Below are 114,196 nucleotides of genomic sequence, written 5' to 3'. Positions count from 1 at the left end.
CGGCCAGCGTGATGCCCAGCAGCAGCGCGGCGCTCAGCCATCCTACGGACCGGGGCAGCCAGCGCGGGGCCGGGGCAGACAAGAGGCGGGCAGGCATGGGGCAAGGCTCCTGAATGGGAGGGGGCTGGAGGGGCTGGAAAGAAGGCCGAACCGCCCCAGTATGCGGCCTGGGCCGGGCGGCGTCTGCACCCGCCGGGCAGGACCCGCCGGGGAGGCCCCCCGGCTGCGCCCCACCGCTGGCTCCCGGATGCGCTATGTAAGGAGGCGTGACCCCAGCCCATCCCCAGGACCGACCGGACCAAGACGCGACGGCCCCTGCCCCCCGTCCCCCCCGCCCGCGCTGGCCCGCCGCGGTGGCCGCCGGAGTCGCCGGGGCCGTCACCGTGACGCTGCTCAACGAGGGCGTGCGGCGCGTCCTGCCCCACGCGCCGCGCATGGACGTGATCGGGGAGCGTGCCCTGAGCGGCACCCTGCGGGCGGCGGGCGCCGAGCCGCCACGCGGCCGTGACCTCTACCGGGCGACCCTGGCCGCCGACCTGCTTTCCAACGCCCTGTACTACAGCCTGGTTGCTGTGGGCCAGACCGGCGGGCACTGGGCGCGGGGCGCGGCGCTGGGGCTGGCGGCCGGAGTGGGCGCCGTGGCGCTCCCGGAGCCGCTGGGGCTGGGGCGGCAGCCTGGCGCCCGGTCGCCCCGCACGCCCGCGCTGACCGCCACCTGGTACCTCGCGGGGGGCCTCGCGGCGGCGGCGGCGGCCGGGGCGCTGGCGCGGAAATCCTGAAGGCGCCGGGCCACCTCCGGGGGGTCCCCCAGTTTCCTGGCGAGAACCTTACGGCCGCTAAAGGCAGGCTCAAGTTCCGGCGCCGGGGCATCAGAAAGCCGTTAAGCGGACGCGGCATGATGGCCCGCATGAAGAAAGTCCTGACCACCAGCCTGGCCCTCGGGGCCGCCCTGACGACCTCCGCCTTCGCGCAGCCGCGCCTCAGCGCCCAGAGCATCATCGTCAACCCCGTGCAGCCGGACCTCTCGGTGAGCGTGCGGGTCGACAGGGACGCCAGCGGCACCGGCACCCCCAGCTACCGCGTGGGCGAGAACATCCGCATCTCGACGACCGTCAACCGCGACGCCTACGTCTACCTCTTCAACGTGGACGCGACGGGCGAGGTCACCCAGATTCTCCCCAACCGCTTCGAGAGCGGCGCGAATTTCATCAAGGCGAACACCACCAAGGTCTTCCCGGCGGCGGGCGACACCTTCACCTTCACGGTCGACGGCCCGGTCGGCCTGAACAAGGTGCTCGCGCTCGCCAGCCTGACGCCGCTGAACCTCGATCAGGTCAGCTCCTTCAAGACCCAGCAGGACCAGTTCGCCACCGTGACCGCCCGTGGGCAGGACCAGCTCGCGCAGGCGCTGAGCATCGTGGTGACGCCGCTGCCCCAGACCAACTGGGTGACCGACACCGCCTTTTTCAACGTCGCCGCGCAGACCCCGGTGCAGACCGGCGGGCTGTTCGTGGGCACCAACGTGGCGGGCGCGACCGTGACCCTCAACGGCCAGCGGCTGGGCGGCGCCAACGTCACCTACAGCAACATCCGCCCCGGCACCTACCCGGTGCGCGTGCAGGCCCCCGGCTTCCAGGACTTCTCGACCACCATCACCGTCCGCGCGGGCGTGACCACCAACCTGAACGTGGACTTCGCCGCGCCCGTCGCCGTGACCCCGGTGCAGCCGGTCCAGCCCGCGCAGCCCGGCAACATCGTGCTGGACCTGTTCCGGGGCCTGCTCGGCGCCATCGCGGGCACCCAGCTTCAGGACCCCGCCCGCAGCGCCTACGACCAGAAGGTCGCCGACCTCCAGCGCCAGGGCTACGTTCTCCAGAGCACCCGGCAGACCGCCAGCGGCTACGTGGGCACCCTCCAGGGCCGCACCGGCACCGTCACCCTGACCGTCGACCGGGGGGCCAACCGCACCATCGTCGTCGAGGTCAGCGAGACCACCGTCTACCGCTACTGAGCTTGAAAGCAAGGGTCCCCCAGGCGTTCGCCTGGGGGCTTCTTCATGGCCCAGCGCTGGAGGCAGCAGGCCCGCCGTGTGCCGTGGCGGCCAAGTTAAGGCAGCGGCTCGATCTCCGAGAGGGACGTGGAGGTGGATTCGATGCGCTGCTGGCGCAGGGCGCCGAGTTCCTGGGCATCCACGGCGTGGTCGGCCATCACGATGGTCTGGCACAGCAGCAGCATGGACGCGCTGACGCTGCCCCCCAGCACGCGGGTGCCCTCTGGCGTCAGCACCACCCCCCGGCGCCCGTCGGTCAGGATCAGGACGTGCGGCCCCACCAGCAGCCCCGCGCTCGCCGGGTGCGCCCACGCCTTGGCCCGCGAGGCGAGCAACTCGGCCCGCCACCCGTCGGTGTCGGCGGCGCCCGCGACCTCGTGCCCCGGCGCCTCCCCGATCAGGTCCCCGATCAGGGCGTGAATCGCCTCGCCCCCGCCCACGGCCGTGAGCTGCCCGACGAGTGCGTCCCGGCCGAGGTCGCCGGATTGCCACAGCGCCACCGCCCCGGCCAGGGTGGGCGCTCCTGGGCCGCCAGACTCTGGTCGCTGCGTCATGCGGTTTCCCTCCGGCGGGCCGGAACAGGAAGGGGAATCAGGGCACAGCCGCTCATGTCCGACAGTCTACGGGACGCGCCAGCGGGCCGGGCCGTCCCTCAGGGGGGCCTCAAGAAGCGGCCGTGCCGGAACGCGGAACCGCGCCGCCCCCCAGGGTCCTGCCGAGCGTGTTCCGCGTCGCGGCGGCCCTTCGTGTGCCCGGTGTGGCCCGTGCCCGGCAAGAAGGCCACGTCGTGCAGGTCCTCGGGCGTGCTGCAGTGCCGCCGCGCCTCGGGAAGGGGGAGAGAGTGCCCCCCGGTGTGCGAGAACTCCGCGCTCCCCCAACGCCGACGAGTGCAGGACAGCCGGACGGGCACAGGACGGAAAAACAGGCCGCCCCGGCCGCTGCCCACCTACGCCGTCGTCCCGAAGCTCAGGCGGTTGCCCGCCGGGTCGCGCACGGTGACTTCGCTTCCGTTCCGCGTGAAGGGGACTCCGGCGGCCTCCAGGTGCGCGGCCAGCCGCTCGACCTCGGCGGCTCCGGGCAGCGTCAGCTCCACGCCCAGCAGCCGGGCTGTCGTCTCGGGCGCGGGACGGCCTCCCTCGCTTTGCCAAGCGTTCAGGCCGAGGTGGTGGTGGTAGCCGCCCACCGACACGAACAGCGCTCCCGGCCAGCGGGCCACCACGTCAAAACCCAGCACGCCCCGGTAAAAGGCCTCGGTGGCGGCGAGGTCCGTCACCCGCAGGTGGAAGTGGCCCATCACGGTGCCCTCCGGCAGCCCGGCAAAGGGTGTGTCCGCGCCGGGTTCCGCCAGCAGCCCCGCGATGTCGATGGGGTCGGAGGCCATCTCGACCTGATCGAGGTTCCAGCGCCACTCCTGCCGGGGCCGGTCGCGGTAGACCTCGATGCCGTGCCCGTCGGGGTCGTTCAGGTAAAAGGCCTCGCTGACGAGGTGGTCGCCCTGCCCGAGGCGCAGCCCCAGCCCCGCCGCGTGCCACACCCAGCGGGCGAGGTCCACGCGGGTGGGCAGCAGCACCGCGAAGTGGTACAGGCCCGGCGAGGAGCGGGGCGCGGGCGCGGCGCCGGGCACCTCCGTCAGCTTCAGCAGCGGGCGCGTGGGCGTGCCCAGGCGGGCGGTCCCATCCTCCCGCTCCAGCACCGTCATGCCCAGCACCTGCTCGTAAAAGGCGAGGCTGCGGCCCAGGTCAGAGACAGTCAGTTCAGCGGCGCCGAGGGAAAGCTCGGGATGCAGGCGGGAGGTGGGGGTGGTCATGGGGGGCCTCCGGGGAGATGAAGGGCGTGTGGGAAGGGCGTCAGGTCCGGCGGGCCAGCAGGGCGTCGAGGGAGTAGCGGCCCGCTCCCGTGAGCGCGAGGGCCACGCTGGCGGCAAAGAGGGCCAGCACGAACTCGATCCCACTCGGGGCGAAGAACCCGCCACCCAGATGCACCAGCAGCAGGGCACCCAGCATATTGAGGGCCAGCAGCGCCGCCGCAGCGCGGGTCAGCAGCCCCAGGATCAGCGCGGCGCCGCCCAGCAGCTCGACCCCAGCGACCAGGGGAGCACTCAGCGCGGGTAGCGGAGCCCCCATCTGCGTGAAGGCGCCGACCGTGCCTGGCAGGCCGAACTCAAAAAACTTCTGCAGGCCGTGCGCTACGAAAATCACGCCGATCAGCACGCGCAAGACGGTCAGGCCGAGGTCGGGGGCGATGGAGCGGGCCGGGGCAGCGGGAAGGGTGGTCATGGGCGTCTCCTTGTTGAGCAGAAAGTTGTTGAAACGAGTATCGGGTGCGAAACGTCGGGCAAAGGGCAGTGACCGCAGGACCGTGAGCACGGAGAGGGGGCGAGTCGCTCAGCCGACCTCCTGGCTCGCGGCGGCGGCTTCTCCCAGCAGGGTCAGCCAGTGCCGGAGCTTGTGCGGTCCCAGGGACCCGAGCTGTGCCCGGTGCAGGGCCGCGAGGGGCGCGTCGAGGTCGGCGAGCAGGGCGCGGCCCTGGTCCGTGAGGGTGCTCAGCACCACCCGGCGGTCCTGGGTGCTGCGCGTGCGGGTGACCAGCGCCTGCTTTTCCAGCCGGTCGAGCAGCCGGGTCACGTCCGAGTCGCGGGTGATCAGCCGCTCGCCGATCTCGCCGCAGGTCAGCCCACCCTCGCCCGCACCCCGCAGAATCCGCAGCACGTTGAACTGCGCCAGGCTCAGGCCCGAGCCCTTGAGCAGCTCGGCCGTCTGGTGCCCCAGATCGGCGGCCAGACGCTGAAGCCCCAGGTACACCTGATGTTCCAGGCTGCTGGCAGGTTCGGGGTGCGGGAGTGTGGGAAGGGACATGGGAAGACTCCTGGGCGCCACAGGGCGACGCTCGGAATATAGTCGTTGCAACAACTATTGTCAAGCGGAAGAGGGAGGCGAGCCTTACCGCTCGGTCGTCTTGGCACACCCTCGCGACTCCCAAGCCGCGTTTTGAAGGGGAGTCAGGTCGCCCCCACTTCCCGACATACCCCAGTGGCAGAGCGCCAAGAACGACCCGTGTTCGGAGTTTCAAAACTATGCAGGTTTATGAATATTTCTATGGACCGGCACCGGGGGCTCGCCGCCCCTGCCGATCACCGCTCGAACTTGTCTAGCGCGGGTTTGGCGGACGAGGCACACATGGACAACTGAGCGGCGTGTGTATACATGTTGTGTATGCTCTAACTCCGCAGCGCCTGGCGCCGACCGGAGAGGAGTGCCTGATGGACCACGACACGATGCGTCACCCCACGCCTCAGGAAAGAGCAGCGCTCAGCGAGCAGGGCCTGTACCGGCAAGACCAGGAGCACGACGCCTGTGGGGTCGGCTTCATCGCCCACCTGAAGGGGCACAAGAGCCACGGCATCGTCACGCAGGGCCTCAGGATTCTGGAAAACCTCGACCACCGGGGGGCTGTCGGTGCCGACGAACTCATGGGCGACGGCGCGGGCCTCCTGATCCAGATTCCCGACGAGTTCTACCGGGCCGAGATGGCGAAGCAGGGCGTCACGTTGCCCCGTCCCGGCGACTACGGCGTGGGCATGATTTTCCTGCCCAAGGAGCATGCCTCCCGCCTGGCGTGCGAGCAGGAACTGGAACGCGCGATCCGGGCCGAGGGGCAGGTTTTACTCGGCTGGCGCGACGTGCCCGTCAACCGCGAGATGCCCATGTCCCCGACGGTGCGGGCCAAAGAGCCCATCATCCGGCAGGTCTTCATCGGCCACGGGCCGGACATCCTGGTGCCCGACGCGCTGGAGCGCAAGCTGTACGTGATCCGCAAGCGGGCGTCGCTGGCGATCCTGCGCCTCAAGCTGACCCATGGACGCGAATACTACGTGCCTTCCATGTCGTGCCGCACGGTGATCTACAAGGGGCTGCTGCTCGCGGGGCAGGTCGGCGAGTATTACCTCGACCTTCAGGACGAGCGGGTGGTGTCGGCCCTGGCCCTCGTCCACCAGCGGTTCTCCACCAACACCTTCCCCGAGTGGTATCTGGCGCATCCGTACCGCATGGTCGCGCACAACGGCGAGATCAACACCGTCAAAGGGAATTTCAACTGGATGCGGGCGCGCGAGGGCGTGATGAAATCGCCCGTCCTCGGCGACGACCTTCAGAAGCTCTACCCCATCAGCCTGCGCGGGCAGTCGGACACCGCGACCTTCGACAACGCGCTGGAACTGTTGACGATGGCGGGCTACCCCCTCGCCCACGCCGCGATGATGCTGATTCCCGAGGCGTGGGAGGGGCACACCGGCATGGACGAGCGCCGCCGCGCCTTTTACGAGTACCACGCGGCGATGATGGAGCCTTGGGACGGCCCCGCCGCGATGGTCTTCACTGACGGACGGCAGATCGGCGCGACGCTGGACCGCAACGGCCTGCGCCCGGCGCGGTACATCGTGACGCGCGACGATCTCGTGATCCTCGCCTCAGAGTCGGGCGTGCTGCCCATTCCCGAGCACAAGATTCTGAAGAAGTGGCGCCTCCAGCCGGGGCGGATGTTCCTCCTCGACCTCGACGAGGGGCGCATTCTGGAGGACGAGGAGCTGAAGTCGCGGTACGCCTCAGCCAAGCCGTACCGGCAGTGGATTCAGAATGTGCGCGTTGAACTGGGGAACCTCGCTGCCGCCGCGCCGCCGTTCGCCTTCCGGGAGTCGCTGCTCGACCGTCAGCAGGCGTTCGGGTACACGCAGGAGGACCTGAAGTTCCTGCTCGACCCGCTGGCCGCCGCGGGCGAGGAGGGCATCGGCTCGATGGGCAACGACTCGCCGCTGGCCGTGCTGTCCAGCCGTAACAAGCCGCTGTACAACTACTTCCGGCAACTGTTCGCGCAGGTCACCAACCCGCCCATCGACCCCATCCGCGAGCAGGTCGTGATGTCGCTGGTGTCCTTTATCGGCCCCAAACCGAACCTGCTCGACATCAACGCGGTGAACCCGCCGATGCGGTTGGAGGTGACCCAACCTGTCCTCGACTTCGCCGACATGGCGCGGCTGCGCTCCATCGAGGCGCAGACGGGCGGCAAGTTCCGGCCCTACGAGCTGAATATCTGCTACCCCGCCGCTTGGGGCCGCGAGGGCATCGAGGCCACGCTCGCCTCACTGCGGGCGCACGCCGTGGATGCCATCCGGGAAGGGCACAACATCCTGATCCTGACTGACCGGGCGATGGACCGCGAGCACGTCGCCATCCCCGCGCCGCTCGCGCTGTCGGCGGTCCACCAGCACCTCGTCCACCAGGGGTTGCGGACGACGGCAGGATTGGTCGTCGAGACGGGCTCGGCGCGGGAGGTCCACCACTTCGCGGTCCTGGCCGGATACGGGGCGGAAGCGATTCATCCGTACCTCGCCCTGGAGACGCTGGCGGACCTGTACCGGGACGCGCCGGGTGGCGTGACGCCGGAGAAGGCGGTCGCCAACTACGTCAAGGGCGTCGGCAAGGGCCTGTCCAAGGTCATGTCGAAGATGGGCATCAGCACGTACATGTCGTACTGCGGGGCCCAGATTTTCGAGGCCATCGGCCTGGGCGAGGAGCTGGTCGAGAAGTACTTCCGCGGCACCTCCACCCAGGTCGGCGGCATCGGCGTGTTCGAGGTCGCGGAGGAGGCGCTGCGGCTGCACCGGGCGGCCTTCAGCGAGGACCCGCTGCTCGCCTCCATGCTCGATCTGGGCGGTGAGTACGCCTGGCGGGCACGCGGCGAGGAGCACATGTGGACGCCGGACGCCATCGCCAAGCTCCAGCACGCGACCCGCTCGGGCCGGGTGGAGACGTACCGCGAGTACGCGCGGATCATCAACGACCAGTCGCGGCGGTATATGACCCTGCGCGGGTTGTTCGAGCTGAAGGCGGACCCGGAGAAGGCGATTCCGCTGGAGGAAGTCGAACCCGCCTCTGAGATCGTTAAGCGGTTCGCCACGGGCGCGATGAGCTTGGGCTCCATCTCGACGGAAGCCCACACCACCCTCGCCGTCGCCATGAACCGCATCGGCGGCAAGTCGAACACGGGTGAGGGCGGGGAGGACCCGGCCCGCTACCGGGAGGAGATGCAGGGCGGGACGATCACGGCGGGCATGACCCTGAGAGAAATTCTCGGCGAGGGCCGCATCGAGGCTCCGGCAAATTACGCGCTTCAAGACGGCGATTCCCTGCGCTCCAAGATCAAACAGGTCGCCTCGGGCCGCTTCGGCGTCACCACCGAATACCTCGTCTCCGCCGATCAAATCCAGATCAAGATGGCGCAGGGGGCCAAGCCGGGCGAGGGCGGACAATTGCCGGGCGGCAAGGTCAGCGAGTACATCGGGATGCTGCGGCATTCAGTCCCTGGCGTGGGCCTGATCTCCCCTCCCCCGCACCACGACATCTACTCCATCGAGGACCTCGCCCAGCTTATCCACGACCTCAAGAACGTGAATCCGCAGGCCGACATTTCGGTGAAGCTGGTGTCGGAAGTCGGCGTGGGGACGATTGCGGCCGGTGTGGCGAAGGCGAAGGCCGACCATGTGGTCATCGCGGGCCACGACGGCGGCACGGGCGCCTCCCCCTGGTCCTCCATCAAGCACGCGGGCTCGCCGTGGGAGCTGGGGCTGGCCGAGACGCAGCAGACGCTGGTGCTCAACCGCCTGCGGGGCCGCATCCGTGTGCAGGCCGACGGCCAGATGAAGACCGGGCGCGACGTGGTGATCGGCGCCCTGCTGGGCGCGGACGAGTTCGGCTTCGCCACCGCGCCGCTCGTGGCCGAGGGCTGCATCATGATGCGGAAATGCCACCTGAACACCTGCCCGGTGGGCGTGGCGACCCAGGACCCGGTGCTGCGGCAGAAGTTCGCGGGCAAACCCGAGCACGTCATCAACTACTTCTTCTTCGTGGCGGAGGAGGTGCGCGAGATCATGGCCTTGCTCGGCATCCGCCGTTTCGACGACCTGATCGGACGCGCGGACCTGCTCGACACGCGCAGGGGGGTGGAGCACTGGAAGGCGCGCGGCCTGGATTTCAGCCGCGTCTTCCACCAGCCCGCCGTCCCCTTGGATGTCGCCCGCCGCCATGTGGAGACGCAGGACCACGGCCTGGAACGCGCCCTCGACGTGACCCTGATCGAGAAGTGTCGCCCCGCCATTGAGCGCGGCGAGAAGGTCAAGGTGCTGGAGGCCGCCCGCAACGTCAACCGCACGGTGGGCGCGATGCTCTCCGGCGAGCTGGTCCGCCGCCGCCCGGATGGGTTGCCCGACGACACCGTCTTCATCCAGATGGAGGGCAACGGGGGCCAGAGCTTCGGCGCGTTCCTGGCGAGCGGGATCACCCTCTACCTGATCGGGGATGCGAACGACTACACCGGCAAGGGCCTCTCGGGCGGGCGGGTCGTGGTGCGGCCCTCCATCGACTTCCGGGGGGACGCCACGAAGAACATCATCGTGGGAAACACGGTGCTGTATGGCGCGACCTCGGGCGAGGCATTCTTCCGGGGGGTGGCGGGCGAGCGGTTCGCGGTCCGGCTCTCGGGGGCGACGGCAGTCGTCGAGGGCACGGGTGACCACGGCTGCGAGTACATGACGGGCGGCACGGTGGTCGTGCTGGGCCGCACCGGGCGCAACTTCGCGGCGGGCATGTCGGGCGGCATCGCCTACGTGTACGACGAGGACGGCACCTTCGCCAGCCGCTGCAACGCGGCGATGGTGTCGCTGGACCGGGTGGTCTCCACCGCCGAGCAGGAGGCGACCATCGAGCGCCGCTTCTGGCACCGGGGGCAGACGGACGAGACGCAACTCCGGGGGCTGATCGAGGAGCACCATCGCTGGACCGGCTCGCTGCGCGCCCGCGAACTCCTCGACGGCTGGGAGGAGGCGTTGCCGCGGTTCGTCAAGGTCTTCCCGCGCGAATACGAGCGGGCGCTGGGCGACCTGGGCAAGGAGACGGGGCGCGGCCCGGCCGAGGTGGGCCAGCCGACCGGCCAGGGCGTCCTGACGAAGTGAGCTGAGGAGCGAGCATGGGAAAAGTCACCGGCTTTCTGGAATACCGGCGCGTCAAAGAGGCCTACGAGCCCATCGACGAGCGCCTGCGGAACTACAACGAATTCGTCCACGAACTCACCGTCGAGCAGTCGCGGGTGCAGGCCGCCCGCTGTATGGATTGCGGCATTCCGTTTTGCAACAATGGGTGCCCAGTCAACAACCTCATTCCCGACTGGAACGACCTCGTTTATCAGAACGACTGGCGCACGGCCATCGACGCGCTGCACGCCACCAACAACTTCCCCGAGTTCACCGGGCGCATCTGCCCCGCCCCGTGTGAGGCGGCCTGCACGCTGAACCTCACGACCGACGAGCCGGTGGGCATCAAGTCCATCGAGCGCGCGATCATCGACCACGCCTGGCAGGAAGGGTGGGTGGCGCCCCAGCCGCCGCCCTTCAAGACCGGAAAGCGGGTCGCAGTGATCGGCTCGGGTCCGGCAGGGCTGGCCGCCGCTCAGCAACTCGCCCGCGCCGGGCATGACGTGACCGTCTTCGAGAAGAACGACCGCCCCGGCGGCCTGCTGCGCTACGGCATCCCCGACTTCAAGCTCGACAAGGAACTGATCGACCGCCGCGTCCGTCAGATGGAGGCTGAGGGCGTGACCTTCCGCACCGGCGTGCTGGTGGGCGAACTGCCGGAGGGGTCGAAGGTCACCAACCTGGCGCGCGAGACGGTGACGCCGGAGCAACTCCGCGCCGAGTTCGACGCCGTGCTCCTCGCGGGTGGGGCCGAACAGCCGCGCGACCTGCCCGTGCCGGGACGGGAGCTGAAGGGCGTCCACTTCGCCATGGAGTTTCTGCCTCAGCAGAACCGGGTGAACGCGGGCGACCGGGTGGCAGGACAGATTCACGCCGGGGGCCAGCATGTCGTCGTGATCGGCGGCGGTGACACGGGCTCCGACTGCATGGGGACCTCGCATCGCCACGGTGCCGCCAGCGTCACCCAGTTCGAGCTGCTCCCCATGCCCCCCGAGCACGAGAACAAGCCGCTGACCTGGCCGTACTGGCCCCACAAGCTCCGCACGTCCTCCAGCCACGAGGAGGGCGGCGAGCGCGAGTTCGCCATCGCCACGAAGGAATTTATCGGTGAGAACGGGCAAGTGACGGCCCTCAAGACCGTGCGCCTGGAGTGGCAGGGCGGCAAAATGACCGAGATTCCCGGCAGCGAGGAGCTTCTGAGGGCCGACCTCGTGCTGCTGGCGATGGGCTTTGTCAGCCCGGTGGGCAGCATCCTCGACGTGTTCGGGGTTGAACGGGACCAGCGGGGCAACGCGAAGGCCGGGACGGACGAGGTGGGCGGCTACGTCACCAACGTCCCCGGCGTCTTCGCGGCGGGCGACATGCGCCGGGGCCAGTCCCTCGTCGTGTGGGCCATCCGCGAGGGACGGCAGGCCGCGCGGGCCGTGGACGAGTTCCTGATGGGGGCGAGCGAGCTGCCGCGCTGAGCTCTCCAGGGGCAACAGAACTGCGCCGTGACGAGCAGTTCTGTTGCCCTGTTCCTCTCTGCTTGATTCGTCCATGGGGGAGGGGGCGACGGCTTGTAGGCCGTCCCCCAGTCGGCGCGGTTGTTGACGGTGACCCACAGATCATGGGTGCCGGAAGCCGTCGCCAGCCCCTCCGCGTTCCGGATGCCTTGGCCGTAGAGTGTACCGACGGTGCCCTTCTGGTTCGGCCTGTCGGCGTCGTGGGGAGAGCTGGCTCCGCGCGTCGGCTCTGCGGCGAGGTCGCAGGGTTCGGCATCGGTCGCGGAGGCGCTGACGACGTGGCGTGTGCTGCCGTCCATGACGACGTTGGGTGGCCGTCCTGCACCTGAAGATGTTCACGGCGCTCAGAGCGGTGGGCTTGCCGATCAACACCACCCTGCGACTGAACGAGGCCGGGCAGCGCCGCCAGGCCGTCCGCTCTCCCGCCGACAGGGCCACCGGGATCGGCTAAAGGCCAGGCCTGTCCGCCCGGGTTTCCGCCCTACGCCCCGCTCACGACCTGCACGTTTTCCAGCACGGCGTCCGTGAAGGCACCCGTGCTCGCGCGGCCCCCCAGGTCGGCGGTGGGCCCAGACCGCAAGGCCCGCGCCACCGCGCCCTCGACGTGGTTGGCGACCGCCGGGCGGTTCAGCCCGTGGCGCAGCAGCATGGCCGCGCTCAGGATTGCGGCGGCCGGGTTCGCCACCCCCTGCCCGGCGATGTCGGGGGCCGAGCCGTGGATCGGCTCGAACAGCCCCGCCCCGTCCCCCAGGCTGGCCGAGGGCATCAGGCCCAAGCTGCCGGGAATCACCGCCGCGAGGTCCGAGAGGATGTCGCCGAACAGGTTCTCTGTCAGGACCACGTCGTAGCGGCCGGGGTTGGACACCAGCAGCATCGCCACGCTGTCCACGTACTCGTGGTTCAGGTGCAGGTCGCGGTACTTGCGGTCGTGGACGTCCTGCACGGCGCTGCGCCACAGCTCGGAGACCTCCAGCACGTTGGCCTTGTCCACCGAGGTCACGCGGCCCCGCCGCTGCGCCGCCGCCCAGAAGGCCACCCGCGCCACCCGCTCGACCTCGGCCCGCGTGTAGCGCATGGTGTTGTGGGCCGCGTCGCCGTCCAGCCGCCGGTCCCCGTCGAAGTAGAGGCCCCCCAGCAGCTCGCGCACGATCAGGATGTCCACCCCGCGTGCCAGCTCGGGCCTCAGCGGCGAGAGGTGCTCCAGCCCAGGCAGCACCCGCACCGGGCGCAGGTTGGCGTAGCAGCCCATCGCCCGGCGCAGCGCGAGCAGGCCGGACTCGGGCCGCTGCGGGCGCGGCAGGCGGTTCCAGGGCGAGTCCTGCGGGCCGCCCACCGTGCCCAGCAGCACGGCGTCGGCCCCGCGCACGGCCTCGCGGGTGGCGGCGGGGAAGGGTTCGCCCGTCGCCTCGATGGCCGCCCCGCCGATGAGCTGCTCCTCGATGGTCAGGTCCGGCGCGACCTCGCGCAGCACCTGCACGGCGGCGGCGGTGACCTCGGGGCCGATCCCGTCTCCGGGCAGCGTGACGATCTTAGGCATGGGATTCCTCCTGTATGGTTCCGGGGTGGCCGTGTCCGGCCTCGGTGCTAGGGGTGGTCAAGGTTCCGGCGGCCACTGCGTCCTGCTCGCGCATGTATTCCAGCCAGCCGCCCGCCCGCTGCACGTCCAGCGCGAACTGGGGCACAGGCACGAAGCTGAGCCGCTGCCCACTGCGGGCATTGGTGATCGTGCCGCCCACGAGGTCGAGGTCGGCCTCGTCGCCGTCCTGAAAGGCGTCCACGATGCCCGCGCACTCCAGCGCCAGAAAGCCGTTGTTGATCGCATTGCGGTAGAAGATGCGGGCGAAGTTGGGCGCGATCACGGCCCCCACCCCGGCTCCACGCAGCGCCCAGACGGCGTGCTCGCGGCTGGAACCGCACCCGAAATCGGCCCCGGCCACGACGATGTCGCCGGGCTGCACCCGCCGCACGAAGCTGGGGTCGTAGTCCTCCATCGCGTAGCGGGCCAGTTCACTCTCCACGTCGCTGGTGAGGTGCCGCGCGGGGATGATCTCGTCGGTGTTGATGTGGTCGCGGGCGAAGACATGGACTCTGGGCATCACGCCACCTCCACGCGGGGCAGCTCCGCATACTCGCGCGGGTCCGAGATCACACCTGCCACCGCGCTTGCCGCCACCGTCGCGGGCGAGGCGAGGTAGATCTGCGCCGAGGGGTCGCCCATCCGGCCCACGAAGTTGCGGTTGGAGCTGGAGATGCAAACGTCGTCCGGTCCCAGCACGCCCGAGTGCATCCCCAGGCAGGCGCCGCAGCTCGGATAGCTCACGCTGGCGCCCGCCTCCACGAAGACCTCCAGCAGCCCCTCCTGCGCGGCCTGCTTCCAGATCGCCTGGGTGGCGGGGACCACGATCATCTGCACACCGTCCGCGACCCGCCGCCCCCGCAGGATGTGGGCCACCTCGCGCAGGTCGCTGATGCGCCCGTTCGTGCAGCTCCCCACGTAGGCGTGCGTGACCGGGATGCGGTCGCTGCCCGCCACGCGGCCGTTGCTGGGGATGTGCGGGTAGGCGACCGTCGGCTCGACCTGCGAGGCGTCGAGCTCGATCACGACCTTGTACGGCGCGTCCGGGTCGGAGGCGTACTCGGTGTACCCGTCGGGCGTGACGCCCCGCGCGGCGAGGTATGCCCGCGTCGTGTCGTCCACCGCGATGATCCCGGTCTTGCCGCCCGCCTCGATCGCCATGTTCGTCAGGGTGAAGCGGCCCTCCATGTCCATGCGGTCGATGGTGTCCCCGGCCCACTCCATCACGAGGTAGTTCGCGCCATCCGCGCCGATGCGCCGGATGACCTCCAGCACGAGGTCCTTGGGCGTCACGCCCGGCTGCATCTCTCCCGTCACCCGGATCAGCATCGTTTCCGGCACCTTGAACCACACCCGGCCCGCGTAGATCGCGCCGGCGAGGTCGGTGCTGCCGACCCCGGTGGCAAAGGCCCCCAGCGCCCCGCCGTTGCAGGTGTGCGAGTCGCCGCTCACCAGCGTCTGCCCAGGCCGCAGCAGGCCGCTCCCCTCCAGCACCACGTGCGCGATGCCGCCGCGCCCCACGTCGTAGAAGTGGCGGATGCCCTGTTCCTGCACCCAGGACTTGAGCTTCTGGTACATCTTCGCGGCCTTGATGTTCATGGCGGGCACCGAGTGGTCGGGAATCGCCACGATCTTTTCGGGGTCGAACACCCGGTTCATGCCGCGTTCCTCCAGCATCCGCAGGGCCGCCGGGGTGGTGATCTCGTGGCACAGCACGAGGTCAGTCGCGCACTCGATCAGTTGCCCGGGTACCACGGCCGCGTGGCCGCTGTGCGCCGCCAGAATCTTCTGTGCCATCGTCATGCCCATCTGGAAAGACCTCCTGCGGGAGAAAAGAGAAAGGCCCCCGGAGCCGTGTGGACTCCGGGGGCCGGTGGTGAACGCGGGTGCTCGCGCTCAGCGCCCCCACCGAAGAAGAAGCTGCCCGCGCAGGGCGCTTCCACTCCGGCCGGAAACGGTGAACATGGGGGCAGCCTACCTGGGCGCGGGCGGGGGAGAGGAGAGCCTGTCTGCTCAAGCCGGGGGCCAGGCGGGCAGGGAACTACCGCCCGGGCACGGCCTCCTGCCGGGGCTGCGGCGCGGGGGCTTCCGGTCCCATGCCGTCGTCCAGCACCGCCCCCCGGCTCCCGCTGGTGACCAGCCGGGCATAGCGCTTCAGCCAGCGGCCCGGAGTGGGTTTGACGACGGGCTGCCACTCGGCGCGGCGCCGCGCCAGTTCCTCGTCGGGGACGAGCAGGTCGAGCGTTCCGGCGTCCATATCCACCCGGATGCGGTCGCCGCTCACGACCAGGGCGATGGGACCGCCCGCGCTCGCTTCCGGCGAGACGTGGCCGATGGACCCCCCGCGCGTGGCCCCGCTGAAGCGGCCGTCGGTGAGCAGCAGGACGCTCTCGCCCAGGCCCATCCCGGCGAGGTTGGCCGTCGGAGAGAGCATCTCCTGCATTCCCGGCCCGCCCTGCGGCCCCTCGTAGCGGATCACGACGACGTGCCCGGCCCGCACCTCGCCCCCCAGGATGCCCGCGTTGGCGGCCTCCATGGAGTCGTAGACGAGGGCTGGTCCCTCGAAGCGGCGCATGGCGGGCACCACGCCCGCGTACTTCACCACGCCCCCCTCCGGCGCGAGGTTGCCGAACAGCAGCCGCAGTCCCCCGGTGGCCGAGTAGGCCCGCTCCCAGGGCCGCACCACGTCGCCGTCGGGAGCGGGCGCCCCTTCCACGTTGGCCTCCAGCGGCTGCCCGGTCGCCGTCATGCAGCCCCGGTGCAAGATGCCCTCCCGCTGAAACAGCTCGCGCAGGATCACGCTGACGCCGCCCACCTCGTCGAGGTCCTGAATGTGAAAGTCACTGCTGGGCGCGATCTTGCACAGGTTCGCCACCCGGTCGGACACCTCATTGAGCCGGGAAAGGGGGTACTCCACCCCCACCTCGTGCGCGATGGCGAGGGTGTGCAGCACCGTGTTCGTCGAGCCGCCCATCGCCATGTCGAGGGCAAAGGCGTTGTCGATGGCCTCGGCGGTCACGATCTGGCGGGGGGTGATGCCGCGTTCCAGCAGCACCAGCAGTTGCCGCGCCGCCGCCCGCGCCAGCTCATGCCGCCGGGGGTCGGTCGCCGGAATGGTCCCGTTCCCCGGCAGGCTCATTCCCAGCGCCTCGCACAGGCAGTTCATCGAGTTGGCGGTGAACATCCCCGAGCAGCTCCCGCAGGTGGGGCAGGCCTGTTCTTCGAGCTCGCGCAACTCGTCGGCACCCATCCGGCCCGCCTGAAAGGCCCCCACCCCCTCAAAGACCGAGGCGAGGTCCACCCGCCGCCCCGCCTTCGTGAGGCCGCGCAGCATCGGCCCGCCGCTGACGAAGATGGTGGGGATGTCGCAGCGCATCGCGCCCATCAGCATCCCCGGCACGATCTTGTCGCAGTTGGGAATGCAGATCATCGCGTCGAACTGGTGGGCCTGCACGACCGTCTCCACCGAGTCCGCGATCAGTTCGCGGCTGGGCAGGCTGTACTTCATCCCCGCGTGGCCCATCGCGATGCCGTCGTCCACGCCGATGGTGTTGAACTCGAAGGGAATGCCGCCCGCCTCCCGGACCGCCGCCTTGACCACCCGCCCGAACTCCTGGAGATGCACGTGCCCCGGAATGATGTCGATGTAGCTGTTGCACACGGCGATAAAGGGCTTGCCGAAATCGCTCTCGCGCTCGATCACCCCAGTCGCCCGCAGCAGGCTGCGGTGCGGGGCGCGTTCGAAGCCCGACTTGATGGTGTCGCTGCGGCGTGCTGGCGCGGAGTCTCCCATAGACCACCCTAACGTGCTGGGCAGGGTGGGGACAGGCAGTTGCTCAGACGGGTGGGGGCAGGTCCGCCTCAGCCCCGCCCCAGCAGCCTCAGCCGGAACTCGGGAGGCTCGCCGCCCAGCCTCCCGGTCACGCTGACCCGGAAGCGGGCGCCGTCGTGCATCTCCAGCACCCACTCGTCACCCTCGCCCGGCTTCTGGTGCCCCGGCGGCAGGTCCAGCGCCACCCGCATCAGGCCCCGCCCGCCCTCCAGCGCCGCGATCCGTCCGTGAATCACCGCGCCCCCGAAATGGGCCACCACGCGGCCAAACTCTCTCGTCACGTCAGGCGTCGCCCATCATCAGGCCCTCGATGGTGTGGCCCTGCACGATGGGTTCAAGGCTCTCCACCACCCGGCAGATCAGGTGGTCCCGGACCTCCTGCGGCAGCCGTTCGTAGTACCCGCGCGTGAATTGCAGGTCGTGGAACTCGTCGTGCCCGGCACCCGGCGCGTCCACGCCGAGGACCAGCACCGGGCGGGGCTTGTCGCTGGTGTTGGCGGTGCCGCGGTGAATCGTGAGCGCACTTCTCGCCGAGATGTCCCCCATCCGGGGCAGCTTGCGCTGGGCCAGGGCCTGATACCTCGGAAAGAACGAGACCGGCGGGAACATGCCGTGGTCGTACTCGCTGGGGTCGTCCCACTGAGTGCCGGGCGCGATCTCGAAGGGCCCCATGTCCTCCTCCACGTCCACGGTGGTGAGGTTGAAGGCCAGCGAGTTGAGGCGGCGGTCCACGAGCGTCTCGGGTCCGGCCCGGAAGTCGCGGTGCCAGGGCTGATCCTTCGCGCCGGGGTTGGGCACGTCGAAGCCGATCTCGACGATCTGGTAGTTCGGCCCCAGCACGCTCTCACACACGGTGCGGACCCAGGGGTGGGTTACCAGGTCCAGAAAGCCGCTGATGTCCTCGGGGTGAATCTCGACGTAGTGGCGGTTGGTGCCGCGCCCGACGGCGCCGCCGGGCCGGGCGAGGGCCTCGCGGTAGAGGACCGGCAGTTCTTCCCCGAGCCGGGCGACCCACTCGCGGGAAAAAGCGCCCTTCAGGCCGATGATGCCGTCGCCGTACAGCCCGGCCATGATGGCGGGCACGTCGTAGGGGGTCACGGTAGGCCGGGGTTCAGGGGTCGTGGTCATGGTCTCTCCTCCCGGGGGAATGCTGACGGGCTGACAAAGGGGTGGGGTCATGGTGCGCCTTCCGGGCGGGCGGCGGGTGAGCGCCCACCCTGGGGGCTCACTCCTCGTCGGTGGCTTCCGTCCCGGACGCCCCGCGCATCTGCTCCAGGCGGCGTTCGTCGGCCAGGGCATGGATTTCCTGAAGCACGTCGTGCTGCACGGCGCGGGACACGCGGGTGGTGATCGCCCGCACCCGCTCCGGGTCGAGCTTGGGCGTGCGGTCCTCGCGCAGCAGGCCGTTCGTCTCCTGCTCGGTGTCGGTGAGCTGGGTGTAGCAAAACCCCGCGATCACAGGACTATCGAGCACGGCCGTGAGCAGTTCCTCGTAGCGCGAGAGCAGCGCGTCCGTGTCGGGCAGGGTGCCGTAGCCCCACCAGCGCTCGGCGTCGCCCGGCGCGTGGCTGAGGCCGCCGAACTCGGTCAGCATCACGGGCTCGCCCTGGCGGTGGTGCCCGGCGAGGTAGAAGTTGCGCCGGGCAGGCTGCACCGCCTTCAGGGTGTGCTCCAGCGCCCCCTCGGAGCCGTAGCGCTCGCGCAGGGTCGCGCCGTCGAGTGCGTAGTCGTGGACTCCCAGGATGTCGCCCTCCACGATCTCCCAGCCGTCGTTGCCGATCACCGGGCGGGTCGGGTCCAGCGACCGCGTCAGGTGGTACAGGCCGCGCACAAAGGCCCGCTGCGCCGGGTCCCCCTCCAGGTTGGGCACGCCCCAGCTCTCGTTGACCGGCACCCAGGTCACCACGCAGGGATGGTTGTGGTCGCGCTCCAGCACGTCCAGCCACTCGCGCGTCAGGCGGCGCTGCGCTTCCGGCGTAAAGACGTAGGCGTTCGCCATCTCGCCCCACACCAGCAGGCCGAGTTTGTCGCACCAGTACAGGAAGCGCGGGTCTTCCACCTTCTGGTGGATGCGGATGCCGTTGAAGCCCAGCTCCTTGACAAGTTCGACCTCGCGCCGCAGGGCCTCTGCCGAGGGCGCGGCGAGGTGCGACTCGGGCCAGTAGTTCTGCGCCAGCACCATCCGCAGGTAGTAGGGCGAGCCGTTGAGCTGGAATCGCCCGTCGCGCACCCCGGCGCTGCGCAGCCCCACGTAGCTGCCGACCTCGTCCACCACGTTGTCGTCGTCGAGCAGGGTGATGCGGGCGTCAATCAGGTTGGGCCGCCGGGGGGACCACAGCAGCTCTTTGCGCCTGGCCTGAACGCGCTGCGCCCCCAGGTTGATCTCGCGCCCGACCTCCTGGCCGTCCAGGGCGTAGGTGTCGTCGGCCAGCCGCTCGCCGCGCAGGCTCAGGCGCACCCGCACCCGCAGGGCCTGCCGGGGCCGCTCGTTCAGGCGGACGTGCAGGCCCAGCCGCCCGCGCTCCACGTCGGGCGTCCAGCGCAGCCCCGAGACGAAGGTGCGCGGCACGACCTCCAGCCACACCGGTTGCCAGATGCCGGTCGTGCGGTGGTACCAGATCGCGTGCGGTCCCGGTTCCCAGTCCTGCTTGCCGCGCGGCTGCGCGAGGTCATGGGGATCGTCCTCGGCGCGGACCACGACGGTCTGCGTGTCCCCCGGCTCCAGCGTGGGCGTGATCTCGGCGGTAAAGGGCGTGTGGCCGCCCTCGTGCTCGGCCACCAGGCGCCCGTTCACCCACACCTGCGCCCGGTAGTCCACTGCCCCGAAATGCAGCAGCACGCGGCCCGCGCGGTCTTCCGGGGCCACCCGCACCTCGCGCGAGTACCACACGACCGGGTGGTAGCCCGTCGCCCGCAGCCCGCTGGCCCGGCTCTCGGGCGGAAACGGCACCACGATCTGCTCCCCGAACGCCGCCGCTGCTGCGCCCCCCTCGAACCAGCGTTCCTCCAAGCCCCGGTTCTCGTCGTCGTGGGCAAAGCGCCACGGGCCTCCCAGGTCCTCCCAGCGCCCGCGCGTGAGCTGGGGCCGGGGGTGGAGGGCCGTGGCGGTGGGGGCAGCCTGCCTGCGGGGGAAAGGGTCGTTCATGCACTCTCCTGGGGGGACCGGGGGGCGGCAGGCCGGTGGCGGACCAGAGGGATGGGGCTCAGTGTGGGGCCTGCGGGGCGGCGCGTTCAAGCGGGGGGAAGGTGGAGTCCCGGAGGCCCACTCCCCCCATTCGTCTAGGTCGCCGCCCCGCCCGGCCCCCGCCCACGCCGTACGGTGCTGCTATGCCGCCGCGCACCACGCTCGCGCTTCTTCTTGGCCCCGGGGTTTCTGGAGGCTGAGCGCCCGCGCGTTGCTCCCGTAAACCCCGCCCCCAACCAGAGGGCGGGATTTCTCGTTTTCAGCGCACAACAGGTCACAGGAGGTCAAGAGATGAGCATTCGTCCCCAGCCCCACCCGCAGCCCCGGACCCACTCTGCCCGGAACCACTGTGCGCGGAGCCTGCCATGACCCCTCCCAACGGCGCCCAGGCCCTCTGGCACACACTCGCCGCGCACGGCGTCGGGACCGTCTTCGGCTATCCCGGCGGCGCGATCATGCCGGTGTACGACGCGCTGACCCTCTTTCCGGACATCCGCCACATTCTCGCGCGGCATGAGCAGGGCGCGATCCACGCGGCCGAAGGCTGGGCCAAGGCGACCGGCGACCTTGGCGTGTGCCTGGCGACCAGCGGGCCGGGCGCCACCAACCTGGTCACCGGCCTGGCCGACGCGATGATGGACTCGGTGCCGCTGCTGGCGATCACCGGCAACGTGGCCCGGCACCTGATGGGCACCGACGCCTTTCAGGAGGCCGACATCACCGGAATCACCCTCCCCATTACCAAGCACAACTACGTGGTGCAGGAGGCGGACGACCTGCCGCGCGTCGTGGCCGAGGCCATCCGCATCGCCCGCTCGGGGCGTCCCGGCCCGGTGCTGGTGGACATTCCCAAGGACGTGCAGCTCGCGGCCTTCTCGGGCGAGGTCCACGGCCCACAGGCCTCGCCCGAGGCCCCGGCTCCAGACCCGGGGGCGTTGGAAGCTGCCGCCGCACTGCTGCGGGGCGCGCGCAAGCCCGTCCTGATGGTCGGCGGAGGCGCTCAGGGAGCTGCCGCCGAGGTCACCGCCTTCGCACGGGCGTGGCGCCTCCCGACCATCACCACCCTGATGGGTCTGGGGGCCTTCCCCGCCTCCGATCCCCTCTGGCTGGGGATGCCGGGGATGCACGGCTCGGTCGCCGCCAACCGCGCGATCTCCGAAGCCGACGTGCTGGTCGGCATCGGCCTGCGCTTCGACGACCGGGTGACGGGGCGGGTCAAGGACTTCGCCCCTCAGGCCAGCATCATCCACATCGACCTCGACGCCGCCGAGATCAGCAAGATCGTGCGGGCGCACGTGCCGGTGCGTGCCGACGCTGCCCAGGCGGCCCGGCGGCTCACCGAGCAGGCCGAGCCCCTGAGTCACCCCGACTGGACCGCCGCGCTGGCCGAGTGGCGCACGCGCGGCGAGCACCCCAGCCACTGGGGCGCGGCGCAGGCGGTGCGGCAGGTCGTCTCGCGCCTGAAACCGGACGACCTCCTCAGCACCGACGTGGGCCAGCACCAGATGCTCGCCGCGCAGCTCGCCCGCTTCGAAAAGCCCCGGCGCTGGCTGACCTCGGGTGGGCTGGGCACGATGGGCTTCGGCTTCCCGGCGGCCATCGGTGCGGCGCTGGCCGAACCCGGCGTGACCAGCATGGTGATCGCCGGGGACGGCGGCTTTCAGATGACCGCCCAGGAACTCGCCACCCTGACCAAGTACGGCATCCGCAACGTCAAGATCTGCGTCGTGAACAACTCCTACCTGGGGATGGTCCGCCAGTGGCAGGAACTCTTCCACGAGCGCCGCTACTCGGAGGTCTACCTGGGCGATTCCAACCCCGACTTCCTGAAGCTGGCCGACGCCTATGGGATTTCCGGCTGGCGGGCCGACAACCCGGCCGACCTGGAAAGTGCCATCGACGCCTGGCTCGCGCACGACGGCAGCGCCCTGCTGGAGGTCGTGGTGCCGAACGAGCACGGCGTCTTCCCGATGGTGCCCGCCGGAGCGGCGCTGAGCGAGATGATCGAGACCGAACCCGTGCCCGTTCCGGGAGGCCCCGCATGACCGCCGATCACCTGGTCAGTGCCCTGGTGCGTGACGAGCCGCGCGTGCTGACCCGCATCACGTCCCTCTTCGGTCGCCGCGCCTACAACATCCGCAGCCTGTCGGTGGGGAGCACCGAGCAGCCGGGAGTCAGCCGTATGACCTTCGTCGTGACCGGCGACCGCGCCATCGTCGAGCAGGCGATGAAACAGCTCGGAAAGCTGCATGACGTGCTGCACGTCGTCGATCACAGCCTGGAGAAGTTCGTGGACCGCGAACTCGTCCTCGTGAAAGTCGCCATCACCCCCGAAAGCCGCGTCGAGGTGCGCCAGATCGCCGAGGACTTCCGCGCCCGCATCGTGGACGTGGGCCGCCGCGCCCTGACCTTCGAGGTGACGGGCGACGAGGGCAAGGTCACCGCCTTCATCGAGCAGATGCGGCCCTTCGGCATTCTGGAGACCATGCGGACCGGGCGGGTGGCCCTCACGCGAGGGTCCAACGCCGACATTCCGGGGCACGTCTACCACGGCGGCGAGAGCCGGGCGCTCACCCCCGCGCTGGCGGAGGAGTCGGGCTCGCCTGGTCCCTTGTCCCCGGCCTCCTCTAGTCCGCCATCCAACCCCGCTCACACTGTGTAGGAGAATCCCTCATGGCAGCGACCCTGTACTACGACCGCGACGTGGACCTCTCGCCCATTGAGGAGAAGTTGATCGCGATCATCGGCTACGGCTCGCAGGCCCATGCCCACGCCCAGAACCTGCGCGACAGCGGCCTCAACGTGGTCGTCGGCCTGCGTGAGGGGTCCGCCAGCCGCGCCAAGGCCGAGCAGGCGGGCCTGCGCGTGACCACCGTCGAGGACGCCACCCGCGAGGCCGATGTGATCATGCTGCTGATTCCCGACGAGGCGCAGCCGGGGGTGTACGAGCAGAGCATCGCCCCCCACCTCACGCCGGGCAAGGCGCTCGCCTTCGGCCACGGGTTCAACGTCCATTTCGGGCGCATCACGCCGCCCACGGGCGTGGACGTGTTTCTGGTTGCCCCCAAGGGACCGGGGCACATGCTGCGGCGCATCTATGCCGACGGCGGCGGCATGCCCGGCATCTTCGCGGTCGCGCAGGACGCCTCGGGCGGCGCCCGTGCTCTGGCCCTGGCCTACGCTCGCGGCATCGGCTGCACCCGCGCGGGCGTGCTCGAAACCACCTTCAAGGAGGAAACGGAAACCGACCTCTTCGGGGAGCAGTCGGTCTTGTGCGGCGGCGTGACCCACTTGATCCAGGCGGGCTTCGAGACGCTGGTGGAGGCCGGATACCAGCCCGAAATCGCCTATTTCGAAACGCTGCACGAGGTCAAGCTGATCGTGGACCTGATCTACGAAAAGGGCTTCGAGGGGATGCGCCACTCCATCTCCAACACCGCCGAGTTCGGCGACTACGTGACCGGGCCGCGCATCATCACCGACGAGACGAAGGCGACGATGAAGGACGTGCTGGGCGACATCCAGTCCGGCAAGTTTGCCCAGAGCTTCATTCAGGACGCCGAGAGCGGTTTCCCGTACATGAATGAACAGCGCGGGAAGATGCGCGGCCACCTGCTGGAGACGGTGGGCAAGGACCTGCGGGACAAGATGCCCTTTATCGAGAAGAAGGAACTGGAGGTCTAGGTCCCTCCCTTCCAGGCCGCCCTCCCGGTGGATGGGCGGCCCTTGTCAGGCCACACTGTCCCATTCACGTTCGCGGAGCGCTCGCCCGCGCCTGTTCTGGAAAAACTCCGTCCAGAACGTCCGTTTTGCTGCTCCTCCACCCGCGTCCGAGGAGGAGGTCCGGCGGCACCACCGGCTGGAGGCGCAGGCCGGGCCGGAACGCTCCGCGAGCTGACCTCCACTGACCCGCCGCGTGACCCCGTGCAGACAACTGGTCCTCCGTTGGCGGCCCGGCCTGTACAGTGACCTATGCCCATGTTCAGCGGCCTGCTTCTTCTTCGCGTTCCTCCGGTGGAGTGAGCGGCGAAAGGCAGTGCCCGCCCGGCCCCCGGAGGAAAGCCTCTCCGGGGGCTCTTCTTTTGTCCCTCGCGCTTCAGGAGACCCCATGACCCAGCAGCCCCAGCCCGACCGCATCCGCATCTTCGACACGACCCTGCGCGACGGCGAGCAGTCGCCCGGCGTGGCCTTGAACCACGGCCAGAAGCTGGAGATCGCCCACCAGCTCGCCCGGCTGGGCGTGGACGTGATCGAGGCGGGGTTTCCCATCGCCAGCCCCGGCGACCTTGAGGGCGTGTCGCGCATCGCCCGCGAGGTGCGCGGGCCGGTGATCGCCGGGCTGGCCCGCGCGGGCCGCGCCGACATCGAGGCGGCGGCGAGGGCGGTCGAGGCCGCCGACAGGCCCCGCATCCACACCTTCATCGCCACCAGCCCCATTCACATGGCCCGCAAGCTGAACCTGGAGCCGGACGCGGTGGTCGAGCGGGCGGTGGAGGCGGTGCGGCTGGCCCGGTCCTTCGTGGACGACGTGGAATTCAGCGCCGAGGACGCCACCCGCTCGGAGCGCGACTTTCTGGTCCGCATCTTCCGCGCGGTGGTGGAGGCCGGGGCGAGCACCATCAACGTGCCCGACACGGTGGGCTACACGACGCCCGCCGAGATGCGCGAACTGTTCGCCTTTCTGAAGGCCGAATTGCCGGGGCACGTCATCCTCTCCGCCCACTGCCACGACGACCTGGGAATGGCGGTCGCCAACTCCATCGCCGCCGCCGAGGGGGGGGCGCGGCAGATCGAATGCACGGTGAACGGCATCGGCGAGCGGGCCGGAAACGCCAGCCTGGAGGAGATCGTGATGGCGTTTCACACCCGTGGGGACGTGTACGGCTTCCAGACCGGCATCCGCACCCGCGAACTGTACCGCGCCTCGCGGCTGGTGAGCCGCCTGAGCGGGATGCCGGTGCAGCCCAACAAGGCCATCGTGGGCGACAACGCCTTCGCCCACGAGTCGGGTATCCACCAGGACGGGGTCCTCAAGGCCCGTGAGACCTACGAGATCATGCAGGCCGAGCAGGTGGGCCGCGAGGCCGCCGTACTGGTGATGGGCAAGCATTCGGGCCGCGCCGCTTTCCGCAAGGCGCTGGCCGACCTGGGCTACGCGCTGGAAGAAGACCGGGTGGGGCCGCTGTTCGCCCGCTTCAAGGACCTCGCCGACCGCAAGGGGCAGGTCTCCGCCGACGACCTGCGGGCGCTGGTGGACAGCCGCAGCGACGTGCCGCAGACCTTCGCACTGGAGGGCTTCCAGATCACCTCCGGCATGAACATGACCCCGGTGGCCTTTGTACGCCTGAAGACCCCGGACGGCTCCGCCGAGGCCACCGCGCACGGCGACGGCCCGGTCGAGGCGGCGTTTCAGGCCATCGGGCGCCTCACCGGCATCAGCCCGGTGCTGGAGAGCTACCGCATCCAGGCCGTGACCGGCGGCGGCGACGCGGTGGGCGAGGTCAGCATCGGCGCCCGCTACGGCGAGATCAGCCTGCACGGCACCGGCGTCGCCACCGACGTGGTCGAGGCCAGCGCCCGCGCCTGGCTGCGGATCGTGAATCAGGTCGTCGCCGGAATGGGCAAGAGCCGCCAGGTGACGCAGGCGTCGGTGTAGCGGCTGTGGCCTCCGCCCCACTGGGCCGGGTGAGGCCTAGGCCCAGCCGCTTGGAGGTGCGGCGGGGCGGAGCCCTGCATCGGGAGAAGAGTGGAGACGCGGTGAGATCACCTGTCGCCGCCTGCTGGACGGAAACCGTTGCGTTCCTGCTCACTCTGCTTCGCAGCTTCGCCCGGCCGCTCGGGTTGAAGAGTTCCCAAACCGCTCAACCGGAATCCATAGCAGAAGATGCTGGTGGATCGCTTCTGAGCGCGACCGGCAGGCGCCAACTGCGCCGGATCGCCAGCATCCGCAGGACGAGGCAGATCAGGCCGCCTCCCACGGCGGTGACGATGATCGGCATATCGAGCAGACGGCCGCCCACCACGACCGCCGCGCCAGGCCCCGTGGTTGCGGGAGAACAGGGCCGTCGCTCAGCTCAGCCAGGCCACGTGCAGGTCATGGCCGCAGGCATGGGAGACCGGCACGACCGGCACCGTGTTCCCTGCCGCGTCTGTGGCCGTCGCCGTTGCGCAGCAGGCCGACGACGCCCGTCTTTCCGACGCCGGTCGTCACCTCGTAGCCGTGGTCCGCCAGATGCCTCGCGGCCATCTCGGCGGTGCGGTGTTCCTGCATCGACAGTTGGGACGGCTGTGAATGTCCTTGTAGGTCGCCTCCAGTGTGGGCAGCAGATCGGAGAGACCCGAGAGAAGCTGCGTCAGGGCATCCGGTTGCGCGTCAGTCATGAAGGGTCCTCCCACAGGTCAGGCGCCGTTCGGCAGCGCCGACCGCAGCCAGTCCGCGGTGCTCACGGCCTCGGTCGTGGCCTCGTCGGAACCGTACGTGTAAACCCGATCCCTCGCCAGCACAACCGCGCGGGCGATCCCTTCACCGATGCCTGATCCGGTGGCCGTCCCATCCGTTCCCGGCCACCGTTGTGGTCCTGCTCGCGTCGCTCGGGTGGACCAGGTTTTGTCACTGCTGGGCCGGAATCCGTATGATGCGCCGCCCCCTTCTTCTCGCCGTTCTCTCACCCCCCCACCCTCTCCGGCGCCGTCTCCCCGCCGCCTACCCGCATGAACACCTCGTACAGCGCCAGCAGCAGCGCGGCGAGCACGGTGACCGACGCCCCGATCAGCTCCAGCCCGCCCCAGCGCGAGAGCACGCCCACCAGCGCCGTGAGGGCGGCCCCGCCCAGCCCGGCGGCGGCGACCTGAAAACCGATGGCGCTGTCGGCGTGCGCCTGCCCGACGCGCCCCGGCGTCAGGCTGATCAGCGAGGCGAAGATGGGCGCGAGGAAAAAGCCGATCATCATCAGTCCGGCGACCGAGAGGGCGCGGGTCGGCTCCAGCCAGAACAGCAGCGCCCCGGCGACGCTGGCGATCAGGCACAGCCGCAGCGTGCCCACCAGCGGCACCCGGTTGGCGACCGCCCCGAAGAGAATCCGTCCCACCATCAGGCTGCCCCAGTACAGGCTGACGAACAGCCCCGCCGCCGTCTCCGGCACCCCACGGCCCAGGGTCAGCAGCGAGTAGCTCCACTGGGCAGTGACGGCCTCGACCCCGGTGTACAGGAAAAAGGTCAGCATGCCCAGCCACACGACGGGGCGGCGCAGGGTCTCGCGCGTGCGGGCCGCCGGGACGGGCGCGGCGCTCTCGCCATCCGGTGCCGTTGCCGTCACCCAGCGCCGCCGGGTCAGGAAAAAGGTCAGCGCCAGGGCGAGCTGGGCGCCTCCCACGATCACGTAGCTCCAGCGCCAGACATTCCCCGACCCCAGCACCGCGGTCACGATCAGCGGCCCCAGGGTGGTCCCCAACCCGAAAAAGGCGTGCAGCCAGTTGAGCGTGCGGGCGCTGAAGTGTCTCGCCCCGTAGGCATTCAGCCCGGCGTCCACCGCCCCCCCGCCCAGCCCCGCCAGGAAGCCGAACGCCAGCAGCAGCGGCCACGCGGGCGTCAGGGCAAAGCCCAGCAGGGCCACGGCGGCGGCCAGAGTGGAGAGCGCGAGCACCGTTCCGATGGGCTGCACCCGCAGCACCCGCCCGCTCAAGAAGCTGGAGGTGAGGTACCCCGCCGTCTGCACCGCCGCGAGCAGCCCCAGCGCGTCGAGCGGCACGCCGAGGTCCCCCCGCATGGAGGGCCACGACACCCCCAGCAATCCGTCCGGAAGGCCCAGGCTGACAAAGGCGAGAAAGGCGAGCGAGGCGAGCAGCGGGCGCCGGGAGGCGGCGGGAGAGGGGGGGGTCATCGGCCCGCATTACAGCAGAGGCCGGGTGCAGGCCCCTCCAATGCCATCGGGACCGGTCCGGCTTCCGTTCGGTCCGTTCTCCCCGTAGCCGTCAGGTCCCTTTCCGCTCTCCTGCGAGCTGTGCCGGTCTGGCCGGGTGGAACCGGCCCGGCAAGTTCCAGAGCGAGGCGCGGGGGGCAGCGTACAAGGCGCCCTGCGCGGGGTCGCGCTTGCCGGTCATGCGCCGCAACAACAGCGGCCGCAGGAAGATGACGCCCGTCCGGGCGGCGAGTTCCAGCAGCACGCTGGAGTCCGCCCCGAACAGCAGCCGGGGCCAGTCGAAGGCGGAAAAGCCCGGATCGCCGGGGCACTCATGCGGGGCGCCGTTCGGGCGGGCAGGGAAGAGGAGCCTGGGTCGTCCCCGCAGGAGAGCGAACTGTTGCGGTCGGCCCGCCTGTGTTCCGGGAGCTTCATGGGGGCGCTTCCCTCCCTCCCAGGCGCCGACCGGGCGCGGCGCGGTAGCCTGGGGCACCGACACCGGGGAAGCACGGGAGGCGACATGACCAAGGCCGACGAACTGTACCGGACGCTGATTCTCGACCATTCGCGCCGCCCACGGCACCACGGCACGCTGGCGGCCCCGACCGTCACCCGGCAGGGCCTGAACCCCTCGTGCGGGGACCGCGTGTGCCTGCACCTGGGTGTGGAGGGCGGCGTCATCACGGGCGTCGCCTTTACCGGCTCGGGCTGCGCGGTGTCGCAGGGCACTGCCTCGCTGATGGCGGTGGCCCTGAGGGGGCGCTCGGTGGAAGGGGGCCTCGCCCTGGCCGGGGCCTTTGAGCGGATGCTGCGCGGCGAGGCGCCCGACCCGGCCCTGGGGGACCTCGTGGCCCTGCGGGGCGTGGCGCGGCTGCACGCGCGGACCCGGTGTGCCCTGCTGCCCTGGGAGACCTTCCGGGCGGCGGTGGGGGAACTCGGGGACGGCCACCGGTAGAGCGGAGCGCCCCCGCACACCCGCGAAAGGGGCGACCGTGCCGTGGCCGCCCCGCCCCGTGCGGGCAGCGGGAATCGAACCCGCCGGGGGACCGGCCTCCGGCCCGCTCGCACGTCCGTTGTTGAGAAGGTGGACGCCTCCCTTCGCCCTGCCCCCGGAAGATGCCCCAGCGGGCCAGGCAGGCGCGTTTGGCCGGGGCCAAGGCGCCTTGACCGGAAGCGGTGCCCGTGATGAGAGCGCGGCCAAGCGCTCCCACACGCGGCTCATGCGGTTCGTGTCCAAGCCGTCGCCCCGTCTGGGGCTTGGCTGAGAGCGGTTGAAAAGTGTCTGGGAGCGGGTGATGCCTCCTGGCCGTGACCGAATCGGTGCCCTCCTGGCAACCGTCACGTTCCTGCTCGCTCTGCCCCGCAGCTTTGCAGGTCCGCCCGGATTGAACAGTCTTGGTTCCTGCTGGGCCGGACTCCGTCTCACCCCGCCGCAGGTTCCTCAGGCCCCTGTCAGCTTCGTGGCTTACAACAGGAGCATGCGCAGCCTCACTGCCTTGATTTCCCTCACGGCCCTCGCCCTCGCGGGGGCGGTCGGTGCCCAGTCGGTTCCGTCTCCGGTGCCGACGGGCGTCACGTGGATATTGGCGTCGCTTCAGGAAGGCGGGCGGACCTTCACGCCCACGGGACCGGAGCGGCCCACCCTGCGGCTCGACGGCCGCACGGCCTCCGGCTCCACCGGCTGCAACACCTACCGGGGGGGGTACGCGAGCCGCGCCGACGTGCTGCGCTTCGGCCCGCTGGCGACGACCCGCCGGGCCTGTCCGGGGGCGGTGGGGGAGGGCGAGACCCGTTTCCTGAACCTGCTGCGGCAGGTGACGGGCTATGAGCTCAGCGGCCAGACCCTGACCCTCTTCGCGGGAGCCCGCGACCGCCTGCTGTTCCGGGCGGGAACACCGGCCCCGGCCGCAGGAGGCAGCGTGACCGAACACCGCCTGACCCTGGACGGAACGTGGCAGCTCGCGGGCGGCACGGCCCTGCGGCCGCTGGCCGGGAACGCGCCCAGCCTGACCTTTGCGGGGACCCGCGTGACGGGCTCGGGCGGGTGCAACCGCCTGACCGGAAGCGTGCAGGCGGGGGCGGGCCGGGTGACCTTCGGCCCCCTGGCGACCACCCGGATGGCGTGCGCCCCCGCCGTGAATGCCCAGGAGGCGGTCTTCCTGCGCTTCCTGACCGGGCCGTCCCTGCGGGCCAGCGTGGACGGCCAGACCCTCACCCTGACGGCGGCGAATGGCCGCACGCTGGTCTTCCGCCGCGTGGGCACCGCCCAGGAGAGTGGCCAGCCGACGTCCGCCGCCTTGCGCGGCCAGACCTACACCCTCACGGCCGTGGGAGGCCGGGCGGTGGCTCCGGCCGTCCCGCCCGTCACGCTGACCTTCGAGGCCACGCGCCTGAGCGGCAGCGACGGCTGCAACGGGTACGCCGCTCCCTACCGCCTCGACGCCGCCACCCTGGTCCTGACGGGAGAGCCGATCCGCACCCTGCGGGCCTGCTCCGAGCCGCCCGCACCCGTGGACCTGCCTGCCCTGCTGGCCGCGCGGCCCACCCTGACCGTCACGGCGGCGGGCCTGACCCTGCGGGCACAGGGCGTCACCCTCACCTTCACGCGCAACTAAAGGGGCCTCCTCTCCTGGCCGCGTCCCCCCGGCGCCTCCGAAAAGTTCATCCGCACCCACGTCACGGCTGTCCTCCAGGCGCCCCCTGTGGGACGGAGGGGGCAGCCGCGGCGATCTGCACGCCGCCGCCCCCGGTAGGCGCGTAGGTCTCACGGAACGTTTTGTGGCCTATGGGCTCCTCCTGTTGGGGAGCCGAGGTCTGCCCCTGCCGGATCGCCTCCCGGCCCCGGGGCCTGGGCCTCCGGCCGCCCGTGTCGTGGCGGGCGGGGGTGAGCAGGATTGCCGTCCACGGGGCGGCCCCGGGGTATCGTCCGGGGCGGCGCCTCGCCGCGCCCCCGACGTCCCCAGAAGGAGCCCCCATGACCCCCCCTGACCCCCTCCCCGCCCGGTTGGAACGGTTGCCCGCGCTGCTGGCACAGAGCGCCGCCCTGCACCGGCACCTCTGCCCCCGGCAGGTGCTGGGCGCCCGTGCGGGGCTGCTGGCCGGGGCGTGGCTGGAGCTGGAGTTTCCGCGCACCGACAAGCGGGTGCTGGTGTTCGTGGAGACGGACGGCTGCTTCGCGGACGGCGTGTCGGTGGCGAGCGGCTGCTGGTTGGGGCGCCGCACGATGCGGCTCGTCGACCACGGCAAGGTCGCGGCGACGTTCGTGGACACGCGGACGGGCCGCGCCGTGAGGATCGCACCCCGCCCCGACCTGCGTGCCCGGGTGCGGGAGGGCCGCCCGGAGGGGCAAAAGCGCTGGGACGCCTATATGGCCGCCTACCGGACCTGGCCCGACGAGGAGGTGTTCACCGTGCAGCCTGTGCGGCTGACCCTCGACCTCGCGGCGCTGGTCAGCGTGCCGGGCGTGCGGGCCGTCTGCGGCGCCTGCGGCGAGGAGATCATCAACGGGCGCGAGGTGACCGGACCCGGCGGGCCGCTGTGCCGGGACTGCGCGGGCGAGCGGTACTGGGAAGCGGGCTGAGCCCCGCCGGGTGGGGTCCGGCACGCGGGGCAGATTCGGTGAATTCTTGCCGTCCGGTCGAGTCCGCTTGGGCTAGCCTGCACCCCAGTCATGCCGGTGCCCCTTTCCCACACCGCCCTGCCTCACACCGTCGTCGCCGTCCCGGCCCGCAACGAGGCCGGGCGAATCGGCGGCGCGGTCCGTGCCCTCGCCGCGCAGGTGGGGGCAGGCGGAGCGCCGCTGGAGGGGTACGAGGTCTGGATCCTGGTGAACAACTCCACCGACGACACGGCCCGGCGGGCGGTGCAGGCTCTTCCCGCGGGTCGCCCGGTGCGGGTGCTGAGCTGCACCCTGCCTCCCGGCCGCGCCAACGTGGTGGGCGCCCGGCGGGCCGCGCTGGAGCTGGCCGCCGCCCGGCTGGGGGATGACCCGCAGGGCCTGATCGTGACCACCGACGCCGACAGCGTGCCCGCGCCGGACTGGCTGTGGCAGTTGCGCCGGGCCGCGGAGTCGGGGGCCGACGCGGTGTGCGGGCGCATCCTGCTGCGGCCCGAGGAACGGGCGCGGCTGCCCGGCCCGGTGCGGCGGGTGTACCTGCAAGACGCGGCCTACCGGCTGGCCGCCGAGCGCCTCACCGCGCAGCTCAACCCTGACCCCTTCGACCCCTGGCCCCGGCACCACCAGCACTTTGGGGCGAATCTGGCCCTGACCCTGCGGGCGTACCGCGAGGTGGGCGGCGTGCCCGACGTGCCGCATCTGGAGGACGTGGCCCTGATTCAGGGCCTGCGCCGCCACGACCTGCGGGTGCGGCGTACCCCGCACGCCCGCGTGCACACCAGCGCCCGCCTGGGTGGCCGCGTGCCGGTGGGCCTGAGCACCCAGCTGGCCGAGTGGCACGCGGCCCCGGCAGCGTGGCGGGTGCCCGGAGCCGCCGAGGTGGCGGCACTCGCCCAGGCCGAAGCGGCGCTCAAAGAAGCCCGGCGGCGGGGCTGGCACGCCGGGTTGCCGGGGCGCTGGCTGGCGCCGGCCGCCCAGCTCCGGGAAGCGCTGCGGGCACCCACCCTCGGCCTGGGGCTGGAAGCCGCCCACGCCGCCCGCCTCGGGGCCGGGCTGTGGCAGGAGCGCTACGCCCCGGTCCCCGTCGCGCGGGCGCTGGCCGAGGTGCGCGGGCAGCTTCAGGCATTCGCCCCCGGGCGGGTGCCCGCCGCCCATCCCCATTCCGGTTAAGCGGTGGGGCCACCGCTGAGGCTCCGGGGCGGGTGGGCGGCGGGCTCTGTTCAGGTTCCGGGCTTGCTCAGCACGTCCAGCCGGTAGTGCTCGTGGCGCTCGCCGCAGCGGTGGGTCAGGGAAGCGGGCGTGCGGCGCAGGGCGGCCCCGTGCACCGCGTCGCCCGTCTGCGGGTAGTCGGGCACGAAGGGCGTCCAGTGGACCAGGATCAGGTCGCCGCCGGGAGCGAGGCGCCCCGTCAGCACGTCCAGCACCTCTTCCAGGTCCCGCGTGCTGAAGTAGTACCCCACCTCGGAGAGCACGATCAGGTCAAAGGGGCCGGGAGGCGCCTCGGCGGGGAGGCGGCGGCGCTCGAAGGTCACGTTCCGGCGGTCCCGGTTGCGCTCGCGGGCGCGGGCGAGGGCCTGCTCATTCACGTCCACGCTCAGCAAAGTGTCTGCCCGCTCCGCCAGCAGGCCCGTCAGGACCCCGATGGAGCAGCCCACCTCCAGGGCGCGGGCGTAGCGTTCGCGCGGCAGGGCGGCCAGGGTGCGGGCGTACTTGGCGTGCTCGTACGCGCTGGTCTCGAAGTTCCAGGGGTCGGCGCTCGCGCGGTACACGTCCTCGAAGTAGGCGTCGGGCAGGGTCTCGTCGGGGGGTGTCATGCGGGGACCTCCTGGGGAGCGACCTCATGGTAGGTCTCGGTGCCGTTCAGCGCCCGCCCCACCAGGCTCGTGGGCAGGGAGAAGCCGCGCGGGTCGTCGGCGATCAGGCCGAGTTGGGTCCGGTGCGCCCGGATCGCCCGCCGCTTGGGGGCCAGCCAGGGGCGCACGTCCAGCGTGAGGGGCCGGGTCTCGCCGGGGCGGGGATGGTCGGCGGGGTCGCCGCGTTCCTCCAGCCAGACCGTATAGGCCAGCAGCCGGACACCGGGAAAGGCGCGGGCCGCCCGCAGCAGCGGTGCCCAGGCCGCCCGGTGGTCCGGGTGGGGGTCGCGTGCCCAGGGGAGGAGCAGCGTGCCCGGCGGGGCCTCGCGAAAAGCGGCCAGGGCGCCCCGGGTGATCGCCTCAGCGCAGGCGTGCAGCTCCCCGTCCGGCAGCCCCAGCGTCCGGGTCCGTGCGGCGGGCACGCCCAGCTCGGCCAGCCCCGCTTGCCACTCCGCGAGCCGCGCCCCGGCCAGCCGCTCGCGGGGATGGCTCGGGGAACTGGGGTGCGAGAGGCCCCCGTCGCTGAGCAGCAAGGCCCGGACCTCCCGCCCGGCGGCGCCCAGCGCGGCGATCAACCCGCCGCAGCCCAGCGCCTCGTCGTCCGGGTGCGGGGCGACGACCCAGACCGGAGCGGGGAGGCTGGCTGGGGTCAGCGTCTGGGCGCCCCTCACGCCTCCTCCCAGGGGTCCACGGTGCCCTCGGGGGCATCCAGCAGCCAGGCACCTGCCGCCAGCCGCGCCGCGTCGGGGGCGGGCTGGCGCAGGTACATCCGCAGGTCGCGCAGCAGCCGCTCGGTGGGCCAGGGCGCGAGCAGGCCCCGGGCACCGACCGCCCGCTCGGCGGCCTCACACGCGAGCAGGCAGGCGTCCTCGGCCGCGGTGCGGGCCAGGGCCACGTAGGCCAGCAGGGGTGCGGGGTCGCGGTCTTCCGGCCACGCCGCCAGCCGCCGCCCAGCCTCGCGGGTGAGGTGCCAGGCCGCCTCCAGCCGCACCGCCACCTCCGCGAAGCGCAGCCGCTGCACGTCGTCGCCCGCGCGGCCCAGCCGCCGCAGCACGGTCCGCGCCGAGGCGACCACGGCGTCGGCTCCGCCGAGTTGCACGGCCAGGAAGCGCACGGCGCCCCCACCGAACTCGGGCTGGCGGTAGTAGTCGCCGGGCTGCCCGATCAGGTCTTCTTCCCGCACCCGCGCCCCGGTGTACTCCACCCGGCCCGAGACGGTTGCCCGCATACCCAGCGGGTGCCAGAAGCGGAGGTCCGGCACCCCCGGCTCGCGCCCGGCGGGCAGCAGCACCATCACGCGGCCTTCCTCGGCCTCGGCGGGCAGCAGGGGCCGGGTGACGTGGCCCAGGCCGGAGGCGAAGGTCTTGCCGCCCGCGAGGATCAGGCCGCCCGGCCCCCGCACCAGCCGCAGCCCCGGCCCGTCCTCGGTGTTCCACACGCCGAACAGTTCCCCGGCGTGGGCGTCCCGCGCGGCGCGGGCGAGCTGAGCGGGCGTTCCGTATCGCCGGATCAGCTCCAGCGCGTTGACGTGGCCCTCGTACACCCGGCCCACCGGCAGGCCCGCGCGGCCGATCTCGCGCAGCAGCGGCAGCAGGGCCGCCCCCTCCACCCCCTGTCCCCCCAGCGGGGTGGGCAGGGTGGCCGTCAGCAGCCCCGCCTCCCGCAGGGCCTGAAAGGAGGCGGCGGGAAAGGCCCCGTCGGCGTCCCGCGCCGCCGCCTCCTGCGCGATGACGGCGGCCACCGGGGCAGGCAGGCTGGGGGGGGCAGAGGCTGACGGGCGCGGCGGCCCCGAAATCCGGTCACTCACCGGGGCACGATATGCCGGAGGAGGCCCCGGCGACGGTAGGGAATGCGCCAGCGCCGGGGACGGGGGAAGGCGCCCCTCCGCTCCCCGCCCCCGGCTTTCAGCCTGTGCCCTGGAGGACTGAAAGCCGGGCCGCGCATGATGGCGGCATGCCCCTCCAGGTGCCCGAGCTGGTGCTCACCGATCCCGAAGCCGCCAACGCCCTGGGCCAGACGGCCTTTCTGGGGCACTTCCGGGACCCCGCTTCCCCCAGCGAGGTCGCCCGCCTGCTGGGCATGCCCGCCAACCTCGCCCATCACCATGTCCAGAAGCAGGCTGCGGACCAGGGGTGAGGGGTGAGCCGGGAACGCGCGGTCTAGAAGGGGGGCAGCCCCGCCGCCGCTCGCTGCGGAGCCAGGATCAGGACCGCCAGCAGGGCGGCCACGGGCAGGCCCAGCAGCGGCCACCCCCGCGCCCAGCGGCCGCGCAGGAGCAGCACGAGGCCCGCGACGAGGCAGACGCTCAGGGCGGCGGGCCACAGCACGAGGCTGACCGGAAGGGTGAGCTGCGCGGCGACGGGCGCTTCGCGGAGGGTGAAGAGGGTCAGCAGGGCGGCCAGCACGAGCGTTCCCGCCGCGGCCCGCCCCAACGCGGGGCGTTCGGCCGACGTCATCCACCGCGAGCCCAGCGCCAGCCAGCCCAGGTAGACGAGCAGGCCCACTGCGAGGTAGGCGGTCACGCTGCTGCCGTGGGGTTGCCCCCGAGTGCGCCGAGCGGGAGGACGCCTGGGCCTGGAAAAACCGTCATGGTCTGGCCGCGAGACTACCGCACGCCTGCCCCCCGCCGCGGCGGGGTCGAGTCGGGCTCCCGTCTTGGGTGGACCTTCATGACCTTTTCCTGTTTTTCGGCGCTGGCGCGGGGCCGGAATACTGGAAGGCACCATGAGTGACACCACTGCCCAGAAGGTCGATTCCCGCCACTCGCCCAAAGGTCCCGACGGTCAGAAGTACCTCGTGAGCGGCAAGTCCCTCTCCATGCGGCTGTGGGAAGACCAGCAGCCCGGCGGGGGCGACGAGTTTCACACCCGGCCCTACGAGACGGTGGGCTTCGTGATCTCGGGCCGCGCCGAGCTGCACCTGGAGGGCTCCATGCTGCTGCTCGAGCCCGGCAACTCCTGGGTGGTGCCCGAGGGAGCGCGGCACCGCTACCAGATTCTCGAAGCCTTCACGGCGGTGGAGGCCACCCATCCCCCCGCCCAGGTCCACGGGCGCGACGGGTAGCGCGGGCGGAGGTGCCCCCCGGTTCCGGTTGTAGGACAATCCCCCTGTGACCGCGACCCTGTACACCGACCGCAGCGTGGACCTCTCGCCCATCGAGGAGAAGCTGGTGGCCGTTATCGGCTACGGCAACCAGGCGCACGCCCACGCCCAGAACCTGCGCGACAGCGGGCTGAACGTGGTCGTGGGCTTGCGTGAGGGGTCCGCCAGCCGCGCCAAGGCCGAACAGGCAGGCTTGCGCGTGCTGAGCGTCGAGGACGCCACCCGCGAGGCCGACGTGATCATGCTGCTGATTCCTGACGAGGCGCAGCCGGGGGTCTACGAGCAGAGCATCGCCCCCCATCTGGCACCCGGCAAGGCGCTCGCGTTTGGGCACGGCTTCAACATTCACTTCGGGCGCATCACGACACCGGAGGACGTGGACGTGTTTCTGGTCGCGCCCAAGGGGCCGGGACGGATGCTGCGGCGCCTATACGTGGACGGGAGCGGTCTGGCAGGGCTCTTCGCGGTGGCCCAGGACGCGACCGGGAACGCCAGGGCTCTGGCCCTCGCCTACGCCCGCGGGGTGGGCTGCACGCGGGTGGGCGTGCTGGAAACCACTTTCAAGGAGGAGACGGAGACCGACCTCTTCGGCGAGCAGGCCGTGCTGTGCGGTGGTGTGCCTAGCCTGATTCAGGCGGGCTTCGAGACGCTGGTGGAGGCCGGATACCAGCCCGAGGTCGCCTATTTCGAGACGGTGCACGAGGTCAAGCTGATCGTGGACCTGATCTACGAAAAGGGCCTGGCGGGGATGCGCCACTCCATCTCCAACACCGCCGAGTTCGGCGGCTACGTGACGGGAGCGCGGGTGGTGACCCCGGAAACCAAGGCCACCATGCGGGACGTGCTGGCCGACATCCAGGGGGGCCGCTTCGCCGAGCAGTTTGTCGCAGACGCGGACGCGGGCTTTCCCTCCATGGAGGAGCGGCGCCACGAGCTGCGCGAGCACCCCGTGGAGGGGGTGGGCGCCGACCTGCGAACGAAGCTGCCGCTCCTCCAGACCAGGGAGACCGAGGTCTGAGCCAGAGGTCGGCCGCCCGTCCTGGCCGGTGGGACAGCCTGGCCGACGGGGGTGGCGGGTCCTTTGGTGTCCGGCGCACACTCCGGGCATGAAGACGCCTATCCTCCCCGAAAAACTTCGTCTCCAGCGCCTTCTGTCCAGCCTGACCGCCCGTCCGCTGGTGTGGCAGCGGGGCGGTGAGGAGATCACGAGCCGCGCCCTCGTCGTGACCGAAGAGGAGGTCCGGCTGCACCACCGCCTTGAGGCGCAGAGCCGCGCCGAGCGCTACGCGAACTGACGCGGATCCCGGTTGAACAGTCTGTGTACCTGTTTACCCCGAGCGGACTGGCAAAGCGGCGAAGCAGAGAGAGTGGGAACACAACGGTGGCCGGGACCCGATTGGACGGAAACCGTATGACACGTGGAGCGGCGGCCCCCTGCCCCAGTCCGGCAGCGGCCGCCGCTTCATGTGTCCGGAGGGCCTAGTACCGGGCGAGTCCGGCCAGCCCGCCGTATTCCCTCACCAGCTTCTCGGCGTGGTCGCCGTGCACGCGCCGCACCTCCAGCCCGTAGAGTTCCTGCAACTGCGGCAGCACCTCCTCCAGCGTCACCCGCGTCATCAGGGCACCGTCGAGGGGGCTCTCCTGCACGTCCTTACGGGCGGTGAAGTACGGCACTTCCGGGTTGTGGCTGCGGTAAATGTGCAGGTGCGAGCCGTCCTCCGGGATGACGAGCTGGTACACGCGGCCCTGCTGCACCATCTCCAGCACGCGCTCCATTTCCATGACGCCCTGTTCCTGAAGCTGCTCCATCAACCGGGCCTCGTCCTGCCGGGCGAAGTCCTCCAGCAGGGGAAGCAGGCGCTCGGTAATTGTTTGTTCGGGGGCGCTGCCGGTGCCGACCTCCACGTTCGTCTCGCCGATCACCTCGAAGGGGGCGGTGGCGGGAATCTCGGCGCGGAACTCGGCGAGGCGGGCCACCGGCCCGACGAGGACCAGATGCTTCAGGCCACGGGCCTTCAGCTCCCCGGACAGGTTCCCCGCCGTCTCGTTGTAGAAGCGCTGCTGCAGGGCGTCGACGTGCCGCTGGTACAGCTCGGCGCCGCTGTCGCTGCGCGGCCCGCTGCCCTGGGCGCTGAAGCCGCTGCCGTCCTGAGCGCGGGCGGCGCCCGGAGCGCCGGGCACGGCAGTGGTCGACTCGGTGTAGTTGTCGCGCTCAAGGTCTTCGAGTTCGGTGTTGCGCCCCCGGCGCACCTCGCTCAGCTCGCCCTGGTCGAACACGAAGAGCCGCGCCCAGTCGCGGTCGACCGCCAGGACCCCGACGCGGGGCAGGGCGTGGGCCGCGTTCTCGACCAACGTCGGCAGGGGCCGCCCGAAATGAAAGCGCTCGGGCAAGTCGACCTGCACGTCGAAGCGTTCGTCCACCCCCTCGCCCAGCACATACACGGCGCTCTTGCCACGGGCCTCGCGGGCGCGGGCCACGTCGTCGAGCAGGCGCCCGGCGAGGGTGGGCGGCACCCCGAGGTCGCTGAGGGCGCTCTTGACGCGGGTGGAGAGGGCGTCGCCGTGGTTGTCCTGATCGGCGGGGTTGACGTGGACCACCGCCATCAGGACCGAGCCGTTCTCGGGCAGGCTGCGGATACGCTTGAGGTCGTCGGGCGTGATCATGGGGCCTCCTTGTCCGGTGAGGCGGGGTCGGGAAGAGGGAGTCACTGGAAATCCGCCCCGTCTGCTCCGACCCTAACGCGGCCCCCGGCCAGGAACCTGAGTCCCGCCTAAAGGGGCGTCGGCGGGGCCAGCCCCAGCGCCCGCGCCAGGTAGGGGGCGGTCCGGCTGCCGGGCGCCCGCGCCACCTCCCCCGGCGGACCCTCGGCCACGACCCGCCCCCCCGCCTCGCCCGCGCCGGGGCCGATGTCGATCACCCAGTCGCTGACCGTGACTACACCCAGGTCGTGCTCGACGGCGATCACGGTATGTCCCGCGTCCACCAGCCGCCCGAGCTGCCGGGTCAGCCGCTCCACGTCGGCGGGATGCAGGCCGGTGGTGGGCTCATCGAGCACGTAGACCGCGTGTCCGCGCCCGGCCCGCTGCAACTCGGTCGCCAGCTTGATGCGCTGCGCCTCGCCCCCCGAGAGTTCGGTCGCGGGCTGCCCCAGCCGCAGGTAGCCCAGCCCCACCTCGCGCAAGGTGTCCAGCGCCCGGAAGACCGCCGCGTCGTCCCGGAAAAACGCCCAGGCCGCGTCCACCGTCATGCCCAGCACGTCCGCGATGCTTTGGCCCCGCTCCTCGACCTCCAGCGTTTCCGCGTTGTACCGCGTGCCGTGGCACACCGGGCAGGGCGCGTACACGCTGGGCAGGAACAGCAGCTCGACCATCACCCAGCCCTCGCCCTGGCAGTGCTCGCAGCGCCCGCCCTTCACGTTGAAGGAAAAGCGGCCCGCGCTGTAGCCGCGTTCGCGGGCGAGTGGGGTCGCGGCGAACAGCTTCCGGACCTGATCGAACAGCCCGGTGTACGTCGCCAGGTTGCTGCGCGGCGTGCGGCCGATGGGCTTCTGGTCCACCCGGACGAGGCGCGTGAGGGCGTCCATGTCGCCCCCGAGGTGCGCGGTGGTCGGGGCGGGGGCGTCTTCGGTGTCCTCCTCCTCGGCCCCCTCGGTCAGGGTCTGCCCCAGCCGGGCGGCCAGTGTTTCGACGAGCACCTGGCTCACCAGCGTCGACTTGCCTGACCCCGACACCCCGGTCACGCTCGTCAGCACGCCCAGCGGAAAGCGCACGGACAGGCCCCGCAGGTTGTGGCGGGTCACGCCCGTCAGCTCCAGCCAGCCCGAGGGGGAGCGCGGCTCGTGCAGCTCGGCGGCCCCCTCCCGGAAGAGGTAACGGGCGGTCTGGGACGCCTCCACCGCCCGCAGGCCCTCCGGCGGCCCGCTGTAGAGAATCTCGCCGCCCCCCTCGCCCGCGCCCGGCCCCACGTCGACCAGCCAGTCGGCCCGGCGGACTACGTCGAGGTCGTGCTCGACCACAAAGAGCGAGTTTCCAGCGGTCTTCAGCCCCGCCAGCGCCGCGAGCAGCGCCTCGGTGTCGGCGGGATGCAGCCCGGCGGACGGCTCGTCGAGGACATACACCACGCCGAAGAGGTGCGAATAGAGCTGCGTGGCGAGGCGCAGCCGCTGAAGTTCCCCCGGCGACAGGGTGGGCGTCGAGCGTTCGAGGTGCAGGTACCCCAGTCCCAGGTTCAGCAGCACCTCCAGCCGCGCGACGAGGTCCCCGGCAAGCCGCTGCCGGGCGAGGGCCTGCTCGGGGTGGGCCTCGGCGTTGCCGCCGTGGTCCTGTTTCTCCGTGGAGGGCCGCAGCAGTTCGGCCACCTGCGCCAGCGGCAGGCGCGAGAACTCGGTGATGTCAAGGCCCGCGAACTGCACCGCCAGCGCTTCCGGCCGCAGCCGCTTGCCGTGACACACCGGGCACTCGGCGGCGATCATGTACTCCTGCACCCGCCGCCGCATGGCCGCGCTCTCGGTGTGGGCGAAGGTGTGCAGGACGTGCCGCCGGGCGCTGGAAAAGGTGCCCATGTAGTCGGGGGAGCGCTTCTGCTTCACGGCCCGCCGCGTCTCCTCGGGGCTCAGACCGGGGTAGACGGGCACGACGGGCTGCTCGTCGGTGAACAGAATCCAGTCGCGCGTCTCCGGCGGCAGCTCGCGCCAGGGCACGTCCACGTCGATGCCCAGCGTGACGAGGATGTCGCGTTGGTTCTGCCCGCCCCACGCCTGCGGCCACGCGGCGACCGCCCGCTCGCGGATGGTGAGGGACGGATCGGGCACCATCGAGGCCTCGGTCACCTCGTAGACCCGCCCCAGTCCGTGGCAGTGGGGGCAGGCTCCCTCCGGCGTGTTGGGGGAAAAGCCCTCGGCGTAGACGATGCCCTGCCCCTCGGGGTACTCCCCGGCCCGCGAGTAGAGCATCCGCACCAGATTCGACAGCGTGGTCACGCTCCCCACCGAGGAGCGGGTGCTCGGCGCTCCGCGCTGCTGCTGGAGGGCGACCGCCGGGGGCAGGCCCTCGATGGCGTCCACGTCCGGAGCGCCCACCTGATGAAAGAGGCGCCGGGCATAGGGCGACACCGATTCGAGATACCGCCGCTGCGCCTCGGCATACAGCGTCCCGAAGGCCAGCGAGGATTTGCCGGAGCCGGAGACCCCGGTAAAGACCACCAGCGCGTCGCGGGGAAGCCGCACCGACACGTCCCTCAGGTTGTGTTGCCGCGCCCCACGTACCTGCACGAACCCGGAATCCTCGCGCGAGAAGGTCATCGCCCCGCAGTATGGAGAGCCCCCCGCGCGGGGTGAGAGAGTCCCAAGGTTGGCTGAATTCAGTCTCGTGCCCGCGCCTCTCTTCTCAGGAAAATCCCCAGGAGAGCCGGACCCACGTCGCCTGCCTATCCCTTCCCTCGGATGTCGTCTCCAACGTGGTGACGCAGTTCCGGCAGGACTGCCCCCTATCCTCCCCGTGTGACGCCCCTTCCCGCTTCCCTGCACCGCGTCTACAGCGCCTACCCACCGGGGTTCTGGGTGCTGTGGTTCGGCACCATTCTCAACCGGGTGGGGGAGTTCGTGGTGCCGCTGCTGGGGTTCTACCTCATGGCCCAGCAGGGGCTGCCGGTCGCGCAGGTCAGCGTGATTCTGGCGATGCTGGGCGCCGGGCGCTTTCTGGCCGAGGGCTTCAGCGGGCAGCTCAGCGACCGGCGCGGCCCGGCCTTCACGATGAAGCTGGCGCTGGGGGGCGGGGCCATCATGCTGCTCGCCCTGTCCACGGCCGACGGCTTTCCCGCGCTGGTGCTGGGGGTGCTGGGGTTCTCGCTCTTCTCGGCGATGTACAAACCGGCCTCCAGCGCGGCGGTCGCGGACCTCACGAGCGGGGCGCAGCGCACCCAGGCCTACACGCTGTTGTACTGGGCCATCAATGTGGGGGCCTCGGTCGCGCCCGTGCTGGGCGGCTGGCTGGCCGGGCGCTCGTACCGGCTGCTGTTCTACCTCGACGCCGCGACGATGGCGGCCTATGCCCTGCTGATCGCCCTGTTCTTTCCCCGGCGGCCCCGCCCGACCCCCGCACCGGGCACGCGGCGACGGCTGCTGCCGCGCGACCGGCTGCTGGGGTTCTTTTGCCTGGCGACCCTGCTCTACAGCCTGACCTACCAGAGCTACAAGGTGCTCGCGCTGGTCTTCGCGCAGCAGGGCTATGCGCCCGTGCAGTACGGTCAACTGCTGGCGGTCAACGGGGCGCTGGTGATCCTGCTGGGGCTGCCCGTCGGCGGGTGGATCTCGCGCCGCAACCATCCCCGCTGGCAGGCGGCGGGAGCGGCGCTGCTGGGGCTGGGGTTTCTGGGACACGCCTTTGCCACGGCGCTGTGGCAGCACCTGCTGGCGGTGGCCGTCTGGTCTGTCGGCGAGATCGTCGCCTACAGCATCAGCAAGACCGTGATCAGCGAGCTGGGGCGGCCGGGGGAGCGCGGCACCTATATCGGGTTGGTCGGCAGCATGAGCGGCCTCGCCACCCTGCTCGCACCCCTGCTGGGGGGCCTGCTGCTCACGCGCCTGGGTCCGCAGACCATGTGGCTGGTGATCGCGGGGCTGGCCTTTGCCGGGGCCGCCCTGTACCTGTGGCTGGAAAGCGCGGTGCAGGAGCGCCGGGCCGAGACGGCGGCCCTGGAGCAGGCCCCTCTGGGCGGGTGACGGGACGGGACCTCTGCGGGGGCGCAGGGGAAAGCGGCTCCGCCGGAGGTGACCTGCACACCACCTCGACCTGAGCCCTCCAGCGCCTTGTGCCCTCAGGGTCCGCCCGTCACCGTGGGGACACCAACCTCCCCCGGCTGCGGGACGTGCGTGGAGAGGCGCAACCTCGACCGGACGACGTGCCCGCCCGCGTGGCCGGTGCCGGTGCCCGCAGCGGTCCAGCCGGGGGTGCGCCGACGTTGCCCCGGTGGGTTTGGGGTCGGGGGCAGTCCGCAATGTCATGGGCTTCGGCTCTTTTCTCCCGGGGCAGGGGAGGGCACCGGGCGCCTCTAAGAGAAAGCCTCCGGGCGGCCCCACCGCTGCCCCCTGGGGTAAACTGCATGACACGCTTCTGAACCCGCATGTTCGTCTGGGACTGGGAGGGGAGACGGCCCTTTCCCATGCCCGCAGGACGGGGCTGCCCTCCTCCGTCAGCCGCCCCGCGCCGCTTCCCTCCCGCCTTCTCCCGTTGACCGCGAGGACCGACTGAGATGAACCTCCGCAAGACCCTCCTGCCCCTCGGTGCCCTGGCCCTGGCGGGCCTCGCCCTCCAGTCCCGACGCGCCCGAACGGCCCCCAGGGTGCAGCCCTCGCCGCGCCTCCAAGACGGCCCGGACGCGGCCGAGCCCCTCGACGTGCTGATTGTCGGCGCCGGGCTGTCGGGAATCGGGGCGGCGCGGCACCTGCTGGACAAGTGCCCCGGCAAGCGGTTCGCGCTGCTCGAAGCCCGGCAGGCCGTTGGGGGCACCTGGGACCTCTTCCGCTATCCGGGCGTGCGCTCGGACTCCGACGTGTACACGCTGGGCTACAGCTTCAAGCCCTGGACCGGCCACAAATCGATCGCGGACGGCCCGGACATTCGCCAGTACATTCAGGAGGCCGCCGACGAGGCCGGAATCACGCCGCACATCCGCTTCGGGCACCGGGTCCGGGCGGCCGAGTGGTCCTCCGCCGAGCAGGGCTGGACCGTGACTGCCGAGCGCGGCGCGGAGGGAAGTCCCCCCGAGACCGTGACCCTCAGGACCAAGTTCCTGTTCCTGTGCAGCGGCTACTACAGCTACGAGGAAGGGTACCGGCCCGAGTTTCCGAACGAGGCGGTCTTCCAGGGCCGGATCGTTCACCCGCAATTCTGGCCCGAGGACCTCGACTATGCGGGCCAGCGGGTCGTGGTGATCGGCAGCGGCGCCACCGCCGTGACCCTGGTGCCCGCGCTGGCGGACGGGGGGGCACACGTCACCATGCTTCAGCGCTCGCCCTCCTACATCGCGGTGCAGCCGCTCGTGGACCAGACGGCGCTGCGGCTGCGGCGCCTGCTCCCCGCGCAGGCCGCGCACGGGGTGGTCCGCTGGCGAAACATCCTCACCAGCATGCTGCACTACGGCGTCGCGCGGCAGGCCCCGCAGGTGTTCCGCGACCAGCTCCTCAAGGACGCGGCGCAGCATGTCGGGGACACCTTCGACGCGCGGCACTTCACGCCCGCCTACCAGCCCTGGGACCAGCGCGTGTGCGCGGTGCCGGACGGCGACCTTTTCCGGGCGGTGCGGGAAGGCCGGGCGGAGGTGGTCACGGACACCATCGAGACCTTCACGCCGACCGGCCTTCGCCTGAACAGCGGGCGCGAGTTGCCCGCCGACCTGATCGTGACGGCCACCGGGCTGAAGATGAACGTGCTGGGGGACATCCGGTTCACGGTGGACGGCCAGCCGGTCGACGCCGCCCGGATGCTGGTCTACAAGGGCATGATGCTCAGCGGCCTGCCCAACTGCGCCTACGCCTTCGGGTACGTGAACGCCGCCTGGACGCTGAAGGCCGAACTCACCCAGGACTACGTCTGCCGCCTGCTGAGGTACATGGACCGGCACGGCTACGGCATGGTCGTGCCCCAGGCCGACCCGTCCGTCGTGGAGCGGCCGCTGCTGGGCTTCACTTCCGGCTACGTCACGCGCAGCGCCGCGCTGCTTCCCAAGCAGGGGTCGCGCAGGCCCTGGCAGGTCCACCAGAACTACCTGCGGGACAAGGCCACCATCCAGCTTTCGCCCCTTGAAGACGGCGTGCTGAGCTTTGCCCCGGCCCGCGTGCCCGCCCCCAGCTCGCGGCCGGGCGGAGCCTAGCCCGGTCGGCCCTCCCCGCCCCGGAGGGCCACCGGGCCGGAGGGCAAGGCCTCCGGTTCGGGCAGGCTGAAGTGGAAGGTGGCGCCCTCGCCGGGCTGACCCTCGGCCCACACCCGGCCGCCGTGCCGCTGCACGATGCGCCGCACGGTCGCCAGCCCGATGCCCGTGCCCCCGAACTCCTCCTGGCGGTGCAGGCGCTGAAACACCCCGAACAGCCGGTCGGCGTAGCGGGGATCGAAGCCCGCGCCCGAGTCGCGCACCGAGATCACGGTCTCGCCGGGGCGCCGCTCGCCCCAGACCTCCACCCGCAGCCGCTCCGAGCGGGCGCTGTACTTCACGGCGTTGGACAGCAGGTTGGCCAGCACCTGCCGCAGCAGGTCCGGGTCGCCCCGCACCTCCGGCAGCTCGCCGACCACCCATTCCACCTCGCGGCCCGCCACCTCGGCCTCGGCCTCGGCCCGCACGCTCCCGAGAAGGCGGCGCAGGTCCACCCGCGCCGTGGCAGGCTCCTGGCGCGACAGGTGAGAGAACCCCAGCAGCGCGTCGATCAGGCGCCCGGCCTGCGCGACCGCCTCGTCGATCACGTCCAGGGAACGGGCCGCGCGGGCGGCGTCGCCCGTCTCCACCGCCCGGCGCAGCATTCCGGCGAACCCCGCGATGTGCCGCAGCGGTGCCCGCAGGTCGTGCGACACCGTGTAGGAAAAGGCCCCCAGTTCCTGGTTGGTGGCCTCCAGGGCCTGCCGCTGGCGGCCGAGTTCGGCGGCCACCGCCGAGCGCTCCAGCGCCAGCGAGAGGTGCCGCGCCGCCGTGCTCAGTACCGCCCGGTCGGTCGCGTCCCAGGAGCGGGCGCCGAACAGCGCCACCGAGAACACGCCCTGGGGTTGCCCGCCCACCAGAATCGGCACGGTGGCGGTCGCGCCGATATGCCCGGTCTGCCCGGCCAGCCCGTCGGTGTCGGGGGCATAGGCGTCCTGGTAGTAGGCCTGCCCGGTGCGCCACGGCTGCGTCAGGTTGCCCGCCTCCCCCAGGGGCAGTCCGGCGTCGAGGGCCGCTTGCAGCGCCGGGTTCCCCACGTCGCCCGTCTGTGCCCGCACCCACCAGCGGCCCCCGCGCGGCTCGTAGTAGACGGCGACCCCCGGCGGCAGCAGCGTCAGCACGATCTGCTGGGCGCGGCGCACCAGCGCCAGCGTGTCGGTCTCAAAGGCGAGGTCGCGGGCGAGTTCGGCGAACCCCTCGAGCGCCCGGGTCCGCGCGTGCAGCTCGGCGTTGCGCTCCTGCAAGACCCGCGCCGTGCCCGAGCGCTCGAAGGCCAGCCCCAGCCCCCGCGCCACGCCCGCGAAGACCGCCCGTGCCCGCGCCGTCCAGGTTGGGTGCGTCACCGACGCCATCGCCAGCAGGCCGCGCGGCTCGCCCCGGACCAGGTAGGGGCACAGGGCCACCGCCAGCGGCCCGTCCGGTCCCCCGCGCCCGCCCTCCACGAACTGCACCCCCCCGGCGGGCCACTCGGGCCGCTCGGCCGCCGCGCCCTCCAGCGCCGAGTGCATGACCTGCGGGCACAGCTCCCCCGCCAGGGTGCGGGCCTGCCAGTGCCCGCCTTCGAGCTCGTAGTACCCCACCCCCACGCCCCCCTCGACCGCCCCGTGCAGCACCCGCACCGCCTGCCGGGCCAGCGCGGGCAGGTCCGTCTCGGTGCCGACCCGCTCGGTAAAGGCGGCGAAGGCGGCGGTCGCGGCCCGCTCTTCCTCCAGCCGTCCCAGCGAGGCGGTGCGCTCGGCGGCCAGCGTGAGGCCGTGCGCGACCGCCTCGAACACCGCCCGGTCACGCGGCGTCCAGTGCCGCGCGGCCCTCAGCCCCGCTGTGAGCAGACCGCGCCAGGTGCCGTCCTGCGCGACGGGGAAAAAAGCGGCGGCGCCGTACTCCGGAGTGCGGGCACCGACCTCGCCGCCCCGCTGCGCCCAGGCCTCGACATACTGCGGGTCCGGGCTCGCCGGGTCGGGCAGCAGGTCACGCAGGGCAAAGCCCCGGCGGGCGAGGTCGAGCGTCTCGCCGCGCAGCTCCCCCGCCCAGGCCCGGGCCTGCCACCGCTCGCCGCCAGGCTCGTAGTACACCGCGCTGCCGTCGCCCAGTGCCTGCACCAGGGTGTCGACCGCCCGCTGCGCGAGCCGGGTGAGGTCCGTCTCGGCGCCCGCCGCCCCGGTAAAGGCGGCAAAGGCCGAGAGCGCGTCCGATTCCGCCTGCAACTCGGCCGTCCGCTCGCGCTCGCTGAGGTCGGTCATCCCCCCGATCATGCGCGTCGCCCGCCCCCCCGCGTCCCGGATCACCTGTCCCCGGTCGAGCACCGTGGCGTAGGACCCGTCCCGGCGCCGAAAGCGGTACTCGTCGCGCCACTCCCGCGCCGTGCCCGCGATCACCGCGTGAATCCCGGAGACGACGCGCCCGCGGTCGTCGGGGTGCAGGTGCTCTTTCCACCAGCGGTCGGTGGGCTCGACCTCCTCCGGGGCGTAGCCGAACAGGGCAAAGGCCCCCTCGTTCCAGACCACGCTGTTGCCCGCGAACTCCCAGTCCCAGATCGCGTCGTTGGTGACGTTGGACAGCACCCGGTAACGCTCCTCGCGGTCGCGGGCGGCCCCGGCCTGCCGGGCACGCTCCAGCGCCAGGGCGCCCTGCCCGCTGAGGGTCAGCAGTGCGGAGCGCTCCGCCTCGTCGAACTCGGGCGCGTGGTCGTAGCTGTAGGCCAGCACCCCCAGCAGCTCCCCCCGCGCCCGGAGGGGGAGCACGGCCGCCGCGCGGGTGCGCTCGGCCCGCAGCGCACCGGGATAGTGGCGCCGGAAGTCCTCCTCGCGCAGGAACCGCGCCTCCCCGTCGCGGGCCACCACTGCGGGCAGGTGCGGCCCGTGCAGGGCGACGTTGCGCCAGGCGCCAGGCACCGTCAGCCCGGTCCGCGCTGTCTCGCGCAGTTCCTCGCCTTCCAGCCGGTACAGCACCGCGCTGTAGGCCCCCAGGGCCTCCCGTACCCTGCCGGTCAGGACCCCCGCCACCTCCTGCGCCGTGACCGCCGCGACGAGGTCCTGCGCGACCCCGGCAAGAGCCTCGGCCCGCGCCGCCGCCAGCCGCCGTCCGGTCACGTCCCGGTAGTGCACCCCCAGGCCGTCCCCGTCGGGAAACACTCGCACCTCCAGCCAGCGCCCCAGCGGCGCGAACAACTCCTCGTACTCGGTGAGCGTCGCCTCGTCGCGGGCACGCCGCAGCTCGGTCTCGAAGCGGGTGCCCCGCGTCTCGGGAAAGACCTCCCAAAAGACCCGCCCCAGCAGCTCGGCGGCCCCGCGCCCCAACAAGCGCAGCCCATGCGCGTTGATCAAGGTCAGGCGCCAGTGTTCGTCGAGGGTGAAGAAGGGGTCCGGCAGCGACTCCAGCACGCGGCGCAGGTCGGCTTGGCTAGGGGAGGAGGGCGTGGTCATAGGGCGGGCGGCCGGGCCGTGGCCCGCACTGTAGATGAGTCCGTTCGCCCGCGCAAAGTCGGCCTCAGGATTTTCTCAAGAACCCATGAAGGCGGGGAGCGCCCCCGCGCCGGGCGCCCAGGGTCCCTCGCGCAGGCCAGTGCCGCCCGCGACTGACGGGCGGTGCCCACGCCCCTCCCCGGCCGCGGCGCCGCGTACTCTGGGAGGCGATGACTGCCGACGCCCGAACCGACCGCATGACCGCTTTCGCGCAGGCTGTGATGGCCCTGATGGTGGCGCACGGGGTGGCGTTCCTGCGGCCCCAGGGCGGGGGCGGGGCGCTCGGCCTGACCGAGAGCGGCGAATTTGTCACCCGCGACCTCGCGTTCGAGTTCCTGGCCCCCGGCGACCACCGGGCCGCCGCCGCCGCGCTGGGCGTTGCCCCCGTGCCGGGGAGCGGCCCGCGCGGGATGGCCGACATGCAGGCCTTTGTCCGGGCGGTGGGCCGGGTTTACGACGAGTACGGGGTCCAGAGCCTCGACTTCGGCCCCGGCGCCCGGCTGGGATTCCGGCCGGGTCCCTCGGGCATGACCTTCGTCACCGAGGGGGTCGCCCTGACCCTGCGGCGGGAGGCGTGAGCGCCCGGGAATCCCTGCGAGCAGGGGGGGCGGCTTCCTCCCGCGTCGGCCCATCTCCGGCCGTCGACGGGCGTGGCCCCAGCGCGGCGAAACGCCCGCAACGCCCCCCCGCGCGGGGCCTCGGCGGCGGTGGGGAGGCGCCCGCTATCCTGGGGCGCGGCCCCCATGTGGGCGCCCGCACGGCCCGCCGACCTGCTGCCCTTCCCCGCAGGCGTTCGCCCCAGAACCCTAAGGAGCCCCCATGTCCAGACTGTTCGCCCTGCTCAGCCTCTCCCTGCTCGGCAGCGCCCTCGCGCGGCCCATCGTGGTCGGCTCCAAGCTCGACCCCGAGGCGCAACTGCTCGGGCAGATGATCCTCCTGACCCTCCAGAACGCCGGGCTGGAGGTCGTCGACAAGACCACCCTGGGCGACACCAGCGTTAACCGCAAGGCCCTCCTGGCGGGCGAGATCGACATCTACCCCGAGTACACCGGGAACGCCGTGTACCTCTTCCCGAAGGCGAAGATCAGCCCGGCCGTCAGCAAGAATGCCGCGCAGATCTATGCCCAGGCGAGGCGGCTCGACGCGGCCAACGGCATCACCTGGCTGAAACCCGCCAACGCCAACAACACCTGGGCGCTCGCGGTGCCGCAGACCCTGGCCCGGCAGCAGAAGCTGTCGTCGCTGGCCGACCTCGCCGCGTACCTGAAACGCGGCGGGACCCTCAAGGTCGCCGGGTCTCCGGAGTTCTTCGGCAGGCCCGACACCATGCCCGCCTTCGAGCAGGCTTACGGCTTCAAGTTGAAGGCGAATCAGAAACTCGTGCTGGCCGGGGCGACCCCGGTGCAGACCCAATCGGCCGCCGCACGGGGCACCAACGGGGTGAACGCGGCGATGGCCTACGGGACCGACGGCACGCTGGGCGCCCTGGGACTGGTCGTGCTGAAAGATCCCAAGGGGGCGCAGCCCGTCTACCAGCCCGCGCCCATCATCCGCACCGCGACCTTGAAGGCGTACCCGCAGATCGAGGGGCTGCTGAACCGCGTCTTCGCCACCCTGGACGGCAAGACCCTGCAGATCCTGAACGGCCGCATCGCGGTCGAGGGCCGCAGCGCCCGTGACGTGGCCGAGGGGTACCTGAAAAGCCGGAAGCTGCTGAAGTGACGCCCCCCGCCCGTCTTCCCGGCGGGGCCGAGGGCCTGATCCGGCTGGGGGCCGCGCTGCTTCTGATCAGTCTGCTGCTCCCCTGGCTGGAGCTGCGCCCCAACCGGATCGCGGCCGGGGTGCCGCTGCCTCCGGGCGCCTGGGCCTGGGCAGGAGCGGCCCTCGCAGCGGCGCTGCTGCTCGCGGCCCGCCGTCCCGGTCTGGCGGTGGGGCTGGGCAACCTCGCGGTGCTGGCGGGCGTGGCCGCATTGGGGCAGGGGTCGGCCGCCGCGCTCGCCGGGCAGCTCCCGGTCGCCCGCGTCGCCGCCGGGGGCGGCTGGTGGCTGTGGCTGCTGGGGAGCGCGGTGGCCCTGTGGGGCGCGGCCTCCGCGAGGCGGTTCCGCGGGTGGGCCTGGGCGTGGCTGCCCGTCACGCTGGTGTATGTGTCCCTGGGCGGCCTGGCCTCCTGGTCGGTGTGGCAAGAAGGGCAGGTCGAGGCCGCCCGGCTGGGGCAGGAACTCGCCCAGCATGTGCGCCTGACGGCTGCGGCGCTGGGACTCTCCGCCTTGATCGGTGGCCCCTTGGCAGTGTGGTCGGCCCGGCGGCCGGGAGCGGGGCAGATCGTCCTGGCGGTGACGGGCGGCATCCAGACCCTCCCCAGCCTCGCGCTGCTGGGGCTGCTGATCGCGCCGCTGGGGGCCTTGAGTCAGGCGGTCCCGGCCCTGCGTTCGCTGGGCGTGAGCGGCATCGGGACCGCGCCCGCGCTGGTGGCCCTGACCCTCTACGCGCTGCTGCCCGTGGTGCGCAACGGGGTGGCCGCGCTGCGCGGGGTGGATGCCGGAACGCTCGACGCGGGGCGCGGCATGGGCATGACGCCGGGCCAGCTCTTCTGGCGGGTGCAGCTTCCGCTGGCGCTCCCGGTCTGGCTGGCGGGGCTGCGGCAGGCCACCGTCCTGCTGATCGGCGTCACGGCGGTGGCCGCCCTGATCGGGGCGGGCGGGTTGGGGGTCTACATCTTCCGGGGGCTGAACGCCTCGGCCCCCGACCTGATTCTGCTGGGGGCGCTGCCCGCCTGCCTGCTGGCGATCCTGGCAGACGCCGCGTGGCGGGGCCTGGAGGGGGAGCTGGCCCGGCGCCTGGGGCTGCCGCGCGGGGCGGGGACGGTGGCCCCATGATCGAACTGCACGGCCTGACCAAGCGCTACGGCGACACGTTCGCGGTGCGGGACCTCACCCTGACCTTTCCGGCGGGTACCGTGACTGCGCTGCTGGGGCCGTCGGGCTGCGGCAAGACGACCACCCTGCGGATGATCAACCGCCTGATCCTGCCCACCTCCGGCCACGTGCGGCTGGCCGGGCGCGACACCCGCGAGCTGAGCCCCGAGGCGCTGCGGCGCGGCATGGGCTACGTGATTCAGCGGGTGGGCCTCTTTCCGCACCTGTCGGTCGGGCGCAACGTCGCCGCCGTGCCCGAGCTGCTGGGCTGGCCCGCCGCGCGGGTGCGGGCGCGGGTGGACGAACTGCTGGCCCTCGTGGGGCTGGAGCCGGGCACCTTCCGGCACAAGCGCCCCGCCGAGCTGTCGGGCGGGCAGGCGCAGCGGGTGGGCGTGGCGCGGGCGCTCGCCGCCGACCCGCCCGTCCTCCTGATGGACGAACCCTTCGGGGCGCTCGACCCCATCGCGCGGGAGGCCCTGCAGGGCGAGGTGCTGGAGATCCAGCGCCGCCTCGCCAAGACGGTCGTGCTGGTCACCCACGACATCCCGGAGGCGCTGCGGATGGCCGATTTCGTCGCGCTGATGCACGCGGGCGAACTCGCGCAGCTCGGGACCCCGGACGACCTCGTGCGCCGCCCGGCCCGCCCCTTCGTGGCGCAGTTCATGGGGATGGACGCCGCCCTGGAGCAGCTCGGCGGGGTGCGGGCCTCGGCCCTGGCCCGGCCTGGCGACGCCGACGGCCTGCCGCGCCTGCCCGCCGGGGCGGACGCCCGCACCGCGCTCGCGCTGATGCTGCGTCAGGGCACCGACGGGGTGGCGGTCGTGGGGGAGGGGGGGGCGGTGATCGGCGTCATCGGGTTCCGCGACCTGGGCCACGACCCCCGCTCCGGGGGAGCGTGAGGCGCCGTCCCTGGGCCGCGCTCGTCTGGGGCCTGCTGCTGGGGCTGTGCCTGTGGCCCGGCATGCTGCCGCCCCTGCTGGCCCCGCTCGCCGGGAGCGAGGCCCCGGCCCTGGAGGTGCCGCTGTGGCGCCTGACCGCCGAGCACCTCGGGCTGGTGCTGCTCGCCGAGGCGCTCGTGCTGCTCGTCGCGGTCCCCCTGGTCCTGTACGCCACGCGCCCCGGCCGCGGGGCCGTGCTGGGGCTGGTCGAGGCCCTGGCCGGACTGGGGCAGACGGTGCCCACCCTGGCGATTCTCGCGCTGGCGGTGCCGCTGCTGGGCTTCGGGGTGGCCCCCACCCTGCTGGGGATGGTGGTGTACGGACTCGTCCCGGTCGTTTCCAACGGCGTGGCGGGCTTGCGCGGGGTGGACCCGGACGTGCTGGACGCCGCGCGGGGCCTGGGCATGACCGCCGGGCAGCGCCTGTGGCGGGCAGAGGTGCCGCTGGCCCTCCCGGTGTGGTGGGCGGGGGTGCGGACCTCGCTGGTGTTCGGGGTCGCCACGGCCACGGTGGGCGCGGCGCTGGGGGCCGGGGGGCTGGGCCGCCCGATCATCGACGGGCTGTCGCAGCAGAGCACGGCGCTCGTGCTGCTGGGCGCCCTGCCCGCCGCGCTGCTGGCCCTCACGCTGGACGCCCTGCTGGGGTGGGTGGCCCCGGAGGAGGGGTGACAGGCTGGAGGCCGCCTCTTGCTGAGGCCCGCCACCGCCTGTTCCGGGATGGCCGGGCGCTGTCCCCCCCCGCCCGCCCCCAATTGACCCGGAGCGCAGGAGACAGGTTCTCAGGAGGACCGACCATGACCCTCTGGACCGCCACAGGGCGGAGGACAATGTGAGCGGCGAGCGGGTCCTGCGCGGCCACCTCGTGCTGCCGGGGGGCGTGGTGCCCGGCGAGGTGTGCTTCGGCCCCCGGCTGGAAGCCGTCACCCGGCTGCCGGACGCCCCAGACGATCTCCTGATTCTCCCCGGCTTTATCGACACCCATGTCCACGGCGGGGGCGGCGGCGACACGATGGACGGCCCCGGCGGGATCGCGGTCCTCGCGCGGTTCCACGCCCGCTGCGGCACCACGACCCTGCTGCCCACCACGGTCACGAATCCCTGGGAGGCCGTGCGGGCGGCGCTGCGCGGGGTGCGCGAGGTGATGGACGCCGGGGGCGTGCCCGGCGGGGCCGACGTGGTGGGCGCCCACCTCGAAGGCCCCTTTATCAGTCCCGGGCGGCTGGGAGCGCAGCCGCCGCACCCCCTGCTCCCGGCCCCGGAGCGGGTGGCCGAGGTGCTGGCGCTCGGCGTGGTGCGGGCCGTCACCCTGGCTCCTGAACTGACGGGCGCGGCCGGGGCGGCCCTCGCCTTCGCCCGCGCCGGGGTCCGGGTCGGGATCGGGCACACGCGGGCCGACGCCGAGACGGTCACGGCCTGCCTGAACGCCGTCCACGCCGCCGGGGGCCGCACCTGCGCGACCCACCTCTACAACGCGATGGGCGGCGTCGAGGGGCGGGCGCCCGGCCCGGCGGGGGCGCTCTTGGCCGACCCCCACGCCTTCGTGGAAGTCATCCTCGACGGCCACCACGTCCACCCCACCAGCTTCCAGCTCGCCCGCCGCGCGGCGCCCGGTCGGGTCCTGCTGGTCAGCGACGCGGTGCGGGCGGCGGGGCAGGGGGAAGGAGAGAGCGACCTCGGCGGTCAGCGGGTGACGGTGCGGGTGGGCCGCGCGACCCTGCCGGACGGCACCCTGGCGGGCAGCGTGCTCACGCTGGACCGGGCGCTGCGCCACGCGCTGGGGCTGGGGGTCTCCCTGCCCGAGGCCAGCGCCATGCTCAGCGCGGTCCCGGCGGCCTCCCTGGGCCTGACCGACCGGGGACGGCTCGCGCCGGGCCTGCGCTCGGACCTCGTGGTGCTTAGCCGGGCGCTGGAGGTCCGGCAGGTCTACGTCGCCGGACAGCCTGTGCTGGGGGAATGAGGCGGGGACGGGCGGCCCCCGGCTCAGAAGTGCTCGACCTCCGCCGCCACGTCGTCGTCCTCGACCGCCACGTAGCGCCGCGTGGTGTCCACGCTGCTGTGCCCCAGAAAGAGGCCCACCCGCGTGAAGTCCCGGGTGGCCCGGTACAGCCGCGTGCCCGAGTGCTTGCGGGCGGCGTGAAAGCCGCGCCAGGCGTGCCCGTGCCCCGCTTCGCGGAACGCCCGGCGCAGCCGGTAGGCGGCCTGCGCGTAGGTCCAGTCGAACAGCGCCCCACCGGCCGACACGGGCGGGAGCCCGTCCAGTGCCGCCCGCGTTCGGCGGCCCAGCGGCACCCGCCGGACCTTGCCCCCCTTGCCGCGCACCGTCACGCTGCTGGCCCCCACGTCGCCCGCCCGGAGCCCCAACGCCTCCCCGACGCGCAGGCCCCCGTGGGCACACAGCAGCAGCAGGGCCGCCAGCCGGGGCTCGCAGTGGCCCAGCACGGCGTCGATCTCCCGCTGGTAGGGCGGGTTTTTCACGATGCCCGGCGTGGGGTCGGGCGGCACGTGGGCGTCCTCGAACGGTTGCGCCTCCGTCGCGCCCGCCCAGCGCAAGGCGCGGTAGAGCGCCCGCGCCCCGGCGACGTACTGCGCGACCGTCGCCGGGGCCAGCCCCCCCGTGCGCCCCCGCCCCCGCGAGGGCCGCAGTTGCAGGTGCGCCACGTACCGCCCGCCGTCTCGCCGTCCGGGCCGCAGGAGCATCACCCCGCTGTCCTGCGCCCAGCGCACGAATTCCCGCACCGCCAGCGCGTAGGCCTCCAGCGTCTTGGGGCTGCTCCGCGCCCCCTTGCGGCTGGCCGCCGTCATGTATGCCAGCGTGACCTGCACCAGCGTCTCGGCGTCGTAGGTGCTCGCCGCCTCGACCGCCCGCACCCGCAGCGCCTGATCGCTGAGGCCCGCCAGGGCCAGGGGCGTCTCCGAACGGACGAGGGTCACCGGCGCTCCGCCGCCGCCGGGGAGTCAGCGCGTGACATGGCTTCAGTGTAAAGCGGGGACGGCGGCGGTCGCCGGGGGTCCGCCGCCGTCCCCGCACGGGCGAGCAGCGCGGAAGGAGGCGGTGGGCTTTGCGCTGGCCGCAACCTCGGGAGCTCCTGTGCCCGGCAACCGTGTTCGTCGCGGCTGCGCCGGACGCCGTGCGAGGCCCGCGAGGCTCCTGGGCACGGACCCCCAGCCACGGCCCCCAGGTCGGGGCAGGGGAGAGGGGCACGTGGACCTGACAATGCTTCAGCGGGCGCACAGGCCGCTGCGGTAGAATGGGGTCTCCCACCGCCACCGCCGCCCCCCAGGTAATCCATGACCCATGACTCCTCCCCAACGACTGAACTTCACCTGGCCTCCCCCGCGACTCTCGGAGCCCGCCTCCAGGCCCTCGAAGCCCAGGTGCTGGAGCTTCAGTCGGCCCTGAGCCAGGCCCAGGCGCTGTTTCAGCACAGTCCGGGAGCGGCGCTGCTGCTCACCGAGCAGGGCCAGATTCTGGACGTCAACGCGCGGGGGGCCGCCCTGCTGGGGACTTCCCCCTCGGTCCTCCAGGGCCGGAGCCTGAACCGGTTCCTGGAGTCCTCTTCCCGGACCTCGTTCGCTGTGGTGCTGGCACAGGTGTTTGCGGGGCGGGGGCGGCAGACCAGCGAATGCCAGCTGCTCCGGCCCGACGGCGAACTGCTGGACGTGGCCCTGGAAGCCGTGCTCCACGTCCGTGAAGGCCAGGCGCCCCAGTGCCACCTCACGCTGACCGACGTGACGGCCTTCAAGCTGGCCCACCGTGCGCTGTGGGCCACCCAGCAGGCCCAGGCCACGCAACTGCAAGACCAGGGCCTCAAGCTCCGGGCCTTGCAAGAAGAGTTCGAGCAGGTCGTGCTGAAGTCGGGGCAGGAACTGGACCACACCCTCACCCGGGCGCAGAGCTTCCTCACGCTCGCCCAGCAGCAGCCGGACCAGCCGGGGCACCTGCTGCATGTCCGGGAGGCGGTGGAGCAGACCCGGGGCCTGGTGTCCTCCATGAAGCAGTACATGCAGGTGCGTTTCTTGCGTGCCCGGATGCGCCCGGTGGACCTGGGGCGGGTCCTGCGCGAGGTGCTCAAGGATGTGGGAGACCAGCTCACCGAGCGCGGGGTCCAGGTCACGGCCATGCCGTTGCCGACCCTGTACGGCGACAGCCAGGCGTTCCAGATCATCCTGCACGAGTACGTGCACAACGCCCTGAAGTTTACCCGGACCTGCGAGCACGCCCGGGTGCGGGTGCGGGTGCAGGAGGACAGCGCCGAGTACCGCATCGGGGTCGAGGACAACGGGGTGGGCTTCAACATGCGCCAGAAGGACCGGGCCTTCGAGCTCTTCGGGCGCTTGCACGCCTCGGGCCTGTACGAGGGAACGGGCCTCGGGCTCGCCCTGGTGCGGCGGCTGTGCGAGCGCTTCGGGGGCCGCGCCTGGGGCGAGGGCAAAGTGGACCAGGGGGCGACGTTCTGGTTCGCCTGGCCCAAGCTTCCCGCCGAGAAGTGACGTCGGCGGCCCGTGCTGGCCGACACGTTCGGCCTTACGGCCCAGGGTTGTCCTGCCGGAAAAGAGCTTCGAGTTTGTTCACCAGTTCGTCCCTGGGGAACGCCAGGACGACTTTGCCGCGGGTCCGCAGCGCTTCGGCCCACGCCCAGCCGCCATGCCGGGCCAGGATGCGCCTCACCTGCGAGAGGCCGCTGCCCTCCAGCAGGGGGACACTCTGATCCGTCCGCACCGCGAGGTCAAAGAGCGTCGCGGCCTCCTCGCCGGTGAGGCCGAGGCCGTCGTCTTCCACCATGATCTGCACTTCTCCCTCCACCTCCTGGCTGCCCACGGTCACGTACCGCGCCCCGCGCGTCTCACTCAGGGTGAAGGTCGTCAGCACCTCCAGCGCTTGGCGCAGCAAGGCCCGGTCTGCCCGCACGATGGGGAGGGGGTCAATCAACCACTGCACCTGGGCGCCCCTCGGCGTGGTGGAGGCCTCGGCCCGCACCTCCTCGAACAGCTCTCCCAGCGGCAGAAGTTCTTTGGTCACGCCCCGCTGCTCGAGCTGGGCGAGTTGCCGCAGGTCCTGGGCGATCCCCCGGAGCCGCGTCACCTCGTCGCGGAGGGCCGACGGATCATAGGAGGACAGGGTGTCCAGGGCCTCCGGACCGAAGGGGCGTCCGGGGTCCAGCGCCTGGCCCAGCCGCCGGGCCGGGGCTTCCAGGTTGTGGGCGGTACGGGTGATCACGTTGCCCAGTTCGGCGTTCAGGTCCGCCAGACGGCGGGTGCGCTCGGCCACCCGCGCTTCGAGGTCCGTGTTCAGCGCCCGCAGATCGTGAATGTCGGTGGCCGCGCCGTATATCCGGACCACCTGCCCGCGTTCGTCCCGGACCGGGAAGATGTTGACCACGAACCAGCAGTACTCGCCGTCGTGGCGGCGGATGCGGTGTTCCTGACGCAGCGCTTGGCCTGCCTGGGTGGCCTGCCGGTAGCGCTGCGCCGACAGCTCACGGTCCTCGGGGTGGATGGCGTCGGCCCAGCCCCAGCCGGACGCCTGCTCGGAGGTCTGCCCGGTGTACTCCAGCCAGCGCTGGTTGTACCAGGACGTGAAGCCGTCCGGCTGGCTTTCCCACAGCAAGTCAGGCACCAGGTTGGCGACGGCGCGAAACCGCGCTTCCGAGGCGCGGCGGGCTTCCTCGGTGCGGGTGCGCTCGACGGCAGCCCAGGTGCGCTCGGCGACCTCCTCGACGAGCGCGACCTCGGCCGCCGTCCAGCGCCGAGGCTTCTCGGTGGCCACCAGCAGCGCCCAGACCGGATTGCGCGTGCCCTTGCGCGCTGAAGCGACCATCAGCGCACCCATCCGCAGCGCGGCGAAGCCCCGTCGGTCCAGCTCGGAGAGCGCCGGGTCGGTGGCCGTGTCCCCCAGCACCAGCGTCGCCCTCTCGACCTGCGCAAACGCTTCGGGGAAATCGGACAGGGTGAGCACGCCCTCGACCGGAGCCAGGTCCGGGCGCCGATACTCCGGCCCGATTTCGGCCAGGTCACGGTCCTTATTGACCTGCGCGACATAGGCGCGGTCGAGGTGCAGATGGTCGGCGAGCAGGCTGACCGAGGTCAGGGCGATGGCGCGAGCGTCCACCTCCGTGCGCAGCCTGTCACTCAGCGCCAGCAAGAAGGCCTGGCGCTCCTCGCTCGCCCGCAGAATCTCCTCGGCCCGTTTGCGCCCGGTGACGTCGTGGTAGAAGATGCTCAGCTCATCCCCCGCACGCGGGTACACGCTCACGGCGAACCACCGGCCCAGCAACTCCGTGTATTCCTCGAAGGTGACCGGCTCGCCGCTGTCGATCACCCCGGTGTAGATGGAAAGCCACCGCTCCAGGTCGGTCTTCGGGAGCACCTCGGACAGCCGCCGCCCCAACACCGCCCGGCGGTCCAGGCCCGTCTGCTGTTCCAGCGCCCGGTTCAGCTCCAGACACCGGAGGTCCACGACGTGCCCGGCCGCGTCACGCATGACACCGCAGACGGCAAACCCCTCCGCCATCGCATCGAACAGCGTCCGGTATTTCTCTTCCGACGAGCGCCGCGCCTCCTCGGCGCGGGCACGCTCGATGCGCGGGAACAGCCTGCTGGCGACCTCCTGGACGAGTCTGGTCTCGGGCTCCGTCCACGGCCGCGCCCGGCTGTCCGCGACCGCAAGGTAGGCTCTCCATCTTCCGTCCTGGCTGTACGGAACGGCGACATAGGCGCCGATCTTCTGGGCGGCCGCCCCCGCCCTCAGCTCCGCCGTCGCCGCCGTGTCACCGGACAGGTCGTTCTGGGCGTCGTTGATGACCGACGTTTTCCCGGCGCGGAGGTTACTTAGCCCGCCTTGCGACATGAAGCCGTCGATGGGATAGGTCCCCAGAACGGTCGGCACATCCAGCGCATGCCAGAAGTGGCGAACGGTGACCTCGGCGCGGTCCTCGTCCACGTCCACGTAGTGGTAACAGGTCAACCCCAGGTGGGCCGCGAGTTTGGCACCGACGGTGTGGACGAGTTCTTCCTCACTGGAGGGCTGGCTGAGGTCCCTGGAAATCTCCATCAACAGTTCCTGGTTCGCTTCGCGGCGCTTCCGCTCCGTGATGTCGGTGAACAGCACCGCGACCCGGCGGCTCCCCTCGCCCCCCAGTCGGAAGATGTTCAGGTCGAAGACGCGCCCGAGCGTAAGTTCATGCTCCTCCACCCGGATCGCCTCGCCCGTCTCCACCGCCCGTCCGTAGAGTTCGGCCCATCGTGGGTTTGGTCTGCCCAGCAGCTCGGTGGCGGTGCGCCCGACGGGGTACGGCATCCCGGTGTGCCGCAGAAACGCGGGGTTGACGTCGAGGAACAGGAAGTCCGCCCAGCGCCCGGCCGCGTCCGCCATGACCTCGACGACCGCATACGCCTCGTCCATCTCGGTGAACAGCGCACGGTACTTTTCCTCGTTCGTCCTCAGGGCGGCCTCGGCCTGCTTGTGGGCGGTGATGTCGCGCACCGTGCCCTTCATGCGCCCAGGGCCACCGGCCTCACCAGGATCCACCCGGCCCTGCGCCATGATCCAGCGCACCTCACCGTCCGCGCGGTGAATACGGCACTCGAAGTCCCAGCGTCCGGCGCGGGCGATGGCCTCCTGGAAGCGGGCATCCACCCAGTCCCGGTCCTCGGGAAAGACATGGTCCAGGAACATCTCGTAGGTCCACTCGGGCAGGAGCGTCGCGTACCCGAAGATGCGGTCGTGCTGCGGCGAACGCCAAGCGTCCAGCGTGAGCAGGTCCAGTTCCCACGCGCCGATCTCGCCCGCGTCCAAGGCCCGGGCCAGCCGGTCCTCGCTCTCGCGCAGCGCCGCCTCGGCCTGCTTGCGCCCGGTGACGTCCCGCATGACCGCGAGCAGCCGGGGGCCGGGGCCGCCCTCCACCCGCGTCACGAACATGTCGAGCACCTTTCCCTGCGGCGCCGACTCGCGCTCGACGCGCAGAGGCGCTCCCGTCTCCAGCACCCGGTCGTAATCGTCGTACCAGGCCTCGGCCTCGTCGGGGAAGGTGTCCCGGATGGATTGGCCGCTCAGGTCCGGGACACCGAACATCGCCTGCATCGCCGGGTTCATGGCAAGGTAGCGGTAGTCGCGTCGTCCGTCCGGCCGGGGGGGCAGGCGCTCGAACAGGCAGACCCCCTCGTCGAGCGAGGTGAACAGCGGGCCGCAGAGCTCCTCCAGCCCCGTGCCCCGGCCCTGCGGCTGGAAGCGGGAAAGGGGGCGGCCCGCCAGCAACCCGGCGACCGCGTGGCCCAGGTCCCCCGGTGCCAGGGCGTGGCCCGCCCCCCCGACCCGCCCCCCCGCGTTCGGCCTTTCGGCCGGGTCCAGTTCCAGCACCGTGCCGCCCACACCGCGCAGGGCGCGTGCCCCCGCGGCGCCGCCCCGGTCCGTCGGGAGGACCGCCAGCGTGCGCTCGCCGAAGCTGACGGCCAGCGAGGCCAGCAGCCGGTCGAGTGGGCGCTCCGCAGCCAGGTCGCCCTGCGGCGGCGTGACGGCGCAGCGCCCCCCCGGCCGCACCTCCAGCACCGCGTGCGGGGGAGCCAGGTAGACGCCGCCCGGTTGGAGCAGGGTGCCCTGGTCGGCGCGGCGCACGGGCAGAGGGAGGTGGCGGCTCCATTCGTCCAGCCGCAGGACTGCTCCTCCCGGAGGCGGCACGAGCAGCACGGCGGGCCGGTGGGCAGGCAAGGCCGCAAAGACCGCCGACAGCGCCCCCACCCCTTCGGCAGGACAGAGCAGGACCAGCACGTCGAAGGGGGCCGCGCTTGAATCGGGACGCACAGGCATAGCTGCACCGCAGTGTAGGGACGTGCGGGCCACGGCAATGTAGGGCCGCGTTCAGGAGCACTTACGAACATCGGGGAAAGGTCCCCATGCGCGTGATGGTCAGATGTACCACCCGAAGGCCGGGTGTGCCCGGGCTGAGAGCTGACCCTTTCACTCGAGACTTTGCCGCCCCGCTCGCACGGCGCTCACCCACACCCAGACCACCACTCGCGTTCACACTAATCTGTCTTAGTGTGAATTCTTGACTGCTCCCCTTGGACTCTTTCATGCTCAGGCGCCAGGGCGGCAGCCACCCCCTGGGCGAGCCGGGTGGAGCGTTCCAGGTTGGCCTGGCCGGTCTGGGCGCTGAATCCGGCGCTGTGGGTGGAGTGCACGTGGTCGCGCAGCGAGGCGCGGCGCAGGTCGCCGGGAGGCGCGTAGGGCACCCCGGCCCGGCGGCAGGCGGCGTGCAGGGCCGCCCGCAGGTCGCGCTCGATCTTGTAGGGAAACACCTTGCCGCGGGCGAACAGCCCCCCGGCCTGCTGGTGGAGTGCTTGCAAGGCCCGGAGTGCGGCGTCACTCAGGCGCGTGACGGTGTGGGGCCGCAGCGCCGCGCCGGTGCCCAGGTCAAACTCCTCCCACTGCAAGAGCAGCAGCTCACGCACCCGGTAGGCGTGCTCGTCGATCAGGACCAGGGCGGCGTGCAGCGCGGGATCGCCGCGCGTGGCCGCGTGTAGGGCCACGACCTGCTCCCGGCCCAGCAGCGGCACCCCGGCCCGCTCCCCGGGGGGGCGCCGCAAACCCTCCAGGGGGCTGCGCTCGAGAATCCCGGCCTGAATGGCCTGCTGGTAGATGGTGCTGAGCAGGGACAGCCGCAGCCGGACCGTGTTGGCCTTGGCCTCCGGCCCCCGGTGGTTGAGCCGGGCCGCCCGCAGCAGCCAGCCGTGGAACCCCTCCGGCGGGGCAAGCAGGTTGATGCCCTCAGCCGCCGCCTCCCTGAAAATCAGGCTCAGCAGGGTAAACGCGGTGCTGGGCGGCACAGGAAGCTGCTCGCGCACCTGGGGCAACAGCTCGTCCAGCCGCGCCTCCTCAAGCGCGGCCCGCATTTTCGTCGCGCGGTGATCCAAAAGGTCCATGAGGCAGCATACCAGATAACCGACGTTAATAGACAATCCCCTGTCGAATGCCTTTCTCTCTACTTGCTTCATTGCTTTTCTTCCCCTCCCCTACTCGAGCCAACTCCCTCCGCCCCAGCAAGTGCCAAGGCAAAAACTCCAGCACCCTTCATTCAGCTCCGGCCACCGGGTCAGCGACTGCTCTCGCTGATCAGGCAATGGCCTTGACACCACTGGATCATCATGTAACAGTTCATGTGTCATGAGCTTGGACAGCCGACTCTCCAGCGTGCTCCATCTGCTGCTGCACCTGATGGAATCCCAGGAGGCCATTCCATCCGGACGGCTCGCCACGGCGCTCAACAGCAACCCGGTCGTTGTGCGCCGCACGATGGCCGGTTTGCGGGACGCCGGGCTGGTCAGCTCCGAGAAGGGGCATGGGGGCGGCTGGCGCCTCGCCTGTGACCCGGCCCGGACCACCCTGCTCGACGTGTACCGGGCGCTGGGGTCGCCCACGCTCTTTGCCATCGGCCACCGCTCCCAGAACCCGACGTGCCTGATCGAACAGGCGGTCAACGTGGCCCTGGACGGCACGTTGCGGGAGGCCGAGGCCCGGATCACCGCGCGGCTCCAGACCCTGACGTTAGCCGCCCTGGCCAGCGACTTTCACTCGCGCCGTCAACTCTCCCTCTGCGCCCCCCAGGAGAACCCCCATGCGCTATGACGCTCTCATCGTCGGCGGCAGCTATGCCGGACTGTCCGGCGCGGTGCAGATTGCCCGCAGTGGTCGCCCCGTCTGTGTCCTCGACAGCGGAAGGCCCCGCAACCGCTTTGCCTCCCACTCGCACGGCTTTTTTGGTCAGGATAGGCAGTCTCCCCGTCAGATGATCGCCCAAGCCCGGGCCGACCTCGCTCAGTATCCCAACGTGACGATGCTGGACACCCTGGCGGCCCAGGCCCGGCGTGACGGGGACGCGTTCGCCGTCACCCTGGCCTCTGGCGAGACCCTGCACGCCCGGAAGCTGCTGCTGGCCTACGGCGTGGTGGACCTGTTACCGGACCTGCCGGGTGTGGCCGAGCGTTGGGGACAGACGGTGCTGCACTGCCCGTATTGCCACGGCACGGACGGTCGCCTGATCCGCGTGGGTGCCCTGTTCCTGGCCTCCCGCATCCGCCCGGCGAGTGATCTGGCCGAGCAACTGGGGTGCACCTTCGTGGACGGCCCCCAGGGACCGCTGATCCAGACGGACGCGGGCAAACAGACCAGCGTGCCGGGCGTGTACGCAGCGGGCGACCTCACGCCAGGTATCGGCAACGCCTCGATGGCGGCTGCCGATGGGGTCCTCGCTGGGGCTTCCCTGCACCAGTCTCTGATCTTCGGGCCGCTTTCGGCGCTGGAGCGGGTCGCCTCAGCCTGAGCGCAGCCCACACCACCCTGTTGTCTCTCGGGACGTGCTGCGGGCCGCGTTTGGCGGTTCGCTGTGGCGTGCTTCTTCGACCACTCGACCCTCCGGAGGACCCAAAATGAATGAGCGAACCGAAGCCCCTTCTCTTTCATCCACCGCCCAGGCCTACTGGGAGCAGCGCTACCGCGACCACCCCCGGCCCTGGACCGGGCGGCCCAACGCCATTCTGGCGCGGTGGGTGCGTTCCTTGACGCCGGGCACGACCCTGGACCTGGGATGCAGCGAGGGCAACAGCGCCGTGTGGCTGGCCAGGCAGGGCTGGCGGGTCACTGGCGTGGTCATCTCGGCCACAGCCCTGGAACGCGCCGCCCGGCACGCCGCCGACACGGGCGTGAGCGCCTGCACCTCCTTTGAACAGCACGACTTGGAGCGGAGCTTTCCAGCAGGGCAATTCGATCTGGTCTACGCGCTCTACCTGCAATCCCCGGTGGCCTTTCCCCGAGACGCAGTGCTGCGGAGGGCGGCCGGGGCGGTCCGGCCCGGCGGGCTGCTGCTGGTGATCGAGCACGCCTCGGCGCCCTCCTGGGTGAGGGAGTCCAAGGTCGAGTATCCCAGCGCACAGGAAGCCCTCGGCGCCATCGGCCTCGATCTCGGCGGGTGGGACCTCGTCTTCCTGGGAACTCCGGAACGCCCGGTGACCGAAGCGGCCAGTCCGGACGGGCAGGGAGGCACCATCAAAGACAACATCATCGTGCTCCGGCGGCGGGGACGCTGAGCGGGTTTCCTGCCAGGCATACAGATTTGCTTCCATCGCTGAAACCGCCAGGACAGCCAGGCGCGTGCTCACGCTTGATCAGGGGGAGCAGGTCTACACAGCATCAGGGACAGGGAACCGGCCCACGCCGGTGTAGGCAGAGGAGACTCGGTGAGGCCCAGTCCACGCAGTCGGGACGCTGCTGGTCACGCGGGCGGAGGCAAGAGCCTCTGCACAGAGACGGGGGATGATTTGCGCGGGGCGGGGGTCAAGCTGGTTTGTCTATTAACGCTGATTAACTGTCTGGGGCGTGGCGGGGACAGGACCTTTGGGGACTTCCTCTTTCCGCAGCAGGGCACGCCACACCCCCACCCCGCGCCGCCGTACCCCGCTGCTAGCCGGAGCGGTCTTCGTCGCCGCGCTCGTGGCCTAGATCCATCTCCCCCGGCGGGGCAGCTTTCCCGCGCGGAGCAGGCGCGGGTCGCGGCCCCGCCGCCCGCACCCCCCTTCCGGCCCGGCGAGCAGGTGCTGGTGCTCTCGCCGTACCCCGACGACGAGACGCTGTGCTGCGCGGGAACGATTCAGCGGGCGCGGGCGGCGGCGTGGCTGGGGGTGCCCCCGGAGCGCACCTGGATGCTGGGCTACCCCGACGGCGGCCTGCTGCGGCTGCTCACCACCCTACACCGGGCAGGCGCTGGAGGCTGACCAGACACGGGTGCTGGACCAAGTGCGGCCCGACCTCGTGCTCGCGCCCCAGGACTTCCACCCTGACCGCCGCACCCGGGCGGCTCGGCCACCGCTGTCAGCAGTGGCCGGACCAGTTGAAGGGACGCTGTTTCTCCCTTCAACCCAACGGGGCACCGCAGTCAGACTGGCGCCCACTTCGGCGGGGACGGGGCCAGTTCCCCCGCTCTTCGCCTCCCGGCAGCAGGTGCGCGAGCGCAAGCGGAATCGCGGCGTCCCAGCCCTGGGGGTGGCAGGCGGCCGGGTAGGGCACGGGGGGGCCGTCGTCGCGCCCGAAGCCCGCGAGCAACTCACTGAGCCGGGCGTCCGGCGCCCAGCGGGCCGCGTCGAACAGGGCGCGGGCGACCTGCGCCGCTTCCCGGTGCAGGCCGTAGCGCCCGAAGCCCAGGGCAGCGGCGGCGGTGTCGTGCGGCCACACGCTGCCGTTGTGGTACGAGACCGGGTTGTAGCGCGGCTCATTCACCCCCAGCGTGCGGATGCCCCAGCCGCTCCACAGCTCGTCGCCCAGGGCGGTGCGGGCGACCATCGGGGCGAACTCGGGCGGGATGATGCCGGTCCAGAGGGTGTGCGCCGGATTGGACACGAGCACCCGCAGGGGCCGCTTGTCGCCGTTCAGGCCGTGGACGTAATAGCCGCGCTCCGGCCACCAGAAGGCCCGCTGGAAGGTGGCCTGCAGGCAATCGGCGCGGCCCTCCCACTCCCCGGCCCGCTCCGGCTCGCCCAACAGGCGGTACATCCGGGCGGCGGCGAGGTAGGCGGCGTAGGCGTAGCCCTGCACCTCGATCACCGCGACGTGGCCGCTGGCGTCCTTCCCGTCTTCCGTGAAGGTGGAGTCGCCGCTGTCTTTCCACACCGCGTTGGTGATGCCGCCGGGGTCGGGCGTGTACTCGATCAACCCGTCGCCGTCGGGGTCCCCGAAGGTGGTCAGCCAGGCCAGGGCCGCCTCCCAGTGAGGGCGCAACTCGCCCGCAAGGTCGGGCCGCTCGCGGCTGAGTTCGCCCACCAACCATACGAACAGCGGTGTGGCGTCGGCGGTCGCGTAGTAGGGGCGGTGGGGCGTGCGGCCCAGGCGGGTGAGTTCGCCGACCCGTTCCTCGTGCAGAATCTTGCCGGGCTGTTCCAGGGTGACGGGATCAAGTTTGGTGCCCTGCCTCGCCGCCAGGTACCGGGCGACCGTCACGGCGAGGTCCGGCAGATACCGGTGGGTCAGCAGGGCGATGATCAGGCTGTCGCGCCCGAAGGGGGCCACGAACCACGGCAGGCCCGCCGCCGGAAAGGGACCAGCCCCCGTCTGAAAGCTCAGGCTGCGCAGGTCCTGCACGCTGCGCTCCAGCACCCGCTGGTCCCGGGGGTCGGGCAGGGTCAGCGGCACGCTCAGGGCGGCGTACTCGCGGGCCAGCGCCCCGGGGTCCCCCGGCGTGGGGTCCTCGTCTCCCTGAAGGGGAAAAACACTGACCTGCACGTCGGTGGTCTCCGTGATCTCCCAGGTCAGGGCCTCGCCGTCCCAGGTGGGTTCGGGGGTCGCCTGCACGAGCGTGCGGCAGCGCAGGCCGTCCCCGGCGGTATAGGCGAACTCCACCCCTCCCGGCACCGGGCAGGTCCGCACGTCGCGGGGGCCGATTCCTCCCGGCCAGCCGCGCACCTCGAACATGTCGGCGAAGTCGGCGCCGAGGTGCAGGCTCAGGCGGCGGGCTCCCGGCTGATAGAGGGTGACCCGCAGCCGGTCGCGCAGTTCGGTGCCGGTCACCGTGAGGTCGCGGGTAAGCCCAGCGTGCATGGTGTAGCCCACGTCCGCGTTGGCCGACTGCCCACGCAGCCAGAAGGGCCAGCGCTCATGCAGCACCAGCGGGTGGGGACGCTCGCCGCCCAAGCGCCACTCGTAGCGCGAGAGAAAGCGGGTGTCCCGGCGGTAGAGGCCGCTCTCGCCGTGGGCCACCTGATAGTGGTGGTCGCCCACGAGGTACAGGTCGTTGTCTTTCAGGACGGTGCGGGTGCTCAGCATGGGCCTCTTTCGGGGGTGGGAGCGGAAACTGGGAAGGAGGAAGCCTCAGCCCTTGACGGCGCTGTCGGCCCCGGTGTCCACGAAGTACCGCTGGAAGATCACGAACACGATGATGACCGGAATCGCGCTGAGCACGGCGCCCGCCAGGATCAGGCCGTAGTCGCCCTGCCCGCCGTACAGCTCGCGGAAGTTCGACAGGCCGACCGTCAGCGTGAAATCGGTGTTCTCGCGCAGAATCACCAGCGGCCAGAAGAAGTCGTTCCAGGCCCCCTGAAACTGGGTGATCGCCAGCGCGACCAGGGCCGGACCCGCCTGCGGCAGCATCACCCGCCAGAAGGTCGTGAAGGGTCCCGCCCCATCGATGGCCGCCGATTCCTCCAGCTCGCGCGGCATCCCCTCGAAAAACTGCTTCATCAGGAAGACGCCCGCCGCCGCGACCAGCCCGTTCAGCCACAGGCCCCAGAGGTTCAGCAGCCCCAGGTCGTTGAGCAGCACGTAGTTGCTCACCAGATTGACCTGACTGGGCACCATCTGCGCGAACAGCACAAAGGCCAGGAAGATCAGCGTCTTGCCGGGAAAGTGCAGCCGCGCCAGGGCGTACCCCGCCAGCGAGCAGAACACGATCGCCGCCGCGACGCGCAAGAAGGCGTAGAAGAAGGTGTTCAGCATCCAGGTGAAAAAGAGGCTGCGCCCGGTCGCGGGGTTGGCGGTCTCGTTGAAGGCGCGGCGGTAGTTGTTGAAGGTGTAGCCCAGGATGCCCGGCGTGACATTGCGGTAGGCCAGCGAGCGCCCGAAGTTCTGCTCGTCGGAGGGCGGCAGGGTTCCCCCCACCACCGCCTGCCCGCGCTGCACGTCGATCTGGAGGGGCGTGCGCTCGAAGAGGGGGCCGCGCAGGAAGTACGCCCCGCCCCGCTCGACCAGTTCGACGGGCTGGTACTGCGACAGGGTGTACTGCACGGCCTGGGCCTCGGGGGTGTCCAGCGTGAGGGGCACTGTCCGGCCATCCTCCAGGGTCGCGGTCAGGCGGTCGCTGGGGGCACCGAGCTGCGCGGTCACCACCTGCCCGGTCTGCCGGGTCAGGGCCGGATATTCCACCGTGACCCGGTACGAGCGCACGTCACCGCTCGTGCCGGTGGGCGTCAGCGAAAGCCGGGCGAAGTCGCGGGCCTGCGCGAAGCGGGTGATGCTCACCAGGCTGACGGGCTGGTAGGGAAACAGCGCGGCGGCGGGCGGTGTCGGCGGCGTGCCGCGCGGGGAGCGCACCTGCACGTCAAACTCCACGGTGCGGCCGGGATACAGCCCGCCCTGCCAGCCCCCGCCGCCCCCCTGCACGCCGAGGTCGTAGGCCGCGCCGATGAAGCGGGCGCTGAGCTGCGGAATGATCAGCCGGGGCGGGTACTCGTTGGGATCGTCCTTGAAGCTGCTCAGCACGCCCATCAGAAAAGGCCCCAGAAAAAAGAAGCTCATCACCAGCATGAAGGCGTAGAGCCACCCGGCCCGTGCCCAGCGGCGGCGGGCCAGCCAGCGCTCGCCGGTGTCGGTCACGCGGGCGCGGCGCGGTGCGGGAAGGACGGTCATGGTCGCCTCCGAATGGGCGCGGAGTCCATCAGCGCACCTCCGAGGGGAAGAAGCGCCGCTGCACGAAGACCATCGCCAGGATGATCAGCGCGAGGATGATCGCCGCCGCCGCCGCCATGTTCACCGGGGCCGCGCCCGCCTGGAAGGTGTTGGTGTACACGTAGTAGGCCAGCGTGATCAGCGTGTCGCGCGGCGCGGCGGCCCCGATCACCGCCACCTGGTCGAACATCTGCATGGTGCCGATGAGGCCCACCGTCACCACGTAAAAGGTCACCGGCCGCAGGTTGGGCACCGTCACGTTGACCAGCTTCTGCCAGGGCGTGGCCCCGTCGATGTCGGCGGCCTCGTACAGCGCCCCGGGAATGTTCTGGAGTCCCGCCAGGAAAAACAGCATCAGCGTGGGCACCGTGGTGAAGGTGTTCTGGATGACCACCACCAGCAAGGGGATGCTCAGGACCCGCACGCCGCCCAGCGTGACCCACTTGTCCGCGAAGTACTGGTAGTCGAAGGGCGGCACCTCCCGCCCCCAGACCACCCCCAGGAACACCAGCGCCGCCGTGACCACCCCGGCCCCCAGCGCACTCACGGCGGCCAGCGCGGGGTCGAACCACCCGGCGGGGTGACCGGCGCGGCGTTCCAGCCACACCTGCACCACCTGCGCGACCACCAGCCCGATCAGGAAGGTCACGATCAGCGGGGCGTAGGCCTGCGCCTGCGTGATCAGGTAGTTGGCGACCCCCCGGCGCTGAAAGAGCCACAGGAAGATCAGGGTGATCACCACGCTGCTGGTGATGGACGGCATATACCACGCCGCGCGGAAAAAGGCCATGCCGCGCAGCCGGTTGTTCAGCGCGACCGACATCAAGAGGGCGAAGACCGTCTGGAGCGTTGTGGTGACCAGCGCGAAGATCAGGCTGTTGGCGAGCGCCCGCCGGAAAGACGGGTCGGCCAGCACCTGCGCGTAGGGCTGCGGCCCGATCACTTGCGGCGTGTTGAACAGGTTGAAGTCGGTAAAGGAGTAGTAGATCGCCCGCCCGAAGGCGTAGAAGAAAAAGACCGCGCTCGTGATCAGGAAGGGCGCGAGAAAGAGGTAGGCGGTCGCCGTGACTTGGCCTCGTCGAAACATGGGCACGCCTCCTTCCGGGGCATTCGGGGGAAGCCGGGCGCCCCTGTACGGAGTTCCCCGGCCCCCCCGGGAGCCTCTAGCGGCGCTGGAAGGTGGTCATGTCCGCCTGCGCCTTTTTCAGCGCGTCGGCGGCGCTGCGCTGGCCGCTCAGGACGGCGGCGAGGGCCTCGTTGATGGGCTTGGCCCAGTCGGGTCCCTGCGGCCCGAAGGTAAAGGCGCGGACGTTGCCGTCGTCGGCCCCGGCGAAGACGAGGCGGGCGTTCTGGGCACCGGGGTCGGTCTTCTTGAAGTAGGCGTTGTTCGTCAGCGAGGAGCGGCTGGGAATCGCCAGGCCCTGCTCCAGCACGTACTGCTGGGCCTGGGCGCTCGTCAGTAGGTTGAGAACCTTGACGGCGGCGGCGCGGTTCTTGGTCCCGGCGTTGATCGCCCAGCCCACGGTGTACAGGAAGTTGCCACGCTGGCCGGTCTTGTTGTTCTTGGGCATCAGCGCGGTGCCGTAGCGCAGGTTGGGGGCGTTGTCGCGCAGGAAGTTCACGATCCACCCGCCCTCGAAGACGACCGCGACCTTGCCGGACTTCAGGCAGTCGCCGCCCCAGCCCGCCGAGAGTTCGCTGGGGGTCACGCCCACCTTGTCCCGCGCCAGCCCGGTGTACCAGGTAAAGGCTTCCGCGAAGCGCGGGTCGGCCAGGTTGGTGCGGCCGTTGCTCCCGAACTGTTGCCAGCCGGTCGCGTAGGCAAAGGCCCCGAAGCGGTCAAAGTTGGGCTGCAGGCAGGTCCCGTAGTAGTCGCCTCCCAGCCGCTGCTTGACCTGCCGTAGCTTGGTCGCCAGGCTGGTCCAGGTCTCGTTGTTGGTGGGGTAGGCGACCTTCGCCTCGTCGAACAGGTCGCGGTTGTACACCATCGTGAGGGTGTTGAAGTCCTTGGCGATGGCGTAGAGCCGCCCCCCACGGGTAAAGGCCGTGTTGAGGCTGCGGATAAAGGGGCTGGTGGTCACGACCCCGTTCAGCGGCAGGATCTTGCGCGTCGCCACGAAGCCGTCGAGCGTCTCGGCGGGGAGGTACATCACGTCCCCAGCGGTCCCGGCGGCGAGCAGGGTGCTGAGCTGCTGGTTGTAGTCGCCCTGAAGCGGCTGGTAGGTGACTGTGACCCCCTCGCGGGCCATCACGGGCCGCACGAAGCGGTTGATCAGGTCGTTGACGAGCGCCTGATCGGTGCCGCCATAGCCGTTGATCTTGATCGTGCGGGTCGCGTCCTGCGCGGCGGCGGACGGGGCGAGGAGGGCGAGGCCGAGGGTCAGGCAGAGGGCTCGGTTCATGGGGTTCCTCCGGGGGGGGGCGCGACCGTCGCGCCGGGGACGAGGTGAACGGGAACGACTTCGCCACGGGGGGGGCGCCCCGAGGTGGCCTCCTGCATCAGCGAGAGCGCGGTGCGGGCGATGCGGCTGATGTCCTGCGCGACGGTCGTGAGGCGCACGGGCAGGGGCAACTCGGGCAGGCCGTCGAACCCCACGACCGACACGTCCCCCGGCACCCGCACTCCCAGGTCGTCCAGCGCGGCGATGGCCCCGGCCGCGCTCTCGTCACTCTGGGCAAACAGGCCGGTCCAGCGCAGGCCCCCTTCCCAGGCGCGGCGGGTCGCCCGGTAGCCGCCCAGCACGGTGAAGTCCGCCCCGATCACCTGGGTGCGGGCGCCCGCCGCCCCCGCCGCCCGAAGGAAGCCGCGCTCGCGGTCCTGGGCGACCTGGCTGCCTCCCGCGCCGAGGTACACGAGGTCGCGGTGCCCCGCCCGCACCAGTTGCTCGGTCGCCAGCGCCGCCCCGCCCTCGTCGTCGGGCGCGACCCAGAAGAAGCCGGGCTGGTGCCCGATCAGCACCGCCGGGACCCCACGCTCCCGCAGCAGCTTCAGGCGGGGATCGCCCTCCGCCGCGTGCATCACGAGCACCGCGCCCGGCAGCCGCGCCAGGCGGGTCAGGTCCGCCCGCAGGTTCACGAGCTGCACGCCGTGCGAGGCGGTGTGCTCCTCCAGGGCCTGGCGGAACAGCACGTGGTAGGGACTGAGCAGCGGGTCGTCCGGGGCAAAGGAGAGGCCCAGCGTGCGCCCCGTGCGCCAGCTCAGGTGCCGGGCGGCCGGGTCGGGCACGTAGCCCATGTTCGCCATGACCTCCTGCACCCGCTGCCGGGTCGGGGCGGCCACCGTGGCGTGCCCGTTGATCACGCGGCTCACCGTGCCCTTGCTGACGCCAGCAGCCCGGGCGATGTCGTCGATGGTGGGTCGGGTCATGGGCACAGGATTCATGGTCGGCAGCGCTCCTGGGGGCTGTAACCGGTTACAAGCCGGGCGACGCGGGGCAGGCCGTCCGGGTGGGGCAGATTGTAAGCGGTTACAAGGCCATTGTCCCTTTTCCGGGAGCGGTGTCAAGGGGCGGGCTCAGCCGTGCCCGTCCAGACAACTGGCCCCCCGGAGTCTGGGCCGTGCGCTAGCCTCCTGAACGGCCCGCAGAGGGCCACTCTTATCCAGAGCGGCGCGAGGGATCTGGCCCCAAGACCGCCGCAGCAACCGGCCCTCATCACGGCATCGGTGCTGACCAGCCCGCACGCGCCAACGATGGTTCATCCGCGTCGGGACCGATAAGGGAAGGGTCAAGCTCGACACCGTCGCGTCCCCTTCTCCGTTCTCAGCCTCGGGAGGGGACGTGCGCTTGTTGTTCCCCTCCGGCCTTTCCAGACGGAGGATTGTTCGTTTGTCCGTTTCATCTCCCCTGCCCGCCCTGCTGTTTGAGGGCGTGGGCAAAACCTATCCGGGCCAGAGCAGCCCGGCCCTTCAGGACCTCACGCTGGCGGTGCCGCGCGGCCGCCGGGTCGGCATCATCGGCCGCAGCGGCGCGGGCAAGAGCACGCTGGTCCGCCTGATAGGCGGGCTGGAGACGCCCGACGCGGGCCGCCTGCTGGTGCAGGGGCAGGACCTCTCGCAGCTCGCACCCGCGCAGCGGCGCTCACAGCAGGCCCGCATCGGGGTCGTCTTTCAGCACTTCAACCTGCTCGCGCAGCGCACGGCCCTGGGGAACGTGACCCTGCCGCTCGAACTCGCGGGGGTGCCGCGCGGGGTCCGGGAGGCGCGGGCGCGGGACCTGCTGGCGCAGGTGGGGCTGGCGGACCTCGCGGGCCGCTATCCCGCGCAGCTCTCCGGCGGGCAAAAGCAGCGGGTCGGGATCGCCCGGGCGCTCGTGCTGGACCCCGACCTCCTGCTGGCCGACGAGGCCACGAGTGCGCTCGACCCGGAGACGAGCGCGGGCATCCTCGCCCTGCTCACCGAGGTGCAGCGCCACCGCGACCTCACGCTGGTCGTGGTGACCCACCAACTGGAGGTCGTGCGGGCCGCCTGCACGCACGTCGCCGTGCTGGACGCGGGGCGGCTGGTGGAGAGCGGCGAGACGCGGGAGGTGCTGGCCCGGCCCGCCCACCCGGTCACCCGCGCCCTGCTGGACGCGCACCGCCCGCAGGTGCCGCTCTCGCCGGGCGAAACGCTGCGCCGGGTCACCCTCCCCGACCTGGGCGCGGACACGCTGGAGCGGCTGGCCGCCCTGGGGGCGCGGCTGGTGCAGGCCGAGCCGCACCCGCAGGGGGTGGACGCCTGGCTGGCCCTGCCGGAGACGGCGCCCGACCCGGCACTCTGGCCCCGTGAGGTCTCCTTCCCGCTGGGGGCGAGGGCGTGATGGACAGCCTCGCGCCCCTGCTGTGGCAGGCCACCTTGGAAACGCTGTGGATGGTGCTGCCGAGTGCGCTGATCGCGCAACTGCTCGGCACAGCGCTGGGGGTGGCCCTGACCCTCACCCGGCCCGGCGGCCTGCGCCCGCATCCTGCCCTGTTCCGGGTGCTGGACGCCGCCATCAACGTGGGCCGCAGCCTGCCCTTCATCATCCTGCTGGTGCTGCTGATTCCCCTCACCCGGCTGGTCACGGGCACCAGCATCGGCAGCACGGCGGCGATCGTGCCGCTGACGGTGGCCGCGATTCCCTTCGTGGCCCGGCTGGTCGAGGGAGCGCTGCGCGACGTGCCCCCCGGCGTCCTCGAGGCCGCCCGCGTGGTGGGCGCCACGACCGGACAGATCGTCGGCAAGGTGCTGCTCCCAGAAGCCCGGCCCGCCCTGATTCACGGCTTCACGGTGACCCTGGTCAGCCTGATCGGCTACAGCGCGATGGCCGGGGCGATCGGCGGGGGCGGCCTGGGGGACCTCGCCATCCGTTACGGGTACCAGCGCTTCGAGACGGACGTGATGGTCGCCACCGTGCTGCTGCTGCTCGTGCTGGTGCAGGGCGTGCAGTGGCTGGGCGACCGCGCCACACGCCGCGCCGATCACCGCTAATTTTTCTCCCACTTCCTGGAGTTTCCCATGAACAAAATCCTGATCCTGTCCGCCCTGGCCCTGACCCCCCTCGCCTCTGCCGGGACCCTGCGCGTCGGCGCCACGCCCGTCCCGCACGCCGAACTGCTGGAGTTCGTCAAGCCGACCCTCGCCAAGCAGGGCGTGAACCTGGTGATCCGTGAGTTCACCGACTACGTGCAGCCCAACCTCGCGCTGGCGGACGGCAGCATCGACGTGAACTTCTTCCAGCACCTCCCCTACCTGCAGGAGTTCCAGAAAAACCGCCCGCTGGGGCTGGTCGCGGGGGCGAAGGTGCACGTGGAGCCCATCGGCCTGTACAGCCGCCGGGTGCGGTCGCTGCGCGAGGTGCGCTCGGGGGCGACCATCGCCCTGCCCAACGACCCCAGCAACAGCGGGCGGGCCTTGAAGCTGCTGGAGCGGGCGGGGCTGATTCGCCTCAAGCCCGGCGTGGGCGTGCAGGCCACCGTGCGCGACATCACGGCCAACGTTGGGCGCCTGCGCTTCCGCGAACTGGAAGCCGCGCAGCTTCCCCGCGCCCTGGCGGACGTGGACGCGGCCATCATCAACACGAACTACGCGCTGGAAGCGGGCCTCAACCCCCTGAAAGACGCGCTGATCCTCGAAGACCGCCGCAGCCCCTACGCGAACCTGCTCGTCGCCAAGCCCGCGACCCTGAAAAACCCCGACTACCTCAAGCTGGCGCGGGCGCTCCAGAGCCCCGAGGTCAAGGCCTTCATTCTGAAGAAGTACGGCGGGGCGGTCGTTCCGGCGTTCTGAGGACGGGCCTCCGCGCCACTCACCCCACCAGACCCGAGGGCAATTCCTTCGGGTCTCGTACTTGCTGCTTCGCGGGAGTTCTGGCCGGACACCCCACCCAGCCGGTGAGGGGCGGGGACCGGGCTGGCGGGCGGCAGCCTCGGACAGGGAGGCCAGGACACAACGGCCTTTCCTGGCCCCAGCGGCTTCACCGCACGTCCCACCACTCCACCGTGTCCGCCCCGACGACCGCCAGCCGGTCGCCCACGAAGGCCACGTCCTTCGCCCCGGTCAGCGCGGGGGCGCTGCGGACCCGGCCCGTCCCCGCGTCGCCCAGCCGCCACCCATTCCAACTCTGGACGCCGACCCAGCGTCCCGCCGCATCCACCCGCAGGGCGGAGGGAAAAAAGCCCCCCTGTGTGGGTTTGGGGAAGGTGAGGGTGCCCGCCGCCTGCCCGGTTGCGGCCCGGTACAGGCGCACCTCTCCACCTTCGGTCGCCAGGGCGAACCACTCCCCGTCGGGGGTCAGGGTCACGCTGCGGCCCGCCGGAAGGTCCAGTGTCCAGAGCCGCCGCTCGCCCTGCCAGCCGGACAGCTTACCTTCGCCCTGACACAGCCGCACCCGCGTCAGCACGGGCGTGAGCCACTGTCCCCCCTCGCAACCGGGCCGGGGGTCGGTGGCCACCAGCCTCAGCGGGACGGTCTGCCCCGCCGTCAGGCCGCCCAGCCGGGCCTGCCACACGCTCGGCGTGAGCTCCGGCTCGGTGCCGGGGGTCCAGCTCAGGTCGCGTCCAGAGACGGTCAGCGTGTCTCCCGCCAGCGTGAGCCGCTCGCCCTCGGCAAAGTCGGGGAGGCGCAGGGCCAGCGGGTCGGCGTTGTCCGGGCCATAGACCCACAGGGTCGTGCCCGAGAGCGCCAGCGTCACGTCCCCGTTCTCGCTGAAAAAGACCCGTTGCGGCACGGGGCCGACCGTCTGCGGCATGCTCTCGCCGGGGCGGCTGAGGAGCAGCGCGTTCGCCACGCCGCTCGCTATCGCCCCCCGCGCCGACACCACCCGGATCAGGGCGTCCCTGGGGGCGGGGGTGGTGTCTTGGAGGGTGAAGGCCGTCTCTGCCCCCTTTGGAACGCGGTAGCGCCACAGCGTCCGGTCGGAGTTGAGCAGCACCTCGCCGCCGCCCGGTGCCCAGGTCACTTGCAGGTTGTTCAGGGTCTCGGTGTAGGGGTCAGGCCGGAGCACCACCCGCTTTTCGCCGCCCGGCAGTGCCCAGAGGGTGACCCGCCGCGCCGCGCTCCAGGCCAGCCAGCGCCCGTCGGGGCTGAACGAGAGCATCTCGCCCTGCCGGGGAGTCGTCTCGAAGCCCAGCGCCGGGTATACGGTTCCCAGGTTGAGCGCCTTGCCGTCCAGACGCACGTTCACCGGCCCGAACCCCTGCGGCTTCGTCGCCAGCCAGTCGCCGCGCCGGGCGTAGAAGCCCACGAGGTCCCCCCCGCCAACCTCGAAGGGGATGTTCGCAGTGCTCTTCTTCCAGAGGCCCTGCGGGGTGAAGACCAGCCCCGGCGCGTCCCCGACCCGCAGCGCCGAGCGCACCGCCGCGTCCAGGGGCTCCGTCCCTTCTCCCAGGGGTTTTCCGGTGTCGGCCGCCAGCCGCAACGCCTGCCCGTTCATTCCCAGCAGGGTGAGGCGGTGGCCCTCCCAGCGAACGTCGAGGGGCCACCACCTCGGGGCGACCTTCTGCCGCCACACGGGGCGCAGCGGCGAAACCTGCCAGAGGGTCAGGCCCGCCTCGTCGCGGGTCAGCAGTCGGTCCCCGTCCTCGCTGAACGCTACGGGCTGCACGTCGCGCCCGGCCGGAAAGCTCAGCGCGCGCGAGGGCTGGGGCGCGAGGGTCTGGGCGCCCGCGAAACTCAGCAGGGCGGCGGCCAGCAGGCCGAGGCGCCTCATTTCTCGCTCCCTTCGGCGCGGTAAAAGCGCACCGCGTTGTCCCGCTCGCTGCTCAGCAGCTCAGCCCGCGCCGCGTTCCAGCTCAGCGACTGCACCAGCCCGCCCGCCCTGGCGAGGGGTTGCGGCGGCTGCCCTGGTTCGAGTGCCAGGAGGTCGCCTCCGGCCGTCCCCGCGACCAGTGTCCCACCGGAGGAAAAGGCCAGCGCTGTGACGCCGCTCGCCAACTTCTGGCCCAGCATCTCCGCTCCTCCCCTTCCCGCGTCCCAGCGCCGCACCTCCCCGGTCAGGCTGCCCGCCGCGAGGGAGCCGTCCGGCCCGAAGGCCAGCGCCCGCACTGCGCCGGGGAGGGTATAGGTCGCGGCCACCTGGGTGTCCGGCAGCGAAAAGATATGCACCGCGCCGCCCCCCGTCCCGAGCGCCACGCGCTTCCCCTCCGGGCTGAAAGCCGCGCTCAGCACCCAGCCCTTGCCCGAGGGCACGGCCCGCGCCGACCACTCTGGCTCGCCCGTCGCCACGTTCCACACGGCGGCCCCGCCCGCCTCATAGCCGACCAGCAGCCGCCTGCCCTCCGGGCTGAAGGCCAGGGCACGGTTCAGTCCGCGTGCGCCCACCTTCCACGTCTCGGAAGAGGTCTTGAAGGTGGCCCGGACCGCTCCCGTCGCCACGTCCAGCAGCCGGGTCTGTCCGCCCTCGCCCAGCGCGAGGAGGCGGCCGTCCGGCGAAAAAGCCAGCGCGTGGGCGTCTCGCGCGGCGACCTGCCACAGCAGGCGGCGTGAGGCGCGGTCCAGCATCTGCACGTTGGCGCTGCCGACGCTGGCGACGCGCCCACCGTCGGGCGATGAGGCCGCGGCCCGCGTGAAATGGTCGCTCAGCGGCGTCACCGTCTCCTGCCCAGCCGCCCAGTGCCGCACCGCCAGCCCTGGCCCGGCCTTGACGAGCGCGGCGACCGGGGCGCCCGTTTCGTCCACGGCCAGCGGCGCGTTCCACGCGGGGGCCTCGGACACCACGCCGTCGTCCAGCCCGGTCACCCGGTCGAACTCGGCCACCCGGTCGAAATGCGCCGTCCACAGCCTCTGCGGCGTCTGGGCCAGCAGGCGCCGACCGTCCACAATGCCCAGCGTGCGGCCCGTCGCGGTGTCGATCTCGTGCAGGTAACCCGCCGCGCCGAGAAAGGCCCGGTCACCGTCCCGGCTCCAGGCGACGGTCAGGATGCCCGGCACCTCCCCAAAGCGGGGGTCCAGCCACAGCGGCGCGGGATCCCCCTGCGTGTTCAGCAGCATCAGCCCCTGCGCCGAGGAGAGCAGCACTTGGGGACGGGCCGGGTTGTGGCTCAGGACGGGCGAGGCGAAGGGCGCCACCCACCCGGACAGCGACTCCCCGTCGCGGCCCGCCACCTCCGGCCCGGTCAACGACCAGAGCGGGCGTGGGGGGTCGGCGGTCATGTCATACGCGGTGAGCTGCTGACCCAGCACGTACAGGGTCCGGGTGTCCGGCGCGAAGGTGGCTTGCAGGTCGCCCCCGTGCCGGGCAGTCTCGCCACTGAGGGTCAGCGCGTGGGCCTGCCCCTCCTGCCAGAAATAGACGTAGGGTGCCTGGTGGCTGACAAAGGCCACTGCCCGCTGCCCCGGCGTCCACTGCTCGCGGAAGACGACCGGCAGCGGACCGAAATCGCCACTGAAGGTGCCGCTCGCCAGTTCCAGCACCTTCAGCCGCGCCTTGTCGCCCTCGCCGACCTGCACCAGCGTCCGCAGGCTTTCGGGAGCAGCGACACTTGGCCAGTCGCCCGCCGGAACGCTCAGGCGCTCGCCGGGGGCAGGTTCACGGCTACTGAGCAGCCGCCCGCTCGCCGCGTCCCAGGTGAGGAGTTGCGGCCCGCTCTGGGTGTAGACCTGCTTGCCGTCCGGCGTCAGCGTGCCCCAGGTCACCTCGCCCACGTGGCCGCCGAAGGTCCAGGTGTCGACCAACTTGAGGGAAACCACCTGCGCGGCCGCCAGGGGGGTCGCCGTGAGCAGCAGCGCCCACAGCCACCGGGAAGTTCGGTGCATGGCCCAGGCTAAGGCACAGGGCTGACGGGTGGGTGATGGGGAGCAGCTCCCCTGGCTCAGGAACTGGGTAGGAACCACACTGGGCGAAGTGAGCACGAAGCTCTGTCCAGGGCGCCACGTTGCACGGCCTATAGGCACTATCAGCCTGGAGACGCGGGTGATCCTCTGGGTTCCGAAGCAAAAGGATTGCCGTCCAACTCCTGGGTGACCCGATGTGGCGCTGGCCAGGCTATCCAATCTTCGGGGGGCGCTCCGTCGCACGTCACCCATAAGTTCCTCCCCTCGACTCTGCCTCCCCTATAGTCTCTGCGTGTCCGTGCCCACCCAGGCGAACCCGCCGCCGCCCCGCTGGATTCCGCCCTGGCTCGCGGTTCTCCCCGCTGCCTATGTGCTCTCGCCCCTGGCGCTGCTGGCCCTGCCGCAGCTTCGGCGCCTGCCCCGGCCGGTGTGGTGGCTGCTGGGCTTCTACGCCCTGAGCCAGCAACTTCCGGCCCTGTTCGCTCCGGAACCGGTGCTGGCCAGCCTCCTCGCCCTGGCCCGCACCCTGCTCATGCTGGGGCTGATCGGCGTCGGCGTCGCCCTGGGGGACAGTGGGCGGCTGCGGATGATGGGCTGGGGGCTGGCCCTCGTCTTCCTCACCGCCCTGATCTTCACGGGATTGGGGGGGGCCGACCTGATCATTCAGCGGCTCAGCCACCCCTACATGACACCGATCACGCTGGGGGTGGCGGGGGCGTTCGGGGTCTGGATTGCCCTCTTTTGCACGGGCAAGCTGCTCTGGCGCGTCCCGCTGGGCCTGCTGGCGACGGCCGTCCTGCTGCTCTCCGGCAGTCGCGGGGCGCTGGCGGCCATGCTGGTGGGTGTGGGGGCCGGTTTCATCGTGCGCCGGGGCTCGCGGGTGCTGGCGGGGGTACTGGCCGGGGCAGCCCTCCTCGCCGGGGGCATCTTCCTGGGGCGGCAACTGGACCTCTCGGCGGTGATAAGGCTGAGCAGCGCCGACACGACGGGGCGAGACGTGCTCTGGTACGACGTGCTCAGTGTCATTCAGAGTGAACCGTGGAGCGGCGTCGGTAGCTACCGGCTGGGCGCCCGACTCACGCCCCCCGGCGGAAGCTGCGAACTGTTCGTCTCCCCGGCCGGATCAGCGCCGGAGTGCCCGGCCTGGGTGGAGAGTCTGGGCAATCCCTGGCTGATCGCGCACAACGTGACCATGCAGCAGCTTGCCGAGACGGGGCCGCTCGGGCTGCTGGGGTTGTTCGTGCTGCTGGGCGCCGTGGTGTTGGCCGCCATCCAGGCGAGGTCTGCTCTGGGGCTGGCCGTCCTCTCGGGGCTGCTGATCGCCACGCTCAACGACAATACGCTGCTGGTTCCCAGTCCTTTTTTCGCGGAGGTGTTCTGGATCACGGCGGGAGCGCTGCTGATGCACCTCCAGTTCACGGGCGCCGGGATTGGCCTGACCGCGACCGGCCTGCTGACCGTCCTCTCCTTGCCTATGCTCTCGTTTCTCCGCTCCCCGGCGTCCCCGCAGGAGCTTGAGCTGACTTTCCTCAACGCCCCCCCGACTGCCCAAGCCGCCCAGCCCTACCGGGCACTCGCGCAACTTGAAGGTGCTCCTGGGCGCTACCGGGCCGTATGGCGCGGGTGTCTGGACTCCTGCCTCTCGCTTCAGACTCAGCCTTTCGAAATCCGTGAGGGGACCTCGCCGGTGCTGATCTTTGAGAAGACCTTATTTCCAGCGGACCGCCAGCAAGTCGAATTGCTTATTTATCCAGAACGTTCGAGCGAAAGCTCGCTGCCCCTGGGTCGGCGCCGATGGGAAGTGTCCCAATGACTTGCTGCTTTCCCGGCCGTCACACGTTTTCAGGCCCCTGCACGTTTTCAGGCCCCCGCGGTGAGGCCCACCGTCAGGCTACAGTGGCCCCATGAATCACTGGGCACGTGGTTTCCTCTGGACCCTGGTGCCAGCGGCGACGGCAGTGGCCACCCTGATGAGCGCGACGGTGACTGAACCCGTGGTTCCCCGCCTGGGGCTTAAGTCCAGACCCTGCCAGCCATCGCCGCAGTTCAGGCCCAGCGGCCAGCAGGACTCCGGGGGACTGGTGCGTGAGGGCGAAGGCTACCGCATGACGGGGCTGTCCTGGCTCCAGGCGGACTTATGTGGACCGGGTACACTGGTCATCACGGCAGACGGCGAAGCAGGAGCAGGGGAGCAGCCGCGGCTCGACATCGCCCTGAATGGAAAGGTCATCGCGTCCGAGTCCTTCGGCAAACGCCGCACCGCCGAGGTTTCGGTGCCTGACGCGGGAGTTTTGACACTGACTTTCGTCAACGACCTCTTCTTGGCTGATGTTCGGCTCGCTACCTTCGCGCAACCCTATCTGCTGGGGAGCAAGTGTAACCAGATCACGGACGTGGTGGTTCCTCCGGAAAGTGCTGCGGGCTGGGACAAATTCAGTCGTTCGGGTACGGTTCTACGTCGCTCTCCACCCGTGACCCTAGTCCCATGTGGTGCTGGTCAACTCAGCATTGCCCTCAAGGGGCAAGCTGCGGGAGGTGAGTATCCCCTTGTTGTCTTCCGGCAAAATGGTGAAGTAATCCAGAATGCGCGTACAGGGGAAGGATTTGAGCGAATTAAGTTCGCTGTTACAGCACACCCTATTGAGATTGCCGTTGGTAATCCATATGCAGTACTAAGATTTGATCGCAATCTAAATATACGACAATTGAAACTCAGACCTATACCGATAGAGGACTAAACTTACGACCTCTTCAATCGTTAATACCTTCTTTGAAAATGGGTTGTGTCTTGATAGATCTGAACTGGTGGACAAGTCGGTAGCCTGGACGAACAAGCACAATGCACGCGAATGCTGCAGCCACCCACCAATATAGGGAGCTGTATCGATTGGTCATGATCGAGAGCACTGTACCGGCAAACACGCCACCATACAGATATACCCAGACTGGTAAGCGCGTACTGCGAGCTGCCCGGTAGAATGCACCACAAATCAGCCCTACGATCAACACATAGATTTGCGAACCCAATAGACCAAAATCTTTCAGGGGAGCACTGAGCCATGTAAACGTGTTGAAGTAGAAAGGGATGAACGCAGGTTCTTCCGCCTCGCTGAGTCGGCTTCCGTCAACAGGAGCAGCTACAATCTGGGCTATACGTATGGCGGGATAGACCGTGCGCTGGGGAAGCACCTCCACTATTGGTAAGCTGGAATCGGCAACCAGTGTAGAGAGTGCTGGTATGCTCCCTGTAAGATAAACGTACGGGTCCACCCACATGTCTGATATATCCGCCCTAATAGCATAGCGAAAACTACTAATACTATCTACCTTGCCCGTACGCTCACTGACCAAAACGAAAAATGCTATCAGTACTGCTATAAGTGCGCTCCCCGCCACAAGATAACGTCGACTACGAAATTGAAACTTCATATCTTGGATCAGCCACATTCCTGCAATCCAGAGCGCCGTGGCAATGATCGTGCTACGTTCTGGCAGGATGGAAAAATAAGCGAAAGCAGTTAGCAACACGATAGCCGTCACCCATGTCCGCTCCCGCGTCAACATCCAGCGCAGTGCCAGAGCGATCGTTCCCAGGGAAGGCAACAACAATAATATACCGTACAATCCTGTGCCGCCTCGGTCACTAAAACGCACATAGGATGGATTGGAAAGGAGAACAGACAGACCAAAGCGGGACTCGTAGTAATACAGACTGGAAGCCACTCCAGCAAGTGTGACTGAGCTCAAAAGAAGGATGGAGGGAATGTGGCGTGCAGCCGCCTCGCGCGTTGTGCGCTGGGAGGGTGGATAAAAATGGAGGAGGCCACCAACCACACTCGCAACCGTAAATACACCCGCGCTCAACAAAACACATACCAGGGTAAGCACAGAGACCCTGGGGTAATCCATGATCGGGAGGGCCAGAAGCCCCAACATTGCCGTCCAAACAAGCCCATACAACACGGCTGGATGCCGCAGGTCACGGACGATAAACCAAGCTCCCAGGGACCAGACCCCCAGAGCAAGGAAGGTGGCGAGGTACATAGAGGACAGTCTAGGCCCTCGAAGGCGGGCTTGGCCGCTCCCAACTCGCCCTGAGCGCCTGCCACCGTTCGGTATTCAGCGACACGTCCGCCGGGAGGACCACGCTCGCCTCGGCGCGTCGTCCAGGCCGAACATCCGGCTTGCGGCGGCGGGCGAGGTCATAGACGCTCTTGCGCTCGGTGACGACGTGCAGCACTTCGTCGGGAATCTGGTCGGCGTGCCCGATCACCTCGGCGATCATCGGGGCGATGATGTCCACGTAGTCCTGGCTGGTGTAGACGTCTTCGAAGGCCACCGGGTACTGGAATTCGCGTGGGCGGAAACTCGTCCGGACGATCAGGAATCGCTCGGCCAGCCGGGCCGACTCCTCGGCTACCAGCTTGGTCAGGGCGTAGTAGTTCACGAGGGGGCCGGGCACATCCGTCTCGCGGTAGTCACCCGTGTCGCCACTAAAGACGTAATCCGTCGAGATGTGCATGAGACGTGCGCCGGTCGCCGTGGCCGCCGCCGCGATCTGCCGCGTGCCCTCGACGTTGACCCGCCAGCAGGCTTCACGCTGTCGCTCGGCCCCCGCCACGTCCGTATAGGCGGCGGCATGCACGATCAATGCGGGACGGGTCCGCTCGACGTACGCCTGCACGCTCCCGGGACTCGTGATGTCGAGGGCCTGCCGTGACGGAGCGTCCAGAGAGGGGATCAGCGCCCGCAGTTCACTCCCCAGGCGCCCTCCCCCACCCGTGAGCAGGATGCGCGGGGGCATCAGCGCACGCTCCCGAACTTGTTCTCGGGAATCAGCCTCGCCAACAGAGTGCGGATGCCTGCCTCGTCGTTGCGCTGGGCGGATTGCCGAAGGTCCCGCAGAGGTCCGGCCAGTTCCCCGTCGTCCACACGGGCCAGCCGGGCGCTGAAGATTTCGCGGTGGGTGGTGGCGTCCGCCCCTTCGCTGGGGGTCAGCAGTTCCTCATAGAGTTTCTCGCCCGGCCGGATGCCACTGTAGACCACGTCCACGTCGCGGGCACCACTGAGGCGAATCACGTCGCGGGCGAGGTCGGCGATCTTGACGGGATCTCCCATATTCAGCACGTACACCTTGCCATTCTCGGCCAGTCCGCCCGCCTGGAGCACCAGCCGCGCCGCCTCGGGAATGGTCATGAAGTAGCGCACCATCTCCGGGTGGGTCACGGTGATGGGACCGCCCGCGCGGATCTGCGCCATGAAGGTCGGCACCACGCTGCCCCGGCTGCCCAGCACGTTGCCGAAGCGCACCGAGACGAAGGCCTGCGACGGCCGCGCCCGCGCCGCCCCGGCCGAGACCACCATCTCCGCCACGCGCTTGGACGCCCCCATCACGCTGGTCGGGTTGACGGCCTTGTCGGTGGAGATGTTCACCAGCCGCTCCACACCGTACTCCAGGCTGAGTTCCACGACATTTTGCGTCCCGATGACGTTGTTCAGGATGGCCTCGGAGGGGGCCTCCTCCATCAGCGGGACATGCTTGTGGGCGGCGGCGTGGAAGACGACCTCCGGGCGGTAGCGCTCAAAGACCGCTCGCAGCCGCGCCGCGTCCCGTACGTCCCCGATCAGGCCCACTTGCTTGATCTCCGGCCAGTGGCGCATCAGGTCCTGCTGGATGGAGAAGATGCTGTTCTCCCCGCGCCCGAACAGCAGCACGGTGGACGGCCCGAAAGGCGCGATCTGCCGCACGATCTCCGAGCCGATGCTGCCGCCCGCCCCCGTTACCAGCACGACGCGGCCCCGCAGGTACCCGGCGATCTCGGCGGTGTTGAGCTCGACGGGGGGCCGCCGCAGTAGGTCTTCGAGGTTCACGTCGCGGATCTGGCTGATGCCGACGTTCCCGCTGAGAATCTCGAAGACGCCGGGAATGATCCGGTAGCGGACTCCCGCATCACGGGCGAGATCCACGACACGGCGCACGAACTGCCCGTCGGCGGACGGAACCGCGATCAGGATCTCCTGTGCACCCTCGCGGGCTGCCACGGCAGGCAACTCGGCCACCGGGCCGAAGACTGGGAGGCCCACCACCCGCGTCCGCACCTTGCCCGGCTCGTCGTCCAGAAAGCCGATGGGTTCAAGCCCGGCTTCGGGGTGCCGCTGCATCTCGCGGGCGATCAATGTTCCAGCCTCCCCGGCCCCTACAATCAGTACCCGCTGCCGCTGCGGCGCGGCCTGGAGCCGAACCCGCTCGTCGGCGATCCGGGCGAGCACCCGCACGCCGCCCAGCAGCAGGAGGCCCAGTACCCCCGCCAGGACCGGCACGCTGCGGGGCAACTGGAGCCACCCCTGCAGGATGAACCCCAGCGCGAACATCACCAGGGTCGCCAGCGCGACGGCCCGGCCCAGCCGTTGCAGGTCCAGCACCCCCACCCGCCGCCAGGCCTGCCGGTGCAGGCTGTAATAGACCTCCAGCCCCCCCATCACCAGCACGCTGAGCAGCAGATACCCCCAGACATTCAGGGGAATTCCGAAGTCCAAGAGGTCCGGCTTGCGAAAGGCGTAGGCGAGGAGCCCCGCCACACCCCACAGGGCGAGGTCGATCAGGAACTTGCTGGTTGCGGGAGACATGGCCACTTAGCCGCGTGTGGCCTGGGCCAGCACGTCATCGACCACGTCCGCCATCCGACTCATATCATCCGGCGAGAGGGTCGGGTGCACTAGGAACATCAGCGAGGTCTCCCCGAGTTCGCGGGCAACCGGGAGGCGCTCCTCCGGGCCGTACCCAGCGTCCTGAAAGGCCTTTTCCAGATAGATTTCCGAGCACGACCCGCTGAAGCAGGGCACCCCACGGGCGACGATCTCGGTCATCAGCCGGTCACGGTCCCAGCCGCCCCGCAGTTCCTCCGGGCGGACGTAGACGTAGTACTTGTAGTAGGCGTGGAAGATGTCCTCTTCCGGCAGGGTCAGCCGCAGCGCCCGGTGGTGGGCGAAGCGCTCGTTCAACACAGCGGCGTTGGTCCGGCGCCGCTCGATCCAGTCCGGCAACTTGCGAAGCTGCAAGCGTCCGATGGCGGCTTGAACTTCTAACATCCGCCAGTTGGTGCCGAAGGACTCGTGCAGCCAGCGGAAGCCGGGCGGATGCTCACGCTCGTAGACGGCCTCGTAGCTCTTGCCGTGGTCCTTGAAGGCCCAGGCCCGGCGCCAGACCTCGGTGTCGTTCAGCGCCAGGAGGCCGCCCTCGCCTCCCGTCGTCATGATCTTGTCCTGGCAGAAGGAAAAGGCCCCGGCGTGCCCGATGCTGCCCACCGGGCGCCCCTTGTAAAACGCACCGTGCGCCTGGGCGCAGTCCTCGATCACCACGAGGTCGTGCTCGCGGGCCAGCTCCATGATGGGGTCCATGTCGCAGGGCCACCCGGCGAGGTGCACGGCGATGATGGCGCGGGTCCTCGGGGTGATCAGTGGGCGGATGGTCTCGGCAGTCATGTTGCCGGACTCGGGGTCCACCTCCGCGACCACGGGCACGCACCCGCGCATCACGGCTGCGCTCGCTGAGGCGATGAAGGTGCGACTGGTCGTGATCACCTCGGCGCCGTCCCCGATCCCGAACGCGTAGAGGGCCAACTCCAGCGCCAGCGTGCCGTTGTGCAGGGCGATGGCATGCTTCACGCCCAAGTACTCGGCGTACTCGCGCTCGAACTCGCGGGCCACCATGCCCGTCCAGTAGTTCACCTTGCCGGACTGCAAGACCTCGGCAACCGCCTGAACCTCATCGGGCTCGAAGACAGGCCAGCCAGGAAAGGTGGGGGCCGGGGCGGGAGGGGCGGGCTGGTTCAGTGTGTTCGTCATGGTCGTCTCCGGGGAGCGGAAAGGGCCTCCCCACAGGAGGGCCGCACAATGTTCTCAGTATTCCTCATCGGCGAACTTAACTTCTGACGAACGCTTCACTTTTGGGCGGTCTGGGGCGTTCAGGACTCGACCGGAACAGAGGCGACCAGAGCTGGGGCGCGGTAGGCGGGGAAGAAGTCGGGGGCCAGCTCGCCCACTTCGGCGCGGCGGGCGGCGGCCAGGGTCTGATAGACCCTTGGATCAGCGGTGAGCTGCACGCCGAAGTAAGGCCGTACCCCGTTCCGGTCAAAGGCCCGCTTGTACCGGAAGATGCCGTCGTCCGGTGTGTAGCCGCCGCCTAGGACGTAGCCGACCTTGCCCGCCGTCCGCCCATACTCGATCACCGCGTGTTTGAGTAAGTCGTTGGGCGCGTAGGCGAAGAACTCCTGGCGGGTGCCGCCCAGATAGGAATACAGGAAGCGCTCGCTCTGGAGCACCAGTTCCACCGAGGCCAGTTCCCCCCCAGGCCCGCGCACCTCTGCCAGCACGAAGCTCCCCGGCATCCCTTCGGCAATGGCGGAGAAGAAGTCGGGGCCGAAGTGGTACCACTCCTGTGCCCCGCGCCGCTGCATGGTCCCCAGGTACACCTCGACGAAGCCCGGCAGGTCGGGAAACTCCGGCAGTACCCGCGCGGTCAGCCCAGCCCGCTCGGCCTTGTTCACGTTCTTGCGGACCTTGTGCTCGAAATGCCGCCACTGCTCCTCGGGGGGGCGGGTCACGTCCACCACCACGTTGTCGCGCAATTGCACCTGCACGTAGCCGGACAGGTCCAGTTCCGGCGGCCGCCGCTCCAGCGCGGCCCGCACGAAGAGGGTCAGGACCCGCTCGCGCCGCATCCACTCCAGCACCGCCGGGTAGAAGTTCTCGTCCGGATCACCGTAGGGACCGCCGTAGCCGTAGGGCGACGTGGCATCCCGCCAGCCGGACTCGCCCGGCAGGGGTCGCAACACCAGCGGCAACAACCCGCCGTGGCCACAGAGCGCTCCGGCTTCGCCCTGCTCCGCGAACAGTGCTACGTAGTCGGGATGCGCGAACGGCTCGCGCCCGGCCTGGTCCCAGGCGGCCAGCCACTCGGCGCGGTGGGCGGGGGTCAGGAGTTTCATTCCTGTGCCGTTCTCAGAGCCGATTGAAACGACTGCATCATGCCGGGAATGTGTGCTGGGTCGAGGTCCTGATGAACTGGGAAGTTAATCACGGATTTCGACAAGGCCACCATCTCGGTGAAGTCTTCCCGCACAAGCTCGATCAGGGTGTGGTACAGGCTCACCATGCCGTAGCCGTCGGCGTTCATGGCGTGGTAAATGTGGTCGCGGTTGCCTGTGCGGATACGGACAGGCAGGGTCTGCGGCACGTCCCCCGGCGCCAGCTCAGGCCACAGCAACTCGAACTCATGGCCACACTCAGGCAACTGACGCAGAGCCTGCAGCACGGCCTGTGCGTGGCGGCGCCGCGCCAGTCCAATCGCTGCCCAGTCGTAATTCAGGATCAGGCGGGCCAGTTCGGGAGCCGTTTCCTGCTGTCCGGCAAGTAACTGGGCGTTGCGGTACGCGATCATGCCGCCCTGCGCACCCGGCGTGGGGAACATCTTGTGCAGCGAGTACAGGTTGATGTCGCCCCGCGACCCGGCCACCCCGCCAAGTTGCGCCGAGTAAAAGCCGTGCGCCAGGTCCTCGACCAGCAGGGCGCCGTGACGGTCGGCCAGATCGCGCACGGCTTCCAACTGGGGCTCGGTGCGTCCGTAGTAATGGATCAGCACCAGCACCCGGTAGCCGCGTTGCAACTCGGCCTCCAGCTTGCCCAAGTCGACCGTCAGGTCAGGATTGAGATCGTAGAATCCTGCGCGGAGGCTCAAGCCCTGCACCGGGTCATAGACCCCACTGCCCTCACGCGGGGACCAGCCGATGAAGGCGGGCAGCAGCACTCCGGCCTCCGCGTCCGGCAAGACGGCAGGCTGGGCCAGGAAATCCTGCATTCCCTCACGGGCCGAGCGGTAAAACAGAGTGGGCAGATGGCGCGTCTGCGGGTTGGTAGCGGTCTTGGTGATGTGGGTCATCGGTTCTCCTGGGCACGCTGCCACCGTAATCGTAGAGATTGGTTGAACGCCTCGGCCTCCGGGTGTGGCGGAAGTGGGGTGGCGGGTCCAATCAGCAGCGCCTCCTGAAGAGTAGGAAACCCTGCTCGCATCGCGGCCAACAGGCCGTCGTCGGCAAACTCTGCGGAGTTCGGGCAACGTAAAACGCTCTCGCCCATTCGCCCCAGCCGCAGCTCGCGCCCAGCGAAGCGCAGTTGCAACTCGCAAAAGCCGTAGAGCTCGAAGGCAGCCAGAGCCTGGGGCCAGTTCAGCATTTGCACTTCGTCCGCCGGAGGGGAAGGGAGGATGCGTCTCCACCAAGTCGTCCGCGAGACTTCCTCAAAGCCCATCCGTCCGTACAACGTGAGCGCTGGTAGGTTGTCCGCAAACACGTCGAGCTGCATTTCCCTGATATGAGGGGTTTCGGCCAGGTAGTCCTCTATAAGCCGTTGAGCCAGCCTCTGTCCACGTGCCTCTGGTGAGACACAGATATACGAGAGAAACCCCGTGTGGGGGTTCAGTTGCCGAAACTCGGCGTACCCCAGCAACTCGGCGTCCTGGGACTTGGCGCCCAGATAACTACGGTCGGGATGCAGCGCCGCTGCTTGCAGGTAGGCCGCCAAAAATGCCTCAGAGCCGTGCTGGGTCGCGGTCATGTAGGGGTGGAGGCGGGGGGCGAAGCTCTCAAGCACCAACCGCTGAGCAGCAGGGGCGTCGGCGGGTTCGAGGGGCGCGATGGTGAGGTCAACCATAAGCCAACTTGTTCCGACGTTCGTCGTCGAGATTCTGCATGATCGACTCGGCGTCTACGACCACCCCACTGCGCTGGAATACCTTTTTCACTGTCAACCAGAGAATCTTCAGGTCGAGTGCCAGGCTCATGTTCTGTATGTACCAAACGTCCATCGCCAGTCGGTCGTCCCAGGAAGCTGTATTCCGGCCGTTGACTTGTGCCCATCCGGTGATGCCTGGTCGCACGTTCAAGCGTTGACGCTCTTCTTCCGTAAAAAAGGGGGTGTATCGCGTCAGCAAAGGCCGAGGTCCCACCAGACTCATGTCGCCCCTGAGAACATTCAACAGCTCGGGCAGTTCGTCCAAGCTGGTCGAGCGCATCCAGGCTCCAAACGGGGTCAGGCGCCGCGCGTCAGGCAGCAGTTCGCCGTCTGGACCGCGCTCGTCGGTCATGGTGCGGAACTTGTACATCTTGAAGGTGTCACCATACCGCCCGGGGCGCACCTGCTGGAACAGCACCGGACTGCCCAGGCGTGAGCGCACCAATGCGGCGAGTGCGAGCATGGGAAGGCCCAGAGTAGCCAGGGCCAGGGCTGAGACGGCCACATCCAGCACCCGCTTCACCGGGTTATAGGCACTGCCCCCGCGTGCCGCTGCCGCCAGCAACTCGGCGAAATGTGCGGCGCCCACCCGCAGGGCCAAGTGCTCCTCGTAGTACCGCGCACCACGTTCACCCATGCGCCGCCGCTCCTCCGGGGAGAGCGCCATCAGCTCGCGCACTGCAGCCGCCAACGCCGCCGCGTCCTGCGGGGGGAAGGTCAGCCCGGCCCCGGCTTCCTGCACCAGCTTCGCCGCGTCACCGCGTACGCCCATCAGCAGGGGCTTTCCCGCCCGCAGGTTGGCCTGGGTCTTGCCGGGGATGGTGATGGCGAATAGCGGATCGTCCTTGAGGTGAATCAGCAACGCGTCGGCCAGCGCCAGAATCTCCCCGATCTCGCTGGGCGGTCGGCGTGGCAGAAAGTCCACATTGCTCAGGCCCCGCTCGCGGGCGCTTTCGCGCAGCCGCTCCTCCTCAACCCCGCCACCGATCATCACGAAGCGGGCCGCCTCGCCGTGCAGCTCCTCGGCCGCGTTGAGCACCGTGTCCAGCGCCTGCGCCCGGCCCATATTGCCCGCGAACACCACGTTGAACCTGCCCGCAAAGCCCAGCTCGCGGGCACGCTCTGGGGGCGGCAGGGTGAGGTCGGTCTTGTCCTCGTTCGTCCAGTTGGGAATCACGCTGACCTTGTGCTCGGGGACGCCGCGCTCGATCAGCCTCTCGCGGAAGCCAGGCGACAGAACGGCAATTTGCGCGGCCCGGCGGTGAACCCTGTCCATGAAGCTGCCCACACCACGCAGCACCGCCGCATTTTCCATCATGCCGGTCGCAGCCAGGGTGTCGGGCCACAGGTCCTGAATGTCATACACGAAGGGCACGCCCTTCAGCGCGCGCAGGATCATGCCGGGCAGCGCCGCTGTGGCCGGGGGGTGGTATACGTACGCTACGTCCGGGCGGCGCAGCAGCAGGGCACCAACAGTGGCCGAGGCCGCGTAGGACAGGTAGTTGGCGGCCCGTTTCACCCCTGAGCCGTCGTGGCTGGGGTAGAGCGGCACCCGCAGCACAGGCACACCGCCTACCACCTCGCGCTGCCAGGGGCGGATGCGGTAACCGGGATAGACCTTACCGCCGGGGTAGTTGGGAAACCCGGTCAGCACCTCGACCTCGTGCCCCAAGCGTTGCAACTCGCGGGCGAAGAGCAGGCCCTTGAAGGTGGGTTCGGGGTCGAACCACTGGGTAATCATCAGGATTCGCATGTCTTAACGCACGTCCTTGCGCCACACCACCCGGTTTACATAGTCCGTGTAGCTCAGGATGATTCGCAGCACCTTGTCCGACACGTTGGGCATCGAGTAGTCGGCTACCGGGCGCAGCAAACGCTCGTCGCCGCGCGGCTGGCCCTCTAGCACGCGCAGGCCCTGCATGATGCGCTCGGGCGAGAGGCCCACCATCATCACGCTGGCTTCCTCCATCGCCTCGGGGCGTTCGTGCGCCTCGCGGATGTTCAGCGCCGGGAAGTTCAGGATGCTCGACTCCTCGCTGATGGTGCCGGAGTCCGACAGCACCGCGCGGGCGTGCAGTTGCAGGTGGTTGTAGTCGTGGAAGCCCAGGGGCTTTAGCAGTTCCACCAGCGGGTGAAACTGTGCCCCGGTCGCGTCAATGCGCTTCTGGGTGCGCGGGTGGGTAGAGACGATCACCCGCTGGCCGTAGCGCTCGGCGACCCGGTTCAGCGACTCCACCAGCCCGGCCAGGTTGCGGTCCGAGTCAATGTTCTCCTCACGGTGCGCGCTCACCACGAAATACTCGCCCGCCGTCAGGCCCAGCCTTGAGAGCACGTCCGAGCTGTCTATCTGCGGCCGGTAGTGGGTCAGTACCTCGAACATCGGGCTGCCCGTCTTGATCACGCGGGCGGGGTCGAGGCCCTCGCGCAGCAGGTACTCGCGGGCGATGGAGGAGTAGGTCAGGTTGATGTCGCTGGTGTGGTCGACGATCTTGCGGTTGGTCTCCTCCGGCACCCGCTGGTCGAAGCAGCGGTTGCCCGCCTCCATGTGGAAGATCGGAACCTTTCGCCGTTTGGCGTTGATCGCCGCGAGGCAACTGTTGGTGTCGCCCAAGATCAGGAGGGCGTCGGGCTGCTCCTGCTGCAACACCGGGTCCATCCGGATCAGGATCTGTCCGATGGTCTCGGCCGCCGTGCCGCCCGCCGCTTCCAGAAAGTGGTCAGGCTGCCGCACGCCGAGGTCGCGGAAGAAGACGCCATTGAGTTCGTAGTCGTAGTTCTGCCCGGTGTGGACGAGGACGTGATCGGTGTACTCGTCCAGCCGCGCGAGCACCCGCGAAAGCCGGATGATCTCCGGACGGGTACCCACCACGGTCATCACCTTAAGGCGGCGGGTCGGGTCAGGGGTCATGCGGTCTCCACGGGTTCGGGGTAGGTGTCAGGGTTCTCGGGATCAAACAGCTCGTGCGTCCAGAATAGGGTCGTCAGGATGCCAGGACCGACATTCGTGATGTTGTGGGTGTGCAGGGTGGGGATGTCCACATAAGCGGGAGTGTCGCCACTCACCCGAAAGGTTTGGACCGGGCCGCCCGTGACGTGCCGGAGCCCAATCTCTGCCTCGCCGCCCGTCACCAGAAAGCGCTCGATCTTGCGGGTGTGGTAGTGGTTGCCGCGCGTAATGCCGGGGTGGGTGGTGGACAGGAAGCTCTGCCCGCCGTTGTGGCTCTTGACCGCCTCGAAGAGGCTGCCGCGCGGGTCAGTGTGCAGGGTCAGCGGCACCGGGTAGTGGTCCGGGTACAGGTACGAGCGGTAAGTATTGAAGAGGTCGCGGTCGAAGTCCCGGCGCACGTCGGGGATGATGTGCGCCGCGTAGAGGGTCTGGAAGGACTGGAGGCGGCCCAACAGCTCGCCCACAGTCAGGTGCTCACCTCCCACCCGCACGTCGCCCGTCTCGCCATTTTCGATCAGGGTGTGCAGGCGCCGGGCCACCTCCTGCGCGTGAATCTGCTCAACGGGCGCGTCGGCATTCACACTCGGCGTCTCTCCACGCGCGAGTTGGAAGCAGAAGGTGGACACCACGGAGTTGTAGAAGGGCTTGCCGCCCTCCCCGAACACGCCGGGCAGAATCACGTTGGCGAAGTGGGCACCCGAGCGCTGAGCCCACGTCCGCAGCAACTCTGCCGCCTGCCGCTTGGACGCCCCGTAGGGCGTGTCCCGCTCGATATGGGTGGACGACGAGAAGAGGACGTGCGGCCTCTCCCCTTCCGCCTCCAGCGCCGCGACCAGCTCCTCGCACAGGCGCACGTTGGTCGCGGCGACCTCAGCGTCATCCCCCCGGTTCATCCCCGCGAGGTGGACGACCGCGCCGCAACCCCGTACGAACTCGCGCAGGCTCTGCGGTGAGGCGAAGACCTCCCGGCCTCCCGCCACGACTTCCACGCCCGGCTGCCCGTATAGGTAAGCGTGGAGGTGGGTCCCCAGCAGGCCCCGCGCTCCGGTGATGCCGATCTTCATCGGGCCGCGCCCTGGAAGGCGGCCAGTTCCTTCTCGAAAGCGGGGAGCGAACGCAGCAGCTCCTCGACCTGGGGCACCGTCAGCCGCTCGGTATTGTGCGAGGTGTAGTCGTCAATCAGGGCTTCTTCCGGCTCGCCTTCGGTGAAATACTTGGCGTAGTTGAGGTCGCGGTCGTCCATCTGAATACGCAGGTAGTCGCCCATGTCCTCGGCGTTTACCAGCTCGCCCGAGGTCGCCAGCGTCTCGAAAAGTTTCTCGGCGTGCCGGGTGCCGATAATCTCGACGGGCACGTCCGACCCGAAGAGGTTGGTCACCGCCTGTGCGAGGTCACCCACCGTGCTTGCGGGGGCCTTGCGCACGAAGATATCGCCCTGCCTCGCGTGCTCGAAGGCGAACAGCACCAGGTCGATGGCGCTGCGCAGCGATAGCAGAAAGCGGGTCATGTTGGGGTCGGTAACCGTCAGGGGCCTCCCCTGCTTGATCTGCTCGACGAACAGGGGAATCACGGAGCCGCGCGAGTACATCACGTTGCCGTAGCGGACGGTGGAGATGACGGTGTCGTGGTCCCCCAGGCGGCGGGCGGCGGCGGTGGCGACCTTTTCCATCAGGCCCTTGCTCATGCCCATCGCGTTGACCGGCTGCACGGCCTTGTCGGTGCTGAGGCACACCACCGAGCCGACCCGGTGGGCGATGGCCGACTCGACGATGTTGTGGCTCCCCACGATATTGGTCATGACGGCCTGCATCGGGAAGAACTCGCACGAGGGCACCTGCTTGAGGGCCGCCGCGTGGAAGACGAGATCGACGCCCTCCATTGCCTGATCGACGCTCTGGCGGTCACGGATGTCCCCAATGTGGAACTTGACCTTCGGGTTCTTCATCCGGACGCGCATCTGCTCCTGCTTGAGCTCGTCACGGCTGAAGACGCGCACCTCGGCCACGTCCGAATCCTTGATGAGCTGAAGCAGTTCGTTGCCGAAGGACCCGGTGCCGCCGGTGATCAGGACGGTTTTGCCTGCGAGATTGTCAAGAACGGTCATAAGTGCTTCCCTCCAGCCAAGGTACGGCGCTGCAACTGCTTACGGGTCAAGCGAACGCTGGGATAAACCCGAATCATGTGCCCTGCCAGCGCTAGGCGGCGCTTGATCACATCAGGCCAGCCGAACCGGTGCATCTGACTGGCATTGCCCCCGTGCCTGCGATACTTCAATAGAATTTTGTCAAGAAACACGACTTCGCCGACCATATTGGAGACCAACCCCAACCAGCCGTCGTGGGTCCGAACACTTTTTGGGATATCGAGGCCTGGCTGTAAAACCTCGCGGCGGAAGGCTAGGCAACACCCCAAATAGGAGTTGCGCCAGAAATTCTTCCACACTCCAGCGCGGCCCCCGTAGGCCTGATGGTATGAGGGCACAACTACCTTCTCGCTCGCGTCAATGATCTCCGCATCCGTCACAACGGCCATCACCTCGGGGCGCGAGAACTCCGCCAGAACATGTGCAACTTTGCCTGGCAGCCAGACATCATCCTGATCAGAGAGGAAAACAATCTCTCCCCGCGCTCTCTTCAGGGCTCGTTCAAATGTCGTGATGACGCCCCTATTTCCAGGGTTTACCTCTACTAAAACTCGAGGGTCACCTAAACTCATCAGGTAAGCTACAGTTCCGTCACTCGAGCCATCGTCTTGGATCACCACTTCGTCATCAGAGGCTAACTGCTTAAGGATGGAAGTTATCTGCGCTGGAAGATACTTCATCCCATTATAAGTAGCCATACACACTGAGATCACATCTGCTCCTTTTTCCTTCTCATGATCAGGCCGTACGACAGCACGTAGGCCAGTAGCAAGTACCCATGCACGGTGAACACTGTCTTAATCACCCCGCTGGTGGGATCACCAGGGATAAATAGTAGTCCTGCCCCTAGAGCGACGACGCTGGCCGACCCCTGCAAAAGAGTGCGCACCGCTTGATGGCCTCTTCCCGTCAGAGCATCAGCAAATGGAGTCTGCATCACTTGCAAGAAGACTACCCCAGAAAGATACAGCAGGAAGGTCCGGACCCTGGCGTAGCCCTCGCCAAGCAAACCCGGCAGAAAATTGGAAAGTGCAATGAAGCAGAGCGCCATAATTAAGCCGTACCCTGCTGCAATCAGCACTACGCGGTGCAATAATGCACTTAACGCAGCTCTGTCGTGACCTACCTGCATAAATCGAGGATAAAAAAGAGAGTACACCGCACCTATAGGCATAAGGGCTACGGTGACAATTCGAGTGGATGCAGCGTATACCCCCGTGAGGGCCGAATTTGCATAGCGAAAGAGCAAAATTTTATCCAGCTCCAAGTACAAGTACTGAAAGGAATTGCCCATACTGAATACGAGACCTTCACTGATTCGGCCCATACTTGGAAACGGCGCTTTGATATCCCCAAGTGAGCGGCGCAGGACGGTCCCGGCGACCAGCGCTCCGCTCACCCCTATGAGTGCATAGGTTACAGCCCAGGCAAACAAGCTGTATCCAAAGGCCATTCCGTAGCCTCCCAAACTTAGCAGGGAAAGAGCCACCACCGCCTCTACGGCGATTACGGGGACCTTCACCTGCACTGTGTTTTGAACTGCCGCCAGCAGAAGAGAGGTGCGACTGAGGAGTAGATATCCCACTCCGATCAAACCAAAAACCAACAACCCATCAGAACCGTAAAGCAGATCGGAGACGACTAGACAGGCTAGGAGACCCAAGGGGAAGGTAAGGAGCACAACCTTAAGGTTCTCCCCTACGACCTTACCTGGATGTCGCCCTAAGGCGATGTCACGGGAGACAATTGAGTACGCTCCCATATCCACGAAGGGAGCTATTGGACTTAGAATCGCCAGTGCAGCAGAGATCTGCCCAAAGCCTTCCGGACCTAGTACACGTGCGAAGATAAAGAAGGATATTCCCTGGCCAGCTATACGCAGGATATAAGTCAGAAGAATCGTCGCAATTTGTTTGGGACGACGTGGCAAGTCCGTCGGCGCAGAGATATCCTGATTTTGAGCGCCTTGATCAGTCAAATCACAGTCCCCAAGATACCGACGCGTCCAGAGTGTTCACTCTGGATGTCCTAAGTCTCCCCGCACCGACCTGCTCGGCAATGCAAATTGGAAGACGAGAATCTTTTATCCCCGATCCTCGCTCCACAATTCATCACCAAACTGATTCCACGGAATTCTCCCCTCATTGGGATCCTCGATATTAAATCGAGCATCCATCGTGTACAGCAGGGTGGCTCCCCCATCGCTCGCCTGATAGCCGTGGGCCACCCCACTGGGGATATGCACCATGGTCGGTTGCTCGCCGCTCAGCACCAGCTTGCGGCGCACGCCCAGGGTGGGGCTTCCGGCGCGGCAGTCTACCAGCCAGACCATCAACTGACCCTCGATCACGCACCAGATCTCGTTCTGCTCTTCCTTGACATGGATATGAAAGGCGTTGATGCGCCCCGGCGCGGCCCACGACACGCTGATCTGGCGTGGTATCAGGCGGCCGGGCAGCCCCTGAAAGCCTTCCTCCCCCATGCGGGCGTACTCCATGAAAGCGCCGTTCTCGCTGCGATTCTTGCGAAGAGGATGGGTCCAGACTCCGGCGATGTCCGGGGCCGGGGGATAACTCTCAAAGGTCAGGGCGGCAGCGTATTCAGGGGCGAGTTCAATCTTCACAGGGGATGAGCCCTTTCGTGGCTGAGCTTGAGGAGGTACTGGCCGTAGCGGTTCTTGGCCAGTTTCCGCGCCTGTTCGCGCAGGTCGTCGGTGCTGATCCAGCCGCTGCGCCACGCGACCTCCTCCGGCGAGGCGATCTTGAGGCCCTGGCGGTGCTCAATGGTCTGGATAAAGAGGCTGGCCTCCAGCATGCTCTCGTGGGTGCCGGTATCCAGCCAAGCGAAGCCCCGGCGCATAACCTGCACGTCCAGGCGCCCGTCGCACAGGTACGCATTGTTGACATCGGTGATTTCCAACTCGCCGCGCGGCGAGGGCCGCAACCCCTTGACGATGTCCACCACCCGGTGATCGTAGTAGTAGAGGCCGGTCACGGCAAAGTCCGACCGGGGAGCGGCGGGCTTCTCCTCGATGGAGAGGGCCTGTCCCCGGTCGTCAAACTCCACCACGCCGTAGCGTTCAGGGTCGCTGACCTGATAGGCGAAGACCGTGGCGCCATCCTCGCGGCGGCTCGCTGCCGCCATCAGATCCGAGAGGTCGTTGCCGTGGAAGATGTTGTCCCCCAGGATCAGCGCACTCCGGCCCCCTTCCAGAAAGTCCTCCCCGATCAGGAACGCCTGGGCCAGACCCTCGGGCCGGGGCTGCACGGCGTATTCCAACCGCACGCCCCACTGCGAGCCGTCGCCCAAGAGCTGACGAAAGCGCGGCGTGTCATCGGGCGTCGAGATGATCAGAATGTCCCGGATTCCCCCCAGCATCAGGGTGGTGAGGGGGTAGTAGATCATCGGCTTGTCGTAGACGGGCAACAGTTGCTTGGAGACGGCCAGCGTCGCGGGATACAGCCGGGTGCCGCTGCCGCCCGCCAGGATGATGCCCTTGCGTGGCAGGACGTTCACCCTTCCACCTTTCCGGCGAGACGCCCGGCGTACTGCCGCTCGTAGTAGTCGCGGAACTCGCCGCTGCGGATCGGTTCCCACCACCAGCGGTTCCCGGCATACCAGCGGGCGGCCTCGGCGACGGCCTGCCGGGGATCGTAGCGGGGCTCCCAGTCCAGGCCCCTGAGCTTGTCCACGTTCATGGAGTAGCGGCGGTCGTGGCCGGGACGGTCGGTGACGTGCCGCACCAAGCTATGGTCTTGCCCCAGCGTCTCCAGCACGATGTCCACCATCTCCAGGTTGGTCATCTCGCGGCCCGTGCCCACGTTGTAGACCTCCCCGACCTGCCCGCGCAGCAGCACCGCCTCAATGCCCGTGCAGTGGTCGTACACGTGGGCGTAGTCGCGCATCTGCCGTCCATCCCCGTAGACGGGGAGCAGCTCACCCAGGATGGCGTTCGTGGAGAAGAGGGGCACCGCCTTTTCCGGATACTGGTACGGCCCTACGTTGTTCGCACCCCGCGTGATCGTCACGGGCAGCCCGTAGGTGATGTGGTAGGCCTGCACGAGCTGATCGGCTGCCGCCTTGCTCGCCGCATAGGGGCTGCGCGGGGCCAGGGGGTCGGTCTCCACGCTCTGGTGCCCATCCGGGATATGGCCGTAGACCTCGTCGGTGCTGATGTGGTGCAGCCGCACGCCCAACTCGCGGGCGACTTCCAGCAGGACGTGGGTGCCACGGACGTTGGTGTCGGTAAAAACGAGCGGTCCCAGGATGCTCTGGTCGACGTGGGTTTCGGCGGCGAAGTTGACGATCAGCTCGGTGCCGTGTTCCTGGCAGGTGCAGCGCACCAGGGCCTGATCCGCGATGTCCCCGACGACCAGGCTCAGGTTCGGCCTGTCCCACAGGTCGTGCAGGTTCTCCCGGCGCCCAGCGTAGGTCAGCTTGTCGTACACCACCACCTGGTCATCGGGATGCTGCTCCAGCCAGTAACGGACGAAGTTGCTGCCGATAAAGCCGCAGCCCCCAGTAATCAGTAGATTCATACCTTGGCCCCCTCCCTCGGTGCGTAGGCGTAGGAGTACCCGTAGCCGCTCCCCTCCCGCGCATCCGACTTGTTGACCACGAAGCCGATGATCTTCAGGCCTGCCCGCTCCGCGCGGCGCAGCGCCGACCGCACCGCCTGCATATTGGTGCGGCCATACTCGGTCACCATTACCACGGCGTCCACGTGAGCACCCACAACCAGCCCGTCGGCCAGAGCAAGCAGCGGGGCACTGTCGATCAGGACGAGGTCGTACTCCCGCCGCCACAGGCCGAGCGCAGCCTGCAGGTCAGCCCGATTGAAGACCGCGAGACTGTCTTGCAGGCCCGGCCCGGCGGGGAGCATGTCCACGTTGCGCTCGACCTCCAACACCTCGGCGTTGTGGGGCGCCAGCAGCGCTTCACGGGTGGTGCGGGCACCGCCCCCGCCGTTCAGGGAGCGCCAGCGGCCCTGCTCGTTGAACTTCTGCCACACGGCTGCCTGCGTGCCGCGCCGCAGATCAGCGTCGATGATCAGCACCCGCTGGCCGCTGGAGGCGAGTCCATCCGCCAGGGTGGCGGTCAAGCTGCTCTTGCCCTCGCCCGGCGCGGTCGAGGTGATCATGACGACCGGGTGGGCCTGACCCGAGAGCGCTGTCAGCAGGTTGACCCGCAGGAAGCCGATGGCCTCGTACAGCCCCGCCTGCCGCGCCGCCCGCACGATGCCCGAGAACACGACGTCCCGCTGGCGCAGCCGTGGAATCACCGCCAGGGTGGGCAGGCCCAGGGAAAGCAGGTCGTCTTCCGTCCGGACGGTGCGGTCGAGGACCGTCAGCAGCGTCACCACACCCGTCGCCAGCAGCAAGCCCAGCAGTCCGGCGAGCACGGCGTTGCGCAGGGGCTTGGGGGAGACCGGGTCCAGCGGCGCGACGGCAGGCGCGAGGGTACTCAGTACGCCCGCGACCGAATCTTCCAGCAGCTGGGTCTGGATCAGGTTGCCCTGGATGTTGGCCCGCCTTGCGATGAGGGTCTGCCGCTCGACCGAGGGCAATCCAGGAACCCCCAGTTGCTGGTCGACCTGAGCGAGCTGAGCCTCAAAACCGGCCTGCGCCCGGCGCAGGTTCTCCAGCGCACGGTTCCGGTCCCAGGTCAGCAAGGCCGTACTCGCGAGGTTCGCCAGCCGCTGCGCCGCTTCCGGCGTCCGGGCACGGGCACGCAGGGTATAGATGCCGTTGCCCCCTGGATCGAGACGGGAGGTCAACGTGATGGTCTGGAGACGCTGCTCACGCAGCTCGCGCGAAAGCCCCTGAATGAGCCGCTCGCGCTCCGCCGCCGGAATCTCCTCGGCGGCCTGAATCGACCGGGTCAGGGGGCCGATCACCTGGGTGCTCTGCAACGCCTGGGCCACCGCGCCTTCCGGCAAGGGAGGTGCCTTGACTAAGGCCGTGCCGAGCGTGCTGTCCTGCCCCTGGTTGTTGGCGGCAATCAGGCTGGCCGTACTCTCGTAGACCGGAGGCTGACTGCGCGACCACAAGAAGGTAGCAAGGGCCAGCAGCAGGGCCGTGCCCAGAATCCAGGGGAGGCGACGGCGCAGACCGCGCCACAGCACACTGAGATCAATCTCGTTCTCGCCTGTTCGGTCAGCGGGGGTCATGGGGTGCCCATCGTCCAGCGGGAAAGCTCGACCCGCACGAATGTGGGGGGCCTGTTCCCCCCTGGCCTCTTCCGACAGTGAACGGCACTCATCGGCGCCACTATAACGACTCATCCTGCGCAGAACCCAGGAACCTGAGGTGCAGCAAGGTTCCAACATGAGGCAGACTCGCAGACCTGCTGGGCAGCAGCAGAACTTGTAGATCAGGATCAGGGTGACGCTCCGTGACCCTCCGGCGGATGTGGTCTCCCGGCCAGACCGACCCCACACCAGCCCACGGAACGCCCCCGTTCGAGACGTATCCTCCAGTTGAGATAGGGCGCGACCGCCGCCACCCTGCGGTCGTCGGGATGGGCTGAGACGGGCAAGAGGATTTCATCGGCGAGGGTAAGGGCATCCGGGACACCTTTGTGCCGTTTTTGAGGTCCGAGGGGGGCAGTCCCTTCCATCAGGAGCCCGATACTACGGGGACACCTTTGTGCCGTTTTCCAAACTTCTTGCGACCTGGACGCGCTTTTCGTCTCTCTGGCGCACGCACGCTGGTTGGGCGACCTCCCCGGACACCTTTGTGCCGCAGAGGCTGCCGGATAGGGACACCTTTGTGCCGTTTTCGGCTCTCGGCAGCGGCTGGCACGCGTTTTCTGGCTTCTCTCTGTTGTTGTTTCTTTTTATCTTTGAAAAGACAATCAGCAGCTCAGCGGGAGGGACATGAAAAAGGACCGACAACCGGCACTGCCCAGGGTGGATGAGCGGAACTTCGCGCGGCTGGGCATCGTGAGCGTCCAGACCCGGCTCGACGACGAGGCCAGCCGTTCGTGGAACAGCGCCTTTGAGATCGCGGGGCGGTCGTTCGGCATCGCGGCGGAAGCTCCGCATGGGCGTCCCCGGGGAATCGACACGAACGTTGTGATCGGCATCGAGAGTCTGTTCGCGGCGCGGTCGTGTCCGGAGGACAATCGCCTGCACACTACGGCGTACGAGTTGCGGGCCGCGAGCTTTCTACCGCTCAACGGCAAGAGCTTCCACCGGCTGCGCGAGTCGCTCGATCGCCTGTGGTACACCAGCGTGACAGTGACCGACGGCTGGCACCTCCCGGACGGCCGCAAGCTGCGCAACGTCAAGCGGATGCGGCTGATCAACGACCTGAGTTACTGGGACATCGACGGCCAGGACAGCTTCGAGACGACCCGCGAACTCGTGTCGAACGCGACCCTTACCATTCAGCTCGGCACGCAGATGGCGAACAGCATTCGCAGCGGGTTCACCCAAGCGCTGGAGCACAAGATCCTGACCGGCATCGAGCAGCCGCCTGCCCGCGCCTTGTACCGCCTGCTGGAAGCCCACCGGTACGCGGACACCGGGGAGCAGCGGCGCGCCCTGGCGGTGGGGTTGGAGGACTGGCGCCTGGCGTGCGGCATCACGGACGGCAAGCCCAGCAAGACGCTCCGGGCGCTGAGCGAGGCCCACGAGGAGCTGGTCGCCCAGGGCTACCTACGGGACGTACGCGTCGGGGGTTCCAGGGCCACCACGGCCCTCACCTACGATTTCGCCAGCCTGGACGACCCGGACCCCGCGCTGGTGCGCCTGCTGGTCGAGAGCGGGGTGGCCGCTCCGGCCGCGAACAAGCTCGCCAAGGAAAAGGGCGACCGGGTGGAAGAGGTCGTGCGGTACGTGCAAGACACCCTGCGCGAGAAGCCGGGCAGTGTCCGCAAGCCGGGCGGCCTGATCAACGACATGCTGCAGCGGCCGGAGAAATACGTGCTGGACGCCCGGCCTTCTGCCCCCGGGGCCGAGGAGCGCCGTGAGGAGAGTCAGGCCCGCCTCCGCGCCGCCGAGGACGAAGCGCAGCAGCGGGCCGAGCAGGAGCGCCGCGAGTTGCTCGCCGCGCCTCCGCAGGTGCAGTGGGAACGGACCCGGCGATCCCTGAAGCTGCTGCTGGGCAAGCAGTTGACCGGCCCGCACTGGGACGCGCTCGAACGCGCCTGCCTGAGTGGGCAGCTACACGCCGGGGCGCTGCTTCAGGACCTCAGCGCTGCCCAGGCCCGCCTGGAACTGCAAGCCTTCGTGGACGACTTGCGGGACAGGTTGAGTTGAGGAGAGGACTTTTTCAAAGCCGTGAGGTGCCTGGAGCAGTTGTCCGCGCCCCGCCGATCCAGCCATCATGGGCGACAGCTCACTCGCTCCTCCCCCACCCCGACCGTCACCCCGCAGCGCCGACCGTCCTCCCCCCGCAGTTCCCCGTGCAGTACCCTAGTTGACACCGGCGTCAACCCGTTGCCCTCCTCGTCGAGAAGGACCACCTCCTCCCCGAAGCCCACCTCCCCGTAGGCGGCGGGCTGGCCGGGTGCCCACAGGTACTGCACCCAGCGGTACTCGCGGAAGTTCTCCCGCCAGTCGAGCGTGACCACGCCGCTGACCGGGAGAGGCAAGTCGCGTGACACCTCGCGCAGGGCGATGCCGAAGGGCAGGGCGCCGAGGTCCACCCCCAGCGTCATGGCTGGCCCGATGGGAAGCCGGGTGACGAGCAGGTCACCCCGGGCGTCTGTCACGCCGACGGGCTCGCCCGCCACGAGCAGGGGAATGCCGGGAATCCCGGTCTGGACGCGCACACCCCGCGTGGCCCCGTCGGGCTGGAGGGTCACCCGCCCGCCGCTGACGACGACCACGCCCTCGACCTGGGCCGAGGCCCCGCTCGTGCTCACCGAGGCCGCCGCCCGGACCGGCCCCTGGTAGGCGTAGTTCAGGCTGGCCGCCTGTGGGGAGGCCGCAACCTCCACCGTGTGGGCGAGGGTGGGGGCGTAGCGCACCTGAAGGTTGGCCGCCTGGTCCCGGCCCACCCCGGCCGACACGTTCCAGCGGGGCTCGGGCGTCCAGGTGGTGCGCAGGCCCGCGCTCCAGCCATCCGGGCGCAGGCCCCCGGTGAGGCTCAGGTTGCCGCGTCCCCCGAAGCTGCGGGTGACCGAGGCGTCGGCCTCCCAGGTGGCGGCCTCCAGACCCGAGCGGGCGCCCACCGAGACCTCCCAGTCGGGCGTGGCGTAGCGGGCGCCCAGGCCCAAGGTCGTCGTCCGCACGTCGTTCACGGGGAGCGTCGCCCGGCCCTGGAGGGTCAGGCGGCCCACCGCGCGGGTCGCCTCGGCGCTCAGTTCGGGCTGCCAGCCCTCGCCGGGGGCATGGCCCACCGAGGCGCCCAGTCCCAGGGTCCAGCCTGCACGGGCGAGGTTGGCCCGCGCCGACAGTGCGGTGCGGTCGGGGGTGAGGGCCGCGCTCCCCAGGACCGTCCAACCTCCTCCCAGCCCCACCTGGCCGGAGGCGCCCGCCCGGTAACCCCCGGACGTCCAGCCCACCTGGGCCGCGTAGGCGAAGGTGCCGGAGGGCAGGGTAACGGCCTCGGCGGACACCCGCTCCTCCACCTCACGGGTGCCCGTCTCGTCGGTCAGGAGGACCCGCAGGGTATAGCCCCCCGGCGGCAGGGGAACGTTGCGCAGGGTGAGTGAGCCCGCCTCGGCCCGGAAGACGCGCAGCCGCCGCCCGTTGACCTGCACCTCCACGTCGGCCGGAAGGGGCAGGTCCAGGCGGTAGTCGGGCAGCACACGGGGGGGACCGCCCCGGCCCTCGACCGCCACCCCCCGGAAGTCGGTCACCCCGAAGCCGGGGGCCTCCCCGGTCGGCGCAGCGTTCCACACGCCGTACAGGCGCAGTTCCGGTGTCACGGCATACCGCAGCAGGGCGCGGGGCTGCACTCCGGAGCCGCCCGTGCCCGCGTCCCGCACCGCCACGGCCCCCAGCGACCCGGAGAGGCCGCCCCGCGCGGTGCCCACGTCGGCGTAGGCCCCGGCGGTCCAGTCCTCCAGCCGCCCGTAGCTCGCCGCCCCCCGCACCCCGAAGGTCACGGCCCAGCCCGCCTCGCCGTACAGGGGGGGTGGGTCGAGCGAGAACTCCGCGAAGTCCGCCACCCGGCTGCCCAGGCGGGCCGGGGGCAGGGTCAGGGTCAGGGTCTGGGCGCCCGCGTCGTAGCGCACGGCCACGTCGGCGGCCAAGGTCACGAAGATGTCGCCGCCGCAGCTCAGCCGCTCGCCCCGCAGCGCCGCCTCGCCGGGCCGCAGCACGTCGGGGGGCAGCAGGACCTGCACCGGCCCCTCCCCCGTCGCGGCCAGGCGAACGACCTGAGTTCCCCGGTCCGAGCCCTGCACGAAGACCTGGAGGAGCGCTTCGGGCGCCTCACACGGCGCGGCGACGGCCGGACACAGCAGGGCCGCCGTGAGCAGGGCCGCCGCGCTACGGCAGGGCGAGCGTCTCACGGACCTCCCGTCCATCCGCGTCGCGGTAGCTCAGGGTCAGCGGTCCCGTGCCCGCGCCCAGCCCCGGCAACCGCAGGGTGTAGTCCGCCCCGGCGAGCACCGCGAAGGAGGCGACGGCGAGCGGCTCCCCGCCGCGTCCGGCGAGCAGGTTGCCGTAGGTGGCCCGGCGACGGCCACTGTTGCGCAGATGGACGATCAGGTCGTTGCCGTCGCGGCTCAGCGTCGCAGTGACCTGCGCCTGCGCTCCCGGCGGCGTCACGTAGACAGGCAGGGAAAAGCTCAGGGCGAGCTGCATGTTCAGGCTGCGGCCGTCGCCCAGCGGCGTCTGGGTGGTCGCGGTGCTCTCGCCCGGCACCTCCTGCACCAGCAGGCGGTAGGTCAGTTCGGTGTCGCCCGGCTTCTTGCGCAGGGCCACCCGGATGACCTGCGACGCGCCCGGCGCCAGGGTGAAAGACGCCGGATTCACGAGCAGGTCGCGCGTCTCCGACAGCACCGACTGTCCGCCCTCCATGCGCCACAGCACCGGTACGACCCGGAAAGTCGCCGGAGTCTGGCCCGCGTTCAGCATGGTGGTCTGGGTGCTGAGGTTCCCGGTAGGGGCGATCCCCAGCACGGTGGGCGAGAAGCCGTAGCCCTGCGCTCCCGCGCCGCCCAGGCCGAGCAGCAGGGCGAACATCAGGATCAGGGGAAGCAGTCGGGGCATGGGGCACTCCTGGGGGGGATTCACTTGGACTCCACGGTGAGGGCGAGGTCGGCCACGTAGCTCCCGCGCCCCGCCCCCCACTGGCCGGGTTCAATCTGGAGGGTTAGGGTGTGGCGGTAGGTGCGCGGTCCCTGGCCCGAGCCGCCCTCGACCGCGCCAATGCCCCCGCCCTGCCAGAGGCCGAGCGACTCGTGGCCGGAGAGGCGGCCCAGCAGCGCCTCGCCGCCCGGCCCCAGCAGCCGGACGAGGTCGCCCTGCACGCCGGGCAGTGAAACGCGGTAGAGGTCCTGCTTGCGGGCGCACACGATGTCGAGGGTGACCTGCCGCACGTCCGGGGCCGTGGGCAGCGCCTGATAGGGCAGTGGGGGCGCCGCAGACACCGAGGCCACACAGCCAGAAGCCGGCGCCGCCGCAGCGAAGCCGGTAAGCAGAAGAAGGGAGAACAGCCAGCGCATGGATGACCTCGGAGAGCGGAGCGCCCAGGCCGCCCTGGGGGCTTGCCGGAGCGCTCCTGCGGGGCTCAGTTGTATTCGAAGGTGACGGTCAGGATGCCGCTGTAGTCGCCCTTGACAGCCCCCCACTGCCCGGCGTCGGGCCGGAAGGTCACCGAGCCGCCGTAGCGGTCGCCCGTCATCTGGCTGGTGGAATTCACCTTGTCCACCGCCATCGTCCAGGCCCCGTTCAGGAAGGCGCCGCCGGTGCCGGAGAGCTTCATGGTGCCGCTCCGGCCATCGGTCGCCGCCGTCCCCTGGGCGCCGGGCGTGGCCTTGATGTCGACGACCGTGCCCTTGGTGCACTCGATCACGGCGCCGATGGCCGCGGTGGACACTCCACTGTTGTTCAGCGCCGTGTAGCTCGCCGTGGAGGCTGTCCCCGAGCCCAGGGAGGCGGGCAGCGCCGCCTGAACCCCCACGATGTGGCAGGTGTTGGCCACCGTGGCCTTGAACACCACGCTCCCGGTGGAGGTGGCGGCGGAGGCAGAACCGGCGAGGGTCAGGGCGGCGGCCAGCAGGGTCAGGTTCTTCATCATCTCGTCCTTCCGACACGGGGAAGCCGCGCAGAGGTTCACCGTGAACCCCTGTTCTGGACGCGGACTCCGCTGTGGTCGTTTGCGTAGGGGCACTCTAGGCGGGCGCTCCGGCAGCGGACAATCCCGGCGGGCCTGACGCGTCAACGAAAACGTTAAAGCGGCCCCATGCCCCCCCGCGGGGGCATTCTCAAATGAGGCCTCCAACCTGACCGAACCTGATTAAAGTGTGTTCATGCACTGTCTCAGGCGTTCACCAGCCATTAACACCTCCGTCACCCGGCGTTAACGCTGTGACCTCTCTTGCTTCTCCCCTCGCCCCGGAGCCAGCACCCGTACGGCTGCGCGTTCTGGGAACTGCCGCCGTCCTGCGTGGCGACGCCGCCCTGCCGCTGTCGCGCAAGGGCACCCTGCTGCTGACCTACCTCGCCCTGGAAGGCCGCCCCATGCACCGCAGCACCGTCGCGGAACTGCTGTGGCCGGGCGGGCGCGGCCTGGCGAGCCTGCGGGTCGAGCTGTCCAAGCTGCGGGCACAGGGCCTGGACCTCGCGCCGGGGGGCGGTCCCCTGCTGCGCTTCACGGCGGGGACGGACCTGGAGGAACTCGCCGCCGAGGCTGGTGCGGCGACAGTTCCGCACCTGGCCCTGAATGGTCCCCCGCTGGGCGGGCTGGACGACCCGGGCAACCCGGCCCTGCAAACCTGGCTGGACACCCAGCGGCAGCGGCTGGACGGCAGGCGGCAGGCGGTGCGGCGCCAGCAGGCCGCCTCACCCGGCGACTCGCCGCCGGAGAGGCTGGAGGGCTCGGCCGTCGCTTGGCTGGCGGGCCGGTTCGCCCCGGAACTGCGGGCGACGCAGGAACTGGCCCGGCGCGAGCCGCAGGTGCTGCTGTACACGGCGCGGTCCGGGCACGGCACGCGGGCGACGCTCCGCAGCGTGCTGGAGAGCCAGGACTGGCCCTATGTCGAGCTGGACGCCGTCGCCGATCCCCGGCTGCTGCTGACCTCCCTGCTGCTGCGCCTGCGCACCCTGCTGCCCCCCGAGGCCCACGCCCGACTGGGGAAGCTGCTGGAGGAGGGACCGTCCGTGCCTCACCTGGTGTCCGGACTCAGCGGCCTCCTGATCGGGCACGGGCAGCCGCTGGTGATCGCGCTGCACCGCGCGGAGGTGGGGGCCGGACCGGATGACCTGCTGCCCTTCGCGCTGAACTGGCCGCTGCCGCTGGTCTTGCTGCTGGCGACCACCCCCTGCCGGGAAGACGCGCTGGCCCGCGCCGTCCGCCAGCAGTTCGGCGGGGGGCGCCTGCGGGTCTTCCGGGCTTCGCCGCTGCCCAGCGCCGCCCTGCCCGACCCGGCCCCCGCCCTGGCCCTGATCCGGCACTCGGAAGGCTGGCTGACGGCCCTGCGCCCCCTGCTGCGGCTGCGGGAGCCTTGGCCTCCCCGGGTGCGCCTGACCCCGGCGGTGCAGGGCGACCTCCTCGCGGAAGTCGAGCAGGCCCTGCCCGGCGCGGCCCGCGCCCTGGCCCCACTGGCCGCGCTGCCCAGTCCCTTTTGCGCCGAGCAGGCGCTCGGCCACCTGCCGCTTCCCGCCGCCGAGGCCCGCCCGCTGCTGGACTCGGCGCTGCGCCTGGGCGTGCTGGAGCGGGTGCCGCCGGTGCTGCACGCCGACTTGCCGGACCTGCGGGGCCGCCTGCCAGACGGCGAGCATCCCCTGGCGTTCGGCAGCGAGCTGACCCGCTGCGCCCTCGCCGCGACGCTGGAGGGCGCGGCCCGCGCGGCCCTGCGCGGGCAACCCCGCCGGGGCTGGGCGGCCCAGGATCCGGCTCCCCGACTTCCCACCGGTCCCCAGCCGGGGGAGACGGCCGCGCCGACACGGGGCGAGTTCCGGCGCACCGCCGCCCTGCCCGGCGGGTACCGCGCCGAGCAGTGGGACGGGCAGCTCACCCTGCTGAGGCTGGGGGCGGAGGGCCACGCGGCCCCCGAACTCCGTCTGTCCCTTCCCCTGCCCCACGGCACCCGCACCTGGCGCCTGGCCTACCGCCTGGACGAGTACCGCCCCGACCGGGCCTCGCCCCTGCTGATCGCGGAGTGCGGCGGCGAGCCCGAGGTCCTCGACCTCGGTGCGGGTCCCGACCGCCGCTGGCGGCTGTGGTGCGGCCCGGCGCAACCGGGCGGAGCCCCCCTCGTGCTGCGGGTGCGTGCCCTCGACCTCACGCTGCATCTGGCGGTGGGGGGCCGCACCACCCCCCGGTCCTGATCGCGGCGCTCCGTTCCGCTGGCGGGAGCCTCTCCATAGGTCTGACCACCGCTGCGGGTTCCTGAGCCGGGGCCAGGGGCCACCCCGTGCGGGCTGAACCCAGGCTCCCGGCGCCGGGGGAACTGGCCCAGCACGGCGGTGACGGCGTCGGCCGCACATTTCTGGCCGATGTCGCCGCTGGAGACGCCTCTCACCCCGACGGCGGCGGTGCTCGCCCGAATGCCCGAATGGGCACGCCGCCCGCCACCACGGGGAAGCGGGCGATGCGGGCGAGTTCGGCGGAGGCGGGACGAACTGCGGAGTGGGACGCTCTCCTGACCGCGTCCGACTCCGCTTCCTTTGCCTGAACCGCCCGCCTTCCCCACGCGGGCGGTGGGCGGTGACTTCCCGGTGTAGGTGAAGGCCAGGATCGCGCCGGGGTTGGCCATCTCGGTCACCCACTGGCCCTGCTGCCCCAGCATCTGCCCGCCGCTGTCGGTGATGACGCAGATGGTGCGTCCGTCCGCCGAGACGGCCGTGTCGCGGTAGCGGTTGTTGGTGGGCAGCACCTACGAGGTGATGGGCTTGGCATAGTTGGCGAACTGGTTGTGCCCGAGGTCGCCCATCGTGAAGTACAGCTTGCCGTCGGGGCCGATCTTCAGCCGCCCCGCGTTGTGGTCGTTCCCGGCGGGCAGGTTGCCGATCACCAGGGTGGGGGCCGTCAGCCGCCCGCTGGCCGCGGTAAAGGTGTAGCGCACGATCTTCTTCTTGGGCGCGGCCTCGGGGCCGTAGGTGTAGGCCACGTAGACCCAGTCACGGCCCTGGCCCTTCAGGAGGTCCGGGTGCAGCGCCATGCCGAGGAGGCCCTGGTGCTGTCCACCGGCGAGGGCACCGGGGATGGTGACTGCCACGCTTTTTTGCCCGGTCGTGGGGTTGACCCGCACGATCTGCTTGCCGAGGCCCTCGGTCACCCAGAGTTGCCCGTCGGGGCCAGCGGTGAGTTCCCAGGGCATCTGAAGGCCGGTGGTCACGACCCGCCTGGTGAACGGTTCGCCCACGGGCTGGCGGGCGGCGTGGGCTGGCTGCCCCCCGCGAGGGCACCCGTGCCGAGGGCGAGCAGCGAGACGGTCAGGGCGATGGACTTGATGTTTTGCATGGGAAGGCTCCTTGAGGCGAGGGGAAAGGGAGGCTGAGCGGCTGGCTTCAGCGGGCGTTCACGTACCCGGCGTCCACGTGCAGGGTCGTCCCTGTCACGTAGCTCGACAGGTCCGAGGCGAGCCACAGGCTGGCCTGCGCGACCTCCTGCGGCTGGGCGAAGCGGCCCAGCAGGCTCAGTTGCGGGGCCTAGCTCTCGGCGTCCAGGCCGAACTGCTCGATGGCCCCGCGCCGCATGGGCGTGTCGATGGCGCCGGGGGCGACCGCGTTGACGCGGATGCCGTGCTCGCCGTTTTCCATCGCGGCGACCTTGGTGATGCCGTTCACGCCGTGCTTGGCGGCGACGTAGGCGACGGTGTTGGCCTGGGGCCGGAAGCCGCTCACCGAGGAGATGTTGATGATGGACCCGCCGCTGCCCTGCTCGCGCATCTGCCGCAGTTCGTACTTCAGGCACAGGGCCATGCCCTTGAGGTCCACCGACATCAGGCGGTCCCAGTAGGCCTCGTCGAAGTCGTGCACGGGCCGGTCGTCGTGGGTCAGGGCGGCGTTGTTCACCGCCACGTCCAGGCGGCCATAGGCGTCCACGGCGGCCTGCACCATGTTCTGCACCTGCTCGGCCTTGGAGATGTCCACGTGGACAAAGGTGGCCGCGCCGCCCGCCTGACCAATCGACTCCACGACGGCCTGGCCCTTCTCGTCGTTGAAGTCCACGACGACGACCCTGGCTCCGGCCTGGGCGAACAGCCGCGCCGTCGCCTCCCCCATCCCCATGGCGGCTCCGGTGATGGCGACCTCGTCCTGCAAGCTGGGCGACGTCATTTCTGCTCCTGTCCACTCCCTCCGGAAAGTGACGGTGGGCGGCTCCCACACGGGGTCCACCCGCATACGCTGGGCCAGGGCCTCCGGGCCACTGGTCTGGGCACAGCAGACAGTTCAATGCGGAGGGGACATCTCGAGCGGAGCCCCTGGCCCTCCCCGGCTATAGTGGCGCCGTGCACGACGACCCCGTGGTCAGGACGCTGGACGACGCCTTGCGGCAGCCGCCCATTCGCCTGTGGCAACGGCTGGTGCGGTTGACCCAGGCCAGGATGAGGGAGGTCGAGGCCACCCTGGCCCCACTGGACCTGAGCGTGACGGAGTTCGACCTGCTCGCGGCCGTGCGTGCCCACGGGGGCGCGACCCAGCAGGACATCGCCCAGCACCTGCTGTTCAGCGAGGCCAACCTGACCTACCACGCCCAGCGGCTGTGCGGCCGGGGCCTGATTCGCCGAGAAATGTCCGGCAAGGCCAAGCGGCTGTTCCTGACCCCCGCGGGCGAAGCCCTGATCGGCCAAGCGCTGCCCAGGGTGGTCGGCCTTCACGAGCGGCAGTTTGGAACCCTGACGCCCGAGCAGATGCGGCAGCTCGAAGTCCTGCTGCGCCTCCTGGGTTAAAGGAGGGTCGGCCCGGCCCCCAGTCAGGTCAAGGAACTTCTCTTGACAATTCAATATTGAACTGATTGACTGCGGGCACCATTGCGAAGCGGAGACGGGACCCTGGCCGTCGCCCGTGAAGAGGCGGCCCATGAACCTGCTTGAACGCCTGCTGACGTCTCTCTTTCCGCGCCCGTCCGCACAGGACGCGCCTCAGGAGCCTCCCATGACGAACCCCAAGATCGCCGTGATCATCGGCAGCACCCGCGACGCCCGTTTTGCCGACAAGCCCACCGAATGGTTCATGAAGCGGGCCTCGCAGCGCACGGACCTGGACTTCGAGGTGCTCGACCTGCGCGACTTCCCGCTGCCGCTGTTCAACGAGGTGGCGTCCAATGCGTGGGCGCCCACCCAGAACGAGGTCGGTGTGCGCTGGCAGCAGCGGCTGGCCGAGTTCGACGGCTACGTGTTCATCACGGCCGAGTACAACCACGCGCCCACCGCCGCCCTGAAAAATGCGCTGGACTACGCTTACCCCGAGTGGAACAAGAAGCCCGCGTCATTCGTGGGCTACGGCTCGGTGGGGGCGGCCCGCGCCATCGAGCACCTGCGCGGCATCGCGGTCGAATTGCAAATGGCGCCCCTGCGGGCGGCCGTGCATATCCAGGGGGGCGATTTCTTCGCGGCGTGGCAGGAGGGCAAGAGCCTCGACGAGCTGACCTACCTCGAGCCCGGCGTGACGGCCATGCTGGACGAACTCGCGTGGTGGGCGAACGCGCTCAGGACCGCACGCCAGGCGACCACCCCGCCCCAGGAGATTCAGGTGTCCTCGTCCGGGGTCTGATCGCGGCGCTCCGTTCCGTTGAAGGGACACTGTTTGTCCCTTCAACTCCTCTCTGACCGCTTTGCATGACGGAGTCTCGCCCCACTGGGGCCGGACCAGTTGAGGGGCAACCCATCGACTTGTCCGTCCACCGCTGTGGGGCGCACAGCGTCCCCTCCGTTCTCCCACCGGCGCTCTCCGGGGGGAGAACTCCTTTTCCGGCCACCCTGAGCGGGCAGGAAGGCTCGGGGGAGCGGTTTGGGACACGGCCGGGGCAGGGGCCGCGTCCTCCCGCACTCAGCCGGGGGGCGGGTCCCGCAGCCGGGCCAGCAGCGCCCCGATCTCGGCGGGGAGGGGAGCGGCGGGGTGCTCCACGAGGGTGCGGTGTAGGGGAGCGAAAAAGCTCTGGACCTCGGCATTGGCGCCGGGATGGGCCAGGGCGAGGGTGAGCAGGGCGCGGGCCTCGCCGGGGCGGCGCTCGCGGGCCAGCACGTCGGCGAGGCCGCCGAGGGCCTCGGCCACCACCGAGGGCGCGTCGCACTGCGCGGCTTGGAGGGCGGCCTCGTGAAACCGGGCGCGGGCCTCGGCGAGCTGGTCTTGCCGGGCCAGGGCGTGCCCGAGGTTGACCAGCGCGTTGGCGATCTCCCAGCCCTGCCCCGAGTCCCGCGCCTGTTGCAGCACCCGCCCGCTGTGCGCCGCGCTCAGGGCGAAGTCGCCGCGCAGCAGCGCGACCCAGGCCAGCCCGGTCAGGTTCAGGGTCTGGCCCTCGCGTCCGCCGTAGGCTTCATGCAGCGCGAGGGCTTCTTCCATCCGGGCCTGCGCCGCCCCGAGGTCGCGCCGTTCGGTGGCGATCAGGCCCGCCGTGTTCAGCAGCTCGGCCCGCAGCCGGGGCCGGTCCAGGGGCGCCGCCCCGCGCAGCGCCTCCTCCACCTGCGCCTGCGCTTCTTCCAGCTCGCCCAGGTAGACCCCGCTGCGGGCCAGGCCCCCCAGGG

96 protein-coding genes, 1 pseudogene and 1 riboswitch (2 of these 98 running past the window's edge) are annotated in these 114,196 nt (G+C 70.1%); of the genes and pseudogenes, 40 read left to right on the top strand and 57 right to left on the bottom strand.

Going from position 1 to position 114,196, the window contains the following annotated elements:
- A protein-coding gene (locus L1280_RS08690) for a HAMP domain-containing sensor histidine kinase (RefSeq protein WP_253581717.1) crosses the window boundary here: on the bottom strand, window positions 1–97 show its 5' portion. It extends 1,391 nt beyond the left edge of the window; only the first 97 of its 1,488 coding nucleotides appear in the window; the start codon lies at window positions 95–97; its stop codon lies off the left edge, out of view.
- Window positions 98–266: 169 nt separating this feature from the next.
- On the opposite strand from L1280_RS08690, the gene L1280_RS08685 reads away from it, so the two are divergent.
- Complete coding sequence (locus tag L1280_RS08685) at window positions 267–779, top strand: hypothetical protein (protein ID WP_253581716.1); 513 nt, start codon at window positions 267–269, stop codon at window positions 777–779.
- A gap of 128 nt (window positions 780–907) precedes the next feature.
- A complete protein-coding gene (locus L1280_RS08680; RefSeq protein ID WP_253581715.1) occupies window positions 908–2,011 on the top strand; it encodes a DUF4384 domain-containing protein in 1,104 nt (367 codons plus the stop codon).
- A 95-nt stretch (window positions 2,012–2,106) separates the two neighbouring features.
- Here the strand turns inward: L1280_RS08680 and L1280_RS08675 are convergent, their stop codons facing one another.
- The 4 genes from L1280_RS08675 to L1280_RS08660 all read right to left on the bottom strand — a co-directional run bounded on the left by L1280_RS08675 (window position 2,107) and on the right by L1280_RS08660 (window position 4,905).
- Window positions 2,107–2,604, bottom strand: coding sequence for a hypothetical protein (locus L1280_RS08675; RefSeq protein WP_253581714.1), 498 nt, complete (start codon window positions 2,602–2,604; stop codon window positions 2,107–2,109).
- 392 nt (window positions 2,605–2,996) lie between these two features.
- On the bottom strand, window positions 2,997–3,857 hold the full coding sequence (locus tag L1280_RS08670) for a VOC family protein (protein WP_253581713.1): 861 nt from the start codon (window positions 3,855–3,857) through the stop codon (window positions 2,997–2,999).
- Window positions 3,858–3,897: 40 nt separating this feature from the next.
- Window positions 3,898–4,326: a DoxX family protein gene (locus L1280_RS08665; RefSeq protein ID WP_253581712.1), complete on the bottom strand. Its 429-nt coding sequence runs from the start codon at window positions 4,324–4,326 to the stop codon at window positions 3,898–3,900.
- A gap of 108 nt (window positions 4,327–4,434) precedes the next feature.
- The gene (locus tag L1280_RS08660) at window positions 4,435–4,905 is read right to left on the bottom strand and encodes a MarR family winged helix-turn-helix transcriptional regulator (protein ID WP_253581711.1); all 471 of its coding nucleotides are present in this window, start codon (window positions 4,903–4,905) and stop codon (window positions 4,435–4,437) included.
- A gap of 404 nt (window positions 4,906–5,309) precedes the next feature.
- On the opposite strand from L1280_RS08660, the gene L1280_RS08655 reads away from it, so the two are divergent.
- From L1280_RS08655 to L1280_RS08645, 3 genes are all read left to right on the top strand, one after another.
- Complete coding sequence (locus L1280_RS08655) at window positions 5,310–10,052, top strand: glutamate synthase-related protein (RefSeq protein ID WP_253581710.1); 4,743 nt, start codon at window positions 5,310–5,312, stop codon at window positions 10,050–10,052.
- Between the two features lie 14 nt (window positions 10,053–10,066).
- Entirely contained in the window at window positions 10,067–11,536 is a 1,470-nt protein-coding gene (locus L1280_RS08650; protein ID WP_253581708.1) for a glutamate synthase subunit beta, read from the top strand.
- A gap of 349 nt (window positions 11,537–11,885) precedes the next feature.
- A complete protein-coding gene (locus L1280_RS08645; RefSeq protein ID WP_253581707.1) occupies window positions 11,886–12,026 on the top strand; it encodes a hypothetical protein in 141 nt (46 codons plus the stop codon).
- 30 nt (window positions 12,027–12,056) lie between these two features.
- On the opposite strand, the gene leuB is transcribed toward L1280_RS08645, so the two are convergent.
- From leuB to L1280_RS08610, 7 genes are all read right to left on the bottom strand, one after another.
- A complete protein-coding gene (gene leuB, locus L1280_RS08640; protein WP_253581706.1) occupies window positions 12,057–13,112 on the bottom strand; it encodes a 3-isopropylmalate dehydrogenase in 1,056 nt (351 codons plus the stop codon).
- Window positions 13,105–13,671, bottom strand: coding sequence for a 3-isopropylmalate dehydratase small subunit (locus L1280_RS08635; protein ID WP_253581704.1), 567 nt, complete (start codon window positions 13,669–13,671; stop codon window positions 13,105–13,107). Before L1280_RS08635 ends, leuB begins: the two co-directional genes overlap by 8 nt.
- On the bottom strand, window positions 13,671–14,960 hold the full coding sequence (locus tag L1280_RS08630) for a 3-isopropylmalate dehydratase large subunit (RefSeq protein ID WP_253581703.1): 1,290 nt from the start codon (window positions 14,958–14,960) through the stop codon (window positions 13,671–13,673). Before L1280_RS08630 ends, L1280_RS08635 begins: the two co-directional genes overlap by 1 nt.
- Window positions 14,961–15,192: 232 nt before the next feature.
- Window positions 15,193–16,944 carry a dihydroxy-acid dehydratase gene (ilvD, locus tag L1280_RS08625; RefSeq protein WP_253581702.1) on the bottom strand — a complete coding sequence of 584 codons (1,752 nt, stop codon included), beginning with the start codon at window positions 16,942–16,944 and terminating at the stop codon, window positions 15,193–15,195.
- Window positions 16,945–17,012: 68 nt separating this feature from the next.
- Window positions 17,013–17,264 carry a hypothetical protein gene (locus L1280_RS08620; protein WP_253581701.1) on the bottom strand — a complete coding sequence of 84 codons (252 nt, stop codon included), beginning with the start codon at window positions 17,262–17,264 and terminating at the stop codon, window positions 17,013–17,015.
- Window position 17,265: 1 nt separating this feature from the next.
- The gene (locus L1280_RS08615; protein WP_253581700.1) at window positions 17,266–18,111 is read right to left on the bottom strand and encodes a phytanoyl-CoA dioxygenase family protein; all 846 of its coding nucleotides are present in this window, start codon (window positions 18,109–18,111) and stop codon (window positions 17,266–17,268) included.
- Between the two features lie 97 nt (window positions 18,112–18,208).
- Entirely contained in the window at window positions 18,209–20,128 is a 1,920-nt protein-coding gene (locus L1280_RS08610) for a glycoside hydrolase family 2 protein (RefSeq protein ID WP_253581699.1), read from the bottom strand.
- Window positions 20,129–20,532: 404 nt separating this feature from the next.
- On the opposite strand from L1280_RS08610, the gene ilvB reads away from it, so the two are divergent.
- From ilvB to L1280_RS08590, 4 genes are all read left to right on the top strand, one after another.
- Window positions 20,533–22,212, top strand: a complete 1,680-nt coding sequence (gene ilvB / locus L1280_RS08605; RefSeq protein ID WP_253581698.1) for a biosynthetic-type acetolactate synthase large subunit — start codon at window positions 20,533–20,535, stop codon at window positions 22,210–22,212.
- Complete coding sequence (gene ilvN, locus L1280_RS08600; RefSeq protein ID WP_253581696.1) at window positions 22,209–22,829, top strand: acetolactate synthase small subunit; 621 nt, start codon at window positions 22,209–22,211, stop codon at window positions 22,827–22,829. Before ilvB ends, ilvN begins: the two co-directional genes overlap by 4 nt.
- An 11-nt stretch (window positions 22,830–22,840) precedes the next feature.
- The gene (ilvC, locus tag L1280_RS08595) at window positions 22,841–23,851 is read left to right on the top strand and encodes a ketol-acid reductoisomerase (RefSeq protein WP_253581694.1); all 1,011 of its coding nucleotides are present in this window, start codon (window positions 22,841–22,843) and stop codon (window positions 23,849–23,851) included.
- Between the two features lie 424 nt (window positions 23,852–24,275).
- The gene (locus L1280_RS08590; RefSeq protein ID WP_253581692.1) at window positions 24,276–25,823 is read left to right on the top strand and encodes a 2-isopropylmalate synthase; all 1,548 of its coding nucleotides are present in this window, start codon (window positions 24,276–24,278) and stop codon (window positions 25,821–25,823) included.
- 205 nt (window positions 25,824–26,028) lie between these two features.
- On the opposite strand, the gene L1280_RS08585 is transcribed toward L1280_RS08590, so the two are convergent.
- From L1280_RS08585 to L1280_RS08575, 3 genes are all read right to left on the bottom strand, one after another.
- Window positions 26,029–26,166 (bottom strand): hypothetical protein, encoded by a 138-nt coding sequence (locus L1280_RS08585; protein ID WP_253581691.1) that lies wholly within the window; start codon window positions 26,164–26,166, stop codon window positions 26,029–26,031.
- A gap of 666 nt (window positions 26,167–26,832) precedes the next feature.
- Window positions 26,833–28,047 (bottom strand): sugar MFS transporter, encoded by a 1,215-nt coding sequence (locus L1280_RS08580; RefSeq protein WP_253581690.1) that lies wholly within the window; start codon window positions 28,045–28,047, stop codon window positions 26,833–26,835.
- 91 nt (window positions 28,048–28,138) lie between these two features.
- Entirely contained in the window at window positions 28,139–28,558 is a 420-nt protein-coding gene (locus tag L1280_RS08575; protein WP_253581688.1) for a hypothetical protein, read from the bottom strand.
- Window positions 28,559–28,585: 27 nt separating this feature from the next.
- Here L1280_RS08575 and sufU point away from each other — a divergent pair, with 27 nt between their 5' ends.
- The 4 genes from sufU (at window position 28,586) to L1280_RS08555 (ending at window position 32,851) form a co-directional block, all read left to right on the top strand.
- Window positions 28,586–29,020 (top strand): Fe-S cluster assembly sulfur transfer protein SufU, encoded by a 435-nt coding sequence (gene sufU, locus L1280_RS08570; RefSeq protein WP_253581687.1) that lies wholly within the window; start codon window positions 28,586–28,588, stop codon window positions 29,018–29,020.
- 523 nt (window positions 29,021–29,543) lie between these two features.
- The gene (locus L1280_RS08565; protein ID WP_253581686.1) at window positions 29,544–30,680 is read left to right on the top strand and encodes an META domain-containing protein; all 1,137 of its coding nucleotides are present in this window, start codon (window positions 29,544–29,546) and stop codon (window positions 30,678–30,680) included.
- Between the two features lie 359 nt (window positions 30,681–31,039).
- Window positions 31,040–31,645: an FmdE family protein gene (locus tag L1280_RS08560; protein WP_253581684.1), complete on the top strand. Its 606-nt coding sequence runs from the start codon at window positions 31,040–31,042 to the stop codon at window positions 31,643–31,645.
- A gap of 90 nt (window positions 31,646–31,735) precedes the next feature.
- A complete protein-coding gene (locus L1280_RS08555) occupies window positions 31,736–32,851 on the top strand; it encodes a glycosyltransferase family 2 protein (RefSeq protein ID WP_253581683.1) in 1,116 nt (371 codons plus the stop codon).
- Window positions 32,852–32,901: 50 nt separating this feature from the next.
- Here the strand turns inward: L1280_RS08555 and L1280_RS08550 are convergent, their stop codons facing one another.
- Genes L1280_RS08550 through L1280_RS08540 form a run of 3 tightly spaced genes read right to left on the bottom strand, consistent with a single transcriptional unit; the run spans window position 32,902 to window position 35,341 of the window.
- On the bottom strand, window positions 32,902–33,495 hold the full coding sequence (locus L1280_RS08550) for a class I SAM-dependent methyltransferase (RefSeq protein ID WP_253581682.1): 594 nt from the start codon (window positions 33,493–33,495) through the stop codon (window positions 32,902–32,904).
- Window positions 33,492–34,205 (bottom strand): PIG-L family deacetylase, encoded by a 714-nt coding sequence (locus tag L1280_RS08545; protein ID WP_253581681.1) that lies wholly within the window; start codon window positions 34,203–34,205, stop codon window positions 33,492–33,494. Before L1280_RS08545 ends, L1280_RS08550 begins: the two co-directional genes overlap by 4 nt.
- Window positions 34,202–35,341 (bottom strand): acyl-CoA dehydrogenase family protein, encoded by a 1,140-nt coding sequence (locus L1280_RS08540; RefSeq protein WP_253581680.1) that lies wholly within the window; start codon window positions 35,339–35,341, stop codon window positions 34,202–34,204. The genes L1280_RS08545 and L1280_RS08540 overlap by 4 nt, the downstream gene beginning before the upstream one ends.
- Before the next feature lie 146 nt (window positions 35,342–35,487).
- On the opposite strand from L1280_RS08540, the gene L1280_RS08535 reads away from it, so the two are divergent.
- Window positions 35,488–35,670, top strand: coding sequence for a hypothetical protein (locus L1280_RS08535; protein ID WP_253581679.1), 183 nt, complete (start codon window positions 35,488–35,490; stop codon window positions 35,668–35,670).
- A 23-nt stretch (window positions 35,671–35,693) separates the two neighbouring features.
- Here the strand turns inward: L1280_RS08535 and L1280_RS08530 are convergent, their stop codons facing one another.
- Window positions 35,694–36,056, bottom strand: coding sequence for a hypothetical protein (locus L1280_RS08530; protein ID WP_253581677.1), 363 nt, complete (start codon window positions 36,054–36,056; stop codon window positions 35,694–35,696).
- Window positions 36,057–36,258: 202 nt separating this feature from the next.
- Here L1280_RS08530 and L1280_RS08525 point away from each other — a divergent pair, with 202 nt between their 5' ends.
- The 3 genes from L1280_RS08525 (at window position 36,259) to L1280_RS08515 (ending at window position 37,931) form a co-directional block, all read left to right on the top strand.
- Complete coding sequence (locus L1280_RS08525) at window positions 36,259–36,597, top strand: cupin domain-containing protein (protein ID WP_253581676.1); 339 nt, start codon at window positions 36,259–36,261, stop codon at window positions 36,595–36,597.
- 46 nt (window positions 36,598–36,643) lie between these two features.
- Window positions 36,644–37,654, top strand: a complete 1,011-nt coding sequence (gene ilvC, locus L1280_RS08520) for a ketol-acid reductoisomerase (RefSeq protein ID WP_253581675.1) — start codon at window positions 36,644–36,646, stop codon at window positions 37,652–37,654.
- An 88-nt stretch (window positions 37,655–37,742) separates the two neighbouring features.
- Window positions 37,743–37,931 (top strand): hypothetical protein, encoded by a 189-nt coding sequence (locus L1280_RS08515; RefSeq protein ID WP_253581674.1) that lies wholly within the window; start codon window positions 37,743–37,745, stop codon window positions 37,929–37,931.
- Between the two features lie 184 nt (window positions 37,932–38,115).
- Here the strand turns inward: L1280_RS08515 and L1280_RS08510 are convergent, their stop codons facing one another.
- Together L1280_RS08510 and L1280_RS08505 are read right to left on the bottom strand one after the other, a co-directional pair.
- A complete protein-coding gene (locus L1280_RS08510; protein WP_253581673.1) occupies window positions 38,116–39,300 on the bottom strand; it encodes a hypothetical protein in 1,185 nt (394 codons plus the stop codon).
- Window positions 39,301–39,407: 107 nt separating this feature from the next.
- Entirely contained in the window at window positions 39,408–41,936 is a 2,529-nt protein-coding gene (locus tag L1280_RS08505; protein ID WP_253581672.1) for an excinuclease ABC subunit UvrA, read from the bottom strand.
- A gap of 198 nt (window positions 41,937–42,134) precedes the next feature.
- Here L1280_RS08505 and L1280_RS08500 point away from each other — a divergent pair, with 198 nt between their 5' ends.
- Together L1280_RS08500 and L1280_RS08495 are read left to right on the top strand one after the other, a co-directional pair.
- Window positions 42,135–43,355, top strand: coding sequence for an MFS transporter (locus tag L1280_RS08500; protein WP_253581671.1), 1,221 nt, complete (start codon window positions 42,135–42,137; stop codon window positions 43,353–43,355).
- 530 nt (window positions 43,356–43,885) lie between these two features.
- On the top strand, window positions 43,886–45,505 hold the full coding sequence (locus tag L1280_RS08495; protein ID WP_253581670.1) for an NAD(P)/FAD-dependent oxidoreductase: 1,620 nt from the start codon (window positions 43,886–43,888) through the stop codon (window positions 45,503–45,505).
- On the opposite strand, the gene L1280_RS08490 is transcribed toward L1280_RS08495, so the two are convergent.
- Window positions 45,502–48,963 (bottom strand): ATP-binding protein, encoded by a 3,462-nt coding sequence (locus tag L1280_RS08490; RefSeq protein ID WP_253581669.1) that lies wholly within the window; start codon window positions 48,961–48,963, stop codon window positions 45,502–45,504. The genes L1280_RS08495 and L1280_RS08490 overlap by 4 nt on opposite strands.
- A 209-nt stretch (window positions 48,964–49,172) precedes the next feature.
- Between L1280_RS08490 and L1280_RS08485 the strand changes: the two genes are divergently transcribed.
- The 6 genes from L1280_RS08485 (at window position 49,173) to L1280_RS08460 (ending at window position 54,811) form a co-directional block, all read left to right on the top strand.
- Window positions 49,173–49,580, top strand: a complete 408-nt coding sequence (locus L1280_RS08485; RefSeq protein ID WP_253581668.1) for a hypothetical protein — start codon at window positions 49,173–49,175, stop codon at window positions 49,578–49,580.
- A 241-nt stretch (window positions 49,581–49,821) separates the two neighbouring features.
- A complete protein-coding gene (locus L1280_RS08480) occupies window positions 49,822–50,724 on the top strand; it encodes an ABC transporter substrate-binding protein (protein WP_253581667.1) in 903 nt (300 codons plus the stop codon).
- The gene (locus L1280_RS08475; RefSeq protein ID WP_253581666.1) at window positions 50,721–51,878 is read left to right on the top strand and encodes an ABC transporter permease subunit; all 1,158 of its coding nucleotides are present in this window, start codon (window positions 50,721–50,723) and stop codon (window positions 51,876–51,878) included. The genes L1280_RS08480 and L1280_RS08475 overlap by 4 nt, the downstream gene beginning before the upstream one ends.
- On the top strand, window positions 51,875–52,816 hold the full coding sequence (locus L1280_RS08470; protein ID WP_253581665.1) for an ABC transporter ATP-binding protein: 942 nt from the start codon (window positions 51,875–51,877) through the stop codon (window positions 52,814–52,816). Before L1280_RS08475 ends, L1280_RS08470 begins: the two co-directional genes overlap by 4 nt.
- Window positions 52,813–53,523 (top strand): ABC transporter permease, encoded by a 711-nt coding sequence (locus L1280_RS08465; RefSeq protein WP_371922899.1) that lies wholly within the window; start codon window positions 52,813–52,815, stop codon window positions 53,521–53,523. Before L1280_RS08470 ends, L1280_RS08465 begins: the two co-directional genes overlap by 4 nt.
- 160 nt (window positions 53,524–53,683) lie before the next feature.
- Window positions 53,684–54,811, top strand: coding sequence for an amidohydrolase family protein (locus tag L1280_RS08460; RefSeq protein WP_253581664.1), 1,128 nt, complete (start codon window positions 53,684–53,686; stop codon window positions 54,809–54,811).
- A 23-nt stretch (window positions 54,812–54,834) separates the two neighbouring features.
- On the opposite strand, the gene L1280_RS08455 is transcribed toward L1280_RS08460, so the two are convergent.
- Window positions 54,835–55,785, bottom strand: coding sequence for a tyrosine-type recombinase/integrase (locus tag L1280_RS08455; RefSeq protein ID WP_253581663.1), 951 nt, complete (start codon window positions 55,783–55,785; stop codon window positions 54,835–54,837).
- 357 nt (window positions 55,786–56,142) lie between these two features.
- Here L1280_RS08455 and L1280_RS08450 point away from each other — a divergent pair, with 357 nt between their 5' ends.
- The gene (locus L1280_RS08450) at window positions 56,143–57,345 is read left to right on the top strand and encodes an ATP-binding protein (protein WP_253581662.1); all 1,203 of its coding nucleotides are present in this window, start codon (window positions 56,143–56,145) and stop codon (window positions 57,343–57,345) included.
- Between the two features lie 34 nt (window positions 57,346–57,379).
- Here L1280_RS08450 and L1280_RS08445 read toward each other — a convergent pair whose 3' ends face one another.
- Complete coding sequence (locus tag L1280_RS08445) at window positions 57,380–61,657, bottom strand: PAS domain S-box protein (RefSeq protein ID WP_253581661.1); 4,278 nt, start codon at window positions 61,655–61,657, stop codon at window positions 57,380–57,382.
- Between the two features lie 218 nt (window positions 61,658–61,875).
- The gene (locus L1280_RS08440; protein WP_253581660.1) at window positions 61,876–62,772 is read right to left on the bottom strand and encodes a hypothetical protein; all 897 of its coding nucleotides are present in this window, start codon (window positions 62,770–62,772) and stop codon (window positions 61,876–61,878) included.
- Window positions 62,773–63,013: 241 nt separating this feature from the next.
- Between L1280_RS08440 and L1280_RS08435 the strand changes: the two genes are divergently transcribed.
- The 4 genes from L1280_RS08435 (at window position 63,014) to L1280_RS15830 (ending at window position 65,616) form a co-directional block, all read left to right on the top strand.
- Complete coding sequence (locus L1280_RS08435; protein WP_253581659.1) at window positions 63,014–63,475, top strand: Rrf2 family transcriptional regulator; 462 nt, start codon at window positions 63,014–63,016, stop codon at window positions 63,473–63,475.
- On the top strand, window positions 63,465–64,169 hold the full coding sequence (locus L1280_RS08430; protein ID WP_253581658.1) for an NAD(P)/FAD-dependent oxidoreductase: 705 nt from the start codon (window positions 63,465–63,467) through the stop codon (window positions 64,167–64,169). Before L1280_RS08435 ends, L1280_RS08430 begins: the two co-directional genes overlap by 11 nt.
- Window positions 64,170–64,275: 106 nt before the next feature.
- The gene (locus tag L1280_RS08425) at window positions 64,276–64,932 is read left to right on the top strand and encodes a bifunctional 2-polyprenyl-6-hydroxyphenol methylase/3-demethylubiquinol 3-O-methyltransferase UbiG (protein ID WP_253581657.1); all 657 of its coding nucleotides are present in this window, start codon (window positions 64,276–64,278) and stop codon (window positions 64,930–64,932) included.
- Between the two features lie 510 nt (window positions 64,933–65,442).
- Entirely contained in the window at window positions 65,443–65,616 is a 174-nt protein-coding gene (locus L1280_RS15830) for a hypothetical protein (protein WP_371922898.1), read from the top strand.
- A gap of 139 nt (window positions 65,617–65,755) precedes the next feature.
- Here the strand turns inward: L1280_RS15830 and L1280_RS08415 are convergent, their stop codons facing one another.
- The 5 genes from L1280_RS08415 to L1280_RS08395 all read right to left on the bottom strand — a co-directional run bounded on the left by L1280_RS08415 (window position 65,756) and on the right by L1280_RS08395 (window position 72,641).
- A complete protein-coding gene (locus L1280_RS08415) occupies window positions 65,756–67,657 on the bottom strand; it encodes a glycogen debranching N-terminal domain-containing protein (protein WP_253581656.1) in 1,902 nt (633 codons plus the stop codon).
- 45 nt (window positions 67,658–67,702) lie between these two features.
- The gene (locus L1280_RS08410; protein ID WP_253581655.1) at window positions 67,703–69,235 is read right to left on the bottom strand and encodes a carbohydrate ABC transporter permease; all 1,533 of its coding nucleotides are present in this window, start codon (window positions 69,233–69,235) and stop codon (window positions 67,703–67,705) included.
- 28 nt (window positions 69,236–69,263) lie between these two features.
- A complete protein-coding gene (locus L1280_RS08405) occupies window positions 69,264–70,361 on the bottom strand; it encodes a carbohydrate ABC transporter permease (RefSeq protein WP_253581654.1) in 1,098 nt (365 codons plus the stop codon).
- Window positions 70,362–70,437: 76 nt separating this feature from the next.
- A complete protein-coding gene (locus L1280_RS08400) occupies window positions 70,438–71,676 on the bottom strand; it encodes an extracellular solute-binding protein (RefSeq protein ID WP_253581653.1) in 1,239 nt (412 codons plus the stop codon).
- Window positions 71,673–72,641 (bottom strand): LacI family DNA-binding transcriptional regulator, encoded by a 969-nt coding sequence (locus tag L1280_RS08395; protein WP_253581652.1) that lies wholly within the window; start codon window positions 72,639–72,641, stop codon window positions 71,673–71,675. The genes L1280_RS08400 and L1280_RS08395 overlap by 4 nt, the downstream gene beginning before the upstream one ends.
- Before the next feature lie 226 nt (window positions 72,642–72,867).
- A riboswitch (SAM riboswitch) is annotated at window positions 72,868–72,995 on the top strand.
- A 106-nt stretch (window positions 72,996–73,101) separates the two neighbouring features.
- Between L1280_RS08395 and L1280_RS08390 the strand changes: the two genes are divergently transcribed.
- From L1280_RS08390 to L1280_RS08380, 3 genes are read left to right on the top strand one after another with little or no spacing between them, the layout of a single operon-like run.
- Window positions 73,102–74,073 (top strand): methionine ABC transporter ATP-binding protein, encoded by a 972-nt coding sequence (locus L1280_RS08390; protein ID WP_253581651.1) that lies wholly within the window; start codon window positions 73,102–73,104, stop codon window positions 74,071–74,073.
- On the top strand, window positions 74,073–74,723 hold the full coding sequence (locus tag L1280_RS08385) for a methionine ABC transporter permease (RefSeq protein WP_253581848.1): 651 nt from the start codon (window positions 74,073–74,075) through the stop codon (window positions 74,721–74,723). The genes L1280_RS08390 and L1280_RS08385 overlap by 1 nt, the downstream gene beginning before the upstream one ends.
- Before the next feature lie 27 nt (window positions 74,724–74,750).
- Window positions 74,751–75,521 carry a MetQ/NlpA family ABC transporter substrate-binding protein gene (locus L1280_RS08380; RefSeq protein WP_253581650.1) on the top strand — a complete coding sequence of 257 codons (771 nt, stop codon included), beginning with the start codon at window positions 74,751–74,753 and terminating at the stop codon, window positions 75,519–75,521.
- Between the two features lie 187 nt (window positions 75,522–75,708).
- On the opposite strand, the gene L1280_RS08375 is transcribed toward L1280_RS08380, so the two are convergent.
- Window positions 75,709–77,442 (bottom strand): hypothetical protein, encoded by a 1,734-nt coding sequence (locus tag L1280_RS08375; protein WP_253581649.1) that lies wholly within the window; start codon window positions 77,440–77,442, stop codon window positions 75,709–75,711.
- The gene (locus tag L1280_RS08370) at window positions 77,439–79,487 is read right to left on the bottom strand and encodes a WD40 repeat domain-containing protein (protein WP_253581648.1); all 2,049 of its coding nucleotides are present in this window, start codon (window positions 79,485–79,487) and stop codon (window positions 77,439–77,441) included. Before L1280_RS08370 ends, L1280_RS08375 begins: the two co-directional genes overlap by 4 nt.
- 310 nt (window positions 79,488–79,797) lie before the next feature.
- Here L1280_RS08370 and L1280_RS08365 point away from each other — a divergent pair, with 310 nt between their 5' ends.
- The gene (locus L1280_RS08365) at window positions 79,798–81,318 is read left to right on the top strand and encodes an O-antigen ligase family protein (protein WP_253581647.1); all 1,521 of its coding nucleotides are present in this window, start codon (window positions 79,798–79,800) and stop codon (window positions 81,316–81,318) included.
- A gap of 91 nt (window positions 81,319–81,409) precedes the next feature.
- The gene (locus L1280_RS08360) at window positions 81,410–82,243 is read left to right on the top strand and encodes a hypothetical protein (RefSeq protein ID WP_253581646.1); all 834 of its coding nucleotides are present in this window, start codon (window positions 81,410–81,412) and stop codon (window positions 82,241–82,243) included.
- Window positions 82,244–82,256: 13 nt separating this feature from the next.
- Here the strand turns inward: L1280_RS08360 and L1280_RS08355 are convergent, their stop codons facing one another.
- The 17 genes from L1280_RS08355 to L1280_RS08270 all read right to left on the bottom strand — a co-directional run bounded on the left by L1280_RS08355 (window position 82,257) and on the right by L1280_RS08270 (window position 101,552).
- On the bottom strand, window positions 82,257–83,549 hold the full coding sequence (locus L1280_RS08355) for an O-antigen polymerase (RefSeq protein WP_253581645.1): 1,293 nt from the start codon (window positions 83,547–83,549) through the stop codon (window positions 82,257–82,259).
- A gap of 10 nt (window positions 83,550–83,559) precedes the next feature.
- Window positions 83,560–84,309 carry a sugar nucleotide-binding protein gene (locus L1280_RS08350; protein ID WP_253581643.1) on the bottom strand — a complete coding sequence of 250 codons (750 nt, stop codon included), beginning with the start codon at window positions 84,307–84,309 and terminating at the stop codon, window positions 83,560–83,562.
- Window positions 84,309–86,132, bottom strand: coding sequence for a nucleoside-diphosphate sugar epimerase/dehydratase (locus L1280_RS08345; RefSeq protein WP_253581642.1), 1,824 nt, complete (start codon window positions 86,130–86,132; stop codon window positions 84,309–84,311). Before L1280_RS08345 ends, L1280_RS08350 begins: the two co-directional genes overlap by 1 nt.
- A 6-nt stretch (window positions 86,133–86,138) precedes the next feature.
- Entirely contained in the window at window positions 86,139–87,350 is a 1,212-nt protein-coding gene (locus L1280_RS08340) for a DegT/DnrJ/EryC1/StrS aminotransferase family protein (protein WP_253581641.1), read from the bottom strand.
- 119 nt (window positions 87,351–87,469) lie between these two features.
- Window positions 87,470–88,492, bottom strand: coding sequence for a GNAT family N-acetyltransferase (locus L1280_RS08335; RefSeq protein ID WP_253581640.1), 1,023 nt, complete (start codon window positions 88,490–88,492; stop codon window positions 87,470–87,472).
- Window positions 88,489–89,442 carry a DegT/DnrJ/EryC1/StrS family aminotransferase gene (locus tag L1280_RS08330; RefSeq protein ID WP_253581639.1) on the bottom strand — a complete coding sequence of 318 codons (954 nt, stop codon included), beginning with the start codon at window positions 89,440–89,442 and terminating at the stop codon, window positions 88,489–88,491. The genes L1280_RS08335 and L1280_RS08330 overlap by 4 nt, the downstream gene beginning before the upstream one ends.
- Window positions 89,439–90,212, bottom strand: a complete 774-nt coding sequence (locus L1280_RS08325) for a GNAT family N-acetyltransferase (protein WP_253581638.1) — start codon at window positions 90,210–90,212, stop codon at window positions 89,439–89,441. Before L1280_RS08325 ends, L1280_RS08330 begins: the two co-directional genes overlap by 4 nt.
- Window positions 90,205–92,046, bottom strand: coding sequence for a sugar transferase (locus tag L1280_RS15745; RefSeq protein WP_305881873.1), 1,842 nt, complete (start codon window positions 92,044–92,046; stop codon window positions 90,205–90,207). Before L1280_RS15745 ends, L1280_RS08325 begins: the two co-directional genes overlap by 8 nt.
- Window positions 92,047–92,049: 3 nt before the next feature.
- Window positions 92,050–93,201 (bottom strand): non-hydrolyzing UDP-N-acetylglucosamine 2-epimerase, encoded by a 1,152-nt coding sequence (gene wecB / locus L1280_RS08310; RefSeq protein WP_253581636.1) that lies wholly within the window; start codon window positions 93,199–93,201, stop codon window positions 92,050–92,052.
- On the bottom strand, window positions 93,198–94,304 hold the full coding sequence (locus tag L1280_RS08305) for an NAD-dependent epimerase/dehydratase family protein (RefSeq protein WP_253581635.1): 1,107 nt from the start codon (window positions 94,302–94,304) through the stop codon (window positions 93,198–93,200). Before L1280_RS08305 ends, wecB begins: the two co-directional genes overlap by 4 nt.
- Complete coding sequence (locus L1280_RS08300; RefSeq protein WP_253581634.1) at window positions 94,301–95,344, bottom strand: polysaccharide biosynthesis protein; 1,044 nt, start codon at window positions 95,342–95,344, stop codon at window positions 94,301–94,303. Before L1280_RS08300 ends, L1280_RS08305 begins: the two co-directional genes overlap by 4 nt.
- On the bottom strand, window positions 95,341–96,081 hold the full coding sequence (locus L1280_RS08295) for a glycosyltransferase (protein ID WP_256488166.1): 741 nt from the start codon (window positions 96,079–96,081) through the stop codon (window positions 95,341–95,343). The genes L1280_RS08300 and L1280_RS08295 overlap by 4 nt, the downstream gene beginning before the upstream one ends.
- An 11-nt stretch (window positions 96,082–96,092) precedes the next feature.
- Entirely contained in the window at window positions 96,093–97,361 is a 1,269-nt protein-coding gene (locus tag L1280_RS08290) for a lipopolysaccharide biosynthesis protein (protein ID WP_253581632.1), read from the bottom strand.
- A gap of 105 nt (window positions 97,362–97,466) precedes the next feature.
- Window positions 97,467–98,006, bottom strand: coding sequence for a dTDP-4-dehydrorhamnose 3,5-epimerase family protein (locus tag L1280_RS08285; RefSeq protein WP_253581631.1), 540 nt, complete (start codon window positions 98,004–98,006; stop codon window positions 97,467–97,469).
- Entirely contained in the window at window positions 98,003–98,890 is an 888-nt protein-coding gene (gene rfbA, locus L1280_RS08280) for a glucose-1-phosphate thymidylyltransferase RfbA (RefSeq protein WP_253581846.1), read from the bottom strand. Before rfbA ends, L1280_RS08285 begins: the two co-directional genes overlap by 4 nt.
- A gap of 5 nt (window positions 98,891–98,895) precedes the next feature.
- Window positions 98,896–99,921 carry a dTDP-glucose 4,6-dehydratase gene (gene rfbB / locus L1280_RS08275; RefSeq protein WP_253581630.1) on the bottom strand — a complete coding sequence of 342 codons (1,026 nt, stop codon included), beginning with the start codon at window positions 99,919–99,921 and terminating at the stop codon, window positions 98,896–98,898.
- A complete protein-coding gene (locus L1280_RS08270) occupies window positions 99,918–101,552 on the bottom strand; it encodes a Wzz/FepE/Etk N-terminal domain-containing protein (protein WP_253581628.1) in 1,635 nt (544 codons plus the stop codon). Before L1280_RS08270 ends, rfbB begins: the two co-directional genes overlap by 4 nt.
- Window positions 101,553–102,260: 708 nt before the next feature.
- On the opposite strand from L1280_RS08270, the gene L1280_RS08265 reads away from it, so the two are divergent.
- A complete protein-coding gene (locus L1280_RS08265) occupies window positions 102,261–103,646 on the top strand; it encodes a replication initiator protein A (protein WP_253581627.1) in 1,386 nt (461 codons plus the stop codon).
- 65 nt (window positions 103,647–103,711) lie between these two features.
- On the opposite strand, the gene L1280_RS08260 is transcribed toward L1280_RS08265, so the two are convergent.
- The 4 genes from L1280_RS08260 to L1280_RS08245 form a co-directional block, all read right to left on the bottom strand.
- Window positions 103,712–105,850 carry a hypothetical protein gene (locus L1280_RS08260; RefSeq protein ID WP_253581626.1) on the bottom strand — a complete coding sequence of 713 codons (2,139 nt, stop codon included), beginning with the start codon at window positions 105,848–105,850 and terminating at the stop codon, window positions 103,712–103,714.
- Window positions 105,828–106,553, bottom strand: a complete 726-nt coding sequence (locus L1280_RS08255) for a molecular chaperone (RefSeq protein ID WP_253581625.1) — start codon at window positions 106,551–106,553, stop codon at window positions 105,828–105,830. Before L1280_RS08255 ends, L1280_RS08260 begins: the two co-directional genes overlap by 23 nt.
- A gap of 20 nt (window positions 106,554–106,573) precedes the next feature.
- Complete coding sequence (locus tag L1280_RS08250) at window positions 106,574–106,933, bottom strand: hypothetical protein (RefSeq protein ID WP_253581624.1); 360 nt, start codon at window positions 106,931–106,933, stop codon at window positions 106,574–106,576.
- A gap of 140 nt (window positions 106,934–107,073) precedes the next feature.
- The gene (locus L1280_RS08245; RefSeq protein ID WP_253581622.1) at window positions 107,074–107,580 is read right to left on the bottom strand and encodes a hypothetical protein; all 507 of its coding nucleotides are present in this window, start codon (window positions 107,578–107,580) and stop codon (window positions 107,074–107,076) included.
- A 293-nt stretch (window positions 107,581–107,873) separates the two neighbouring features.
- On the opposite strand from L1280_RS08245, the gene L1280_RS08240 reads away from it, so the two are divergent.
- A complete protein-coding gene (locus L1280_RS08240) occupies window positions 107,874–109,835 on the top strand; it encodes a hypothetical protein (RefSeq protein WP_253581621.1) in 1,962 nt (653 codons plus the stop codon).
- Window positions 109,836–109,921: 86 nt separating this feature from the next.
- Complete coding sequence (locus L1280_RS08235) at window positions 109,922–110,182, top strand: hypothetical protein (protein ID WP_253581620.1); 261 nt, start codon at window positions 109,922–109,924, stop codon at window positions 110,180–110,182.
- Between the two features lie 201 nt (window positions 110,183–110,383).
- Here L1280_RS08235 and L1280_RS08230 read toward each other — a convergent pair whose 3' ends face one another.
- The 3 genes and pseudogenes from L1280_RS08230 to L1280_RS08225 form a co-directional block, all read right to left on the bottom strand.
- On the bottom strand, window positions 110,384–110,845 hold the full coding sequence (locus L1280_RS08230; RefSeq protein WP_253581619.1) for a PQQ-dependent sugar dehydrogenase: 462 nt from the start codon (window positions 110,843–110,845) through the stop codon (window positions 110,384–110,386).
- Window positions 110,842–110,970 carry a hypothetical protein gene (locus L1280_RS15685; RefSeq protein WP_256488133.1) on the bottom strand — a complete coding sequence of 43 codons (129 nt, stop codon included), beginning with the start codon at window positions 110,968–110,970 and terminating at the stop codon, window positions 110,842–110,844. The genes L1280_RS08230 and L1280_RS15685 overlap by 4 nt, the downstream gene beginning before the upstream one ends.
- A gap of 47 nt (window positions 110,971–111,017) precedes the next feature.
- A pseudogene (locus tag L1280_RS08225) lies at window positions 111,018–111,788 on the bottom strand (SDR family NAD(P)-dependent oxidoreductase).
- Between the two features lie 173 nt (window positions 111,789–111,961).
- Here L1280_RS08225 and L1280_RS08220 point away from each other — a divergent pair.
- Together L1280_RS08220 and L1280_RS08215 are read left to right on the top strand one after the other, a co-directional pair.
- Entirely contained in the window at window positions 111,962–112,402 is a 441-nt protein-coding gene (locus L1280_RS08220) for a MarR family transcriptional regulator (RefSeq protein ID WP_253581618.1), read from the top strand.
- Window positions 112,403–112,607: 205 nt separating this feature from the next.
- Entirely contained in the window at window positions 112,608–113,225 is a 618-nt protein-coding gene (locus tag L1280_RS08215) for an NADPH-dependent FMN reductase (protein ID WP_253581617.1), read from the top strand.
- Between the two features lie 276 nt (window positions 113,226–113,501).
- On the opposite strand, the gene L1280_RS15740 is transcribed toward L1280_RS08215, so the two are convergent.
- Window positions 113,502–114,196: the final stretch of a diguanylate cyclase domain-containing protein gene (locus L1280_RS15740; protein ID WP_305881872.1), read on the bottom strand. The gene runs 2,617 nt beyond the window's last position; only the last 695 of its 3,312 coding nucleotides appear in the window; the start codon falls outside the window, past its right edge; the stop codon is at window positions 113,502–113,504.

The sequence above is a fragment of the Deinococcus sp. HSC-46F16 genome (assembly GCF_024171495.1).
Classification (GTDB): domain Bacteria; phylum Deinococcota; class Deinococci; order Deinococcales; family Deinococcaceae; genus Deinococcus.
This window is presented reverse-complemented; position numbering and strand designations above follow the sequence as displayed.

Coding starts and splice junctions, on each gene's coding strand:
- ilvC (WP_253581694.1), top strand. CDS start 22,841: ATGGCAGCGACCCTGTACTACGACCGCGACGTGGACCTCTCGCCCATT.
- L1280_RS08480 (WP_253581667.1), top strand. CDS start 49,822: ATGTCCAGACTGTTCGCCCTGCTCAGCCTCTCCCTGCTCGGCAGCGCC.
- L1280_RS08300 (WP_253581634.1), bottom strand. CDS start 95,344: ATGACCGTTCTTGACAATCTCGCAGGCAAAACCGTCCTGATCACCGGC.
- sufU (WP_253581687.1), top strand. CDS start 28,586: ATGACCAAGGCCGACGAACTGTACCGGACGCTGATTCTCGACCATTCG.
- L1280_RS08450 (WP_253581662.1), top strand. CDS start 56,143: ATGACCCATGACTCCTCCCCAACGACTGAACTTCACCTGGCCTCCCCC.
- L1280_RS08675 (WP_253581714.1), bottom strand. CDS start 2,604: ATGACGCAGCGACCAGAGTCTGGCGGCCCAGGAGCGCCCACCCTGGCC.
- L1280_RS08295 (WP_256488166.1), bottom strand. CDS start 96,081: ATGGCTACTTATAATGGGATGAAGTATCTTCCAGCGCAGATAACTTCC.
- L1280_RS08410 (WP_253581655.1), bottom strand. CDS start 69,235: ATGACCGTCCTTCCCGCACCGCGCCGCGCCCGCGTGACCGACACCGGC.
- L1280_RS08525 (WP_253581676.1), top strand. CDS start 36,259: ATGAGTGACACCACTGCCCAGAAGGTCGATTCCCGCCACTCGCCCAAA.
- L1280_RS08360 (WP_253581646.1), top strand. CDS start 81,410: ATGAATCACTGGGCACGTGGTTTCCTCTGGACCCTGGTGCCAGCGGCG.
- L1280_RS08670 (WP_253581713.1), bottom strand. CDS start 3,857: ATGACCACCCCCACCTCCCGCCTGCATCCCGAGCTTTCCCTCGGCGCC.
- L1280_RS08395 (WP_253581652.1), bottom strand. CDS start 72,641: ATGACCCGACCCACCATCGACGACATCGCCCGGGCTGCTGGCGTCAGC.
- L1280_RS15745 (WP_305881873.1), bottom strand. CDS start 92,046: ATGCGAATCCTGATGATTACCCAGTGGTTCGACCCCGAACCCACCTTC.
- L1280_RS08485 (WP_253581668.1), top strand. CDS start 49,173: ATGACTGCCGACGCCCGAACCGACCGCATGACCGCTTTCGCGCAGGCT.
- L1280_RS08355 (WP_253581645.1), bottom strand. CDS start 83,549: ATGTACCTCGCCACCTTCCTTGCTCTGGGGGTCTGGTCCCTGGGAGCT.
- L1280_RS08560 (WP_253581684.1), top strand. CDS start 31,040: ATGACCCCCCCTGACCCCCTCCCCGCCCGGTTGGAACGGTTGCCCGCG.
- L1280_RS08325 (WP_253581638.1), bottom strand. CDS start 90,212: ATGGTTGACCTCACCATCGCGCCCCTCGAACCCGCCGACGCCCCTGCT.
- L1280_RS08370 (WP_253581648.1), bottom strand. CDS start 79,487: ATGCACCGAACTTCCCGGTGGCTGTGGGCGCTGCTGCTCACGGCGACC.
- L1280_RS08580 (WP_253581690.1), bottom strand. CDS start 28,047: ATGACCCCCCCCTCTCCCGCCGCCTCCCGGCGCCCGCTGCTCGCCTCG.
- L1280_RS08265 (WP_253581627.1), top strand. CDS start 102,261: ATGAAAAAGGACCGACAACCGGCACTGCCCAGGGTGGATGAGCGGAAC.
- L1280_RS08430 (WP_253581658.1), top strand. CDS start 63,465: ATGCGCTATGACGCTCTCATCGTCGGCGGCAGCTATGCCGGACTGTCC.
- L1280_RS08470 (WP_253581665.1), top strand. CDS start 51,875: ATGATCGAACTGCACGGCCTGACCAAGCGCTACGGCGACACGTTCGCG.
- ilvB (WP_253581698.1), top strand. CDS start 20,533: ATGACCCCTCCCAACGGCGCCCAGGCCCTCTGGCACACACTCGCCGCG.
- L1280_RS08335 (WP_253581640.1), bottom strand. CDS start 88,492: ATGAAACTCCTGACCCCCGCCCACCGCGCCGAGTGGCTGGCCGCCTGG.
- L1280_RS08215 (WP_253581617.1), top strand. CDS start 112,608: ATGACGAACCCCAAGATCGCCGTGATCATCGGCAGCACCCGCGACGCC.
- L1280_RS08245 (WP_253581622.1), bottom strand. CDS start 107,580: ATGAAGAACCTGACCCTGCTGGCCGCCGCCCTGACCCTCGCCGGTTCT.
- L1280_RS08330 (WP_253581639.1), bottom strand. CDS start 89,442: ATGACCCACATCACCAAGACCGCTACCAACCCGCAGACGCGCCATCTG.
- L1280_RS08340 (WP_253581641.1), bottom strand. CDS start 87,350: ATGACGAACACACTGAACCAGCCCGCCCCTCCCGCCCCGGCCCCCACC.
- L1280_RS08350 (WP_253581643.1), bottom strand. CDS start 84,309: ATGCCCCCGCGCATCCTGCTCACGGGTGGGGGAGGGCGCCTGGGGAGT.
- rfbB (WP_253581630.1), bottom strand. CDS start 99,921: ATGAATCTACTGATTACTGGGGGCTGCGGCTTTATCGGCAGCAACTTC.
- L1280_RS08635 (WP_253581704.1), bottom strand. CDS start 13,671: ATGCCCAGAGTCCATGTCTTCGCCCGCGACCACATCAACACCGACGAG.
- L1280_RS08445 (WP_253581661.1), bottom strand. CDS start 61,657: ATGCCTGTGCGTCCCGATTCAAGCGCGGCCCCCTTCGACGTGCTGGTC.
- L1280_RS08270 (WP_253581628.1), bottom strand. CDS start 101,552: ATGACCCCCGCTGACCGAACAGGCGAGAACGAGATTGATCTCAGTGTG.
- L1280_RS08490 (WP_253581669.1), bottom strand. CDS start 48,963: ATGACCACGCCCTCCTCCCCTAGCCAAGCCGACCTGCGCCGCGTGCTG.
- L1280_RS08590 (WP_253581692.1), top strand. CDS start 24,276: ATGACCCAGCAGCCCCAGCCCGACCGCATCCGCATCTTCGACACGACC.
- L1280_RS08345 (WP_253581642.1), bottom strand. CDS start 86,132: ATGTCTCCCGCAACCAGCAAGTTCCTGATCGACCTCGCCCTGTGGGGT.
- L1280_RS08610 (WP_253581699.1), bottom strand. CDS start 20,128: ATGAACGACCCTTTCCCCCGCAGGCAGGCTGCCCCCACCGCCACGGCC.
- L1280_RS08565 (WP_253581686.1), top strand. CDS start 29,544: ATGCGCAGCCTCACTGCCTTGATTTCCCTCACGGCCCTCGCCCTCGCG.
- L1280_RS08380 (WP_253581650.1), top strand. CDS start 74,751: ATGAACAAAATCCTGATCCTGTCCGCCCTGGCCCTGACCCCCCTCGCC.
- L1280_RS08660 (WP_253581711.1), bottom strand. CDS start 4,905: ATGTCCCTTCCCACACTCCCGCACCCCGAACCTGCCAGCAGCCTGGAA.
- L1280_RS08550 (WP_253581682.1), bottom strand. CDS start 33,495: ATGACACCCCCCGACGAGACCCTGCCCGACGCCTACTTCGAGGACGTG.
- L1280_RS08425 (WP_253581657.1), top strand. CDS start 64,276: ATGAATGAGCGAACCGAAGCCCCTTCTCTTTCATCCACCGCCCAGGCC.
- L1280_RS08650 (WP_253581708.1), top strand. CDS start 10,067: ATGGGAAAAGTCACCGGCTTTCTGGAATACCGGCGCGTCAAAGAGGCC.
- L1280_RS08665 (WP_253581712.1), bottom strand. CDS start 4,326: ATGACCACCCTTCCCGCTGCCCCGGCCCGCTCCATCGCCCCCGACCTC.
- L1280_RS08655 (WP_253581710.1), top strand. CDS start 5,310: ATGGACCACGACACGATGCGTCACCCCACGCCTCAGGAAAGAGCAGCG.
- L1280_RS08305 (WP_253581635.1), bottom strand. CDS start 94,304: ATGAAGATCGGCATCACCGGAGCGCGGGGCCTGCTGGGGACCCACCTC.
- L1280_RS08630 (WP_253581703.1), bottom strand. CDS start 14,960: ATGGGCATGACGATGGCACAGAAGATTCTGGCGGCGCACAGCGGCCAC.
- L1280_RS08680 (WP_253581715.1), top strand. CDS start 908: ATGAAGAAAGTCCTGACCACCAGCCTGGCCCTCGGGGCCGCCCTGACG.
- L1280_RS08510 (WP_253581673.1), bottom strand. CDS start 39,300: ATGATCACGCCCGACGACCTCAAGCGTATCCGCAGCCTGCCCGAGAAC.
- L1280_RS08385 (WP_253581848.1), top strand. CDS start 74,073: ATGGACAGCCTCGCGCCCCTGCTGTGGCAGGCCACCTTGGAAACGCTG.
- wecB (WP_253581636.1), bottom strand. CDS start 93,201: ATGACCCCTGACCCGACCCGCCGCCTTAAGGTGATGACCGTGGTGGGT.
- leuB (WP_253581706.1), bottom strand. CDS start 13,112: ATGCCTAAGATCGTCACGCTGCCCGGAGACGGGATCGGCCCCGAGGTC.
- L1280_RS08400 (WP_253581653.1), bottom strand. CDS start 71,676: ATGAACCGAGCCCTCTGCCTGACCCTCGGCCTCGCCCTCCTCGCCCCG.
- L1280_RS08515 (WP_253581674.1), top strand. CDS start 37,743: ATGAAGACGCCTATCCTCCCCGAAAAACTTCGTCTCCAGCGCCTTCTG.
- L1280_RS08435 (WP_253581659.1), top strand. CDS start 63,014: ATGAGCTTGGACAGCCGACTCTCCAGCGTGCTCCATCTGCTGCTGCAC.
- L1280_RS08415 (WP_253581656.1), bottom strand. CDS start 67,657: ATGCTGAGCACCCGCACCGTCCTGAAAGACAACGACCTGTACCTCGTG.
- L1280_RS08405 (WP_253581654.1), bottom strand. CDS start 70,361: ATGTTTCGACGAGGCCAAGTCACGGCGACCGCCTACCTCTTTCTCGCG.
- L1280_RS08615 (WP_253581700.1), bottom strand. CDS start 18,111: ATGACCACGACCCCTGAACCCCGGCCTACCGTGACCCCCTACGACGTG.
- L1280_RS08555 (WP_253581683.1), top strand. CDS start 31,736: ATGCCGGTGCCCCTTTCCCACACCGCCCTGCCTCACACCGTCGTCGCC.
- L1280_RS08440 (WP_253581660.1), bottom strand. CDS start 62,772: ATGGACCTTTTGGATCACCGCGCGACGAAAATGCGGGCCGCGCTTGAG.
- L1280_RS08495 (WP_253581670.1), top strand. CDS start 43,886: ATGAACCTCCGCAAGACCCTCCTGCCCCTCGGTGCCCTGGCCCTGGCG.
- ilvN (WP_253581696.1), top strand. CDS start 22,209: ATGACCGCCGATCACCTGGTCAGTGCCCTGGTGCGTGACGAGCCGCGC.
- ilvD (WP_253581702.1), bottom strand. CDS start 16,944: ATGGGAGACTCCGCGCCAGCACGCCGCAGCGACACCATCAAGTCGGGC.
- L1280_RS08535 (WP_253581679.1), top strand. CDS start 35,488: ATGCCCCTCCAGGTGCCCGAGCTGGTGCTCACCGATCCCGAAGCCGCC.
- L1280_RS08255 (WP_253581625.1), bottom strand. CDS start 106,553: ATGCCCCGACTGCTTCCCCTGATCCTGATGTTCGCCCTGCTGCTCGGC.
- L1280_RS08505 (WP_253581672.1), bottom strand. CDS start 41,936: ATGACCTTCTCGCGCGAGGATTCCGGGTTCGTGCAGGTACGTGGGGCG.
- L1280_RS15685 (WP_256488133.1), bottom strand. CDS start 110,970: ATGCAAAACATCAAGTCCATCGCCCTGACCGTCTCGCTGCTCGCCCTC.
- L1280_RS08585 (WP_253581691.1), bottom strand. CDS start 26,166: ATGCCGATCATCGTCACCGCCGTGGGAGGCGGCCTGATCTGCCTCGTC.
- L1280_RS08375 (WP_253581649.1), bottom strand. CDS start 77,442: ATGAGGCGCCTCGGCCTGCTGGCCGCCGCCCTGCTGAGTTTCGCGGGC.